Annotated in this window: 85 protein-coding genes and 1 pseudogene; 56 read left to right on the top strand and 30 right to left on the bottom strand. The window is 39.3% G+C overall.

Annotated features, from left to right (window positions below; translation table 11 throughout):
* Positions 1 to 473: isopentenyl-diphosphate Delta-isomerase (gene idi, locus ABN217_RS17280; protein ID WP_349439444.1), on the bottom strand; the 473-nt coding region annotated here is incomplete at its 3' end.
* 133 nt (positions 474 to 606) lie between these two features.
* Positions 607 to 1251: an epoxyqueuosine reductase QueH gene (locus ABN217_RS17275; protein ID WP_197269811.1), complete on the bottom strand. Its 645-nt coding sequence runs from the start codon at positions 1249 to 1251 to the stop codon at positions 607 to 609.
* A 252-nt stretch (positions 1252 to 1503) separates the two neighbouring features.
* Between ABN217_RS17275 and ABN217_RS17270 the strand changes: the two genes are divergently transcribed.
* Entirely contained in the window at positions 1504 to 2607 is a 1104-nt protein-coding gene (locus tag ABN217_RS17270; protein ID WP_196554579.1) for a glycerol dehydrogenase, read from the top strand.
* 56 nt (positions 2608 to 2663) lie between these two features.
* Here ABN217_RS17270 and metA read toward each other — a convergent pair whose 3' ends face one another.
* Positions 2664 to 3593, bottom strand: a complete 930-nt coding sequence (metA, locus tag ABN217_RS17265; RefSeq protein ID WP_072070953.1) for a homoserine O-acetyltransferase MetA — start codon at positions 3591 to 3593, stop codon at positions 2664 to 2666.
* Between the two features lie 340 nt (positions 3594 to 3933).
* Between metA and aceB the strand changes: the two genes are divergently transcribed.
* The 3 genes from aceB (at position 3934) to aceK (ending at position 8701) form a co-directional block, all read left to right on the top strand.
* A complete protein-coding gene (aceB, locus tag ABN217_RS17260) occupies positions 3934 to 5526 on the top strand; it encodes a malate synthase A (RefSeq protein ID WP_349439446.1) in 1593 nt (530 codons plus the stop codon).
* 69 nt (positions 5527 to 5595) lie between these two features.
* Complete coding sequence (gene aceA, locus ABN217_RS17255; protein ID WP_072065199.1) at positions 5596 to 6903, top strand: isocitrate lyase; 1308 nt, start codon at positions 5596 to 5598, stop codon at positions 6901 to 6903.
* Between the two features lie 76 nt (positions 6904 to 6979).
* The gene (gene aceK, locus ABN217_RS17250; protein WP_197269813.1) at positions 6980 to 8701 is read left to right on the top strand and encodes a bifunctional isocitrate dehydrogenase kinase/phosphatase; all 1722 of its coding nucleotides are present in this window, start codon (positions 6980 to 6982) and stop codon (positions 8699 to 8701) included.
* A gap of 72 nt (positions 8702 to 8773) precedes the next feature.
* On the opposite strand, the gene ABN217_RS17245 is transcribed toward aceK, so the two are convergent.
* The 3 genes from ABN217_RS17245 to iclR all read right to left on the bottom strand — a co-directional run bounded on the left by ABN217_RS17245 (position 8774) and on the right by iclR (position 12492).
* On the bottom strand, positions 8774 to 9415 hold the full coding sequence (locus ABN217_RS17245) for a bifunctional 4-hydroxy-2-oxoglutarate aldolase/2-dehydro-3-deoxy-phosphogluconate aldolase (protein WP_197269992.1): 642 nt from the start codon (positions 9413 to 9415) through the stop codon (positions 8774 to 8776).
* 78 nt (positions 9416 to 9493) lie between these two features.
* A complete protein-coding gene (gene edd / locus ABN217_RS17240) occupies positions 9494 to 11350 on the bottom strand; it encodes a phosphogluconate dehydratase (RefSeq protein ID WP_349459690.1) in 1857 nt (618 codons plus the stop codon).
* Positions 11351 to 11655: 305 nt separating this feature from the next.
* Positions 11656 to 12492 carry a glyoxylate bypass operon transcriptional repressor IclR gene (gene iclR, locus ABN217_RS17235; RefSeq protein ID WP_072070943.1) on the bottom strand — a complete coding sequence of 279 codons (837 nt, stop codon included), beginning with the start codon at positions 12490 to 12492 and terminating at the stop codon, positions 11656 to 11658.
* Between the two features lie 253 nt (positions 12493 to 12745).
* On the opposite strand from iclR, the gene metH reads away from it, so the two are divergent.
* Positions 12746 to 16423: a methionine synthase gene (gene metH, locus ABN217_RS17230; RefSeq protein WP_349459689.1), complete on the top strand. Its 3678-nt coding sequence runs from the start codon at positions 12746 to 12748 to the stop codon at positions 16421 to 16423.
* Between the two features lie 133 nt (positions 16424 to 16556).
* Positions 16557 to 17135 (top strand): hypothetical protein, encoded by a 579-nt coding sequence (locus ABN217_RS17225; RefSeq protein WP_231619351.1) that lies wholly within the window; start codon positions 16557 to 16559, stop codon positions 17133 to 17135.
* A gap of 67 nt (positions 17136 to 17202) precedes the next feature.
* Here the strand turns inward: ABN217_RS17225 and ABN217_RS17220 are convergent, their stop codons facing one another.
* Together ABN217_RS17220 and lysC are read right to left on the bottom strand one after the other, a co-directional pair.
* Entirely contained in the window at positions 17203 to 18018 is an 816-nt protein-coding gene (locus ABN217_RS17220) for a hypothetical protein (RefSeq protein WP_196554573.1), read from the bottom strand.
* A 145-nt stretch (positions 18019 to 18163) separates the two neighbouring features.
* Positions 18164 to 19543 carry a lysine-sensitive aspartokinase 3 gene (lysC, locus tag ABN217_RS17215; protein WP_196554572.1) on the bottom strand — a complete coding sequence of 460 codons (1380 nt, stop codon included), beginning with the start codon at positions 19541 to 19543 and terminating at the stop codon, positions 18164 to 18166.
* Between the two features lie 265 nt (positions 19544 to 19808).
* On the opposite strand from lysC, the gene pgi reads away from it, so the two are divergent.
* The 3 genes from pgi to ubiA all read left to right on the top strand — a co-directional run bounded on the left by pgi (position 19809) and on the right by ubiA (position 23070).
* Positions 19809 to 21455 carry a glucose-6-phosphate isomerase gene (gene pgi, locus ABN217_RS17210; protein ID WP_196554571.1) on the top strand — a complete coding sequence of 549 codons (1647 nt, stop codon included), beginning with the start codon at positions 19809 to 19811 and terminating at the stop codon, positions 21453 to 21455.
* A gap of 222 nt (positions 21456 to 21677) precedes the next feature.
* Entirely contained in the window at positions 21678 to 22187 is a 510-nt protein-coding gene (gene ubiC, locus ABN217_RS17205; protein WP_072070951.1) for a chorismate lyase, read from the top strand.
* A gap of 28 nt (positions 22188 to 22215) precedes the next feature.
* A complete protein-coding gene (gene ubiA / locus ABN217_RS17200) occupies positions 22216 to 23070 on the top strand; it encodes a 4-hydroxybenzoate octaprenyltransferase (RefSeq protein WP_196554570.1) in 855 nt (284 codons plus the stop codon).
* 112 nt (positions 23071 to 23182) lie between these two features.
* On the opposite strand, the gene plsB is transcribed toward ubiA, so the two are convergent.
* The gene (gene plsB / locus ABN217_RS17195; protein ID WP_196554569.1) at positions 23183 to 25654 is read right to left on the bottom strand and encodes a glycerol-3-phosphate 1-O-acyltransferase PlsB; all 2472 of its coding nucleotides are present in this window, start codon (positions 25652 to 25654) and stop codon (positions 23183 to 23185) included.
* Positions 25655 to 25784: 130 nt separating this feature from the next.
* Between plsB and ABN217_RS17190 the strand changes: the two genes are divergently transcribed.
* The 4 genes from ABN217_RS17190 to ABN217_RS17175 all read left to right on the top strand — a co-directional run bounded on the left by ABN217_RS17190 (position 25785) and on the right by ABN217_RS17175 (position 27605).
* Positions 25785 to 26156: a diacylglycerol kinase gene (locus ABN217_RS17190; RefSeq protein WP_006536373.1), complete on the top strand. Its 372-nt coding sequence runs from the start codon at positions 25785 to 25787 to the stop codon at positions 26154 to 26156.
* A 127-nt stretch (positions 26157 to 26283) separates the two neighbouring features.
* On the top strand, positions 26284 to 26895 hold the full coding sequence (gene lexA / locus ABN217_RS17185; protein WP_072070935.1) for a transcriptional repressor LexA: 612 nt from the start codon (positions 26284 to 26286) through the stop codon (positions 26893 to 26895).
* 160 nt (positions 26896 to 27055) lie between these two features.
* Positions 27056 to 27310: a type II toxin-antitoxin system RelB/DinJ family antitoxin gene (locus ABN217_RS17180; RefSeq protein ID WP_196554568.1), complete on the top strand. Its 255-nt coding sequence runs from the start codon at positions 27056 to 27058 to the stop codon at positions 27308 to 27310.
* Positions 27300 to 27605 carry a type II toxin-antitoxin system RelE family toxin gene (locus ABN217_RS17175; protein WP_196554567.1) on the top strand — a complete coding sequence of 102 codons (306 nt, stop codon included), beginning with the start codon at positions 27300 to 27302 and terminating at the stop codon, positions 27603 to 27605. Before ABN217_RS17180 ends, ABN217_RS17175 begins: the two co-directional genes overlap by 11 nt.
* Positions 27606 to 27638: 33 nt before the next feature.
* On the opposite strand, the gene zur is transcribed toward ABN217_RS17175, so the two are convergent.
* Entirely contained in the window at positions 27639 to 28169 is a 531-nt protein-coding gene (zur, locus tag ABN217_RS17170; protein ID WP_072070933.1) for a zinc uptake transcriptional repressor Zur, read from the bottom strand.
* Between the two features lie 213 nt (positions 28170 to 28382).
* On the bottom strand, positions 28383 to 28910 hold the full coding sequence (gene ssb1 / locus ABN217_RS17165; protein ID WP_088494417.1) for a single-stranded DNA-binding protein SSB1: 528 nt from the start codon (positions 28908 to 28910) through the stop codon (positions 28383 to 28385).
* A 252-nt stretch (positions 28911 to 29162) separates the two neighbouring features.
* Between ssb1 and uvrA the strand changes: the two genes are divergently transcribed.
* From uvrA to ABN217_RS17150, 3 genes are all read left to right on the top strand, one after another.
* Positions 29163 to 31997 carry an excinuclease ABC subunit UvrA gene (gene uvrA / locus ABN217_RS17160; RefSeq protein WP_072070931.1) on the top strand — a complete coding sequence of 945 codons (2835 nt, stop codon included), beginning with the start codon at positions 29163 to 29165 and terminating at the stop codon, positions 31995 to 31997.
* 666 nt (positions 31998 to 32663) lie between these two features.
* On the top strand, positions 32664 to 33995 hold the full coding sequence (locus ABN217_RS17155) for an SLC5/6 family protein (RefSeq protein WP_072070930.1): 1332 nt from the start codon (positions 32664 to 32666) through the stop codon (positions 33993 to 33995).
* A 64-nt stretch (positions 33996 to 34059) separates the two neighbouring features.
* Positions 34060 to 35409, top strand: a complete 1350-nt coding sequence (locus tag ABN217_RS17150; protein WP_196554566.1) for an L-cysteine desulfidase family protein — start codon at positions 34060 to 34062, stop codon at positions 35407 to 35409.
* A gap of 102 nt (positions 35410 to 35511) precedes the next feature.
* On the opposite strand, the gene ABN217_RS17145 is transcribed toward ABN217_RS17150, so the two are convergent.
* Genes ABN217_RS17145 through dnaB form a run of 3 tightly spaced genes read right to left on the bottom strand, consistent with a single transcriptional unit; the run spans position 35512 to position 39303 of the window.
* On the bottom strand, positions 35512 to 36708 hold the full coding sequence (locus tag ABN217_RS17145; protein ID WP_349459688.1) for an amino acid aminotransferase: 1197 nt from the start codon (positions 36706 to 36708) through the stop codon (positions 35512 to 35514).
* Positions 36709 to 36761: 53 nt separating this feature from the next.
* Positions 36762 to 37853, bottom strand: coding sequence for an alanine racemase (alr, locus tag ABN217_RS17140; protein ID WP_072070927.1), 1092 nt, complete (start codon positions 37851 to 37853; stop codon positions 36762 to 36764).
* A 40-nt stretch (positions 37854 to 37893) separates the two neighbouring features.
* Positions 37894 to 39303, bottom strand: a complete 1410-nt coding sequence (dnaB, locus tag ABN217_RS17135; protein WP_036934568.1) for a replicative DNA helicase — start codon at positions 39301 to 39303, stop codon at positions 37894 to 37896.
* A gap of 155 nt (positions 39304 to 39458) precedes the next feature.
* Here dnaB and ABN217_RS17130 point away from each other — a divergent pair, with 155 nt between their 5' ends.
* Together ABN217_RS17130 and ABN217_RS17125 are read left to right on the top strand one after the other, a co-directional pair.
* The gene (locus ABN217_RS17130; RefSeq protein ID WP_349459687.1) at positions 39459 to 40442 is read left to right on the top strand and encodes a quinone oxidoreductase; all 984 of its coding nucleotides are present in this window, start codon (positions 39459 to 39461) and stop codon (positions 40440 to 40442) included.
* 196 nt (positions 40443 to 40638) lie between these two features.
* Positions 40639 to 40953, top strand: coding sequence for a hypothetical protein (locus ABN217_RS17125; RefSeq protein ID WP_349441332.1), 315 nt, complete (start codon positions 40639 to 40641; stop codon positions 40951 to 40953).
* A gap of 41 nt (positions 40954 to 40994) precedes the next feature.
* Here ABN217_RS17125 and dusA read toward each other — a convergent pair whose 3' ends face one another.
* A complete protein-coding gene (dusA, locus tag ABN217_RS17120; RefSeq protein ID WP_349459686.1) occupies positions 40995 to 42029 on the bottom strand; it encodes a tRNA dihydrouridine(20/20a) synthase DusA in 1035 nt (344 codons plus the stop codon).
* A gap of 96 nt (positions 42030 to 42125) precedes the next feature.
* Between dusA and ABN217_RS17115 the strand changes: the two genes are divergently transcribed.
* The gene (locus ABN217_RS17115) at positions 42126 to 43214 is read left to right on the top strand and encodes a tyrosine-type recombinase/integrase (protein ID WP_115370618.1); all 1089 of its coding nucleotides are present in this window, start codon (positions 42126 to 42128) and stop codon (positions 43212 to 43214) included.
* 18 nt (positions 43215 to 43232) lie between these two features.
* On the opposite strand, the gene ABN217_RS17110 is transcribed toward ABN217_RS17115, so the two are convergent.
* The 14 genes from ABN217_RS17110 to ABN217_RS17045 all read right to left on the bottom strand — a co-directional run bounded on the left by ABN217_RS17110 (position 43233) and on the right by ABN217_RS17045 (position 52181).
* A complete protein-coding gene (locus ABN217_RS17110) occupies positions 43233 to 43382 on the bottom strand; it encodes a hypothetical protein (RefSeq protein ID WP_167392493.1) in 150 nt (49 codons plus the stop codon).
* 149 nt (positions 43383 to 43531) lie between these two features.
* Complete coding sequence (locus ABN217_RS17105) at positions 43532 to 44053, bottom strand: ImmA/IrrE family metallo-endopeptidase (RefSeq protein WP_072021436.1); 522 nt, start codon at positions 44051 to 44053, stop codon at positions 43532 to 43534.
* A gap of 21 nt (positions 44054 to 44074) precedes the next feature.
* On the bottom strand, positions 44075 to 44431 hold the full coding sequence (locus tag ABN217_RS17100) for a helix-turn-helix domain-containing protein (protein WP_036904873.1): 357 nt from the start codon (positions 44429 to 44431) through the stop codon (positions 44075 to 44077).
* Between the two features lie 471 nt (positions 44432 to 44902).
* On the bottom strand, positions 44903 to 45148 hold the full coding sequence (locus ABN217_RS17095; RefSeq protein ID WP_349459684.1) for a pyocin activator PrtN family protein: 246 nt from the start codon (positions 45146 to 45148) through the stop codon (positions 44903 to 44905).
* Positions 45149 to 45212: 64 nt separating this feature from the next.
* Positions 45213 to 45686: a class I SAM-dependent methyltransferase gene (locus tag ABN217_RS17090; RefSeq protein WP_349459683.1), complete on the bottom strand. Its 474-nt coding sequence runs from the start codon at positions 45684 to 45686 to the stop codon at positions 45213 to 45215.
* The gene (locus tag ABN217_RS17085; RefSeq protein WP_349459681.1) at positions 45670 to 46170 is read right to left on the bottom strand and encodes a hypothetical protein; all 501 of its coding nucleotides are present in this window, start codon (positions 46168 to 46170) and stop codon (positions 45670 to 45672) included. Before ABN217_RS17085 ends, ABN217_RS17090 begins: the two co-directional genes overlap by 17 nt.
* Before the next feature lie 9 nt (positions 46171 to 46179).
* Positions 46180 to 46818: a hypothetical protein gene (locus ABN217_RS17080; RefSeq protein WP_349459680.1), complete on the bottom strand. Its 639-nt coding sequence runs from the start codon at positions 46816 to 46818 to the stop codon at positions 46180 to 46182.
* Between the two features lies 1 nt (position 46819).
* Positions 46820 to 47275, bottom strand: coding sequence for a hypothetical protein (locus tag ABN217_RS17075; RefSeq protein WP_349459679.1), 456 nt, complete (start codon positions 47273 to 47275; stop codon positions 46820 to 46822).
* A gap of 8 nt (positions 47276 to 47283) precedes the next feature.
* The gene (ssb, locus tag ABN217_RS17070; protein ID WP_349459678.1) at positions 47284 to 47781 is read right to left on the bottom strand and encodes a single-stranded DNA-binding protein; all 498 of its coding nucleotides are present in this window, start codon (positions 47779 to 47781) and stop codon (positions 47284 to 47286) included.
* Between the two features lies 1 nt (position 47782).
* On the bottom strand, positions 47783 to 48307 hold the full coding sequence (locus ABN217_RS17065; protein WP_349459677.1) for an HD family hydrolase: 525 nt from the start codon (positions 48305 to 48307) through the stop codon (positions 47783 to 47785).
* 80 nt (positions 48308 to 48387) lie between these two features.
* Positions 48388 to 49284, bottom strand: coding sequence for a recombination-associated protein RdgC (gene rdgC / locus ABN217_RS17060; RefSeq protein WP_349459676.1), 897 nt, complete (start codon positions 49282 to 49284; stop codon positions 48388 to 48390).
* 687 nt (positions 49285 to 49971) lie between these two features.
* Entirely contained in the window at positions 49972 to 51081 is a 1110-nt protein-coding gene (locus tag ABN217_RS17055; RefSeq protein ID WP_349459675.1) for a helix-turn-helix domain-containing protein, read from the bottom strand.
* Positions 51074 to 51403: a type II toxin-antitoxin system RelE/ParE family toxin gene (locus tag ABN217_RS17050; RefSeq protein WP_349459674.1), complete on the bottom strand. Its 330-nt coding sequence runs from the start codon at positions 51401 to 51403 to the stop codon at positions 51074 to 51076. Before ABN217_RS17050 ends, ABN217_RS17055 begins: the two co-directional genes overlap by 8 nt.
* Positions 51404 to 51506: 103 nt before the next feature.
* Complete coding sequence (locus ABN217_RS17045) at positions 51507 to 52181, bottom strand: XRE family transcriptional regulator (RefSeq protein ID WP_349459672.1); 675 nt, start codon at positions 52179 to 52181, stop codon at positions 51507 to 51509.
* Positions 52182 to 52276: 95 nt separating this feature from the next.
* On the opposite strand from ABN217_RS17045, the gene ABN217_RS17040 reads away from it, so the two are divergent.
* The 17 genes from ABN217_RS17040 (at position 52277) to ABN217_RS16960 (ending at position 61404) form a co-directional block, all read left to right on the top strand.
* A complete protein-coding gene (locus ABN217_RS17040) occupies positions 52277 to 52504 on the top strand; it encodes a helix-turn-helix domain-containing protein (protein ID WP_349459671.1) in 228 nt (75 codons plus the stop codon).
* 38 nt (positions 52505 to 52542) lie between these two features.
* Positions 52543 to 53001, top strand: coding sequence for a YmfL family putative regulatory protein (locus ABN217_RS17035; protein WP_349459670.1), 459 nt, complete (start codon positions 52543 to 52545; stop codon positions 52999 to 53001).
* Positions 53002 to 53089: 88 nt separating this feature from the next.
* The gene (locus ABN217_RS17030; protein ID WP_349459191.1) at positions 53090 to 53299 is read left to right on the top strand and encodes a hypothetical protein; all 210 of its coding nucleotides are present in this window, start codon (positions 53090 to 53092) and stop codon (positions 53297 to 53299) included.
* Positions 53289 to 53468, top strand: coding sequence for a DUF4222 domain-containing protein (locus ABN217_RS17025; protein ID WP_017827295.1), 180 nt, complete (start codon positions 53289 to 53291; stop codon positions 53466 to 53468). Before ABN217_RS17030 ends, ABN217_RS17025 begins: the two co-directional genes overlap by 11 nt.
* A 9-nt stretch (positions 53469 to 53477) precedes the next feature.
* The gene (locus ABN217_RS17020) at positions 53478 to 54596 is read left to right on the top strand and encodes a phage replication protein O (RefSeq protein ID WP_349459669.1); all 1119 of its coding nucleotides are present in this window, start codon (positions 53478 to 53480) and stop codon (positions 54594 to 54596) included.
* Positions 54596 to 55234, top strand: a complete 639-nt coding sequence (locus ABN217_RS17015; protein ID WP_287217070.1) for a phage N-6-adenine-methyltransferase — start codon at positions 54596 to 54598, stop codon at positions 55232 to 55234. Before ABN217_RS17020 ends, ABN217_RS17015 begins: the two co-directional genes overlap by 1 nt.
* Positions 55231 to 55623 (top strand): hypothetical protein, encoded by a 393-nt coding sequence (locus ABN217_RS17010; RefSeq protein ID WP_006533945.1) that lies wholly within the window; start codon positions 55231 to 55233, stop codon positions 55621 to 55623. Before ABN217_RS17015 ends, ABN217_RS17010 begins: the two co-directional genes overlap by 4 nt.
* A gap of 72 nt (positions 55624 to 55695) precedes the next feature.
* Positions 55696 to 56082: a RusA family crossover junction endodeoxyribonuclease gene (locus ABN217_RS17005; RefSeq protein ID WP_100159840.1), complete on the top strand. Its 387-nt coding sequence runs from the start codon at positions 55696 to 55698 to the stop codon at positions 56080 to 56082.
* An 18-nt stretch (positions 56083 to 56100) separates the two neighbouring features.
* Positions 56101 to 56904 (top strand): KilA-N domain-containing protein, encoded by an 804-nt coding sequence (locus ABN217_RS17000; RefSeq protein WP_349459668.1) that lies wholly within the window; start codon positions 56101 to 56103, stop codon positions 56902 to 56904.
* Positions 56901 to 57926, top strand: coding sequence for a DUF968 domain-containing protein (locus tag ABN217_RS16995; RefSeq protein ID WP_349459667.1), 1026 nt, complete (start codon positions 56901 to 56903; stop codon positions 57924 to 57926). Before ABN217_RS17000 ends, ABN217_RS16995 begins: the two co-directional genes overlap by 4 nt.
* A gap of 27 nt (positions 57927 to 57953) precedes the next feature.
* Positions 57954 to 58733 (top strand): antitermination protein, encoded by a 780-nt coding sequence (locus ABN217_RS16990; protein WP_349459666.1) that lies wholly within the window; start codon positions 57954 to 57956, stop codon positions 58731 to 58733.
* A gap of 168 nt (positions 58734 to 58901) precedes the next feature.
* Positions 58902 to 59504, top strand: a complete 603-nt coding sequence (locus tag ABN217_RS16985; RefSeq protein WP_252957114.1) for a tetratricopeptide repeat protein — start codon at positions 58902 to 58904, stop codon at positions 59502 to 59504.
* A 100-nt stretch (positions 59505 to 59604) separates the two neighbouring features.
* The gene (locus ABN217_RS16980; RefSeq protein WP_349459663.1) at positions 59605 to 59949 is read left to right on the top strand and encodes a hypothetical protein; all 345 of its coding nucleotides are present in this window, start codon (positions 59605 to 59607) and stop codon (positions 59947 to 59949) included.
* Between the two features lie 99 nt (positions 59950 to 60048).
* Entirely contained in the window at positions 60049 to 60318 is a 270-nt protein-coding gene (locus ABN217_RS16975; protein WP_049257304.1) for a phage holin family protein, read from the top strand.
* Positions 60318 to 60788: a lysozyme gene (locus ABN217_RS16970; protein ID WP_349459662.1), complete on the top strand. Its 471-nt coding sequence runs from the start codon at positions 60318 to 60320 to the stop codon at positions 60786 to 60788. Before ABN217_RS16975 ends, ABN217_RS16970 begins: the two co-directional genes overlap by 1 nt.
* The gene (locus ABN217_RS16965) at positions 60770 to 60928 is read left to right on the top strand and encodes a hypothetical protein (RefSeq protein ID WP_349459661.1); all 159 of its coding nucleotides are present in this window, start codon (positions 60770 to 60772) and stop codon (positions 60926 to 60928) included. The genes ABN217_RS16970 and ABN217_RS16965 overlap by 19 nt, the downstream gene beginning before the upstream one ends.
* A 2-nt stretch (positions 60929 to 60930) precedes the next feature.
* Positions 60931 to 61404: a lysis protein gene (locus tag ABN217_RS16960; RefSeq protein ID WP_349459660.1), complete on the top strand. Its 474-nt coding sequence runs from the start codon at positions 60931 to 60933 to the stop codon at positions 61402 to 61404.
* Positions 61405 to 61533: 129 nt separating this feature from the next.
* Here the strand turns inward: ABN217_RS16960 and ABN217_RS16955 are convergent, their stop codons facing one another.
* A complete protein-coding gene (locus ABN217_RS16955) occupies positions 61534 to 62253 on the bottom strand; it encodes a hypothetical protein (RefSeq protein ID WP_349459659.1) in 720 nt (239 codons plus the stop codon).
* Positions 62254 to 62732: 479 nt separating this feature from the next.
* Between ABN217_RS16955 and ABN217_RS16950 the strand changes: the two genes are divergently transcribed.
* The 20 genes and pseudogenes from ABN217_RS16950 to ABN217_RS16855 all read left to right on the top strand — a co-directional run.
* Entirely contained in the window at positions 62733 to 63050 is a 318-nt protein-coding gene (locus ABN217_RS16950) for a hypothetical protein (protein WP_349459658.1), read from the top strand.
* A gap of 261 nt (positions 63051 to 63311) precedes the next feature.
* On the top strand, positions 63312 to 63812 hold the full coding sequence (locus ABN217_RS16945; RefSeq protein ID WP_161681291.1) for a DUF1441 family protein: 501 nt from the start codon (positions 63312 to 63314) through the stop codon (positions 63810 to 63812).
* Positions 63812 to 65917, top strand: a complete 2106-nt coding sequence (locus ABN217_RS16940; RefSeq protein WP_284551602.1) for a phage terminase large subunit family protein — start codon at positions 63812 to 63814, stop codon at positions 65915 to 65917. The genes ABN217_RS16945 and ABN217_RS16940 overlap by 1 nt, the downstream gene beginning before the upstream one ends.
* Positions 65914 to 66129, top strand: a complete 216-nt coding sequence (locus ABN217_RS16935) for a DUF6148 family protein (RefSeq protein WP_004247869.1) — start codon at positions 65914 to 65916, stop codon at positions 66127 to 66129. The genes ABN217_RS16940 and ABN217_RS16935 overlap by 4 nt, the downstream gene beginning before the upstream one ends.
* A complete protein-coding gene (locus tag ABN217_RS16930; protein WP_284551603.1) occupies positions 66126 to 67616 on the top strand; it encodes a phage portal protein in 1491 nt (496 codons plus the stop codon). The genes ABN217_RS16935 and ABN217_RS16930 overlap by 4 nt, the downstream gene beginning before the upstream one ends.
* Positions 67582 to 69573 carry a ClpP-like prohead protease/major capsid protein fusion protein gene (locus ABN217_RS16925; RefSeq protein ID WP_349459657.1) on the top strand — a complete coding sequence of 664 codons (1992 nt, stop codon included), beginning with the start codon at positions 67582 to 67584 and terminating at the stop codon, positions 69571 to 69573. Before ABN217_RS16930 ends, ABN217_RS16925 begins: the two co-directional genes overlap by 35 nt.
* Positions 69574 to 69661: 88 nt before the next feature.
* A complete protein-coding gene (locus ABN217_RS16920; protein WP_072069166.1) occupies positions 69662 to 70012 on the top strand; it encodes a DUF2190 family protein in 351 nt (116 codons plus the stop codon).
* Between the two features lie 11 nt (positions 70013 to 70023).
* Positions 70024 to 70296 carry an ATP-binding protein gene (locus ABN217_RS16915; protein WP_072069165.1) on the top strand — a complete coding sequence of 91 codons (273 nt, stop codon included), beginning with the start codon at positions 70024 to 70026 and terminating at the stop codon, positions 70294 to 70296.
* A 9-nt stretch (positions 70297 to 70305) separates the two neighbouring features.
* The gene (locus ABN217_RS16910; protein WP_072069189.1) at positions 70306 to 70869 is read left to right on the top strand and encodes a phage tail protein; all 564 of its coding nucleotides are present in this window, start codon (positions 70306 to 70308) and stop codon (positions 70867 to 70869) included.
* Positions 70869 to 71264, top strand: coding sequence for a phage tail terminator protein (gene gpU / locus ABN217_RS16905; RefSeq protein ID WP_349459691.1), 396 nt, complete (start codon positions 70869 to 70871; stop codon positions 71262 to 71264). Before ABN217_RS16910 ends, gpU begins: the two co-directional genes overlap by 1 nt.
* An 11-nt stretch (positions 71265 to 71275) precedes the next feature.
* Positions 71276 to 71737: pseudogene (locus ABN217_RS16900) on the top strand (phage tail tube protein); the annotation flags it as partial.
* A gap of 70 nt (positions 71738 to 71807) precedes the next feature.
* Positions 71808 to 72197 (top strand): phage tail assembly chaperone G, encoded by a 390-nt coding sequence (gpG, locus tag ABN217_RS16895; protein ID WP_349459655.1) that lies wholly within the window; start codon positions 71808 to 71810, stop codon positions 72195 to 72197.
* 65 nt (positions 72198 to 72262) lie between these two features.
* Positions 72263 to 72538 (top strand): phage tail assembly protein T, encoded by a 276-nt coding sequence (locus tag ABN217_RS16890; RefSeq protein WP_228766747.1) that lies wholly within the window; start codon positions 72263 to 72265, stop codon positions 72536 to 72538.
* On the top strand, positions 72507 to 75524 hold the full coding sequence (locus ABN217_RS16885) for a phage tail tape measure protein (RefSeq protein ID WP_284551605.1): 3018 nt from the start codon (positions 72507 to 72509) through the stop codon (positions 75522 to 75524). Before ABN217_RS16890 ends, ABN217_RS16885 begins: the two co-directional genes overlap by 32 nt.
* Positions 75524 to 75853 carry a phage tail protein gene (locus ABN217_RS16880; RefSeq protein ID WP_195496257.1) on the top strand — a complete coding sequence of 110 codons (330 nt, stop codon included), beginning with the start codon at positions 75524 to 75526 and terminating at the stop codon, positions 75851 to 75853. Before ABN217_RS16885 ends, ABN217_RS16880 begins: the two co-directional genes overlap by 1 nt.
* A 20-nt stretch (positions 75854 to 75873) precedes the next feature.
* Positions 75874 to 76164: a hypothetical protein gene (locus ABN217_RS16875; protein ID WP_161681302.1), complete on the top strand. Its 291-nt coding sequence runs from the start codon at positions 75874 to 75876 to the stop codon at positions 76162 to 76164.
* A 49-nt stretch (positions 76165 to 76213) separates the two neighbouring features.
* Entirely contained in the window at positions 76214 to 76918 is a 705-nt protein-coding gene (locus ABN217_RS16870; protein WP_284551606.1) for a phage minor tail protein L, read from the top strand.
* A 21-nt stretch (positions 76919 to 76939) separates the two neighbouring features.
* A complete protein-coding gene (locus tag ABN217_RS16865) occupies positions 76940 to 77668 on the top strand; it encodes a C40 family peptidase (protein WP_284551607.1) in 729 nt (242 codons plus the stop codon).
* Complete coding sequence (locus ABN217_RS16860; protein WP_072069157.1) at positions 77572 to 78222, top strand: tail assembly protein; 651 nt, start codon at positions 77572 to 77574, stop codon at positions 78220 to 78222. Before ABN217_RS16865 ends, ABN217_RS16860 begins: the two co-directional genes overlap by 97 nt.
* Before the next feature lie 14 nt (positions 78223 to 78236).
* The coding region (locus ABN217_RS16855; protein WP_349459652.1) for a TipJ family phage tail tip protein at positions 78237 to 80899 on the top strand (2663 nt) is incomplete at its 3' end.

Raw genomic sequence — 80899 nt, 5'->3', positions numbered from 1 at the left:
AACCAAACACTGTAATTTTGTGCGTTCTCTTCAATATCTTGATAAAGAGAATCGAGAGAGATCCAGCGATAATTCATCACTTCATCTGGATTACTCAGTGGTAATTCATCACTAAACCCAAGAAATAGATGATCAAATTCATGTTCTATCAGATCATCTGTCACTTTTTCGTTATACAGAATAGTTCCAATAGATTGCATATCACATTTCATGCCTAATTCTTCATCTAAACGACGATGAATAGCATTTGAAACTAATTCGTTTGGAAGCGGATGACTACAGCAAGTGTTTGCCCATAAACCACCTGAGTGATATTTAGATATTGCACGTTGTTGAATAAGTAATTGCTGCTTTGAATTAAAAATAAATATTGAAAAGGCTCTATGTAAGGCGCCTACAATATGAGCTTCAAGCTTTGGCATCGTTCCCAGCTCATTATCATTTTTATCTACGAGAATAACAGCGTCTTCCACAAGAAATCACCTTAATAAAATAATATGTTGTTATAGCGTGAATATAGCATGTCTGTATATCAAATAACGATTTACTGTGTTGTCCTTTTTATGGCATCACGTTTGTAATGCCTAGAATAAAAGGAAAAAAGATCTAAGCAGTATAATATTGAACACCAATCTTAATAAGTTCTCGACCTTGCGATTTACGATATTTATTTGTATCTCTTAACGAATAAATACATCCACAATATTCTTGTTGGTAGAACTGTTCTCTCTTACTTATTTCTATCATTCTGGCTGAGCCACCTTTTTTACGCCAATTATAATCCCAATAAACCATATTTGGATAAGGTGCTACTGCTCTTTCCCCACAACTATTTATCTGTTTCATATCTTTCCACCGAGAGATCCCAAGTGAACTTGAAATAACAGAAAAACCATTTTCAGCGGCATAAAGAGCTGTTCTTTCAAAACGCATATCAAAACACATTGTGCATCGGATACCACGTTCAGGTTCTTTTTCCATTCCCTTAGCTCTTTCAAACCAATTGTCAGTATCATAATCGGCATCGATAAAAGGAATATTATGTTTCTTAGCAAAACGGATATTTTCCTCTTTACGAATTAAATACTCTTTTTGAGGATGAATATTGGGGTTGTAAAAAAAGATTGTATATTCAATGCCTGAAGCTTGTAATGCTTCCATGACTTCACCAGAACAAGGGGCACAACAAGAGTGTAATAAGAGTTTATTGGCATTTGCAGGTAATGTCAGTTTTTCTCGTATAAGTGTCATTGATGATCCTAAACTGCGTTATTTTAGTTATAAAACAATACTTATATTATAGATATAAATACGTAATTAATCTGCTATTTCGAAATTATTTAAAAATAACCATTTGTTTTATATGACTTTAAATAAGGAAAGATCAATATATAAGGTAATATCTATCAGAGAGTTTACTAGATTCATATTCTGATGAGAGGTAAGATGAAATACTAATTCTGCTATTGTTTATAGCAAAATCTAAAATAAAGGAATTTAGTTATGTCGTCTATATTACCTCGTTCTGTAACCTCCCCAAAAAAATTCTTTATTGGTAGCCAACTTCTTGCTTCTGTTGGTAAATACGTTAAAGATTTTGGTGATAATGCTTTTATTATTAGTGATGAATTTTTCTTAGAAAAAGTAACTAAAGAAGCACTTCCTTCTCTAAAAGAAAGTAAAATTGAAGCGATTGTTGAAAAATTTAATTACGAATGTACTGAAGCTGAAGTTAATCGCCTTGGCCAAATTGCGGTTAAGAATAAAGCTAATGTTATTATTGGTATTGGGGGCGGAAAGACATTAGACGTGTCTAAAGCGGTTGCTTACTATCAACATATTCCTGTTATTTTATTCCCTACAATAGCCTCTACTGACGCACCTTGTACTGCACTTTCTGTGTTATACAAAGAAAATGGTGAATTTGATAAATATTTATTTTTACCACAAAACCCGGATGTTGTTATTGCAGACACGGCGATTATTGCCTCTGCTCCACAACGTTTTTTCTCAGCGGGTGTTGGTGATGCTCTAGCAACTTACTTTGAAGCACGTGCTTGCTATCAAGCAGACGGTTTAAACTTAGTCAATCAACGCCCATCACGTACAGGTCTTGGTTTAGCACAATTATGTTTTGAAATGTTAAGTGAAAACATTGATAAAGCAATGGATGCTATCCGTCATAAAATTACTACACCTGCATTAGAACAAACTATTGAAGCAACAATTTATCTTAGTGGTGTTGGTGCCGAAGCTGGCGGGTTAGCTGCTGCTCATGCGGTCAACAATGGCATGTCTGCAGTTGAGTCTTTACATCGCGTTCAACATGGTGAAAAAGTTGTCTTTGGTTTACTAACACAATTAGTATTAGAAAATGCACCACAAGAAGAAATTGATGAAGTGATCCGTATTATTAAAGCGGCAGAATTACCACTGACACTTGAAGATATGGGTATGAAAGAATTCATTGAAAGCGAATGGCGTACCGTGGCGAAAATTGCCTGTGCTGAAGGTGATACCATGGGTAATATGCCAATGAAAGTCACTGAAGACGATGTTTATAATGCAATGATCGCTGCTAACGCATTGGCTCATCGCTATAAATAATTCTTAGCTTGGTAAATGATTATCTTAAAACCCCAAATTGATTTTGGGGTTTTTCTTTAATCTAAGGTTGGATTCATATGAGCAAGATCGAACGGTGTTATCTGATAAACATAGTAATTCAACCAGTTTGCAAACAATAAATGGCCATGACTACGCCAAGAAGCAATAGGTTTTTTACTTGGATCATTATTAGGAAAATAATTTTCTGGTAATTGAGGATCTAGCCCTGCTTTAACATCGCGATGATATTCATCTGCTAGTGTATTGGGATCGTATTCTGGATGCCCAGTTGCAAAGACGACTCTTTTATCTTTTGATGCAAACAAATAAGCGCCTGCTTCTTCTGAAGTCGCAAGGATCTCTAAATCAGTATTATGTTGAATAAAATCGATAGGAAACCCAGCATAACGAGAATGAGGTGCAAAAAAAGTTTCGTCAAATCCGCGAGTTAATAATGAAAGAGGCGAGCAAGTGCTATGACGATATACTCCTGAAATTTTTTGTTCTAGCGTATATTTTGGTAATCCATATAAAATATTTAACCCAGCTTGAGCTGCCCAGCAAATAAAAAGCGTTGAAGTGACATGCTCTTTAGCCCATGTAATAATTTCCTTTATTTCACCCCAATAAGCCACATCTTCAAATTCGACTAATCCTAATGGTGCCCCTGTAACAATAAGACCATCAAAGTTTTGTTCTTTAATTTGGTCAAAATCGCAATAGAAAGTATCGAGATGCTCTACAGGCGTATTTTTAGGGATACGAGAATCAATACGTAATAATTGAATATCAATTTGCAGAGGGCTATTAGAAAGCAACCGCAGAAATTGGTTTTCTGTTTCTATTTTCTTTGGCATTAAATTAAGGATAAGCACTTTTAAAGGGCGAATATCTTGAATACTTGCTCTACTGGATGTCATGACGAAGACATTCTCTTTTTGTAAACAACTGACTGCGGGTAGCTCATCGGGTACTCTAATTGGCATTTCAATAACCTCTAAAAAACATCTAGACATCTAGAAGCCTAAATTTAGCTAATAACTTTTTGAATGTCGAGGTCTTCATGTTGTGTATGAAGAATATTCATATAAGAAAAAGCTATATAGGTAAAATTATCAAGTATGGACATTCTTTTTTTCCTTTCGTTAGCGATCTCTTCTAGATCCCTCGAGTTATTTTTGAAACTTTCATTTTTGTACAATAAAAAAACATTATTGTAATCACATTGTTAAAAAATATTTAAATAAAAATGGAATTCATTTTTGATTTTTGTGAGAACTGCATTAATCTTAATCAGGTGTGTAAACGATTTTAGGGGAATGCAGAATGTCACAATCGTTAATAACAGAAGAATTAAATTTTACGCAATCTTTTGATGAACAGGAAAAAGAGATAATAAATCAAGATGTTAAGTCATTTTTAACTGATTTGGTAAATCACTTTTCAGATAGACGCCATACTTTATTAGCCGAAAGGGATAGCTGGAAACACAGAGTTGATAATGGTGAGCTTCCTGATTTTATTTCGGAATCAGATTCCATTATAAAATCGGAATGGAAAGTCAATCCAATACCTAAAGATCTTCAAGACCGTCGTGTTGAAATAACAGGACCTGTTGATCGCAAAATGGTTATCAATGCATTAAATGCCAATGTAAAAGTCTTTATGGCGGACTTTGAAGATTCCTTGGCTCCTACATGGGACAAAGTGATTGATGGGCAAATCAATTTACGCGATGCCGTTAAAGGTACTATTTCTTATACCAATGAGCAGGGTAAATGCTATCAACTTAAAGCGTCACCGGCAGTATTGATTGCCAGAGTTAGAGGATTACATCTTCCTGAAAAACATGTGTTATGGCAGGGGAAACCTATTTCTGGGGGGTTATTTGATTTTGCATTGTATTTTTATCATAACCACAAAGCGCTGTTAGAAAAAGGAAGTGGGCCATATTTCTACATTCCTAAATTGCAAACATGGCAAGAGGCGAAATGGTGGAGTGATGTTTTTCATTTCACTGAAAAGCGCTTTGGTTTAGCAACAGGAACTATTAAAGCCACGGTATTAATTGAAACCTTACCCGCTGTTTTCCAAATGGAAGAAATTCTTTTCCACATGAAAGAGCATATTGTTGGGCTTAACTGTGGCCGTTGGGATTATATTTTTAGCTATATCAAGACATTAAAAAATTATCCTGATCGTGTATTACCAGATAGACAAGGGATCACGATGACTCAGCCTTTCTTGAGTGCTTATTCTCGTCTGCTTGTTCAAACTTGCCATAAGCGTGGCGCTTTTGCGATGGGTGGAATGTCAGCATTTATTCCAAGTCGAGATCCGGAACAAAACGGCGTCATTTTGAAAAAAGTATTCGATGATAAAGAGCTTGAAGCAACAAATGGCCACGATGGTACTTGGATTGCCCATCCTGGGCTTGCTGAAACCGTATTAGCTGCTTTTGATGCGGTATTGGGATCTCGTTCAAATCAACTCGATGTACAACGTAATGAAAAAATAACGGCAGAAATGTTATTAGCACCTTGTACGGGCGAAAGAACTGAAGAAGGCATGAGAGCTAATATCCGTGTTGCTGTGCAATATATCGAAGCGTGGATTTCTGGTAATGGTTGCGTACCTATCTATGGATTAATGGAAGATGCGGCAACGGCAGAAATATCACGTACTTCTATTTGGCAATGGATACGCCACCAAAAAACGCTGTCTGATGGACAAATTGTGACTAAAGTTCTCTTTCGTAAAATGTTGAAAGAGGAGCTTGAGGTGATACGCCAAGAAATCGGTGATACTCGTTTTGAAGAAGGGCGTTTTAAAGAAGCCGCTTCTTTGATGGATAACATTACAACCCAAGATGAATTAGTCGATTTTCTGACTTTACCGGGTTATCAACTTTTAAATTAAAAAAGATACGTCAAAACGTATTTATAAACTGCAAACATCATCACTACCGTATTTATAGGAGCTGTTTTTATGACTATTAGTAGATCAGAGCAAATCGCCCAATTAGAGAAAGAGTGGGAACAACCTCGCTGGAAAGGGATTACTCGTCCTTATAGCGCTGAAGATGTCATTAAATTAAGAGGTTCGGTTAACCCAGAACATACCTTAGCACGACGCGGCGCTCAAAGGCTTTGGTCATCATTAAATGGAAAATCGAAAAAAGGTTATGTGAATGCATTAGGGGCTTTAACCGGTGGGCAAGCTTTGCAACAGGCAAAAGCCGGGTTAGAAGCGGTTTATCTTTCAGGCTGGCAAGTCGCTGCTGATGCTAACACTGCGGCAAGCATGTATCCTGATCAGTCTTTATATCCGGTTGATTCGGTACCTAATGTTGTTCAGCGTATTAATAATACCTTTAGACGAGCAGATCAAATTCAGTGGTCTAACGGTATTGGTCCTCAACATAAAGACTATATTGATTTTTTCCTTCCTATTGTGGCTGATGCGGAAGCTGGTTTTGGTGGCGTATTAAATGCCTTTGAATTAATGAAGGCTATGATTGAAGCTGGGGCTGCGGGGGTTCACTTTGAAGATCAGTTAGCAGCAGTGAAAAAATGCGGTCATATGGGTGGGAAAGTGCTTGTTCCAACTCAAGAAGCTGTACAAAAACTGGTTGCGGCACGTTTAGCCGCTGATGTATCTGATGTACCAACTTTGTTAGTTGCAAGAACAGATGCCGATGCCGCGGATCTCTTAACTTCAGATTGCGATCCTTATGATAGTTCGTTCTTAACAGGAGAACGTACACCTGAAGGTTTCTTCTGTACCCATGCGGGTATTGATCAAGCCATTAGCCGTGGCCTTGCTTATGCGCCTTATGCCGATTTGGTGTGGTGTGAAACATCTCTCCCTGATCTGAAAATGGCGGCTAAGTTTGCTGAAGCTATTCACGATAAATATCCAGGGAAAATGTTGGCTTATAACTGTTCTCCTTCCTTTAACTGGAAAAAGAATCTTGATGATCGCACGATTGCGCATTTCCAAGATGAGCTTTCTGCAATGGGATATAAATTCCAGTTTATTACTTTAGCGGGTATTCATAGCATGTGGTTCAACATGTTTGATTTGGCACATGACTACGCTAAAGGTGAAGGTATGAAGCATTACGTTGAAAAAGTACAAGAAAAAGAATTTGCTGCACTTAATCAAGGCTATACCTTCTCATCACATCAACAAGAAGTGGGAACAGGATATTTTGATAAAGTCACGACGATTATTCAAGGTGGTATGTCTTCTGTAACGGCACTAACAGGCTCAACAGAAGAGCAGCAATTCTAAAGTTTAAAAATATTATTATCTATTTTTGTGGTGATAATTCAGGAGCAGGATGCTCCTCTTTTTCGTGAGGTTGTGAATGACGCCAGAAGATTTGATTGCTCAAACAATTTTACAGGGTTTTGATGCTCAATATGGTCGTTTTCTTGAGATAACGTCAGGAGCTCAATATCGTTTTGAACAAGCAGATTGGCATAGTACTCAACTGGCGATGAAAGAGCGCATCCGTTTATATGATAATCATGTTGGATTAGTGGTTGAACAACTCAGATGTATTCGTCACGACATTGATAAAGAAAGCCTTTTTTTACAAAAAGTAAAAGAAAAATATACATTATTACTCCCCAATTACCCTCGATTTGAGATTGCAGAAAGCTTTTTTAATTCTGTCTATTGTCGTCTGTTTCACCATCGTGAATTGAATAAAAAAAATCTTTTTGTTTTTTCATCACAACCTGCTTATCGCTTTACACAAGCACCTCGACCATTATCAAAGCAGTTTGTTATTCAAAGTGATTTACCGACATTATTGCAAGATATTTTATCGCGCTTACCTTTACGGTTGCCGTGGCAAAATAAGCAACGAGATATTAATTCAATCTGTAATGTGCTAAACGCCCAGTTTTCTGCTTTGCAGTTACGTAATGCGGAATTTCATATTGCAAATGAACTCTTTTATCGCAATAAAGCTGCTTGGCTAATAGGTAAAATTGTTATTGATAATCAATATATTCCGTTTTTATTACCTATTCATAATATTGAACAACAATTATTGATTGATACTTGTTTGATAACCGCAGATGAGGCCAGCATTGTCTTTGGTTTTGCCCGTTCTTATTTTATGGTTTATGCGCCATTTCCTGCGGCATTAGTTGCATGGTTAAGAGATATATTACCGGGGAAATCTATCGCTGAGCTTTATATGTCTATTGGATGTCAAAAGCACGGTAAAACAGAATACTACCGCGAATACCTTGCTTTTATGAATTTTTCATCGGAGCAATTTATCGAAGCACCTGGAGTAAAAGGTATGGTGATGTTGGTATTTACATTACCGACGTATGATCGCGTTTTTAAAGTGATCAAAGATAAATTTGCACCACAAAAAACGATCACCTCTGAGCGCGTAAAAGAGTGCTATCAATTAGTTAAAGAGCACGATCGTGTTGGACGAATGGCAGATACTCAAGAATTTGAGAATTTTGTGGTCGATAAAAAAAGAATTAGCCCTGAGCTAATGGCTGTCTTTGAACAGGAGATCCCAAATAAATTGGAAGATCTAGGCGATAAACTACTGATCCGCCATCTTTATATGGAACGCAGAATGACACCTCTTAATATCTATATGGCACAATGTAATGATAATCAACTCAAGGCTGTCGTCGAAGACTACGGGCAAGCATTAAAAGAGCTTATTGCTGCAAACATTTTTCCGGGTGACATGTTATTTAAAAACTTTGGAGTGACTCGCCATCATCGTGTTATTTTTTATGATTATGATGAAATTAGTTATATGACAGATATGAATTTTCGGGCGATCCCTCCGGCCCGCTATCCTGAAGACGAATTAGCCAGTGAGCCTTGGTATAGCGTTGCGCTTAATGATGTTTTTCCCGAAGAATTTCGTTATTTCTTATGCAGCGATAAGCAAGTTTGTCATTATTTTGAGGCTCAACATCGTGATCTTTTATCACCAGAATATTGGCAACAACAACAGCAAAGAATTAAAGAAGGGTATATTGAAGATGTTTACGCTTATTCTCAAACTAAGCGATTTGCTTATCGTGATCCGTCAGGATAAAAAGGTTAAAACAAAGATAGGCATAAAGGGGATACCTATCTTTATTGGGCTAACTATATTTTATTGCAAAAATTAGCACTGAGCACCAGCAACAGCTTCTCTAGCTAATTCAGTAATACGCTGAAAATCACCTGCTTTAACCGCATCATTAGGGACTAACCAAGAGCCACCAATACAAAGTACACTTTCTAGCGCTAGGTAATTACGGTAATTATCTGGTGATATGCCTCCGGTTGGACAGAAGCGAACTTTTGAGAATGGTCCTGCAATCGCTTTTAATGCCTTAACACCCCCGTTGGCTTCAGCAGGGAAAAACTTAAATTCATTTAAGCCATAACTCATACCTAGCATTAGCTCAGAAACTGTTGAAATACCCGGAATTAAAGGGATCGTTCCAGCTACAGCTGCTTTGAGTAGCGCTTCTGTTAACCCTGGGCTAATAGCAAATTGAGCACCTGCTTCAGTAACTTGTGCTAACTGTTGCGGATTAATCACGGTCCCTGCACCTACAATGGCTTCTGGGACTTCTTTCGCAATACGGCGAATAGCTTCAATAGCGCAATCAGTACGTAATGTGACTTCTAAAACTTTTACGCCACCTGCAACTAATGCTTTGGCAACAGGTACAGCTTCATCAATATGATTAATAACAATAACAGGAACAACTGGCCCTGATTTTAGTACAGACTCTGCACTTGTATTCCAATGATTCATCATTTGTATTTCCTAATTAGAAAATGGTGAGCAAATGAATTAAATCTGCTCCTCGTTAGGCATTAAAACTTGTTGGTATTAAAAATCGATACAACAAGCACCTTGTTCAGCTCCGGATAAATGACGACGCAAATTCACAAACAGTTCACGGCCACAGCCTATATTGTTCGTACTTAAATCAGGCATCTTATCTTGGCGAGCATTGAGTGTTTGTTCATCAACAAGGAGTGTTAACTCACCTGTTTTACCATTAACACGAATGATATCACCATCGTGCACTTTGGATAATAAACCACCATTAATGGCTTCAGGAGTGACGTGAATTGCAGCGGGTACTTTACCAGATGCGCCTGAAAGTCGGCCATCGGTAACTAATACTACTTTGTAGCCTTTATCCATTAGTACCCCTAATGGTGGCATTAATTTATGTAATTCTGGCATACCGTTGGCTTGTGGCCCTTGATAACGCACAACCACAACACAATCTTTATTTAGCTCACCAGCTTCAAATTTAGCGGCAATATCATGTTGGCTATTAAACACCACAGCTGGGGCTTCAATAATTTTATTTTCATCAGGTACGGCAGAAGTTTTCATTACAGCTCTGCCTAAATTACCTTGCATCACTTGTGTACCACCATGTGATGAAAATGGTGTATTGATATCAGCAATGACGTCTTTATCTAAAGAGCTTACCGTACCCTCGCGCCAATCAAGTTTACCCTCATTTAGCCAAGGTTCTAAGGTATAACGCTCAATGCCAAATCCTGCAACAGTATTGACATCACGGTGAATTAAGCCTTTCTTCAGTAGTTCACGAATAATTAGTGCGATACCACCTGCTGCTTGAAACTGGTTGATATCGGCAGGGCCATTAGGATAAATACGAGCAATAAGTGGTACAACTTGCGAAAGTTCAGAGAAATCATCCCAATTAATGATAATGCCGGCCGCGCGTGCCATTGCAACTAAGTGCATTGTTAGATTGGTTGATCCTCCGGTTGTTAATAGAGCAATAATGCCGTTTACAATTACCTTCTCGTCAACTAATTGACCGATAGGGAGGTAATTACCTGAGTTTTCAGTAAGACGTACTATTTGGCTAGCAGCTGCATCAGTCAATGCGTCACGCAATGGTGTATCTGGATGAACAAAAGAAGCGCCGGGTAAATGTAACCCCATCATTTCCATGACCATCTGATTTGAGTTCGCTGTACCGTAAAAAGTGCATGTGCCAATGCTATGGTAAGACGCAGCTTCGGCTTCTAACAAAGCATGACGATCCACTTTACCTTCAGCATAAAGCTGGCGAATTCGCACTTTTTCTTTATTTGGTAAACCACTCGTCATAGGACCTGCTGGAACAAAAATAGCAGGAAGATGACCAAAAGAGAGCGCAGCCATCGTCAGTCCAGGAACAATTTTATCGCAGATCCCTAAATAGAGTGCACCATCAAACATATTATGGGATAAACCGACAGCTGCTGACATCGCAATCACATCACGACTCAGGAGTGATAATTCCATCCCATCTTGACCTTGAGTTACACCATCACACATAGCAGGAACGCCTCCTGCAACTTGCCCCACGGCACCAACAGCATGCAATGCCTTTTTAATTTTTTGAGGATAATTTTCATACGGCTGATGAGCTGACAACATATCATTGTAAGCAGTGATAATGGCAATATCATTATGAACCATATTTTTCAGGCGATTTTTATCGTCAGCCTGACAAGCAGCAAAACCATGAGCTAAATTACCGCAGGCCAATTGAGCGCGATGTACTGTTTGGCTTTTTGCGGCTTCGATTTTTTTCAGATAAGCACGACGAGTCAATTGTGAGCGAGCAATAATGCGCTCTGTTACCTGTTTTACAGTCTCGTTAAGCGGAACAAAGTCGTTCTGAATTGGATCATGGTTTTTAGGGTTCATAATGATGCTTCCTTTATTCACACAGGGTGATGAGCGTTACTATTGGCTATGAAAAGAGAGTATTTGAATTTAGCTATAGTATTTGTTACCGGTAACATTGTTACGGGTAACAAGAAGAGTTGCAATACTCTTAATGCGTCTTAAACAACATCTGTGATCAACATCAATTTTTTTAGGTGATAAATAACAGTTTTTTAATATTTAACGAATATAAAGCCGAAACGCTGTCTTTTTAAAAAGCTGAATCGGTTTAATTAGGGAGTTCCTTCCTCATTGTTTGGTAATGAGGAAGGTGAAAGATAGGATCAGCTTTTTACACCACCGTATTCACGGCTAATTTGTTTTGCAGCCTTGATAACCATAGCGCCTAATTCAGTGATACGTGAATCAGTCATTCTAGAAACAGGGCCTGAAAGTGAAATTGCAGCAAAAGGCTGGTGGTGTTCATCATAAATACAAGCACCAATACAGCGTAAGCCTAAAGCATGCTCCTCGTCATCGAAAGAAAAGCCTTGTTTACGGGCTTGCTCCAAATTTTCTTTTAAAGAAGAAGGGAGTGTTTTGGTGTGAGGTGTATAGGCCATTAAGCCTTTTTTCTGAAGTAGCGGTAGCAATTTATTTTCTGGTAACGTTGAAAGAAATGCTTTACCGGCACCTGATGCATGCATCGGTAATTTACCACCAATAGGCGCCGACATTCTCATTAGTGCATTACATTGCACTTGATCGACAATCACGGCATCAAATTCAATTTGGTCAAGGATCGCCAGATTGACGGTTTCACCAGAATCTTCCATCAACTGACGCAAAATAGGATGCACCATTACTAAAAGATTACGAGTTTGCAGAAAGCTACTGCCAACAATAAAAGCGTGCGTACCAACAACCCACAAGCCTAAATCTCCAACTTGACGGACAAAACCATGTTGCTGAAGTGTAGTGAGTAAGCGGTGTGTTGTGGAATTAGGCAACCCAGCTTGAAAGGCGAGATCTGTTAAGGCGATACCACCAGGAGATTCGGAAATATATTCCAATAATGTTAGTCCACGACTTAATGACTGAACAGGGCCTCCTTGTGCGGTACTTTGAGTGGCAGTTGTTTTCGTCTTACGCACTTTTTTATTTGTAGGGGAAACTGTCATGCATACACTCCAGAAATGCTATCCATATTAATATCTATTATGAACTATCTCGCATAATAAAACTCCTCCGATCACTGCATTTTTCAAAACAAAGTGTGTGATAAGAAATATTTATTAAAAGCATTTATCACTGAGTGAAAATCTCTCATCTTCGTCTTAGAAATCTTTATAAAAAGATATGGTAGGATAAAAAAACAACGAAAGAAAAATAAAGAAATAAGAATAAAAACATTCTCGGTTAAGAGGAAACAACGTGGCAAACATAAAACAACAACTGGTGGAAGCATTAGAAAAACGTATCTTAGTACTCGATGGCGCAATGGGTACAATGATCCAGCAATACCAACTAACAGAAGCTGATTATCGAGGTGGGCGTTTTACTAATTGGGGTTGTGATGTTAAAGGAAATAATGATCTTTTAGTGTTAACACAACCTCAGATTATTGCAGATATACATGATGCCTACTTTCAAGCGGGTGCTGATATTGTTGAAACCAACACTTTTAACTCAACCTCCATTGCGATGGCTGATTATCAGATGGAGTCGCTCTGTTTTGAGTTGAATGAAGAGGCCGCAAAATTAGCGAAAACCTGTGCAGATAAATGGAGTGTCTTAACACCCGATAAACCGCGTTATGTTGCTGGTGTTTTAGGACCAACAAATAGAACGGCGTCCATATCTCCTGATGTTAATGATCCTGCATTTCGTAATGTTTCATTTGATAAGCTGGTGGATGCTTATCGAGAAGCGATTCGAGGATTAATTAAAGGCGGCGTCGATTTAATTATGGTTGAAACTATTTTCGACACATTAAATGCGAAAGCAGCTATTTTTGCGATTAAATGTGAATTTGAAGCGCTGAATATTGAATTACCTGTGATGATCTCTGGCACTATTACAGATGCCTCAGGAAGAACTTTAACGGGTCAAACAACAGAAGCGTTCTACCACTCTTTGCGCCATGCTGATGCACTCTCATTTGGCTTAAACTGTGCATTAGGCCCTAAAGAATTACGCCAATATATTCAAACACTTTCGCAAATTTCTGAGACCTATGTCAGCGCTCACCCTAATGCGGGTTTACCTAACGCATTTGGAGGTTATGACTTAGATGCTCAAGAAATGGCTGAGCAAATTAAAGAGTGGGCGCAAGCTGGTTTTCTTAATATTGTGGGGGGATGTTGTGGAACAACACCCGCACATATTCTTGCAATTTCACAAGCAGTAGAAGGTATTGCGCCAAGAGTATTACCGCCCCTTAAGAAAGCGTGTCGTCTTTCAGGTTTAGAGCCTTTAGTGATTGATGAGAATTCACTATTTGTGAATGTGGGGGAGCGAACTAACGTAACAGGTTCTGCTAAATTTAAGCGATTGATAAAAGAAGGTAATTATCAAGAAGCCTTAGATGTTGCACGTCAACAAGTTGAAAACGGTGCTCAAATTATTGATATCAACATGGATGAAGGTATGCTCGATGCGGTTGAAGCCATGACACGTTTTCTCAATCTTATTGCTGGTGAGCCTGATATTGCCAAGGTTCCGGTGATGATCGACTCTTCCAAATGGGAAGTCATTGAAGAAGGTTTGAAATGTATTCAAGGCAAGGGAATTGTTAACTCGATTTCTATGAAAGAGGGAGAAATTCCTTTTCTTGAACATGCTAAATTAGTGCGTAAATATGGTGCCGCTGTCGTTGTTATGGCATTTGATGAAGTGGGCCAAGCGGATACTCGAGAGCGTAAAATCGAAATTTGTCGTCGAGCTTATCAACTATTAACAGAACAAGCAGGTTTTCCACCAGAAGATATTATTTTCGATCCTAATATTTTTGCTGTCGCTACAGGGATTGCAGAACATAATAATTATGCTGTTGATTTCATTGAAGTCTGTGCCGATATTAAATCTCAACTCCCATATGCCTTAATTTCTGGCGGTGTTTCTAATGTTTCATTCTCATTTCGGGGTAACGATCCTGTTCGTGAAGCTATTCACTCTGTTTTTCTTTATTACGCCGTAAAAAATGGTATGGATATGGGGATTGTGAATGCAGGGCAACTTGCTATTTACGACTCATTACCTGATGAACTACGTAACGCTGTAGAAGACGTTATTTTAAATCGCCATGAAGAAAGCACAGATAATCTATTAGCATTGGCAGAGCGTTATCGTGGAACGAAAAGCGATGAACAAAACCATCAACTTGCTGAATGGCGACAATGGGATGTAGAGAAACGTCTAGAGTACGCTTTAGTTAAAGGGATCACCGAATTTATTGTTGAAGATACAGAAGCTTGTCGTCAACAAGTATCAAGCCCAATTGAAGTTATTGAAGGGCCACTGATGAATGGTATGAATACAGTGGGTGATTTGTTTGGCGAAGGGAAGATGTTTTTACCTCAAGTTGTGAAATCAGCAAGGGTGATGAAACAAGCAGTTGCTTATCTTGAACCCTATATTCAAGCAACAAAACAAGCAGGTACTTCCGCGGGTAAAATTTTACTCGCTACCGTAAAAGGGGATGTTCACGATATTGGTAAAAATATTGTGGGTGTTGTTTTGCAGTGTAATAACTATGAGATTATCGATCTGGGGGTGATGGTACCTTGCGATAAGATCCTGCAAACGGCGATTGATGAAAAAGTTGATATTATTGGTCTTTCAGGTCTGATTACCCCATCACTTGATGAAATGGTGAATGTGGCGAAAGAGATGGAAAGGAGAGGTTTCTCGTTGCCATTAATGATTGGTGGTGCAACAACATCTAAAGCCCATACTGCCGTAAAAATAGAGCCAAATTATAGCCACCCTACTGTTTATGTGCAGAATGCATCACGTACGGTAGGTGTTGTCGCAGCGCTGTTATCTGAAACTCAAAAAGCTGATTTTGTTGCAAAAACACGGCGTGAATATGAAGTAGTGCGCCAACAATACGCTAGAAAAAAACCACGTACACCGCCAGTCTCTTTAGACATTGCACGATCCAATGCACTTAAAATTGATTGGCAAAATTACACGCCCCCAAAACCGAATCAACTTGGTGTGCAAGAAATTACTGCAAGTATTGATGTGTTGCGTGAATATATCGACTGGACGCCTTTCTTTATGACATGGTCTTTAGCAGGAAAATATCCGCGTATTTTAGAAGATGATGTGGTGGGTGAAGAGGCGAAACGGGTATTTGCTGATGCGAACGCGATGCTGGATAAGCTAAGTCATGAAAACTTACTCACACCTAAAGGTATTATGGGGATCTTCCCTGCTAATCGTCTGGGTGATGATATTGTTATTTATCAAGATGAAAGCCGGCAGCATGAATTATTGTACAGTTGCCATTTACGTCAGCAAACAGAGAAAAAAGAGTTTCCTAACTACTGTTTAGCAGATTTTATTGCTCCCATAGAAAGCGGTGTTCCTGACTATTTTGGTGCTTTTGCTGTAACAGGAGGGTTAGAGGAAGACACGCTCGCCAATGCTTATGATAATGCCCATGATGATTACAATAAAATTATGGTGAAAGCACTATCGGATCGTCTTGCTGAAGCATTTGCGGAATACCTTCACCAACAAGTGAGAACAAAAATTTGGGGTTATAGCCCTAATGAAAACCTCTCTAATGACGAACTTATTCGAGAAAAATATCAAGGAACAAGACCTGCACCGGGGTACCCTGCTTGTCCTGAACACACAGAAAAAGCAAAAATTTGGCAATTACTTGATGTTGAAAATCGCATTGGGATGAAACTAACTGATGCGTATGCTATGTGGCCCGGTGCTTCAGTGTCGGGTTGGTATTTTAGCCACCCTGACAGTAAATATTTCGCCGTTGCTCAAATTCAAAAAGATCAGGTTGAAGATTATGCAAAACGCCGAAGAATGAGTGTCAGTGAAGTTGAACGTTGGTTAGCGCCTAATTTAGGGTATGACTCTTAGTTTATTTTTATTTTCAGATCTCAATAATGCAATAAATAGCGAGGGGATAGTAATATCTCCTTGTTATTTTCTCTAGCAGTTCCCATTAAAGGTGTTTAAGCTGAGAACTTGTATCAGAAAAAAGGACATAACGATGAGTTATACTTTGTATCTTCAGAAAACTCCGCCCGCTGGCACTGAAATCCCCTTCCCTTCTTTAGTGAAAGGGGGCTATCCATTAAATGAAGTGTTAATTAATGCTTTTTTAAATCTGATGCAATTAACCGGAAGTTTAGATACAGAGGCAATTTTAGACGAAAAAGCATTTGATAAAATTTGGCTGAAAGCCGAAATGACACCGGCACGGATCGAAGAAGTGGGCGATTATATTTATCATCAAATTCCTACTACTCCAGAACCTGTTAAAGAAGAAATAGAATTATTTAAACAGGCTATGAAAGAAGAAGAGGCGCTATTAGCAAAAGAAAGTGAGAAAGACGGTAATATTCCTATCCATAAATTTGCTACTAATGATGGTTGGATAGTGACGCCAAAAGAGTGCGAAATAATTGCTGCTACACTTACCGCTAAATTACTAGAAGATAACCGAGTTTTTGTTGAAAAAATCGCAAAAATGTCACATCTTGCACATCGTTCTTTAGAAATCGCTTTAATTGATTTTGGTAAATTTAATCAATTTGCAAAAAAATATGGTGGTTATCGGGTTTATTAAATTATTAAAAAATAGGCTTCTAAAAAGAAGCCTATTAGAAAACTTTAGTTTGGATTTATTTAAAAGATTAATTAATTTGTAAGCTCACTTCTTTTAATTTATCTAGATGATAGTTTAGCATATTTAAAATTTTATCATCAGGTAATTTAAAATGGTGATCGCTAAGTATTCCTAATTCTTTTTCATATCTGTGAGTAATACCATTTATTATTTCAATAAATTTATTTAGATTTTTATTATATTCTTGAAGTTCTTTTATATATTGTCTGAGTTCAGTAGGATCTGTTAAATCTTCATTGTTAATTTCATGGTTGTTTATTTTATCGATAATTTTGGATTTGTATTTGTTATATTCATATATTTTTTCAGGGATGTTTTTATCATTAGTGTTTTCAATTTCTTTTGTTATTTCCTGAAAGCATTGATAATGTACATCAATGAGTTCTTTTATTTTCTCGTTGGGTCCTTTTATTTTATTAAATAGTTCTTCTTTAATTTTTAAAAGAGTTTCTTTTTTACTTGCTTCACTTTCTTGACTTATTTTTTTTATATTCTCTTTTTCAATTTTACTTAATATTTTGTTGTATTGTCCTATTGAGAAAATATCTTTATGCTTACACATATTATTTATTTTTATTATTGATTCAATACATTGTTGATCTAATAAAGAACTATCTTTTATATCATTAGAAGAAGTCTTATTTAACTCAATATTTTTTAAAATAGAGAGTGTGCTTTTCTCTACTGTTGTATAAATTTGATTAGAGTTTTCGACCGAGGAAAGCTGATTTTTTATTTTTTTTAAAGTATTATCTGCGTTAGAGCATGTTACTTTTTCTGCGTTATTTTTTATAATACTGCAAAGATTATCATAAATTTTCATTTTTTATTACTCCATTAATAAAGTTAGATTTTGATTCTAATTATTATTAAATGAAGTTCTTTAAAGCTTACACCTTTTCAGAAATAAAGGTTGAAAATTGAGAGAGGTAAAAAGTTTATCTTTCTCAATTTTCAATGTGAATTTGCTAAAACAAAGTATCATGCAATTTACGTACAATATTATCCGCATCTTTGCCATCAACTAATAAACATAAATTATGAGTACTTGCACCGTGGCTAATCATACGAATATTGTAATCTTCTAATGTGCCGAAAATCTTAATACCTAAACCATTTACCTGTGAAAGTGAATTACCAATCACGGCAACCAATGCCAGATCATCTTCTACTTCAACACGGCATAATGCAGAAAGCTCGGTTAATAATGCATTGGTTAATAAGCTACCTGATGAATTTGTTGTACCCGTTGTATCAAGGGTTAAAGCAATACTGACTTCTGATGTTGTTATCACATCAACCGAAATATGGTGGCGCGATAAAATGGTAAAAATTTCAGCCAAGAATCCACGCGCATGAAGCATTTTTAGACTATGTAATGTGAGTAATGTTTGCTTTCTACGTAGTGCAATTGCGCGGAATACAGGTGGGTTTTCTGTTTGAGCGCAAACTAAAGTACCGCCTTCTTCAGGGGCTTTGCTTGAGCCTACAAAAACTGGAATACCACTACGAACGGCAGGTAATAATGTAGCGGGGTGCAAAATTTTAGCCCCAAAAGTAGCCATTTCTGCTGCTTCATCAAAGGCGATTTGATCAATGCGATGTGCCTCTGGCACTATTCTTGGGTCAGTGCTGTAAATACCTGGTACATCGGTCCAGATATCCACACGAGACATTCCAAGTGCTTCACCAATCAATGCAGCTGTATAGTCGCTACCACCACGACCTAGAGTTGTTGTTCTACCTTTTGGTTCTTGACCAATAAAACCTTGTGTAACAATAACAGTTTCATCTAGACGAGGCTGAATAAGGTTTTGTGTGAGTTCAGTCAATTGCCCCATATCTGGCTCAGCGTGACAAAATAGATCGTTCGTTTTCATCACTTTTCTGACATCAAACCAATCTGCTTGTATGCCTTTTTCACGCAGTAACTCAACAAAAAGTAAGGTTGACATTAATTCGCCATGACTTACAAGTTCGTCTGTTAATGCATCAGAAGTCGCTAATGCTGCCGCTTCAGAGAGCATTTCAATATTTTCAAGCAGGCGGTTTATTTCTTGGGAAATAATTTCTGGCTGAGAGAGTTGATTGATAATCGCATACTCAATATCGCGAACTTGTGAAAGTAAAGCTTCTCGTTGTGAGGGTTCAGTTCCTGCTGCAAGTTCAATCAGTAGATTAGTGATCCCAGCAGATGCGGAAAGGATGACGACACGAACTGACTTTTGTTTCAGGATAATATCTGCACATTTTTCCATTGCTGAATAGTTAGCAACACTAGTGCCACCAAATTTAGCAATAGTGTATGGTGATGATGAAGATGAAGGCGTAGCAGTATTATCAGTCATTGTCGTATTCCTTTAGGCAAAAATGAGATGTTGGACACAATTAGGAATATCGGTTATTAAGTAGAGAGTCAATGCAGAGTGAAGAATAATCAATTTAATTAATAATCAGCTCCACATTATCGGTTTTACCTATGTAAGTAATTAGTACTAGATTTGTTGATTGGTTTTGACCAATATCATCAAATGAGAAAGAATTGACTGTAACTATTAAATGTCAGGCTACAATCTGAGGATATTGGATTGTAATCTTAAGAGAGTATTGTGAATGAAAAATGTAAACCCAACTCAAACCCTAGCTTGGAAGGCATTAGAAAACCATTTTTCGGTTATCAAAGATACCGATATGAAAACGCTTTTTGCTCAGGAACCATCACGCTTTGAGCAATTTTCAAAAATATTTTCAGACCAAATTCTAGTGGATTTTTCAAAGAACCGTATTACGAAAGAAACATTAGATAAATTGCAGGCTTTAGCTAAGGAATGTGACGTAGAAGGTGCGATAAATAGCATGTTTACGGGTGAAAAAATCAACCGTACTGAAGATCGTGCTGTATTGCATACTGCATTACGTAATCGTAGCAATACTCCAGTTATCGTTGATGGCAAAGATGTTATGCCAGAAGTTAACGCTGTATTGAATAAAATGAAAAAATTCAGTGAGCGTATTATTGGTGGTGAATGGAAAGGATATACAGGTAAAGCAATTACTGATGTCGTAAATATTGGTATTGGTGGATCTGACCTCGGTCCTTATATGGTAACAGAAGCATTACGACCGTATAAAAATCACCTTACTATGCATTTCGTTTCGAATGTTGATGGTACTCATATTGCTGAAACACTGAAAAAATGTGATCCCGAAACGACATTATTCTTAATTGCGTCAAAAACATTCACAACACAAGAGACCATGACAAATGCGCATTCAGCAAGAGATTGGTTCTTAGCGTCAGCGAAAGAGAGTGCTTTTGTCGCTAAACATTTCGTTGCGTTATCTACGAATAGCACTGAAGTTGAAAAATTTGGTATTGATACTGCCAATATGTTTGAGTTCTGGGATTGGGTTGGTGGTCGCTATTCATTATGGTCAGCAATTGGTTTATCTATCGCGTTATCTGTTGGTTATGACAACTTTGAGCAATTACTGGAAGGTGCTCATGCTATGGATAACCACTTTAGAACCGCTGATGCTGAAAATAACATCCCAACAATCCTTGCACTGATTGGCATTTGGTATAACAATTTTTTTGGTACAGAAACTGAAGCGATTCTGCCATACGATCAGTATATGCATCGTTTTGCTGCTTACTTCCAACAAGGCAATATGGAATCAAATGGTAAGTATATTGATCGTGATGGAAATAAAGTCAGTTACCAAACAGGGCCTATTATTTGGGGCGAACCGGGTACAAATGGTCAACATGCGTTTTATCAATTGATCCATCAAGGTACAAAAATTATTCCTTGTGATTTTATTGCACCTGCAATTAGTCATAATCCATTATCTGATCACCATGCAAAATTGATGTCTAACTTCTTTGCTCAAACAGAGGCGCTCGCTTTTGGTAAAACTCGTGAGCAAGTTGATGCTGAATTTGCCACAGCAGGAAAAGATCCTAAAGTCATGGGATATGTTGCACCTTTCAAAGTGTTCGAAGGTAATCGCCCAACTAACTCTATTCTGTTAAAAGAAATTACGCCTTATTCATTAGGTGCATTGATTGCAATGTATGAACATAAGATCTTTGTACAAGGTGTTATTTTCAATATCTTCACGTTTGACCAATGGGGTGTTGAATTAGGTAAGCAGCTTGCTAATCGTATCCTTCCTGAATTAAAAGGTAAGGAAAGTGTTAACAGCCACGATAGCTCAACAAATAACCTGATTAATCGTTACAAAGCATGGCGTTAATCCGAATAAATTGAATATAAGTAGTCGGTTAGATACAAAGGAGGTTTTTATGGCCTCCTTTATTTTTTGGATGTTTCGTGCTTAATCTGATTTTCTTTTAACGCTTTTTTAGATTATTTATGCGAAATGTTATCAGCTTTTAACTTCCTTTAGTCACATCATGATATCCTTATGCATCATGACTCACACAAGCTAGGATCATCAACGCGTGATGATGAAATAATGTTCAAAAAATCAATAATTACCCCTGCTCCTATCCATTGGTTGCCCAGTGAGGAACATGAAAATATTAAAGAAAGTACATTAAGTTGGTTAATGGAATTAGGTTCAATGACGCGACGGTTTGAACAGCATTGTCAAAAAGTGACAGTGATGCCTTATCAAGAAGGATTTGTTGATGTTATTGAGCCAGCTGACGAAAAAGCATGTTTACCTGAAAGTCAGCGTTATTGGTTAAGAGAAGTGGTATTGTGTGGTGATAATGTTCCTTGGTTATTAGGGCGAACATTAGTACCAGAAGAGACACTGACAGGTGAAGATAGAAAACTGGTCAATTTAAGAACCGTCCCTCTTGGACGTTATTTGTTTCAGGAAACAACCTTAAGCCGTGATTTTATTCATATCGGGCAACAAAATGGGTATTGGCTACGCCGTTCTCGTTTCCAGCTTTCAGATAAACCTTTATTATTAACCGAGGTGTTTCTACCTGCATCACCAATGTATGAGAAGTAATTAGGGGGAGCTAAAATTGGAGGGAAGTATGACGCACAATAAATGGCAGGCATATAGCCGTTTAATGCGTATAGATAAACCTATCGGAGCGCTATTATTACTTTGGCCAACTTATTGGGCTTTATGGATTGCTGCTAAAGGTTTTCCTGATTGGCATATTCTGATTGTCTTTACTATTGGCGTGTTCTCTATGCGTGCCGCTGGGTGTGTAATAAACGACTTTGCTGACAGAAAAATTGACGGCAGCGTTGAACGAACTAAAAATAGACCATTACCTAGTGGGGCTGTGACAGAAAAAGAGAGTAAAATTTTATTTATTGTATTGGTTATATTGTCATTTGGCTTGGTACTCACGCTCAATACGATGACAATTTGGCTCTCTGTAGCAGGACTTGCACTAGCATGGTTTTACCCCTTTGTTAAACGCTTCAGTAATCTACCTCAGCTTATTTTAGGTATGGCCTTTGGGTGGTCAATTCCAATGGGGTTTGCTGCTGTTTCTGAAAGCTTACCATTAGTATGTTGGCTATTATTTCTTGTCAATATTGTCTGGTCGGTGATTTACGATACCCAATATGCGATGGTTGACCGCAATGATGATATAAAGATTGGCGTAAAATCTACGGCTATTTTATTTGGTCGTTATGACAAAATTATTATCGGTATTTTACAACTGGTGATGTTGGCGCTGCTCGTGAGCATTGGTGTTCTGCTAAACATGAAAGGCATCTATTATTGGTCGATATTACTGATTACCGCACTCTTTATCTATCAACAAAAACTGATTGCAGAGCGTGAAAGAGCGCCTTGTTTTCAAGCGTTTATGAATAATAATTATGTTGGTTTTGTTTTATTTGCGGGTATTTTATTTAGTTATTTCTAAGATATCGTAAGCGCTAAGCTATCATCGATAATAGAGTAGAAACAAAAAGGGATAAGCGTAATGCTTATCCCTTTTCTATTAATAATAGCGTTATGACTGATTATTTATCAGCTTAAGGCTCACTTTTTTCATTAATTATCTGTGCTGAATTATTATCTTCAGTGACACCGACACTCTCAATGGTTAAGCGAATTTCTGGTGACATTAATTTTGCAATCACTTGGTAAAGAGCAGATGCATCTGCTTTTAGGATATCTTCGTTATCGTTGAGATAGCCTTCTTCACGCAGTGTTGAAACTAAGGTAGAGAATACGGCTTTATCAAAGAATTCAGGTGCGTTGATGCCATGTAATACAGAAAGACGTTGTGCCAAGATACGGCTCTCTTTTTCCAATAATGCACGACTAATTTCAGGGGCAGAATTGAGTAAAGACAGCGTAATACCATAACGTTGCAATGTTTCTCTAACACTAGCTGCTAAGAGCTGCAATGGACGAATACGAGCTGGGTTAATGCGTAGTAAGCCATCACTATCACAACAAATTAGACGCTGACGACAAAGTTCTGCTATCAAGGTATTAATGACTTCAGGTAGCTCTTCTTTCTCATAGCGAATAAATAACTCTGCTTTAATTAGAGGGAAGATTAATTCAACCTGTTTCATTAAATCATCACGATGGATTTTTTCATGATGCAAGATGATGCTAGCAATTAACGATGGAGTAACCATTAAATGGATCGTGTTATTACGGTAATAAGTCATTAATACCGCACTTTCACGAGGAAGCACCACAATATCACCCAAACTATCTTTTTCGACTAAGAATTTATCTGATTGCAGAGCATGTTCTAATAACGCCTCAGCATTTTTATCAGACACAATCATGTCAGCCGAATAAGGCACATTACGTAATAATTGTAGATAACAATCGACTTGTTCTAACAGCTGTTCTCTAGTGAGTGCTCGCTGACGTGATGCCAACAGTGCCGTTGATACTAAGTTAATTGCATTAATTGAGGCTGCATTATTGATATGAACCATAATATTGTCAGCCAGTGCGCTTACGGCTGGATTTAACCAACTTGGGCGTTGTGGCTCAATGGGGTCAATATCATCACGCCATTGTGGAACCGCTTGATTTAAGTACTGCGCAACAGAGATAGGTTCACCAAAGTTAACATAACCTTGGCCAAGGTTACGTAATTTGCGTAAACCCCTCACCATCTGCATAAAGCCTTCTTTCTCTTTTGTTGCGCCACGTAATTCTTTGGCATAGGTTGCCACTTCCATAACGTGTTCATACCCAATATAAATAGGAACAACAGAGATAGGGCGTGTTTCACCGCGTAACATTGCTTGTACTGTCATTGAAAGTGTTCCTGTTTTAGGATCTAACAATCGACCTGTACGAGAGCGTCCACCTTCAACGAAATATTCAATAGAGTAGCCACGTGTAAATAGCTCACCTAAATATTCACGGAAAATAGTGGAGTATAGCTTGTTACCTTTAAAGGTTCTTCGGATAAAGAAAGCCCCTAAACGGCGGAAAATCGGGCCTGCTGGCCAGAAATTAAGGTTAATACCCGCAGCTATATGTGGAGGAACTAAGCCTTGATGATAAAGCACATAAGAAAGCAATAGGTAGTCCATGTGGCTACGGTGACAAGGTACATAAACAATCTCATGCCCATCTTGAGCGAGTTTACGTACACGTTCGGCATTATAGACGTTGATACCTTGATAGAGCTTATTCCATGTCCAACTTAATACGCGATCACTAATACGCACTGCTTCATATGAGAAATTAGCTGCAATTTCTTCCATGATATCAGTGGCATTTTTGCGAGCTTTATCCAGTGAGATTTTTTTCGCTTTTGATTCATCTTCAATTGCTTTTTCAATGGCTTTCGATGAAAGCAATTTATTGAAGAGATCTTGACGTGCTGGTAATTTCGGACCAACAGCAGCTAAACGCTGGCGAGAAAAGTGGATACGCGCAACACGTGCGAGCTTTCGGGCTATACTGGTGTCAGTACCGTGTTCGTTTGCCATTTCACGCATTGATACAGTAGGTGAAAAACGAACAAAGCTATCACGACCTAACCAGAGGATAGCGATAAATTTTTGGATCCCATTAAGTACGCGCAGATGTGGAACGCCATTATGACCTTCACGGCCAGGAGAGCGACCAAACATCACGGAAACCGGCAACATCTCGATATCAAGGTGTGGATTATTACGATGAGCATCAAGATAAGCGTGGAATGTTTTCACGGAATCTTTACGAGGATCAGGTGAGTAGTAACGGAATACTCTTGGACCGTCATCAATAAAGACATACGCAGGGAGCTTAGTACCACCTATCTCAATAGGTTGCAGTGGATCAGGTAATCCTAAAGATAAACATTGCTGTCTTAATGTCAGTAAGTCTGCCTTTGAATGATAAGGTAGCACATAAAGGAAAGATCGCGACGTATCCAACCCTAACTCAGTGATAGGATCAGTCGGAACTCGTTTACTTTTTACCAGTAATTTTAGTGGTAAATTCAATGTGTTATAATATAGTTTACGCCAAGCTGACATAAATAGTTGTAGCCTCTTATTAGCAATACTTCGAAAGCATAACAGAAAGTCTTTCGTAGATCTGTGGTGCTGTGACAATATTAATAGAGAAAAGTGGCAAAATAATCGTTTGTTTTCGATAGAGTTTATTATGGCTAATCAAAATAAAGGTCTTACCCGAATCATCAAAGCTGGTGGCTATTCATACAAGGGCATTCGTGCTGCTTGGATTAATGAAGCCGCTTTTAGACAAGAAGCAATTGTGACCTTGGTTGCAATTATCCTTTCATTTTTTATAGATGTCAGTGGTCTAGAGCGCATTTTACTCATTGGTTCCGTTGTATTGGTTGTGATCTTGGAACTGGTAAATAGTGCAATAGAAGCGGTTGTCGATCGAATTGGATCTGAATACCACGAATTATCAGGGCGTGCAAAAGATATGGGTTCTGCCGCCGTTCTCATTGCTATTATATTGGGATTATTTACTTGGGTAACCATTCTTTGGGGGCATTTCTTCGCATAAAGTTAAAAAATTCGATTTTTGTCGAAAAATAATCCAAAGATGCGTGTTTTATATTCATTTAAGGTTTCAAATCGTCATATACCTGTATATACTCACAGTCTGACTGTATAAACAAACAGGGGGCGGAATGAAAGCATTAACTGCAAGGCAGCAGCAGGTTTACGATTTGGTTCGTGATCACATTTCGCAAACGGGTATGCCACCAACACGGGCTGAAATAGCTTCCCAACTTGGGTTTCGCTCACCAAATGCGGCAGAAGAGCACTTAAAAGCTCTTGCTCGTAAAGGTGTGATAGAAATTATCTCTGGTGCATCTAGAGGTATCCGTTTGCTAATGGAAGAAGAGCCAGAAGGACTGCCATTAATTGGGCGAGTTGCTGCGGGTGAACCACTTTTAGCGCAAGAGCATATTGAAAGCCATTATCAAGTTGACCCAATGCTATTTAAGCCAAGTGCAGATTTTTTATTGCGTGTTAATGGTATGTCGATGAAAGATATCGGTATTATGGATGGCGACTTACTTGCTGTGCATAAAACACAAGATGTTCATAACGGGCAAGTGATTGTGGCACGTATTGAAGATGAAGTGACAGTAAAGCGCTTTAAGAAAAGCGGTAATAAAATTGAACTTCATGCAGAAAACCCAGAATTTTCACCTATTATTGTCGATTTACGCGAACAAAGCTTTACTGTGGAAGGTTTAGCAGTAGGGGTTATTCGTAACGGCGAATGGCTGTAATTTGTACCAAAGTAAGTCAATACAACTTATTTTAAAAAAATGCAGATGATGTGTAAAACCACAAAATCATCTGCATTTTTTATTTCTGATTTGTATAAAAAAACACCATTGCACTACAAATGTAATTACAATATGATGTGTTTTAATTACGGAGGTGCTTATGGCAACGATACAAGTTAGAGTAGACGATGAGCTCAAAAAAGAAGCTTATCAAGTATTTGAAAAAATGAACCTGTCTCCTTCAGATGCCATAAGATTATTTCTACGTTATGTTTCTGAAAATGAAAAATTACCTTTCTCAGAAGTTTCTGTCGTTGTTGGGGAGCTGGATGAAGATGAGGATATTTTAGCTGTTGTACGTGAACGCTTGAAAAAACCAAGTAAACGTATAAGAGTAAATATTGATGATCTTTAATCTTGAGTTTGATAAGCGTGCCTTGAAAGAATGGCGGAAACTCGATCAAAGCATTAAAGAACAATTTAAAAAGAAATTAAAAAAATTACAGGAAAACCCTTATATAGAGTCAGCTCGCTTAAAAGATGATCTCGCGGGTTGCTATAAGATTAAATTACGAGCATCTGGTTTTCGATTGGTTTACCAAGTTATTGATTCTGAAGTTGTGATTTTAGTTATTGCTGTTGGTAAGCGTGAAGAGAGTAAAGCTTATTCATTAGCTGAAGTGAGAATTCAAAAGAACAACATGTATTAGCCAGCATTTAGCTGGCTTTTTGTTTTTATAAGCTCAACGAGGCTTATAGTCGCCGGTTTTTCTCTGCTTAAGATTATCATCCATACTGTGATCATGGTGACAACCTTCAGGATGTGTACACTCTTGTGCTTCGTGGCACTGTGAACACAATCCATGAATTTCGATAACGCTATGTCGTAAATAAAACCCACTCTCTTTTGCCAGTAATGAAATCGCATCTTCGATTTTATGGCTATTCTTTTCAGTGACAGATAAACAACGGTCACAAATTAGCATTACTGACGTATGTTCAACATCATCAAAATGATGGCAAAGCACATAGCTGTTGGTGGATTCTATTTTATGGATAAATCCTTGCTCAAGTAAAAACTCTAACCCGCGATAGACAGTAGGTGGTTTTGCTTGTGGCTCAACTTGGCGTAATAAATCCAATAAATCGTATGCGCTAATAGCAGAAGGTTGCTGCATTATCAGACGCAATACTGCCAGACGTTGTGAAGTCAGGCGGACACCTCGTTTCTGGCAGATCTTTTCTGCCTGAGCGAGCAATTTCTCTTCATTCATGGGGATAAGATGCTCTCAGACGTTGTTAATAACACAGATCCTATCATATTTTTCAAGAGCAAACCTTTGTGTAAAGTGGGGTTTATGAAAATAACTTTTCATGGTGATCTGTAATAATTATCAACAAAAAACCCAGCCTAAGCTGGGTTAATTTTTCAGATGGTTTTAGATGATTTTTTCTAAAACTTAACAAAACTAGGTCTCAAGTAACCGTCAGAACGGAATATCGTCATCAAAATCCATTGGTGGTTCATTGTTCGGCGCTGGAGCTGCTGCGGGTTGTTGTGCTGGGCGAGATTGCGCACCACCGCTGAATTGTTGTGATGCTTGTGGCTGTTGTGGTTGACCCCAACCGCCTTGACCACCTTGTGAAGGCGCACCATCTTGACCACCACGACCACCTAACATCTGCATTGAGCCACCGATGTTAACGACAACTTCAGTGCTATATCTGTCTTGACCACTTTGGTCTTGCCATTTACGTGTTTGTAATTGACCTTCGATATACACTTGTGAACCTTTACGCAGATATTCGCCTGCAATTTCAGCTAATTTGCCGAAAATTACCACACGGTGCCACTCGGTTTTTTCTTTCATTTCACCGGTTTGTTTGTCGCGCCAGCTTTCTGATGTTGCCAGTGTTAGGTTGGCAACTGCACCGCCACTTGGCATATAACGGATTTCTGGATCCTGCCCTAAATTACCGATAAGAATAACTTTGTTTACGCCTCTGCTCGCCATGTGAGGTACTCCTGCGAAAGTAAAATTTTTGAAATCATAAGCGAATAAGTTTATCACGTACGCTAAAATTTGAATATGACGTGTGATGAATTTCTCAATTGTGAACATTGTCGATATTTTTTTGTCTCAAAATGACAGGTTTACATCATCATTCAATTTCACTATATATACTGTATATCCATTCAGTTAACTTTGTGTCATAATTATCCGATTATTTCTTTTTCGGCGACTCTCTCAATCCGGGATATATTCATGGATAAAATCGAAGTACGGGGCGCTCGCACCCATAATCTAAAAAATATCAATTTGGTCATTCCTCGCGATAAACTTATTGTTATTACGGGACTTTCAGGCTCAGGTAAATCCTCTTTGGCCTTTGATACGCTTTATGCAGAAGGGCAACGACGTTATGTTGAATCACTTTCTGCTTATGCTCGTCAGTTTCTTTCGTTAATGGAAAAACCTGATGTTGATCACATTGAAGGTTTATCTCCCGCTATTTCGATTGAACAAAAATCTACATCACATAACCCACGTTCAACGGTGGGAACAATTACCGAAATACACGATTACCTACGTCTCTTATTTGCGCGTGTTGGTGAGCCTCGTTGCCCTGATCATGATATTCCATTAGCAGCACAAACAGTCAGTCAAATGGTTGATAATGTGCTTGAACAGCCTGAAGGCAAGCGTTTAATGCTGTTAGCACCCGTAGTAAAAGAGCGTAAAGGTGAGCATATTAAGCTACTGAATAACCTTTCCGCTCAAGGCTATATTCGTGCACGTATTGACGGTGAGGTGTGCGATCTTTCTGATCCGCCGACATTAGAATTACAGAAAAAACATACTATTGAAGTGGTGATTGACCGTTTTAAAGTTCGTGACGATCTCGCTCAACGTTTAGCAGAATCTTTTGAAACCGCATTAGAACTTTCAGGTGGCACTGCCGTTATCTCTGATATGGATGATAACAATGCAGAAGACATTATTTTTTCTGCGAATTTCGCGTGTCCTGTTTGTGGTTATAGCATGAGCGAGTTAGAACCTCGTTTATTCTCTTTTAACAACCCAGCAGGAGCTTGTCCAACCTGCGATGGTTTAGGTGTTCAGCAATTTTTTGATCCCGATTTAGTGATCCAAAACCGTGAGATCTCTCTTGCTGGTGGTGCGATTAAAGGATGGGATCGTCGTAATTTCTACTATTTCCAGATGCTACGCTCACTGAGTGAACATTATCATTTTGATGTTGAAGCTCCGTTTGATTCTTTGCCAGATAATATCCAAAAAATAGTTTTAACTGGCTCAGGTAAAGAGAATATCGAATTTAAATACACTAACGACCGAGGTGATGTCGTTGTTCGTCATCATCCTTTTGAAGGTGTACTAAATAATATGGAACGCCGTTACCGTGAGACAGAATCAAGCGCGGTGCGTGAAGAACTTTCTAAGTATATTAGTAACCGTCCTTGTGCATCATGTGGTGGTACGCGTTTACGCCGAGAAGCGCGCCATGTGTATGTTGAAAATACGACGTTGCCTGAAATTGCAGATTACAGTATTGGTCATGCCATGACCTTTTTCCAAAACTTAAAACTCAGTGGACAGCGAGCGAAAATTGCAGAAAAAGTGTTAAAAGAAATTGGCGATCGACTGAAGTTTTTAGTCAATGTTGGCTTAAATTACCTCACACTTTCTCGTTCAGCTGAAACATTATCTGGTGGTGAAGCGCAACGTATTCGCTTGGCGAGCCAAATTGGTGCTGGATTAGTGGGTGTTATGTATGTATTAGATGAGCCTTCTATTGGATTACATCAACGAGATAACGATCGCCTACTTGAAACATTGATCCACCTGCGTAATTTGGGTAATACCGTGATCGTTGTTGAGCATGATGAAGATGCTATCCGTGCAGCAGATCATGTTATCGATATTGGCCCAGGCGCGGGCGTTCATGGTGGTGAGATTGTTGCTCAGGGGACACTTGAAGATATTATTAATAATCCGAATTCATTAACGGGTAAGTTCTTAAGTGGTGAGCGTCGTATCGCTATTCCAGAGCAACGTGTTCCGGTTGATCGAGAAAAAATGCTGACCATTCTTGGTGCAAAAGGCAATAACTTAAAAAATGTAAATCTGAAATTACCAGTAGGTTTATTTACCTGTATTACAGGGGTATCAGGTTCAGGAAAATCAACACTTATCAATGATACGTTATTCCCTATTGCGCAACGTCAATTAAATGGTGCTACAACTATTGTTCCTGCGCCTTATTTAGATGTTGAAGGTCTCGAGTATTTCGATAAAGTTATCGATATTAACCAAAGCCCAATTGGCCGAACTCCTCGTTCAAATCCAGCAACCTATACTGGCGTTTTTACACCTATTCGTGAGTTATTTGCGGGTGTTCCAGAATCTCGTACTCGTGGTTATACGCCGGGTCGTTTCAGTTTCAACGTAAAAGGTGGCCGCTGTGAAGCTTGCCAAGGTGATGGTGTATTAAAAGTTGAAATGCACTTTTTACCGGATGTTTATGTTCCTTGCGATCAATGTAAAGGTCAGCGCTATAACCGTGAGACCCTTGAAATTAAATACAAAGGGAAAAATATTCACGAAGCCTTGGATATGACTATCGAAGAGGCAAGAGAGTTTTTTGATGCTGTTCCTGCGCTGGCTCGTAAGTTACAAACATTGATTGATGTTGGGCTGTCTTATATTCGTTTGGGACAATCTGCGACAACATTATCAGGTGGTGAGGCACAACGGGTTAAGTTGGCGAAAGAGCTATCAAAACGTGGTACTGGGCAGACATTATATATTTTAGATGAACCCACAACAGGACTTCATTTCGCTGATATTGAACTGTTACTTGACGTTTTACACCAGTTACGTGATCAAGGTAATACGATTGTGGTGATTGAGCATAATCTTGACGTCATTAAAACTGCAGACTGGATTGTCGATCTCGGCCCAGAAGGCGGAAGTGGTGGCGGACAAATTTTGGTATCGGGCACACCTGAGCAAGTTGCCGAATTTGAAGGTTCACATACCGCAAGATTCTTAAAGCCAATCCTAGAGCGTGGTTATTAGTACCAGGCTATTTATTACCTTATAATCTAAGCGCTACAGATAATAAACCCTTTATTGTTTGTAGCGCTTTTCTTCAAGAAAAGTAAATCTATCATAAATGATAGAATTTAATTCTATTGAAAAAAGTATTCTCTTTTCACTATTCACTTCCTTATATATTTTTATCTTATTAATTCTCATTTTTATAAAAAAATAGATTAAATAGTTATTCATGCTGTTTTGTAACGTAATTTTAACCAAATACGATACAACAAAGCTAAATAGAAAAGATTATCACAGTATATCGTGATAGACAGCACAGTTTGTTTGGTGATTTGTTTCAATTGTTATACTTGATTATTATTGTATGACAATAAATATTTTCATTTATTAATCAATTGGTTGTGTGTTTTCGGGGGTTACAATAGAGGGAAGGTTATTATTTACTATGCTCTTTGAACAGATAATCCTACTTTTCTCCTTAAGGGAGAATTATTTTCCAAATCATTTCAGGCTATCACGATTTATAACAACTTTTTTCTCCGTAATATTCCCTATCATTTACCCATAATAAATAACGCCTGCAAATAATAAGGTTATTTTGATATCGCAACGTTAGATAGAGCTTTTTTACCCCCAAAATTCGTTTTGCTATTAACAATTACAATATAAAAAGTGAGTACTAATATGGAAACGGCTTCCTCAAAAACAGAGACCACAAGCTATCCCGCAACTAGTGCTGGCGCTCGCCGCGCAGGTATGACAGAACAAGAATGGCGTGCGGCTATTAAATTCGACGGCAATGATGTGGGCTGGGTTATCATGAGTATCGGTATGGCTATCGGTGCAGGTATTGTGTTTTTACCTGTACAGGTCGGCCTGATGGGATTATGGGTTTTCCTACTATCCTCTATCATTGGTTATCCAGCTATGTACCTTTTCCAGCGCTTATTTATCAATACGTTGGCTGAATCTCCAGAGTGTAAAGACTACCCAAGCGTTATTACCGGCTATCTCGGTAAAAACTGGGGTATTTTATTAGGTGCACTCTACTTTGTGATGTTAGTTATTTGGATGTTTGTTTACTCAACAGCAATCACCAATGACAGTGCTTCTTACTTACAAACATTTGGTGTTACTGAAGGTTTACTATCAGAAAATCCATTCTATGGTTTGATCCTGATTTGTGCCTTAGTTGCTATCTCTTCTCGTGGTGAACAATTACTGTTTAAAGTATCAAGCTTTATGGTGCTGACTAAACTGTTTGTTGTTGCAGCGTTAGGGATCTCCATGATTGGTATGTGGCATCTTTATAATGTGGGAGCATTACCTCCAGCAGGACGTTTAATTAAAGAAGCTATTATCACTTTACCTTTTACACTGACTTCAATTCTGTTTATCCAAACATTAAGCCCAATGGTTATCTCTTACCGTGGTCGTAATAAAAACCGTGAAGTTGCTCGTCATAAAGCGTTACGAGCAATGAACATCGCTTTCGGTGTGTTGTTCTGTACTGTTTTCTTCTATGCAATCTCATTCACATTAGCAATGGGTCATGATGAAGCCGTTAAAGCCTACGAACAAAATATCTCAGCATTAGCGATTGCGGCGAAATTCTTCCCTGGCGGCTGGGTAACAGTTGTTAGCGTTATGCTTAATATCTTTGCTGTAATGACTGCATTCTTTGGTGTTTATTTAGGTTTCCGTGAAGCAACACAAGGGATTGTGATGAATATTCTGCAACGTTATATCCCTACTGAAAAAATCAACCAAAAATGGGTACAAAACGGCATTATGATTTTCGCCGTGCTACTGGCATGGGGTGCCATCATTCTTAATGCGCCTGTATTGAGCTTTACGTCAATTTGTAGCCCAATCTTCGGTATGGTGGGTTGCCTTATTCCTGCATACTTAGTGTACAAAGTACCTATGTTACACAAATACAAAGGTGCGTCACTATACCTGATTATCTTTACCGGTTTACTGCTCGTTATCTCTCCGTTCTTGGCATTCTCATAGTCGCCAACTTCGGTTCTAGTTAGACGTTGTTGTAAAAAACTAAATTAATCCAAGGTGTTAGATTATGAGCAAGAACAAGAATTCTCATTTATGGTCACAGTTTGTTCGCCAGTTACGTGAAGGTGTTAAACCTGCAGTAGGTTGTACAGAGCCAATTTCATTAGCACTGGCAGCGGCAAAAGCAACCGCGCTTTTAGGTGAGCCAGTTGTTCGTGTTGAGGCTTGGGTTTCACCAAACTTAATGAAAAATGGAATGGGCGTAACCGTACCTGGAACGGGAATGGCTGGGCTTCCTATTGCAGCTGCGCTGGGTGCAACGGGTGGAGATCCTGATGCAGGGCTGGAAGTCTTGCTAAAGGCTTCCGCGGAAGCAGTTGCTCAAGCTAAAACACTGGTTGCTGAAGGTAAAGTCACTGTTGGTGTAAAAGCTCCATGTGAAGACGTTCTTTATTCTGAAGCAAAAGTGTATGGCCAATCTGGTTATGCCATTGTCAGTATTGCAAGAGAGCATACACATATTGTTCGTTGTGAATGTAATGGTGACGTTGTTTTTGAGGAAGATAAAACAGCATTTGCCAATAATTGTGAATGTACTGATGAAAAACCTTTTACTGATGTTTGTGCCGAAGATATCTATAACTTCGCACTTAATGTGCCTGTGAATGAGATTGAGTTTATGCTCAATGCTGCCCATTTAAACGGTGCTTTATCAGAAGAAGGGCTAAAAAACACCTATGGATTAGCCATTGGTCGTACATTAATTCTGCAACAAGAGAAAGGGTTGTTAGGTAAAGATTTACTTAATGAAATCATGATCAGAGCATCAGCTGCTTCTGATGCTCGCATGGGTGGTGCGGTATTACCTGCAATGAGTAATTCAGGCTCAGGTAATCAAGGGATCGCAGCAACATTACCTGTTATGGTTGTTGCTGAATTTATCCATGCTGATGATGAAACTTTATTGCGTGCGTTAGTTTTATCACACTTAATGGCGATTTATGTCCATAGCCATTTTCCACCTCTTTCGGCTCTTTGTGCTGCAACCACAGCTTCAATGGGCGCGGCTGCAGGAATGGCATGGTTACTGACAAAAGATTTCACTACAGTGAGTATGTCTATCAACAGTATGATTGGTGATATCAGTGGCATTATCTGTGATGGCGCATCAAATAGCTGTGCAATGAAAGTATCGAGTAGTGCAGCGAGTGCTTATAAAGCAGTATTAATGGCGATGCAAAATCAAAGTGTTGCGGGTACTGATGGTATTGTTAGTGACGATGTTGATAGCTCAATTGCAAACCTTTGTGCATTAGCCAGCCGTGCAATGCAATATACGGATATTCAAATTATTGAGATTATGGAAGAAAAAGCGCGTCGTAATGCCGGGGAAAAGAAGCAGGCTGTCAATGTATAAAAGGTCAAAACCTAAAATGACAGTGAATGTTGTTATGCAGTAAAAAAATACCTGCTTATGAGAATAGGCAGGTATTTTTTATCGTGAAAGAGTGTGAGTAATTTAAATACTTACAGCGGCAAAAGCTTGGGCAATGCGCTGAACATTACCTGTATTGACACCAGCCATACAAACACGACCTGTACCAACAAGATAAATACCAAATTCTTCTCGTAATCTATCAACTTGTGCCTGTGTAAAACCGGTATAACTAAACATGCCGCGTTGTGTTAATAAGTGATCAAAATTCTTTTCAGGTAATGCTACTTTTAAGGCATTCACTAAAGTGACTCTCATCTCTTTAATACGATCACGCATATGTGCTACTTCTTTTTGCCATTGTGCTGTTAACACTTGGTCTGAGAGTACTTTATTGACAATTTGTGCACCGTAATTTGCTGGGCTTGAATAGATGCGACGTACACCTGCTTTTAGTTGACCTAATACATGTTCGCATTCAGTGGCGTTATCACAAACAATGGATAAACCGCCCGCACGTTCACCGTAGATCCCAAAGATTTTTGAAAACGAATTACTGATAAGTATTGGTAATCCTGCTTTCGCCATAGTACGAATAGCGTAAGCATCATCATCTAAGTTTTCAGCAAATCCTTGATAAGCAATATCTAAAAATGGAATTGCTTGGCGAGATTTTAATACTTCAGTGACTTGATCCCATTGATCTTTAGTCAGATCAGAACCTGTTGGGTTGTGGCAACAAGGATGCATTAATACAATGCTTTTTTCAGGCAGTTTTTTAAAGCAATCTAAGAGTGCGTCAAATTTAACGCCTTTAGTTTCAGGATCAAAGTAAGGGTAATAATTTACCTTAAAGCCTGAACCCGCAAAAATAGAGCCGTGATTATCCCAAGTAGGATCGCTTATCCACACTTCTGATCTTGGGAAATAGCGATGCAGAAAATCAGCACCGACTTTTAGTGCCCCTGATCCACCTAATGTTTGTATTGTGGCAATTTTCTTTTCTGCAATTAGAGGATTATTTGTACCGAAAAGGAGATCTTGAATTTCGCTACGATAAGGCGCCAGCCCTTCCATTGGTAAATAAAGTGTTGCTGTGGGTGTCATGGCATTGAGTTGCTGGCGTGCAACTGACACTGTTCCTAAAATAGGGGTTTTGCCTTCTTCATCATAATAAAGACCAATGCTTAAATTAATTTTATCCTGACGTGGGTCTTTGTTATAAACATCCATCAATGAGAGAATGGGATCTCCCGGAAACGCTTCAACCTGTTGAAACACGGCTTCTTCTCCAATCACTTTGAGTGTGTCATAGGGATACAATATCGTGTGTATTATTGTTCGTCTAGGTATTCCATGATGACGCGCGAGGTTAATTTTGTAATCAACTCATAGGCGCTAATGCCACTATATTTGGCAATTTCTTCTACGGGCAACACATCTCCCCATAAAATGGCTTCATCACCAACACTATCAATAAGTTCAGACCCTAAATCAACGCTGATCATATCCATAGAAACGCGGCCCACAATCGGCACTTTTCGACCATTAATCCACACAGGAGTACCGGACGGCGCACTGCGAGGATAGCCATCACCATAACCAATGGCGATAACGCCAAGATAAGTGTCTTTTTCACTTACCCATGTGCCACCATAACCAACGGGTTCACCCGCTTTATGTTTGCGAACGGCGATCAGACTTGTTTTTAGCGTCATTGCAGGGGTTAAACCAAAGTCTTTGCCCGTTCTTTCATCACCAGTAGGAGAGATGCCATAAGTGATAATGCCGGGGCGAACCCATTGATAATGAACTTGAGGCCAAAATAAAATACCAGCAGAAGCTGCGATAGACTTATCACCAGCTTTATTTTGAATAAAATCTTGAAATAGTGAGATTTGTTTTTGTGTTACTTCAGGAACATCGGGTTCATCAGCGCGACTAAAATGGCTCACAATATTGACAGGTTGTTGTACATTCTTGCAGGCAGAAAGTCGTAAATAAAAGGCTTGTGCATCTTCAGGGCGTATGCCTAAACGGTGCATGCCAGTATCGACTTTCATCCATACTTTAACGGGTTCATCTAAATTAGCTTGTTCTAAGGCTTCTAATTGCTCTTGGCTGTGAACAACAGTTTCAATATGGTTGACAACCAAAATAGGTAAATCAGCAATATCAAAAAAACCTTCTAATAAGAGGATGGGTTTTACAACGCCCCCACTTCGTAAGGTTAATGCTTCACCAATACGTGCAACACCAAAACAATCAGCATTATCCATTAAGGTATACGCTGTTTCTAATAACCCATGACCATAAGCGTTTGCTTTCACGACAGCTATCAGGTGGCTATGTGGGGCATAGTCTCTCACATGCTGAAAATTGTGACGCAGAGCGCGGCGATCTATCACTGCGGTTGCCGCTTTCATATTATTTCAATACTTCCTCTAATTAAATCAAGGTTAGTGATTATTCATCGTCGTAAGCAGGACCAGCGTAGTTATCAAAGCGCGACCATTGACCGTTAAAGGTAAGTCTGACTGTACCAATTGGACCGTTACGTTGTTTACCGATGATAATTTCTGCAACACCTTTTAAATCACTACTTTCGTGATAAACCTCATCACGATAAATAAACATAATAAGGTCAGCATCCTGCTCGATAGAGCCCGATTCACGTAAGTCTGAGTTAACAGGGCGCTTATCAGCACGTTGTTCCAAACTACGGTTTAACTGTGATAGTGCAACTACTGGAACTTGTAGTTCTTTAGCTAATGCTTTTAATGAACGCGAAATTTCAGCAATTTCTAATGTTCTGTTTTCAGATAATGAAGGTACTCTCATTAGCTGTAGGTAGTCAATCATGATAAGGCTTAAACCACCATGTTCACGATAAATTCGACGAGCACGAGAGCGTACTTCTGTTGGTGTTAAACCCGATGAGTCATCAATATACATATTACGTTTTTCAAGCAAGATACCCATGGTGCTTGAAATACGCGCCCAATCCTCATCATCAAGCTGGCCTGTTCGAATTCTTGTCTGATCAACGCGAGATAATGATGCCAACATACGCATCATAATTTGGTTGCCGGGCATCTCTAAACTAAAGATAAGTACGGGTTTTTCTTCTGTCATTGCCGCATTTTCACATAAGTTCATGGCAAATGTGGTTTTACCCATCGAAGGACGTGCTGCGACAATAATTAAATCTGATTTTTGTAATCCAGCGGTTTTTTTATCAAGATCTTGATAACCACTAGAAACTCCGGTGACACCATCGTGAGGTTTTTGATAGAGCTGTTCTATTTTTTCAACGGTTTCTTCTAAAATAGCTTCTATCGCTTTCGGACCTTCATCTTTATTGGCACGAGTTTCAGCAATTTGAAACACTCTAGATTCGGCAAAATCGAGTAGATCTTCACTGGTGCGCCCTTGAGGATCAAAACCTGCATCCGCGATCTCATTGGCGACTTTTATCATATCGCGAACAACCGCACGTTCTCGGACAATATCGGCATAAGCGTTGATGTTCGCCGCACTTGGCGTATTTTTAGAAAGTTCTGCTAAATAAGCAAAACCGCCAACACTGTCTAACTCGGCATTTTGTTCTAATGCTTCTGAGAGTGTAATTAGGTCAATAGGTTTACCTAATTCCAGCAAGCGTTGCATTTGCGAGAAAATAGTACGATGAGGTCGGCTATAAAAATCCTCTGCGGTAACACGCTCAGAAACATTATCCCAACGTTCATTATCTATCATCAGACCGCCTAACACGGACTGTTCTGCTTCCAGCGAATGGGGAGGTAGCTTTAATCCCTCCATTTGTCGGTCTTTAATATCAGACATCAGTTTGTCAGTGGTCTTATTTCTGGCCATAAATCCTGCATAAAATCGAAAAAGTCTCAGTCAGCATATTAGTATACGCTAACCCAATTATCTGTGCCTTGTAGAAATAGCTATCCTTTGTCATTATCTCTAAAGGTCTTTTTGCGCTCGTTTATTTAACCTCTTATCCTACAAAGGAGATAGTAATGGCTAAACGTATTCAATTTGCAACTCATGGTGATGCAGATGTTCTTGAGTTAGCAACATTTACACCAGCTCCTCTTGGTGATCATGAAGTTCAAGTTGCCAATAAGGCAATAGGTATTAACTATATTGATACTTATGTACGTAGCGGATTATATCCTGTAAGCCAATTTCCAAGTGGATTAGGCACTGAAGCTGCGGGTATTATTATCAAAACAGGCGCTAAAGTGACTTCACTAAAAGAAGGGGACAGAGTTGTGTATGCGCAATCTCCGCTAGGGGCTTATAGCGATACGCATAATGTACCAGAAAATAAAGTGGCGCGTCTGCCTGATAATATCTCTTTTGAACAAGCTGCAGCCTCTTTTTTAAAAGGATTAACGGTTTATTATCTCTTCAATGAAACCTATAAATTACAAGCGGGTGAAGTCTTTTTATTCCACGCAGCAGCGGGTGGCGTTGGTTTAATTGCAAGCCAATGGGCTAAAGCCATTGGTGCAAAAATGATAGGTACAGCAGGCAGTGATGAAAAAGTTGCTAAAGCAAAAGCTGCAGGTGCATGGGAAGTGATTAATTACCAGACTGAGTCGATTGTGGAACGTGTTTTGGCGCTAACTAATAACCAAAAAGTGCCAGTTGTTTATGATTCTGTCGGTAAAGCGACTTGGTTAGACTCGTTAGACTGTTTGCAGCACCGAGGTTTAATGGTGAGTTTCGGTAACGCATCAGGTGCAGTAACGGGTGTTGATTTAGGTATTCTCAATAAAAAAGGTTCTTTATATGTGACGCGCCCATCTATTTCGGGTTATATCACAACCCGTGAAGAGCTAGATACTGCAAGTGAAGCACTATTTGCATTAATTGGTAGTGGTAAAATTGATGTCAGTGTGCCAGATAATCAGAAATTTGCTTTAGCAGATGCCAAAGAAGCGCATCATTATCTTGAAAGCCGACAATCTCAAGGATCAAGCTTACTTATTCCTTAATTATTGTTTGTAATATTTAGAACCTGTTTAAAATAAATTAGACAGGTTTTAAATATTTATCTTTTATTAATAAAATATAATAAATTCCTATTTTAATTATCAAAAAAAAACCTTATTTTTATTTTATGTTTATTTTTCACTTTATCTCTTTTAATTTACGTTTTTACTAATTTTATTAATAGAGTATGGAGTGTTTATGCAAAAGAATGAGTTAAATGATTTTATTGATTTTATCTATGAGGATAATAAAGTCAGTAATGTTGAATTACAGTTTATTCGTGATGTAGCTGATGAAAAGATAGAAGCGTTATTTAAACGATTAGGCGAAAATAATAATTTATCTTCATTTCAAAAATCAATGGATGTATCAGTTCAATTAATGCAAAACGCCTTTTTTGATATAAAAAAGAAAGAGGATTCAGAAGAAAGTAAAAGTGAAGTTAAAGAGGCTTTTGAATTTCAAATTGCTTATTTAATTGCAAATTATAATCGTTTCTTCTCATTACTTTAATTAAAATAAACCAGCCTTTAGGCTGGTTTTATTTTTTTAGATTATTTCTCAGTCACAAACTTCAGTGCATTTTCTAAAACAGACAAATCAGCACCTTGTTTATGCGCATTTTCACTTAAATGACGACGCCATTGTCTTGCACCTGGAATACCTTGAAAAATCCCTAACATATGACGAGTGACATGACCTAAATAAGTCCCTTGTGATAGCTCTTTTTCAATATAAGGATACATGGCTCTTACGGCAGCGACTGTATCAGCAATAGGCAATTGATTATCAAAAAGCTCATGATCAACATGCGCTAAAATGGACGGGTTTTGATAAGCTTCACGACCGACCATAACACCATCCATATGTTTTAAGTGTTCCTTCGCTTCTTCTAACGATTTAATTCCGCCATTAATCGCCATGGTGAGATGCGAGAAATCACGCTTTAATTGATAAACACGAGGATAATCTAGAGGTGGAATTTCACGGTTCTCTTTTGGGCTTAAACCTGATAACCATGCTTTACGTGCATGAATAATAAAAGTATCGCAATTATTATCGCGACTGACAGTATCAATAAAATCACATAAAAATTCGTAGCTATCTTGGTCATCGATCCCAATGCGCGTTTTTACTGTGACAGGAATATCAACCACATCACGCATGGCTTTCACACAATCTGCGACGAGCTGTGCATCTCCCATTAAACAAGCACCGAAACGCCCATTTTGTACGCGATCTGAAGGACAACCTACATTTAAATTAATTTCATCATAGCCACGTTCTTGTGCCAATTTTGCACATTGCGCTAAAGCTAGAGGATCGCTTCCGCCTAATTGTAATGAAACAGGATGTTCTTCTTCACTGTATTTTAGATAGTCACCTTTACCATGAATAATGGCACCTGTTGTAACCATTTCAGTATAAAGCAGAGTGTTTTTACTGAGTTGACGAAAGAAATAACGGCAATGACGATCAGTCCAATCGAGCATCGGCGCAACAGAGAAGCGGTTCAATGGGTAATTCCCTTGAGTGCCCTTTGTTTGCTTGTTTTCTAGTGTTTTATCGGTTGGTGTATTTTCGTGCATTATAACCCATTTTAGTGTATTTTCTCTTTATCAGGACACCAGTGAGGACACCAAAATTTGGTGTCCTGCTGAGAGTGAGAGAGGATTTATATAGAGATGGCTTACTATACCATATCAAAACGCGATAGAGCAGACGGCACTGCTCGATACAGATGTTCCGTTTCTGTGAAAGCTGGTGGAAAGAGAATTTATAATGAAAGCAGAACGTTCACCAAACAGGCTCATGCAAAAACATGGGGAACTAAACGTGTTTTAGAGCTAGAGCAAAACGGCATACCAGATCCAACTGATGCAACAAAAATAACAGTCAGAGATTTACTGTTTAAATATTTAAATGATCCAGATCTTGGCGGGAAAGCAGGAAGAACAAAACGGTATGTTTTAGAAATGCTGTTTGATTCTGATTTGTCTAAATATGGGCTAACAGAGCTTACCGTTTCACATATTGTTGATCATTGCAGACATAGACACGCATCAGGTGCATCACCCTCAACCATTAACCATGATGTTAGTTATTTGACCTCGGTATTAAAATCAGCAAAACCTATCTATGGTATAGAATATACGGCTAATCCAGCGTATGAGGCACGCCCGTTACTCATTCAAATGGGATTGATTGGTAAATCGCAACGGCGTAGTCGTAGACCTCAAAAAGAAGAATTAAAACAACTAAGAGAAGCGCTTAAAAAACGAAGCGAACACAGAGAGTGCATTATCCCTTATGTTGATATTTTAGATTTTTCTATTCTTAGTTGTATGCGTATTGGTGAAGTGTGCAAAATTCTATGGACAGACGTTGACGAGAAAAACAGATCAGTAATTGTTAGAGATAGAAAAGATCCGCGTAAAAAATCTGGCAATCATATGTCAGTTCCTTTGCTTGGTGATGCATGGACAATACTGAGTCGCCAACCAAAAACAAGTGATAGAATTTTCCCTTATAACCCTAAATCAGTTACTGCAGGTTTTCAGCGCACTAGGAACGCATTAGGAATTGAAGATCTTAGATATCATGATTTAAGAAGAGAAGGGGCTAGTCGTTTATTTGAAGCGGGCTTTAGTATTGAAGAGGTGGCTCAAGTTACAGGACATAGATCTTTAAATGTTCTTTGGCAGGTATATACAGAGTTATATCCCAAATCTCTACACGAAAAGTTTGAAAAAATAACATCAAAAAAGGCATGAAATTCATGCCTTTCTATTTTAGCATCTTACTAAAAATGCCCAAGCTTGATATCCGTATGCATGCGCATCTAATCTTTTACCAGATTTACCACGAACTTTACGGAATCTGCAAAATATCCAGCGAAAACCTTTTGGTGCTGGTTTGCTAGTAATTGGTTTTAAAGCCATTCATAAACACCTCCTTACCAAGAGAGATTTTTCTTGAGTTAACTTCCCTGAGGTGTTATTGTCAGGTTGTCACGAAGTAATTCAAGTAGTAACACTCTTAGGTTTGTTACTAAAAAAAGCCCTTGTTTAGCACCACCTAAACAGGGGTTTTATATTTTTTGCAACTGATATTCAGCTGCTTCTAGAGAAACTCCACACACCTGAGCGACTTCAATAGGTGTCATGTTTAATAGTATTTCTCTTTTGGTGGCAGGGATAAGTAACTCACCACTGAAACATTTTGCCTGCCATTCACTACTTTCAAACGCTCTTATTCGAACGTTAGGCATAGACCTAGCGAAAGATATATTTTTATGCATAAGTAAATGGCCTAGCTCATGTGCAACAGTCATCCTATCCCGACCATTTCCATTTAATGCTCCCTCATATATATCTTCCCTTAATATAATCTTGCTCTCTTGAGGTATTGTTAACCCGTGAGTTCCCGGCATATCTTCAATGGGCATTATACTGAGTTCGTAATCATCAATAAGGCTAGGTAATCCAAATTCAACAAATTCCATTATAGGAAAGTGTAAGTTTGTAATACTTAACATACTCCTTATTTGATGAGTTAGCGTCCTTATATCCCTTCGATTTAGAGAGGGAACTCTATAATCTTGACCACTCAAGAGGCCTCCTTAGTTTAAGTATTATTCATTTTTATTCAAAATACTTTGTAAACGAGATAAATCTTCTGCACTTAAATCGTCAAAATTTCTGGCGAATGCAATAGCCACATCTCTTGCTCTTTCTTGTCTACCTAACAAGCTAATCTCCACTGTTTGCTGAGATTCATCGGCTGCCTTTATCAATTTTTCTTTCACATCACCACTTGCTTGGAAAAATTTTATTATATTTTCTAAAATCTGATTTGTGACAGCTCTTTTGCCAGTTTCAATCGCTGAAAGGTAAGAAGATGTCATGTCCATTGACTCAGCCATACTTTTTAAAGTGATGCCTAAATCAATCCGCATTTTCCTTACAGTCTTACCGAACGGCGTTAACATTTTGTGACTCCTCAATTAAAAAATAAGGTAAAAATACCCTACGCTTTGATATTAACAAAATGAGTTATTGAAATCAACATATTTTGTTGATTTTTTTTCATTTGTTGTTTCTTTTTGTTTAATTTATTTTAAATCAATGTGTTATGTTTTCTTGTGGTATGATGTTTTTAGATGTTTTAGTGTGATTATGATGCAATAAAGCATGGTTCTGGTAAATGTTAGAAACTTTAATATCATAATTATTATACATGTAAGATTAAAGGAAGAGACTGATGAGTGTTGATGTTTGCAAAAGCTTACGTAGTGAAATGATTCTATGGAGATATATATCTATTGATAAGTTAATAGACATTTTCAGTAGGAAGTAGCTTTTTCTTGCACCACTTTCGCTCTATCAGAGCACAGCTCCATTTGAAGGCTACGCTCCCAAAAGTAACATGTGGCTGTATAGGTTATGCAGCCACATGTGATTTATTGCAATAGCTTGAATTCCGCTTTAGCTACTTCTCGTTTTTTGTCTATCCATTCCGCTAAATCTACAATATGCACCAATCTTCCTGATTTTTGATTATCCCTGTATGTTGGAAATGGTAACTCGCCAAGGTTAGCTTTTTTATCAGCCCAAGAAGGCGATATGCTAAGGAATTTCTCAGCAACAACAGATAGAGGAATTTGAGACGTTTCATATTCAGCTAACAATAAAAATACTGTATTCATATTTTCTCTCCACACTGTCCGTACACAGTTTAAATAGATATTAGTTAATGCTGGTGGTAATTATTTACTGATTTTCTTTATAGAATGCCATCCAGTGGGTCTTGTCATTTTTCCCTACACGCTGAACAGCTGTTGGTTTTTCATTAGTTAAAGCTAATATTTGTTTAACGGGTATTTGAGTTTCGCACCACTTAAACAATAAGGTTCCATTTGGCTTTAACACACGAAATGCTTCAGTAAATCCTTTTTTTAAATCTTCTTTCCATGAGTCTTTATTTAACGAACCATATTTTTTAAACATCCAGCTGTTTTTACCAACTCTAATTAAATGAGGAGGATCAAATAGCACCTGATAAAATGAATTATCTTGGAAAGGAAGATTTTTAAAATCAGAAATAACATCAGGTGTTATATTTAAAATTCTTCCGTCACATAAAATATGTTCTTCAGCTCTAATATCATTAAATAAAACACGATCATCTTGTTTATCAAAATAAAACATACGAGAGCCACAACACATATCAAGTATTGGTTTCATTTTTATATGCCAACTTTGATTTAATCCAATTTTCAGCTTCGTCATTACATGACAAAACATTCTCCATCATTAATTCAATATCAATAGATTCACTTGCAATATGGGTTAATGTGTTCATAAACATTGCGAACTGTTTTTCATCACACTCAATAAAATTGGCTCTGTATGCACTAATTAAATGATTACGAGCATATAGAACGCCTAATTTCATTTGCTTTCTTTTACTATTACAAAGCTCATCGGCTAGCTTCATGATTAGTTCAATTAATTGCGAACTTTCCATGTTCTTTTTATCTATTAATTTATTCCAATCAACATCATCAGCGCAAAATGCCTCTATTAACTTACTATTATCTTCATTAGTTTTAATTAATGATTCCAACTCATCACACAATGCAATAATGACCTTCTTTTCAGGTTCTTTATTATCTGAAAACATGCCTTTTACATAAGAAGTCAAAACTCTAATTTCGTTTTTATCCATTTTTTATTTTCACCCCACCTTTTTAAACTCAATCACCCATACCCACGGATTAGACAACCAACTTTCAGCTCCATATATTTCTTCCCATAATGTAGGGAATTGATCGCTAGGTGTAAGAGCCTTATCGGGAACACCACCTCCACGCCCATACCAACAACCTTCAGATTTAGCATCATCGTTACTGATATCATTCAGGCGCTCAACACGAACATCGGTGATTTCTAACGTAATGCGTGAAGCCCAGCGAGGCATGTGTATAGATGGAGTCCAGCCAATCATTTCGGCACCATCCCAAGATGCACGATAAATACAATGCTCTGGAGTACAATAGCATTGAGGTATCATGCTTAATTGTGAGTTTTTACATCCATAAAACTCAACATCACCCCAAGTTCCATCGCGAGGAGCATCAGGCATCCATGTTTCACGAACCCAAAGACGATCACCGATTTTACCAAGAGGGCACAAATTATGTTTTGGAGCATCAAGTACATGTGTGGTTGTGCCACTTCTTGTTTTGGTCGGCTTTTTTAGCCATATTCCATTATCAGGCATTACATTTTTGACGATGCGACGAGTTTGAGTTTTACGCCCATCTAAAATGGCGCGTACCATTTCTGCATTAAAAATAATTCCGCGTTCTTTCATATCATCCACCTATACGCGTAGCTGTTCTAATACGCTGGTAGATTTCGTGTGCTTGAATTCTCTCTTCGCCGATATCGCAAGCACAGAAATATTCATAAGCTGTTTTTTCAGCTTCTCGATGGGCTTTTGAGAGATGTTCTTTTAATTGATATTTTGAAGAGCGTAACCAAAGGCAGACGGGGCCATCTTCACTTTCGTATATAGCTCCAATAAACCAGCCTTCACCAGGAGGTTCCGTTGGCATCCAAGCTGATACATTAGGGTTACCATTAGTAAAATAGTTCTGGAAAACAGGTGTATTCTCTCCGACATCTTCACTCATATAAATACAGCGTTGCTCTAATTGGTTATCCGTTACCCACTGCATAATTTCATTACTATCTTCGGAATATGGCAGTTTTGAATGAGCCCAATAACCATTTTCATCATATTCTACAAATTCTGGAGTAATTGACATAAAGCCTCCTAAATCACATTAATTAAATGGCGTGGATACATAAGCCCAATTGGAGCAAAGGGAATATCATCCTCAAAATCCATTGGTGGTTGACTACTTTGGGCTTGAGGTTGAGCTGGTGGCTGATTTTGCTGTGCAGACTGTGAACCTGCTGATTTACTAGCACCACCCAGCATTTGCATTTTCCCACCAACATTGACGATTATTTCAGTTGTATAACGTTTAACACCGTTATCATCCCATTCGCGGGTTTGTAATTGCCCCTCGATATAAACTTGTGAACCTTTACACAAATAACCACCTGCGATATCTGCGAGCTTTCCAAACAAAACAACACGATGCCATTCTGTCTTTTCACGGTTTTCACCCGTCTGTTTATCTCGCCATTTTTCACTTGTGGCCACAGCTAAGTTAGCAACAGCACCACCAGAGGGAAGATAGCGAATTTCAGGATCTCGCCCTAAATTGCCAATGATGATTACTTTATTTACTGATCCGTTAGCCATTTTATATTCCTTTATAAAGCTCGTTAAAACGACGCAAAAACTGAGTTTTTGCTTGTGGTGGGGTTAATGGATTAACAACAAAATCACTTGCTGGAATACCTTCAAGCATTAACCAATTACTACCAACGTCAATTTCCAAATCACGCTTTTCAGTTGCTAGCATCATTAGATCAGCAAAATGAACAGAGTCAGATATAGTTGATGGCAATCCAAACTTTTTTCGGATCATCTTTTCTACACGTAACTCAATTAACCTATATTCAGGCAATAGTTTTTTAAGTGGGGATGGTAGATCTTTGATATAAGCTTCACTAGCGTCATGAAGTAAGGCTTCTAAAGCATATTCAGGAGCAACTAAATAGCTAGCATATACAGAATGTTGAGCAACTGAATAGAAATTATCAATCTGCCCATTAAAGCGACATTCATTAGCAAGGCCACTGGCAATATCTTGAATATCTATATCTTCGAACCGTACATCGAGATAATAGAAATGTTTATTTGTTGCTGTTGCAATATAAGACATTATTCTCTCCACACAATTTTAGGTAATAAGAATCTCTCTCGAATTAATCGAGATTAAATTTCCCTGATGTTGGTTAATTATTATTTTTCTTTATATTTTAATAAATCAATTAAAATATCTATGGTAAGTGTTATATAAAACATAATGAGAGAGCATTCATGTCGATAGCGATAAACTTTATCTTTATCATCAAACTCAATTTTATTTACCGGCTTAATTCCTTTGAAGTGAAAGTCACTAGTAAGTTTAAATTGTATGTCATTTGTATATAATTGAATTAAATTAATTTTAAAGTGATTATTTAAAGAGTCAAAAAGCACATCTCTTATAGAATTGAAATCAGCATCATATTTCACAATTTCTTTTTTGTTATCAATTTTTCTTTCAAGTAAATAAAATTGACCAAGATAGAAGTCATTTCCAAAACAATCTGCTTCTTCTTCATTGTTCAATGTATTTAACAGCCTAGTAGTTAGACCTTTTGATACATCATTAATATGAATTGTTTCTGTTTTGACTGAGCCACATGCTTTGATCAACGTGCTGATAGCTGAATTTGCAATATTTTTATTAGAACTGGCCACCAATAAACATTCTTTGCTTGAATGATATAAAACGAGTGTTGTAATTGTTTTTACAAAAGCTTTTCTAAGAAACTCCTCTGTAACTGTATGTTTAATATCAAGAGCGCTAAATTCAGCGTCACTATCAATTAATTTACTGATACGGTCATCAACTTCTTTTTTAATAACGGCATTGGGTAATATTTTCTGATCAAAACGAAATGTCAGTAAATATCCACCTGTAATAGGGGTTACTAATTCATTAGTAACCGGGTTTGGTATATAACCATAACTACAAAAATGTGATTCTAACACTTCAGTAAATGGAATTTTACTTAGGTGATCGGACATCGCTTCTGCACTTGGTAGTTGCGCTCTATACACAATTGCATTTTTTAACGAAGGGCGTGACATATTAATTTCTCCTCACACAGTTTATTCACTTCACACAATAAGAAAGGGCACTAGCTACAGTGGATACCTGATATGGACTGTCATGGATGGATGCCAGTACCCTTACTTATTGTTAGATTCATAATCAAAAAGAGCGGACCACCTGTGGTTTCATCAGCCCGATTGGGATTCGGATTTCTAGCTGACTGCAGGTTACTTTTTTTCACGCCCACGCTCTTTGGTTATAAAACTAACTTTATAAAAATGGCTGACTGAGCAGAACATTATCACCACACCCCCGTTAATGGTTTAAGACTCAGCCAGCCATTGTTTCTCTTCACACGTTCTCTTCACACATAAAAATCATTCACTTTGTATCTGAATAGCACTTTTATTTATGTACTCTGCTATTTCAGTATCCAGTCTTGCTAATTCATCCACCAGCCTTTCACGCTCAGCACGCAATCTGTTCAGTTGTCATGATTACTCCCATAACTTAATACATTTTTCATCAACTATTATTATCTGATAAAGGAAGTATATGCACCAAGCACAAATGCGTCAAGCGCATATTTGAATTTATACCAAAATATAAAAGGACAAATTTTATCTGTTTATTTTTTTATTTATGTATTTTAAAAAATATCAGACTGGAATGCAGAACACTTCTCTGAAGGGGGAAAAAGCCCTCGCGGTGGAGGGCTGGGGTTATTTAAATTGCAAGCCTTGCTTTAAATCATTCATCCAATTGATTGGAATATACTCGTCATGCTGTAATCTTCCGATGACTATACCAGGGTGAATTCCTATCATTTTAGAAAAATGATTAACTGCATCTCTATTTCTAAGTTCAGGAAGGTATTTACTATATTCCTCTGGTATCAAATATTTTCCCGCCCATTCGTTAGCTTCTATCTCATATTTATCTTGAGATCTTGTGGCGTTAGGGTCATCTAGGAAAATGGATTTTTTATCCTCTTTAGTATCAGAATGAAGTAATATATGAGCTGCCTCATGGAAGAACGTAAACCAAAATTTATCGTTTGTTTTTCCATATAGAGAAAGCTGAATTAATGGCCTTGTAGGGGTAATCCATCTAGCGACCCCACTAACATGCGATCTAGGTATAGCAGGGACAAGAACCAGCACTACACCAGACTCAAGAAGTAACTTTCTCATGACTGGCTCGAAAACTTCAGCCTTTTCGATAGTTAATCCACGTATTTCTTTTAGAGCTTTTTCAAATTTGCTTTTATTGAATTTAGGAGCATTTATCGATTCGGATTCCTGTTCTCCAAGCCTTAACCATGACGATATAGCGCCTACATCACATTGTTCTTCTCTGCTTCGTCTAAATGAAACCTGCATTCCGCCATATATATCACGCCACTCATCAGGAGATGCAACACCAAAAAACTTCAAGCAGGACACGACTATTTTTGATTTATGTTTAGGAATTACCCTTATTTTCTCTATAGCGCCACAAGACATTAGATCCCTAACTGGGACCTCATTAAGCCATGGCTCCCATAAAGAATGTTTTTCAGCTGCGTCAATTCTTGATTTATGCGCTTGATAATTGGCTTCTCTGGATAACCAGAAATCGGAAGATCCACCTAACACGCGTTCCAGTTTTTCTGCTGTTTCTGTGGTGAGGGATGCCTTCCCATTTACCAGCAGGCTTAAATGCTTCTCGCTAAATCCTAATCGTTTAGCTAGCTCGGATTGAGACCATCCGCGCTCTTCAGAAATATCAAGTATGGTTTCGCCAGGTGGGGAGACCCAGTCCGGCGCAAAACTAGCACTCAGATTAGTCATGATAATCCCCTATATATTCAATACAAATGATAGTTACTCTATCCCAATCTATACCACCATCTGGCTTTGTTGGGCATGGGTCATTGGATGGGCTAAAAACTAACCTATAACCACCGTGAAGATTAAGAGCAAACTGACCATCACGATCTCCTTTTAGAGGGTGAGGATTTCCGACAACCAAATCAGTAACTCTACTGGCAGATTCTAAATCACTTAGTCTTGTTCTTAATTTTTTAGCACAAAGAGAGCCTAATTTTTTCTCTGCCTCCTTTTGTTGTTCGCAAATTTTTTTTATTTTGCTATCTTCAAATAAAATTTCCAAGACGCCATTATCCTATCATTCTTTACCGATTTGGTAAAATAAATTATAACTTGAGCTATTAAATTTCCACCACACCCCAAAGCATATTGTCAGGCCATTGGGACTAGTCAACTAATGGCGGAACAAGGCTTAGCTTTGTTTCACGCTCACAACTATCAATGTATTTTGTAGGCTTAACGATAGCTGACACATAATGCATAGTATCAACTTGCTCTGGTGATAGAGTGATAGGCTTATGTGAGTTATTGATACTTGTAAACTGATAGTCACCATTTCTTGTTTTATTGAAGATTTTAATCATATTGTGCCCTTCAGCTGAGCGAACAAATACCTCATCACCGGATCTAACTCTAGTATTTGGTTCAACAACAACAAACTCACCAGACTGAATACGAGGCCACATGCTATCGCCTTTAACTTTCAATCCGTATGCGTCCTTATCGTCGCTATATATCTTCAACCAGCCGTTGTGCTCTTCAATCATATCAACGGCACCATCAACACCTAAGAATGCCTCACCACGTACCTGAACCATTCCTGATGGCACTTTCCCAATAAATTCGATTTTATCTAGTTCTGGTAGTTCTTCAGTAAATAAATCAGCAACAGATACACCAAGTGCTTCCGCTATTTTTACTAAAGTGTTTTCTGTGTAGCCTTGTATGTTTCTTTCAAGGCGAGAAATATTGCCCACGTCACTGTTAATGGCTGTGGCCAACTGAAGGATTGTCAATCCTTTTTTCTTTCTCAGTTCTCTAATTCTTGTTCCTATTTTCATACCTTAATTCAACTTTATTTATGCGTACAGCACAAAGCGCATTGCGCATATTTTGTTGTGTGATAATATGCGTGTAACGCATTTAAGGAGGCGGTATGCAAACACCATTAAGAAAAGTTCGGGTAGAACTAAATCTAACCATTTCAGAAGTGGCCAATGCCATTAATTGTGATGTGGGAAACCTTTCGCGACTAGAAAGAGGCATTCAAGCAGCCTCTTTGGAACTCGCTGAAAAATTAACAGCTTTTTATCGCGGGGAAATAACTGAATTAGAGATCTTATACCCACATCGTTACCAACAACAAAATAGCAAAATCGTTTAAAGCAGTTAACTACAAGAATTTATTCAGGGTGGTAGGAAATGAGTAACCAATCAATAAAACAGGTAGTGAAAGAAATGTGTGAGGCAATAGCTGGTGGGCGTGAGGCAATGGCTGGTGCGCTTGGTCTGTCTTTAACATCATTCAACAACAAGCTTTATGAGAAAAACGGTTGTCGTTCGTTTGATTTAAACGAGTTATTAGCGATGCAAGATATCTCTAAGACCGTTTTATTTGCTGAATTTGTCGCTCGTGAATCAAACCGCTTGCTCGTGGACAGAATTAGTCCTGCTGATTTAGATCAGACAGAACTATTCACATTACGTAGCAATGTTGACGAAATGCAGGGGCGTTTAGCGTTACTGATGAAGGATAGCTTGGCTGATGGCGTTATTGATAACGAAGAAGAGCAGAAAATAAAAATGATGTTGGATGGATTAATTTCACAGATCCGCACATTTATGAATGCGTTTGTTTCATTGCATCAAAAGAGAAATTAAAGATGGCTATATCCAGAAAGGGTGAAGCCAAAGGTGTACGGCCTCTGGCTTCGGTTTGCAAATTTCAATTGTGTGAAGAGAAATTAGCATGAGTAGATTAGCGCATTTAATACCTAAAAAGCAATTCCGTTGTTTACCTGTCTCGGGTAGTCAGTCATTTCGCTATGTAGAAATCATAGTCTCTGATGAACAACCAGACAACTACAAGAAACCTGCATATTTGGTAGATAGACAGTCGCTTAAAAAGGCATGGGCTGATTTTTATTTTTCAAGTGGAGAGCGGGGCAATGAACAATGAGAACCCAAATCAACTCGATCGCTACTACAAAAATCACAGGGGTATCGTTGTTCATGTTGTTCGTTATGACAGAGAAAAACAGCGCGTTATTTTTATGCTTGATGGTTGTGACGACCCACAGTGTGAACCTGTACAGCGTTTTAAAGAGAAATACACCAGAGTTAAGTGAGGCGTTGCTATGACGACTATTTTTGATGTTGTACAAGCTATGTCAGGGCAGAAAAACGTCATTGTTATTCCTGTTCCTTATTTAGATTTTTTCAAAGGTGATCAGCAAGCTCACGCCTTGTCTGCAATTTTAAATCAACTTGTCTTCTGGTCTGGTGTTTCATCAAGTGCTGATGATGGTTGGTTTTATAAAAGCCATGAAGAGCTGGCAGAAGAAATTCACGGGCTTTCTGGTGAAGAGCAAGCTCGACGCCTCGTTGATAAATTACGTAAAAAGTATTTCCCTGGTGTGATTGAAACTAAGACAAAAAAGGTTAACGGTACCCCTGTTACTCACTACAAGATAGATGGTAATAAACTTATCTCTATGATTTTCCCGTCTATTTCTGAAACGTCGAAAATGAGGAATGGAAACGTCGAAACTGCGGAATCGGAACGTCGAAACTGCGGAATGGAAACCGCAGAAATGCAGAATCATGGAAACGTCGAAAGTGAGGAATCCTATCTTTATACAGATCTTAACTCAGATAAAAACTTACAGATCACTAAAGACCTTTCGTCGCAGAATTCTAACGAATCCAGCGACCAGCCGAAAAATGATTTTTTAACTCGTTATCCTGAAGCCGTGATTTACAGCGCTAACTTTCAAAAATGGGGCGATGAAGGTGATTTAAAAACGGCGAAATGGATGTTTGGTCGTGTTAAAAAACTGAATTCATCTGCACTAGAACCTACTTGGTATGACTGGGCGAACGATATTCGTTTGATGCGTCAAATCGATGGGCGTACTCATGAGCAAATTTGTGCGTTGTTCGACTGGGCCAACAAAGATTCATTCTGGCACCAAAACATTTTAAGCCCTCGTAAATTACGTAAACACTTTGATGAGTTGATCGTTCGTAGCCAAAAGCCAAAGGATGAGCCGAAGGTTCAAGTTGATACCGTTGAACGTGACAGCGCCTTCTCTCGCTTGATTGGTTCTCGTTCTAAACCTCAAAACCGTATTGAAGAGATCGCACTTGAATTAGCAGGTAAGACAGGCATTCGTCGTATGAGTGAGTTTTCTGGTCGTCAAGCATGGAACAGCATTTGGAAACAAGCGACTGAAATGTCACAGGAGGTTCAGTAATGATTGATTACGCACTGAAATTACAGGAATTAAAAAGCCAATCTGCTCACAAATTAAAAGAAATTGGTGATCAGTGGCGAACACCTGAAAATCTGTATTGGGGTATCAATTCGCTCTATGGACCTTTCACACTAGATCTCTTTACCGATGCACAAAACAGCAAATGCCCTCATTTCTACACCGTTGAGGATAATGCGCTTACCCAAGATTGGTCGGAAAAACTCAAAGAAATTGGCGGTTCAGCATTTGCCAATCCTCCTTATTCACGTAGTTCATATCATGAAAAACAGGCTGTCACAGGTGTTCGCCACATTATGAATCATGCGTTGGCTATGCGTGAAAAAGGCGGGCGTTATGTTTTCTTGTTGAAAGTGGCCACAAGCGAAACATGGTGGTGTGAAGAAGCGGACCATATTTGTTTTATTCGCGGTCGTGTTGGTTTTGATGTTCCACAATGGTTTGTTCCAGTAGATGAAAACCAAGTACCAACAGGGGCATTTTTTGCTGGTGCTATCGTGGTGTTTGATAAAACGTGGAATGGTAAAGCCATTGATTACATTCAACGCAGTGAGTTAGAGCAAATCGGCAAAACATTTATTGAACAAGCGAAATGGCTTGTATCGAGAGGTGTCGCATGAAAATCACAGAGCAAATCTTAGCGTTGTACAAAGTTGGTGAAGTAGTAGATCGCGACATTGTTACTCGTGATTTAGACACTAATTTAGCTGGCGCATCAAGAGCGTTGGCACACCTTTGGACTTTAGGTGCATTAGTCAGAATTAGCGAAGAACGTCCATTACGCTACAGAGTAACTAAAGAGGCAGAAAGAGTTTATTCAGCAATAACAGAATCACGTAAATCAGGTGAGTCAGTCTACATTGAAAAGTTGAATATTCAGAAGGCTAAAAAATGCGCTTTGCCAACTATCAGATGGGTAAAACACGCCACTTCTAATTTTGCACTCATGGGGAAATTACCAACCGAGCCCTACGATTCATTAGTAAGTTCAGTAAGAGGTAATCACTAATGCTAACTAAATACATTTTGTTCGTTGGTTTTTGGTTTGTAGTGACATTGCTAATTGGTTTATGGGGGACTTATGCCTGAACTCATGCTTACGTTGCCATTTCCACCTAGCGTAAATACTTATTGGAGAAATACCAAAAGAGGAACCTTAGTTAGTGCAAAAGGGCGAGTCTTTAGAGCAAATGCGATTGCAGCAGTCTATGAACAATTAAAGCGTAGACCTAAAGCTATTGAGAGTGATGTGTTTGTTTCAGTGAAATTATATCCACCAACTAAGCAGGCTAGAGATATTGATAATTTCTTAAAGGCACCTTTTGATGCGCTTACTCATGCGGGTGTATGGGGGGATGATAAACAGATTAAAAAAATGGATGTTGAATGGATGGACGTTATTAAAGGCGGGAAGCTTGAAATAACCATTCGTCAGCATAGTAAAAGCGTGATGTACGGTCACGAATAAAACGTGGAGAGAAATAGCATGAATGGATTAATTGTTATTGATGGTTTTCAGGTTCGTAGAGATGTAGCCGGTCGCTATTGTTTAAATGATTTACATCGAGTATCGGGTGGTGAAAAACGACATCAGCCGTCGAATTGGAGTTCATTAGCTCAAACTAAAGAGTTAATTGATGAAATTTCGACCGCTCCTGAGATCACAGGAGCGCCTATTGTTACTGTGGCTGGTGGATATAACCAAGGCACTTATGTTTGCAAAGAATTGGTTTACGCCTATGCAATGTGGATCAGTGCTTCTTTTCATTTAAAAGTGATCCGCACCTTTGATGCTCTAGTGACACAACAACATCAAGAGAAACTCAGTGATAAAGTGCAGGCGGGCGTGATACTACTGGAATCAATGTCTAAAAGTTTAAATTTCTCGAATTCATCAAAGTTAGGCGCTTATCAAAAATTACAAGCAATGGCGGGCTTACCTGAGTTAGCGCCTGTTTACGCGATTGATGCGCCAAGTGGTTCCATGGATGGTTCAAGTCGTCCAACAGTAGCTTTATCAACTCTGATTAGAAAACACCAATTACCTATTTCAGCCCAGCAAGCTTATAAACGGTTGGCCGATCTCGGCATTGTTGAACGTTTATCTCGGCCAAGTACGAAAACAGCTAACAAAGTGAAAGAGTTCTGGTCAGTGACTGCAAGGGGCTGTCAGTTTGGGAAGAACATGACCAGCCCTAATAATCCTCGTGAAACCCAACCGCATTTCTTTGAGAGTAAAACGGATGAACTGATCCGTATGGTGATGCTGAATAAACAGGTGAGTGCATGAAATTATTATTAACGCCTTATATTCAGCCAGAACTGGGCGTTGTATTACTTAAACCGGGTGCTGAATTACTCGAGCAATTTAAGAAGCATCACCGCGTGATTATTAGCGATGTTCCAAAAAGTTTAGATGTGTTGCCCTCAGGCGCATTAACGGGTGATGAACAGCCAATTTTAAACAATAAGCACATCATTCAATTTCTCAATAACAAAAAAGTAATCCACACCATCGATAAAGTATCACCGATGGACTCTTGGGTTATTAGTAATATCAAATACTGTCAGATTGATAACGATGAAGATAATTATCATCACCATGAGTTAGTAACGACACTTAATGAGGCTGGCGTGATCCGCACTTGTTGGCATCACGATAATCATATTCGTCATTCATCAGCAGGTTGGGTTGCTGAATTAGCTCATAAAAATCGTATTAATTGGATGTTAGATACTATCCGTTTTCGTTTGAGATTAGATAGCGGACACCAGCTGACAATACCTGATTTTTTCTCATTTGCAGTAATGCATAACTTGGTTGATGAATTACCCGAAGTGATATTACGCCAGATTTTGAGTTGGTCAGATAAACAAGAGGAACGCAAAGTTCATGGTGGTTTTCCTGAAGCTGACATTATCCCAAGTAACGTAACAGCATTATCAGCAATGAATGAGCGTTTAGATGCGATAAAACCGGTTATTAAAGTTGTCGTTGATCCTGAGCCACCAGCGTCATTTCTTCTTAAACCTAAAATGCAACGCTGGGAAAATACCAACTGGCTTCAATGGGTGAAAACTCAACCGTGTTGCGTGTGTGGGCAACAAGCTGATGATCCGCACCACATCATAGGCCATGGCATGGGAGGCATGGGTACTAAAGCTCACGACTTATTCACTATTCCATTATGTCGTATTCATCATGACGAGTTACATCGAGACCCAAAACAGTGGGAAGTTACTCACGGCAATCAACTCGAATTGTTGTTTCATTTTTTAAACCGTTCATTAGGTATCGGTGCATTTATTTAACGTGTGTACGGCACGAGGAGTATTAGCATGAAATTAGAGTCAGCATTAAAACAATTTTATCCAAAGTCACCGATGATCACCGATACACCAAACTGTACAGATCCCAATAGAATGAAAGGAATGGATACTGCAGGGGCACTAGGCATGACAGAGCAACGTGCTAAGTTTGGTATGTCTGCTTTTTTTGCTAAGAATGACGTGAGTGAAAAAGATAAGTTCAGCACTGTAGAGCAGTTAACGCAATATGCACTTAAAGTAACCCCAAAGCTGGTGGCTAAATCGGCGGGTAATAAACTGGGGTACTGTTTGGTTATATTATCAAAAATGGCGTTTGAAGATTACTCTCGTTCAGCAGGTTCAGTGTGTGAATGCCCTAACTGCAAAGGTAGAAAGCTTATTTATAACCACAAAGACGTTATTAAATATCCCGGTATTACAAAATCAAATGGCGAAGTGATTACAGAACCAGTGATTAAAAATGAACTGGTTGGTGATAAGTGCCAAACGTGTGGAGGGAAAGGAACTATTACACATCGATGCCGTTGTAATGGGCGTGGTCAAGTCTTGGATGAGGTGCAAACAGAATTACAGGGAGTGCCTGTATTTAAAGAGTGCCCTCGTTGTGCTGGTCGTGGATATAAAAGAATGCCTTCTTCAGTAGCATATCAAGCTATTAGTAGACTATTACCAGAACTTAATGAAAGAACATGGCGTAGAAATTGGAAACCATTCTATGAGAAGTTAATTAGTAAATGTTTTAGTGAAGAAAGCAACGCTGAGGTGGTATTTAACCAAGTTACTAAATGACTGGTTTTATATACAGACAAAGGTTGTATTTTGTCCGAGCTTGGATTAAAGTCTTTTCATAGTGGGAAATTTATACTCATTCAAACTAAATTAAATAAACCTTACCTTTAAGAGGTTTATTTAATTAGCTTTATTATGTGATTATTTAACTAAGTTTTGGAAAATGTGATGTTAAAATATAAAGTATTATTCCTCTTGATATTTTTTTCACCACTAAGTTTTAAGGTATATGGTAATTCTTATTCAGTGAGTGAGATAACCTCTCGAGCTGAAAAAGGAGATAATTTATCTCAGCTTGATCTTGGATATCTTTATTTTAATGGCTGGGGAGTTAATCAAGATTTCTCAAAGTCATTTTATTGGTTCCAAAAATCTGCTGAGCAAGGGAATATTGAAGCCCAAAAATCATTATATAGAATGTCTTGGCTAGGCAAAGGAGTTAGGCAAAGCTATCAACAAGGAGTCTTTTGGCTACAAAAAGCCGCAGAGGGAAAGGATGTAGAATCACAAAGAAAATTAGGGGATTTATATTTAAGTGATTGGGTTGGCAAGAATGATTCTGTTTATAAAGACCATGAAAAAGCTATCTATTGGTTGAAATTAGCTTCAAAAACTGGGGATGGGAAGTCCTTGCTCTCATTAGGTAATTTTTATTTATCTGGAAATGATGGCACTAAAAATAAGGAAGTAGCTATGGATTATTATAGAAGGTCTTGCAATTCAGGTGAAGAATTAGGATGTATAATGTACAATAATTTAAATAAAAAATAGTACATATTATTCTAATTATTTTTTCCATATATCACGTCTAGTTTATTCGCATTATTAAATAAAGATCGCCGACGCGGTCTTTTTTCGTTTAGAGGCTGATATGACGATTAATAATTTAAAAGCAATCAATGATCGGTATATAGCCGAAGAGCGGAGAAAATCGGTTATTGAAAGGGCTGAGAAAAAAGTCAGTACATATAACGCAGCTAAAAAAATATTTCAAATGGCAGAATCTGGTGAATGCGTTAAACATGGGAATGGTTATATTGATGTGATCCTCCATGACTACAATATTAATTATTTTCTCTCGCTTTTGAGAGGAACTAAATTATTTAAAAAATACGATAACAAAATCTATCAGCACAGAACGTGCAAGAGACTATTTCTCTATGAGCGGCTAAATGAGTTCGGTGGAGTCAATTTCGCCAGAATTATCCTTTCCTAATACGCAGGCCACAGTATCAAACACACACTAATCACTTCACACAAGAGCTGTGTGTCTGCATCCCTTCAACTAAACTCGGACACTCCGTAGGGGGTGTATATGCGCATGGACAAACTAACCAATGCTACCTACGGAACGGCTGGCTTAACTGCCTTTTTTGCAAGTCTCTCATTGTATGAATGGGGATTTGTAATAGGGATGGGATTCAGCATGCTCCTTGGATTAGCAACTTATCTGATGACATGGCGAGAACAACGAAAACGAACAGCGTTATTTGCTGAATTAGTTCATCGAAATTGTTCTAGTGATCCGCAAGACATAGAAAAGATAGTTGGCGAGATGCTGACTAAAGCTAAAAAGGACATTTGATGAACCTAAAACAAAAGGTGGCAGCAGTTGCGAGTGCCGGTGCTGTAAGTATTGCGGTAACAGTGATTGGTCATTTTGAGGGAGTACGCTACGAACCATACCGTGATGTTGTTGGTGTGCTGACTGTTTGTTATGGCCACACTGGAAGCGACATCATTCAAGGTAAGACATACACACAGCAAGAGTGTGATGAGTTACTGCAGAAAGACTTTATCAGAACTCAACAACAAGTTGATGTCCTGGTTAAAGTGCCAGTAGATGATAAAACAAAAGCCTCTCTATATTCCTTTGCCTTTAATGTGGGTACCACAGCCTTTGCACGTTCTACGTTGCTAAAGAAATTAAATGCAGGCGATCAGTATGGTGCATGTGAAGAAATGAAACGCTGGGTTTATGCAGGTGGAAAGGTTTGGCGAGGGTTAGTCAGTCGTAGAGATGCGGAGTCAGCACTATGTCATGGGAACCTTTAATTATCGTTATTAGCTTTATCCTCGTATTGCTCATCACAGTTGCTGGTGGCATTTATCTCTCAATTGATAATTCATGTGTTAACGATAAAGCCAGTTTAGAAAAGCGCTGTCAGGTAGCTCTCTCACATCATCGGTACTAATTATGAAAATAGGCGAAACAACAGTGTCCATTGGTATTATCTTGGTGATGGTCATCTGTATTGCGTGGCAAAGTAACCAACTTGATAAACTGAGTGAAAGTATTACCAAGTTAGAAAAAGACAAATCATCACTTACTGATCAACTCTCACAACAAATCGAAAACAACAAAGACTATCAAGCTCGTATCACTCGATTAAACCAACTCGATATTAAATACACTCAGGAGTTAGCCAGTGCAAAGAATGAAATTAGTCGCTTACGTGATATTAGCGATCGCAATCCTGAGCGGGTGTACATCAAAGCCGAGTGTCCAAAAATCTCCATCACTCCCACCACCAGCTTGGATGATGCAACCACCGCCAGACCTACTGACACCGCTATCAGAAATTATTGGTTACTCAGAGAGCGAATTGTACAATCAGAGAAAGTGATATTGGGATTACAGGATTATATTAGAACTGAATGTATAAAATAAAAAGTTGTATGCGTACAAATAAAAAAAGCTCCAATAGGAGCTTAAAATAATAAAATTTTGTTATATCTTCTCAATATATATTCTAGCTAATTTTAATGTAACAGATAAAAATTTATCTATCTAATCCAATTAAACTGATGTAAAATCAATAATTCTACATGGTCTATAATTAATTGATTTTAGATTGAAAAAACCATCTGTAGTAAAATGATTTAAATAAACCTCAGAATCAAATCCAGAAGGTTCAATCCCATTTTTTAGTAATTCATCAAATGTATATCTTACAGCTGAACACATAACTGGAATTATATTTAAATAAACTTGTTCAGATGGATATCTATTATTAATAGCATGGTTTTTAATAGAATTTAAACTTAACCCATCTATGATGATTTTTTTATTTTCAGGCTTAATATACTTTCCATTATCCAATTGAGTGAAAATATCATCAAGTTTATAATAATATTGCATAACATGTGAATCTACATTTAGAGAATTATAACTACAAAGTAGAAATTCAGCGCCATTATGTTTTTTATATCCACTATTTCTAACCATTGCTCTATTCCAGCTATTAAATAATGAATGATCTCTATGATGAATTGCATTTCTTATAATAATTAGAAGTGATGCTGAAGGGTTTTTGAAATAATTAACTTTTTTTTTGCTAGTATCATATAAGGTGTGAAATGATTCTAATATTGCTTCAAAAGCTCTATCATGGTTGTCTACAGCTTCCTCTTTATCTATGTGGATAAGATTTTTTACCGAGAACGAACACTCACCAAATAATCGTAAAGCATTACATAACCGCTCAATAGAGTGCTCAATAATTTCTTTTTTCATCATGTGTTGGCTCTTTATTCCAGTATAAAGAGTTAATTATAGCGTATTAACAAACCATGGTCTTTAAAGATAAAAAACATGAGATATTATCTTTAAAAAATTCATATTTTAATTCAGTCAAAACTAAATGTAGTACTTTAGGTGATGCTGTATTCAGTCGTGTGATTACTAGCGGTAAGTTAGTGCCAGACATGAATACTCAATTGGCAGATTTACGTATGCGAGTAGATCGGCAAAATACAGCTATTACCGGCACGAGATGCTGAACGCCAAGCATGGGAGAAAGCTGTAAGTGAACTAAATAACAGAACGTGGTGTAGTCAGAAGTAAGGAGATGAACATGGCTAGTCAAGGCTTTAAGAACCCTATTTTGCCCCCAAAAAAACCTTAATATTAATAGGGATGTTAATATGGTTGACGCGACAGCACAGCCTCTTACACTATGAGTCAGGTTATTAGACTGTAAATAAAAAGGTGTGCAAATGGATAGTGAAGATGTTTTATACGATGTAATTATCATCGATGGAGAGCGAACACATGAGGTGTTTAGGTTCAACAGATTTGTGGTTGAATTAGGATGCTTCACGCTGACTGAGAAGACTGGCATTAGAAAGTATCATATAAAAGAATATGTATTAGGCCGTGAAATTTATTTAATTGGCGTATCTTCAGCAGCAAATATCACATTGACTGAAGAAGAATTTAAGCAGTTGTTTAATAATGCGCTAATTGAAGGTGCTAACACAAGCCCACCCAACACTCCATTTAGAATAAACCCATTTAAATACTTAAATTTATAAAAAACAATTTAATTGAAAACAATTGGTTAATTCAAAAGGTACTCCCGGCGGGATACCCTCTCCACGGGGCGGCGCGCACGCGGGAAACGGCTAGTTTTCTGATTTTCATGGTGTCAGCAACAGGTCTCATAATTGATTGATATATATAGATATAAACAGTATTGAGGTGGCAATATTATTTAATTGTTGTCACCTCAATGCTATTTATCATATTGATTTTTATTAAAAAATAAGAAAATCACCTGACCAAGTGAGGTGTCGATGTCTAATGTCAGCAATCTGGGAGACGCCTATAACTGGAGTGTTGCAAAGATTGCTGAGGCATTCGGGCTAAACCGAGGCACAGTTAAAAAGAGATTATTAGAAGCTAATGTTCCCATTGCTAATACAGTCAGAGGAAACCCTGTTTATGCATTGCGAGATGTTGGGCCAATAATTTTTGCAGATGACAGTAAAGGTGGGGAAGGGATTCAAGATCCTGACCTCATGTTTCCTAAAGATAGAAAAGATTGGTATCAGTCTGAAAATGAAAGAATTAAATTTGAAACTACATTAAAACAACTTATCCCAGCATCAGAAGTTCATCGAGAAATGGCGGTTATTGTCAAGGCTATTGCTCAGGTTCTGGAAACGTGGCCAGACCGATTAGAGCGAGATCACGGATGGAATGCAGAACAATTAGTACAGGTTCAAATTGTTATTGATGAAATGAGAGAGCTACTATCCAGTGAAGTGAATAATGCAGAAGCGATGGAGGAATAATGACAGTAAGATTTGCTTCCGCTTCATCCATTCGGCGTGATGTATCCACACTATTAAAGCCACCCAATAGATTACCTGTTGCCGAAGCTGTTAAGAAATATATGCGTGTTCCTCTTGATGGTGGTAGTTCATTACCATGGGATGATACGTTAACACCTTATATTATTGAGCCTATGAATTGTTTAACATCAAGGCGATATGATGCTGTTATTTTTGTAGGCCCAGCTCGGACAGGTAAATCCTTAGCATTAATTGATGGATGGATTGTCTACACCATTGTCTGTGATCCTGCTGATTTTTTATTAATTCAAATGACAGAGGATAAAGCCAGAGAGCACTCTAAAAAACGGCTGGATAGAACATTTAGAGTCAGTAAAGAGGTATCAAAGCGGTTAAGTCCTCGCACAAACGATAATAATGTTCACGATAAAACATTTAGAGCGGGAAATTACCTAAAAATAGGATGGCCAACTGTCAATATCATGTCGTCATCAGATTATCGTTTTGTTGCTTTAACTGATTATGACCGCTTTCCTGAGAACATTGACGGTGAAGGTGATGCATTTTCGCTAGCATCAAAACGGACAACCACTTTTATGTCGGCTGGCATGACGCTGGTGGAGAGCTCTCCTGGTCGTGAAATAACAAATGCAAAGTGGAGTCGAACGTTACCTCATGAAGCCCCGCCAACAACAGGTATTTTATCACTTTATAACCGTGGTGATCGCCGTCGTTGGTATTGGCCTTGCCCACATTGTGGTGAATATTTTCAACCTATAAAAGATAACATGGTTGGATTTTCATTAACGGACGATCCCTTTGAAGCAGGTAAAAATGCTTATCTTCAATGCCCTCACTGTTTATCAAAGATAGAACATGACCAAAAAAGAACATTAAACAATAAAGGCGTATGGCTGATAGAGGGGCAATCAATTGATAAAACAGGGAAAATAACGGGTAACCCTCGCTACTCAAGATTTGCCTCATTTTGGATGGAAGGGCCAGCTGCCGCTTATCAAACATGGGCTCAACTAGTAAATAAGTTTGTTGGTGCAGAGCAAGAATATGAATTAACGGGCAGTGAAGAAACATTAAAATCAGTGACTAATACAGACTGGGGTTTGCCTTATCTACCGAAAGTTGCACAAGAACAGCGTCAGAGTGATGAATTAATCAATCGTGTAGAAAACTGGGAAGAATCAGCTGTGCCAGATGGTGTGCGATTCTTGGTTGCCACAGTTGACGTACAGGGCGGTAAAAAACGTCGCTTTGTGGTGCAGGTGGTGGGTTACGGTGAAAAAGGCGAACGCTGGGTGATTGACCGATTTGAAATCACCCAATCCCTACGTTATGACAATAACGGTGAATGCCGTCGAATCGATCCGGGTTCGTATCCCGAAGATTGGCAGGTACTAATCACGGATGTATTAGAGAAAACCTATTCATTACAGCATTATCCTCACCATGAAATGGAAATCATGATGTTGGGCGTGGACTCTGGTGGTGAAGATGGCGTTACTGATAATGCTTATAAATTTTGGCGTCGCTGTCGAAAAGAGGGATTACACCGTAAAGTCTATCTCTTTAAGGGTGACGGGCATAAGCGCAGTAAGTTAATTACTAAATCATTCCCTGATAACACCAGTCGTTCTGAACGGCGCGCCCAAGCGAAAGGGGATGTGCCCCTTTATTTACTGCAAACGGATCAACTCAAAGACCGGATCAGTTCTGCGTTATCGCGCGATACCGTCGGACCTAATTATATTCATTTCCCTGATTGGCTGGATGAATCGTTCTATGACGAGTTGACGTATGAAGAGCGTGATGAAAAAGGGCATTGGGAAAAGCCGGGTCGAGGTGCTAATGAGGCATTTGACCTGATGGTTTACGCCCATGCCTTGGTGATATTAAAAGGGTACGAGAATATTAATTGGGAAAAACCGCCTAAATGGGCGAGATTGCCTGATGTAATGCTTTCCTCATCCCCACCAATTGCCGATATCGCCACAGAGCCTGAAATAAAACCCTCACCCGAAACCCAAAAACAGGAAACGCCTGCCGTATCAGCATGGGCACCAGTATCAAACAGCGGAGGCTGGATATGACGAAAGAAGAAATTGAACACATGATTGAGCAATACCGTTTAGCGGAAGAGGCGGTATTAAAAGGCAAATCCATCACCTTTAATGGACAAGCCATGACAATGGAAAATCTCAACGAGATCATAAAAGGTCGTGAGCGTTGGGAATCTCGTTTGTCGGCGTTGATATCGAGAAAACGAGGTAATCCGATGTATAAATTAGCGAGGTTTAGATGACATTATTAGACAGCGCCATTGGTTATTTCGCCCCAAACTGGCAAGCTTCGCGCCTCCGCTCTCGCTTACAAATTAAAGCCTATGAAGCCGTTTTACCCACTCGTACTCATCCCGCTAAACGTGAAAATCGTAATGGTAACCAACTGACTCAATTTGGTGGCACATCATTACGGGAGCAAGCGCGATGGCTAGATAACAATCATGATATCTCTATCGGCATTCTCGACAAGATGGAAGAACGCATTGTCGGGGCTAAGGGCATTATTGTTGAGCCTCAGCCCTTAGATGGCGCAGGGCAAATCCATGAAGATTTAGCGTCGCAAATTCGTCAAGCCTGGGCGGAATGGTCCGTGTTACCCGAAGTGACAGGGCAATTTAGTCGCCCTGTATTAGAACGTTTATTGGTGAGAACGTGGCTACGTGATGGTGAAGTCTTTGCTCAGCTCGTCAAAGGTAAAGCCAAGGGGTTAGATCCTCAAGCCAATATCTATTTTTGGCTCGAAGCCTTAGAGCCTGACTTTGTGCCTATTCACATGAATATGCCAGAAAGTAAGATTATCCAAGGCATTAAGTTCAATGAGTGGGGGCGACCCACAGGGTATCAGGTATATAAAAACCTCCCCCAATTTAGTGCCAATTTAGGGGATATCAAAACCATCGATGCTGAAAATATGTTGCACCTGAAATTCACTCGTCGGCTTCATCAAGCGCGGGGAGTCAGTTTGTTTTCGGGGATCTTAATGCGCTTAAGTGCGTTAAAAGATTACGAAGATGCGGAATTGACCTCCGCACGTATTGCAGCTTCATTGGGGATGTACATCAAAAAAGGGGATGCCGGCTCTTTCCCTGAAGGTGAATACGACGAAGATGAGCAACGTAATATTGATATTCAGCCGGGCATGATTTACGACGGTTTAAAGCCGGGTGAAGAAGTGGGCATGATCAAATCAGACCGCCCCAACCCTAATCTACAAACCTTTCGCAATGGGCAATTACGTGCGGTTTCTGCAGGCAGTCGGGGCAGTTATTCCAGTATCGCCCGTGACTATAACGGCACATATAGCGCTCAACGACAAGAGCTGGTGGAGTCATTTGAAGGCTATAACATTTTTCAAGACACCTTTGTGGCGGGCATTAGTCGTCCGATGTATCGCAATTGGTTAAAAATGGCGATAGCCAGTGGCGTGGTCGCCGTGTCTCCTGATGTTGATGCTAAATCCCTGTTTAATGCAGTTTACAGTGGCCCTGTAATGCCATGGATTGATCCAAAGAAAGAGTCTGAGGCATGGAAAACCTTGTTACGCGGTGGTGCGTCAACAGAAAGTGACTGGATACGCGCTAAAGGGGGCAACCCTGCTGATGTGAAACGTCGTCGTAAAACCGAAATTGACGAAAATAAACGATTAGGACTGGTATTTGATACTGATCCTGCTAATGACAAAGGGGCACAAGATGCTAAACAACAAGAAATCGATGACGATGCCTAAAATGTCGGGACCAGCAAATCAAAAAAGCTGGTTTCGCATGCAGGCTAAAGAAGACCAAACTGCGGATATCTATATTTATGATGAAATCGGTGGTTGGGGAATTAGCGCACGACGTTTTACGGAAGATTTAATCTCACTAAGGAATCTTAGTCATATCAACCTTCATATTCACTCGCCGGGTGGTGAGGTATTTGATGGTATCGCCATTTATAACCAACTTAAAAACCATTCCGCGACGATTACGGTTTATATCGATGGTTTGGCCGCTTCAATGGCCTCGGTTATTGCCATGGTGGGTGACACGGTCATTATGCCGAAAAATGCCATGATGATGATCCACAAACCGTGGGGCGTTTCATGGGGGGATGCGAATGATATGCGTGAATATGCTGACTTGCTCGACAAGTTGGAAAATGTACTTATTCCTGCTTATGTCGCTAAAACAGGAAAAACAACAGAAGAAATTACCGCCATGTTAGAGCAGGAAACATGGCTTGATGGTGACGAGTGTGTTGAGCATGGTTTCGCCGATAAAGTGATTGAGCCAGTAAAAGCAATGGCGAGTCTTACATCTAAACGAATTGAGGAATTTTCATCTATGCCAAGTGCAATTAAAAATCAAATTACCCCTAAAAATACGACTAGCCCTACACAACCTCATCCAACTTCAGTACCGACACCAGAGCCACAACCTAGCGCCACCTATGCTGACGAGCAAGCGCGATTAAATGGGATTAAAGATTTATTTGCCATGTTCGGTGGTCGTCACAATGATTTGATGATCACTTGTTTAGCGGATGCGAGTTGTTCTGTTGAGAAAGCGCGTGAGCAATTACTTAACACGGTTGCACAACAACAAAATCCTGAGCCATCAAATAAAGGTAATGCGCATATTTACGCAGGAAACGGCAATATTGTGGGCGACAGTGTTCGTGCTTCTGTGATGGCGCGTGCGGGTTATCAGGAGTATGAAAAAGATAACGCCTATAACAGCATGACACTGCGTGAATTAGCGCGCGCATCACTGACAGAGCGTGGTGTTGGTGTGGCCACGTATAATCCGATGCAAATGATTGGTATGGCGTTTACGCACAGCACCTCTGATTTCGGTAATATCCTGCTGGATGTCGCGAATAAAGCGATTTTACTCGGTTGGGAAGAAAACGAAGAAACCTTTGAAAAATGGACGAAAAAAGGACAGCTCAGTGACTTTAAAACTGCACACCGTGTAGGATTAGGGGCATTCCCTTCCTTACGTAAAGTGCGTGAGGGTGCTGAGTATAAGTACGTTACGCTCGATGATAAAGGCGAAACCATCGCGCTGGCGACCTACGGTGAGTTATTTAGTATTACCCGTCAAGCTATCATCAATGATGATATGAATATGCTGACGGATGTGCCCATGAAGTTTGGTCGTGCAGCGAAAGCGACAGTCGGCGATTTGGTGTATGCGGTGCTTATCGACAATGAAAAAATGAGCGATAAAAAAGCGCTGTTTAGTGCCGATCATAAAAACATGATCACCGGCGGGATGGATGTGGAAACCATCAGTGCAGGTCGTACTGCTATGCGTCAACAAAAAGAAGGCGAACGCTCATTAAATATTCGTCCCGCGTTTATGTTGGTACCGACCACACTGGAAACACAAGCTATCCAAGTGGTTAAATCGGGCAGTGTGAAAGGCGCTGATGTTAATGCCAATATTATTAACCCAGTGCGTGATTTAGCGGAAATTATTGCCGAACCTCGTTTAGATGATGCAAGCGAAAAAGATTGGTATATGGCCTCACGTCAAGGTAGCGACACCATTGAGGTGGCGTACTTAAACGGAATCGATGTGCCGTATATTGACCAACTTGAAGGTTTTACCTCAGACGGTGTCACCACAAAAGTGCGTATTGATGCGGGTGTAGCGCCAGTTGATTATCGTGGTCTGCTGAAAGTTTCCGGTAAATAAGACGTCTTTTTTCTTCGTTTTATCTTGATGCCCTGATGGGCTTTTTTTATATCTAAAATCCGGTGCTTCGGCATCGGAAGGAGTTTTTATGGCTAAGAATTATGTACAACAGGGTGGCACGATTGCCCTAATTAACAGCACAAAAGAGATCATTAAAAGTGGTCAACTGGTACACGTTGGCACTATTGCTTGTGTTGCGATCACGGATATTCAACCTAACGAAACCGGTGATGGTTTTGCAGAAGGTGTTTTCTTGCTGAACAAGAAAGCCGGTATTGCCTTAAAAGCCGGTGCGACGGCGTCCGTTAAAGACAATGTCGTGGTGGATACAGGTGGTACACCTGCCGGTGTGGTTTGGGATGATGCGGATGCATCGAGTGAAAATGTCACCGTTAAACTCAATGCCTTTGTGCCATCAACTGCCTCCCCTCAAAGTTAAGGTCAATACCGATGAATCCATTTGAACGGTTGGTAAAAAGAATGGATAACGTGACCGAAGAATGGATGGGGATCCCCATCCGTATTAATGGTGTTTTTTATCAAGCACTCGAATCTCACTTTATCCCTGAATTGGGACCGATGAGTGGTGATGGGGTGAGTTATGTTATTTTTTCGTCAACCTATCAACCTGACCGTAAGGATACTGTTGAAATTGATGGCAAAACTTACCAAATCACGCGATATCAAAAGTTTAATGGTAAACCCCATATTTGGATTAAATAGGTGGGTGATATGAAAGGATTAGAGCAAGCCATTAAAAACCTGAATAGCATTAATGATGAAATGGTACCGAAAGCGACGGCAATGGCGATCAACCGTGTTGCTCGCCGTGTCATTAGCCATAGTGTTAAACGGGTTTCGTCTGAAACTAAAGTGCCTCAACGCCTGATCCGTCAACGTGTTCGACTTAGTCGAGCGAGCAGTCGCTATAAAACGCCTCGTGCTAGATTAGTGATAAACCGGGGTAATTTACCCGCCATTGCTTTGGGTAGTGCTCGCGTTCAACTATCAAGAAAACGAGGTAATCAGAAAGGAGCAGGGAGTGTGTTGAAAGTGGGCAAATTTTCTTTTCCTCATGCCTTTATTCAACAGCTTGATAATGGGCGCTGGCATATTCTTCAGCGCGTTGGGAAAAGTCGTTATCCCATCGAAGTAGTTAAAATACCCCTCGTCACACCGTTAACAACAGCTTACACCGAAGAGTCAGAAAAGTTGATTCAATCTGATATGCCAAAAGAAATGGCATCGGCATTAAAGCAACAATTACGGCTTTATATAAAAGGGAGGGTTTGGTGATCAAACACACACAGATCCGACACGCAATTAAAGAGGCGATTGAGCCTCATACCAATGGGGCGACAGTATTTGATGGTCGCCCTTTTTTTGTGGATGAAAACGACTTCCCAGCGGTTGCCGTGTATATCACAGATGCAGTCTCAACAGGTGAAAACCTCGATGAAGACAGCTGGCAAGCGATCGTTCACATAGAAGTTTTTCTCAGTGCAAATAACCCAGATGCTGAGTTAGATAAATGGGTTGAAGCCGTGATTTATCCTGCATTAACGGCTATTCCGGCACTGTCCGATCTTATCGAAAACATGACTCCCAATGGCTACGACTACCATCGTGATGAAGAAATGGGGTTGTGGGGTTCTGTCGATCTCAATTATCAAATTAATTATTCAATGTAAAAGGAATCATTATGCCTACACCAAACCCATTGGCACCCGTAAAAGGTGCTGGTACCACGCTTTGGATTTATAGCGGTACCGAAGATCCATTAAAAGCGCCGTTTGATGATACAGATTGGACGCGACTGGCGAAAATTAAAGAGTTACAGCCGGGTGAAATTACCGCAGACAGTTATGACGACACCTATCTTGACGATGAAGATGCGGATTGGAAAGCCACTGCTCAGGGTGAAAAATCAGCAGGTGAAGCCAATATTACGTTGGCATGGAAACCGGGTGAGCAAGGGCAAAAAGATCTGGTTGATTGGTTCCAACTGGGTGATGTTCGTCACTATCGCATTCGTTATCCGAATGGGGCGGTTGATATTTATCGTGGCTGGGTTAGTTCGCTTGGAAAAACAGTGCCCGCAAAAGAAGTGATCACCCGCACGATTAAGATCACTAATAGTGGTCGTCCAGCTCTTGCTGAAGAAATTAAATCAGCGTCAGAGTAAGGAAAAGTGCGCCCGTTATTAAAAAAGACAATGAATAAAAGGTAACAGTATGTTTTTAAAGGAAAAAGAGTTTACTTATGGTGGTAATTCTGTTGCGTTATATGAATTATCAGCACTGCAACGCATTGAATACTTTGATTTTTTAGTTGAGCAAGCAGAAAAAAACGACGATATTGAAAAAGTGGAAGGCGTTAAAAAAACCGCCCTGATTATTCGTGCAAACACAGAATCAAATGCGTGGTTAGTGTCTCGTTCATTAGCGCACGGTGGATCAGATGATGTTGAACAAATTTATAATGATGTTCTTTCTACATGGAATCCTGAAGCACTCGGTCTCGCAGCTAAAGAGGTGCTGGTGATTAGCGGAATGGCGCAAACTGAAAACACGGAAAATGAAAATATTCAAAGTGATGCACAGGAAGAGTCACTGGAAAAGTAGTCGCCCGTGAACATCAATTTATCCTGCGTTTGTCACATGAATTTAAACGTGCTGATTGGCGCAGGATGCTCAGCGAAATGACAGCGACTGAACTCGCTGATTGGTTACACTTCTTTAATGAAACTCCCTTCACCCTCCAACTCATTGATCATGCTTTTTCTGGACTTAACTTCACTGTCGCCAGTGTTTTTGGTGGCAGTGATAATTTATCGCCAGAGGATTTTAGCGTGTTGTTACGAAAACCCGCTGTTGATATGGACGATGAAACCATGATGGCGGTCAGTGAAGGGATAGCGGGCGGAGTACGATATGAGCCAACAAATAGCCGATCTCACGATTAACTTAGGCGCTGAAACAGCAGATTTCAGCCAGCAAATGGGGCGTGTTGAACGTCAACTGCAAGAAACCGCAGAAAAAGCCGAAGCCAGTCAACGACGTATGGCTCAACTGGTTGAACAGCAAGCGCAATCTGCTCGCAGTTCTGCAGAGAGTACTGCGCAATCACTTCAAGAACTTAACAATCAACAAGAAATTTCTCAGCAACAACGAGCGGATTATTATCAGCGGATCGCACAGGAAGAAGCGCGTGCAGCTATTGAATCACGCAAACAAGCCGATGCTTTTTTAGAGCAAGCTCAAAGTGTTGGGCAAACGAGAAATGCACTCGAACAACTCACTGAGGTTTTAAATAAATCAACAAAGGCTTATGACAAGCTCAAAATTACAGGTGAGCAGTTTGCCGAAATTCAAAATGTCACTAAATCAAGAATAAAGGCAATACAAGATCAGCAAGATGCGAATACTGAGAGATACTTCAAACAAATTGAAGCCGTTAAAGGATTATCAGGCAGTGAATCAGCCTTAAAAGCCATTCAAGCTCAGTTAAATCAAGAGGTGAAGAAAGGCACTATCCATCAGCGCGATTATCAGGTGCTTATTTCTGCCATTACTTCAGAGTCAATGAAGTTACGCCGAGAAGAAGAGTCTCTGACGCAACAAAAAACACGATTTATTCAGCGATTAAAAGAACAGGTCGCTACTCAAAATTTAAGCCGTGAACAGATGTTGCGTTATCAGGCTTCTCAGTTGGGCGTCAGTTCTTCAGCCGAAATTTATATTCGTCGATTGTCTGAGTCGAGCAAAGAAACCAAAGAATTTGATAAAAATAGCAAGTCATTATCTGGTCGCCTTCAGGGCATTGCCAACTCCTTTAATATGGGCTCGCTGGTTCGTGGTGGTATTTGGGGTGGAATTACTGCGGGGTTAACGGGCGTTGCCAAATTAGCTTATGATGCAGAAAGAGAATTTTCTCAATTTAATAAACAACTGATTTTAACCGGTAACTACGCCAATAAGTCTGCAAGCCAATTAAACGAAATGGCGCGAACCCTTGCTGGTGGCGGGATAACGCGTGGAGAAATGGCATCATCCATTTCGAGTGTTGTCGGTACAGGCGTATTTTCAAATAATGAGATTTCCCGTGTTTCAAAAGCAGCCGCACAGATGAATTACATCACAGGGCAGGCGATTGATACCACGATTGATCAGTTTAAACGCTTGCAAGATGAACCACTTCAAATGTCGCTTGAATTAGAAAAAGCGAACCACCACCTCACAGCATCCCAATTAGAGCAAATCAGAACGCTCGAATTGCAAGGTAATAAAACCGAAGCAGCTCGATTAGCGATTGATGCTTATGCGCAATCTATCAATGATGGTGCTAATGATATTGTTGAAAATCTTGGTTTTTTAGAGTCTGCATGGAAGGGCGTTCAGGATGCTGCCAAAAAAAGCTGGGATGCAATGCTTAATATTGGACGAACAAAAGATTTAAGGCAACAAGTCAACGAATATGAGCAAATGTTAGTTGAGTTTCAAATAAATCCTGCATCAAAAGGTATTTTCTTTGCTGAAACAAATATGACGCCAGATGAGTTAAAAACCAAGGTGGCTGAACTCAAAGATAAACTAGCTGATGTTGATCTTGAAAAGGCTCAGGAGCAAGCTGAAAAAGTAGCTAACCAGTCAGAAGTAAATAAATTCCGAATTAAACAAGAATTCTATAATAAATATGCAAGCTGGGAGACCAAAAGAAATGCAGAACTTGAAAAGTTAAATGCAAATAAGCACGCATTATCTGAAAAAGAGTATAAAGAATATGAAAAAATGATTAATTATCGACTAAGAGACCGTCAAATGCCGGGAGCTGGTCGAGGAAAATCATATGCAGTACCTGCTGGTGATCGTGAAGAAGAAAAAGCCTCTAGTGATTTATTGGCATTACAAGCCCAATTAGAAATTCTTAAAAAGCATCAAAGTGCTAATGATGTTATTAGTCAGCAACGAAAGGATCTTCAAAAAGAGCAGGCGCAATTTTCAATTCTAGAAGAGGCGCAATTGACACGCCGATTAACTAATGCCGAAAAATCTTTGTTATCAAATAAAGAAAATATTCTTGCTCAAAAGGAAAAACTCGCACTAGTGGGGGATGAGGTTGCTTTGCAAGAGCGTTTAAACAAGATGCAAGACCAGGCTGATAAATATATTGCTCAGCAGTCGGAAAAGCGCAAAGCGATTGAAGAAAGTATGGGTAAATCAGCAAGGGAACAGCAACGTTACTTGGAACGCGCTCAGCTTCTTGCGGGTCAAAAAGAGAACCCACAACTAAATAATATGTTAGCCGAGCAACAAAAAACCTATGAAGTTGAAGATCAGAAACGGGCCGATTGGTTAGCGGGCGCCCAAACCGCGTGGGGCAACTATAAAGATACTGCGCTTGATGTTAACTCTCAAGTACAAAATGCAACATCGATGGCGCTTAATGGGTTTAGTAGCCAGTTAACCAACGTATTATTTGAAGGGGAAGCTAATTTCAAAGACTTTACAAAATCCATTCTTAAAATGCTAACGGATATTTTAATTAAAATGTCATTAGTTAAAGGAATAGAGGCGATGGGCTTTGGTTTCGGTGCACCCGTTGCTAATGCGGACGGTGGAGTTTACAACTCAGCCAGTCTAAGTGCTTACAGTGGGCAGATCGTGCATAAGCCCACCATGTTTGCGTTTGCAAAAGGTGCTGGTTTGATGGGAGAAGCAGGGCCGGAAGGGATATTCCCGTTACGCCGTGGTGCTGATGGGAAGTTGGGTGTTATCGCAAAAATGTCGAATCAAGGCGCGGGCGTTACCCAGATAAACCATATCACCATTCAAAATGATGGCAACAATGGACAGATAGGGCCTGAAGCACTGAAAAAGGTTTATGAAATCAGCAAGCGAGGCGCTCAGGATTATATTATGAGCCAGCGTCGTGATGGTGGAGCTATGTGATGGAAACATTTAAATGGAAAGTCAAACCCGATATGAAAAAAGAGTTTGAGCCTCGAGTAAAATCAGTGAAATTTGGTGACGGCTATGAACAGCGTCGCCCTGACGGTATTAATAATAATCTAAAAAAATACAATGTAACGCTTATCTATATAAATAGTGAAAGTTTGCAGATTGAATCATTTTTAGAAAAACATGCTGGTGTCACTGCATTTTTATGGAAGTCACCTCACCAATCAGACTTAGTTAAGGTACTATGTCGAAAATGGTCGTCTTCAGTTGGAATGATTAGAACGGAAATAACGGCCGAATTTGAACAAATTGTATCTTAAATATTGTTAATTGAGGACATATGAAAAAACTTATATTGATAGTTTTATTATTTCCATTTTTTACACAAGCTGAAGTTTCAGAAAAAGATTTTATTATTGATACGATTAATATAACTTGTGCGGAACATAAAGATCCTGAGTTTTGCCGTTGGCAGGTAGAAAATATAAGCGCTGTATCAAGTATAAATACATTAACTTATTATAGATGTAAGCTTGATAATAAAAAAGACAAAGAGTGTTTAAGAGCAGTAGAGATGTTTGATTATATACAAGGACAGTATGATAAAAATATGAACGATATGAAAAAATAATAATATTAACTTAAAGGCCCGCTTCGGCGGGTTTTTTATTGGAGCTAATATGCAATATATTCCTCCTGAAATGCGAATTAGTGTTACCGAACTCTCCTCCACTGATGCTTTACTTGAGCTTTATGAATTTGACTTAACCAAAATAGGCGGTATTCGGTACCGCTTTTTTGATGGACTCAATCAGCGTAAAGAGCCGTTAATCTGGCAGGGAAATACCTATGAGCCTTACCCTGTAAAAGGTGACGGATTTTCATTTAATGGTAAAGGGCCATCAGGGCGACCCACTATTACATTGTCTAATTTATTCGGGCTGATTACCGGTATCGCCAGTCAGTTAGATAGTGCAATTGGTGGGCTGGTGGTACGTCGCATTGTCAGCACCCAATTTTTAGATGCGGTAAATTTTCCTCAAGGCAATCCTAACGCTGACCCTTCACAAGAGATTGTGACACGCTGGATCATTGAGCAGATGACCAGTTTAAATTCAGTAACCGCTACCTTTATGTTGGCGACATCCAGTGAAACCGACGGATTGATGCTTCCTGGTCGCGTTATTTTGTCGGATATCTGTCCTTGGGGATATCGCTCTGAAGAATGCGGATACAAAGGACCTCCTGTTGCCGATGAATGGGGAAAGCCAACCACCGATCCATTAAAAGACAAATGCGGTAAGCGCCTTAGTGATTGTAAGTTACGAAAAAACGAATCACGCATAGGTGCGTTTGTTTCTACTTCCCGCATTGGTAATAGTTAATTCCCTCCTAAGGTGTTTCTTATGATTGAACAAGCAATATTGGCGCATGCGAAAGAGCAAGCGCCCTTGGAGGCGTGTGGCTTATTGATAAGTACTGCTCATGGCGAACAGTATTTGCCTTGTGTTAATCAGCATGCCGATCCGAAAACCCACTTCACGATTTCTTTTGATGATTTTATTCGCGCCGAACAGCAGGGCGAAGTGATCACGGTTGTACACAGTCACCCTGATGGTCAGCCTTATCTCAGCTCCTTAGATCGACAACTGCAGGTGAACAGTGCGTTGCAGTGGTGGGTGGTCTGTGATGAAAAAATTCACTGCTATCAGCCAGTACCTCATCTCTTAGGTCGCCAATTTATTCATGGCTCAACAGATTGTTACGGGTTGTTTCGTGATGCTTACCATTTGGCAGGACATGATCTGCCTGATTTTGAGCGTCACGATAATTGGTGGCGACAAGGCAAAGAACTGTACCTCGATAACATGGTGAGCAGTGGTTTTCGGCAGGTCAAAAAAGAGGCGCAACCCGGCGATATTATTTTGTGTTGTTATGCCAGCTCTCGCGCTAATCACGCGGGGATCTATTTAGGCAATCAAACAATTTTGCATCACATTCCAAACCAACTTAGCAAACGCGAGGAGTATAACGAACGATGGCAACGAATGACGCACTCAATCTGGCGTTACCGCGATTGGCAACCTTCCGACTTTACGGGAATTTGCAACGATTTGGACGTCGCTTTGATTTAAATGTGAATACCGCCTCTGAAGGGCTTCACGCGCTTTTTATTCAAATTCCAGCCTTACGCCTCGCCATTCGTGATGGTTGGTATCAAGTCCGTATTGCGGGTACCGATATTTCTCCGCAAGAAATTCACCAAAAATTCAATGAAACCTTACCGGATAACGCGGTCGTTCATATTGTGCCGAAATTATCAGGCGCTAAAAACGTCGGTGTTTTTCAGTTTGTTGCGGGTGCGGCCTTATTTTCATTGGGATGGTGGGGACCTGCGTGGATCTCTGCAACGGTAGCTACATCTTTGATGGCAGGTGGCGCAGCTATGATGATTGGCGGTGTCGCTCAAATGCTGATCCCAGCGCCTAAACCGCCTAATTTGTCTCGCGGTGATGAAGAAAAAGGCAATACCTATTTTAGTAATCTTGATAACGCGGTTGCTCAAGGAATGCCGGTGCCCATTGCGTATGGCGAAATTATGTGTGGTTCACGCGTCATTTCACAATCTGTTGAAATTATGGATGACAGTAACGGCGAAGATATCGATGCCGGCAAACACGGCGGTTAAGAGGAGTTCGTATTATGGGTAAAGGTGGTGGCGGTCAAAGAACACCGTATGAGGCACCAAACGATTTAACATCACGTCAAAAAGCCTCATTAATTGATTTAATCAGTGAGGGGCCAATTGAAGGCCCTATTCATATTCAAGGCTCTATGGACGATTTAGGGTGTATTTATTTGGATGATACGCCAGTGATAGATGGCTCTGGCAATAGCACCATTAATGGGATGTATGCACAATGGCGGGCAGGGACATTAGAGCAACCGGCAATGAGTGGCTTTACCGCGTCTGCGAATGAAGTGCCGGTGGGTATCGAAGTTAAATATAATTCCCCCGTCACTCGTACTATTACCTCACCCAATATTGACCGTTTACGTCTAACCTTTGGTACACAAGCTCTGGTTGAAACCAAAGATAATGGTGATCGCGTACCGACTTCTGTTCAATTACAAATCCAAATCCAGCGCAATGGGACATGGATAACAGAGAAAAACGTCACGATTAATGGCAAACGCTCTAATTCGCCTTATTTAATGGCTGTTGTGTTGGATGATTTACCGCCCGTTCCGTTTAGTGTGCGTATGATCCGCATCACTCAAGACAGCACCTCTGACAAAATCCAAAATAATACAGTCTGGTCGAGTTATTCTGAGTTAGTGGATATTTCACAAACCTATCCGGGTTCTGCAGTTGCGGGATTGATGTTTGATAGTGAGCAGTTTGGCAATAAGTTTCCACGCCGTAATTATCTTATCAAAGGTCGTATTATTCAGGTACCGAGTAATTATGATCCAGATAAACGGATTTACTCGGGGATTTGGGATGGCACCTTTAAACCGTCATTTACCAATAATCCTGCATGGATATTATGGGATTTATTAACCCATCCGCGTTATGGCATGGGGAAACGTCTTAATATCAGTGAGGTCGATAAATTCGCCCTATATGCAATTGGTCGTTATTGTGATGAGCAGGTTGATGATGGGTTCGGTGGAAAAGAGCCCCGTATGGTGTGCAATGCCTACATTACGGACATGCGCAAAGCCTATGATGTCATGGGGGATATGTGTGCCATGATGCGCATTATGCCCGTCTGGAATGGACGAACATTAACCTTTATCCAAGATAGACCGTCTGATGTGGTGTGGCCATATACCAATGCTAATGTGATTGATGGTAACTTTCAGTATAGTTTTAGTGCATTAAAATCGCGTCATACCGCTGTCGAGGTTCGTTTTATTGATCCCGATAATGGCTGGAAAACCAGTGTTGAGCTGGTTGAAGATGATGCCAGTATTGCACGTTTTGGACGTAATGTGATGCGCGTCGATGCCTTTGGTTGTACTAGCAGAGGACAGGCTCATCGTCATGGTCTTTGGTTATTAACGACGGAAAAATTAGAGACGCAGACGGTTGAGTTTACTGTTGGCAGTGAAGGCCTACGTCATATGTCGGGTGATATTATCGAAATTGCCGATAACTATTACGCGGACAATCAAATTGGTGGGCGTCTGACACACATTGATTATGCCTCTCAAACATTAACCTTAGATCGCAATATCGACACACCCCAAAGCGGTAAATCAAGCGTCACGCTCATCAATGCACAAGGTGATCCACAATCGTATGAAGTGTTGAGCTATCCCGCATCCAATCAAATAAAGCTGGATACCTTGCCGTTAGGGTTACGAGAGGGCGGAATTTGGACGTTGACGCTTCCGTCTTTACGTCGCCGATTATTTCGCGCTATCAGCTTGGCTGATAACGGAGATGGCAGTTTTACGGTTATTGCAGTGCAACACACGCCCGAAAAAGAGGCGATTGTTGATAAGGGTGCTAAATTTGAGCCAAAGCCCGATACGCCATTAGGGGGATTTATTCCACCGGTTGAAAATCTTTCTGTGGATATTGAATTGGATGCAAGTGCATGGCAAGTGGAAGCCAGTTGGAATACACCTTATTCCAGCCGAGGAGTCGACTTTTTATTAAAACTCACTACGGGTGATCGTATTGTCGGTACCGCTTCAACCACAGACACAATGTATCGTTTTGGTGGTTTACCTCAGGGGAATTACGTTTTATCCGTCGTTCCTCAAAATGATCGGAAACAAAAAGGCGAGGTGGCCACAACTTCATTCGCGATTAATCCACCATTACCACCGAGTTATATTGAAGTGGAATCCGGTTATTTTAGCTTGGGTATTATTCCGCGTTCTGGCGGTCAAAATAGCTTACGAGCACAGTATGAGTTTTGGTTTTCAGAAAAGCAGATCACGGATATTCGCGAAGTAGAAAGTCGCGCTGAATATTTAGGTGTTAGCTCTATGTGGGTTATTCAAGGACGCAACCTAAAAGCAGGGCATACTTATTATATTTATGTTCGCAGTATAAACGCTGTTGGAAAGTCAGCGTTTGTTGAAGCCAAAGGGGAGCCTAATAGTAATACCAAAGAAATACTCGATGAGCTAGACGGTCAGTTCATGACGGCAGATGCCGGTAAGCAACTCAGTGAACGCTTGGATTGGAATGCTGAGACAGCAATTATTCTTAGTAACGCAAGTCATCGTAATTTAAGACAGTTGCTAATAAAACATGCCGAATCTCAAGCCGGCATTAGTGAGCTATGGCAAGCTAACGCAACTCAAGAAGAAGCATGGGCGCAGGAAGTCAAAGAAATTTACTC

This window comes from Proteus sp. fly-1067, assembly GCF_040139345.1.
Classification (GTDB): Bacteria; Pseudomonadota; Gammaproteobacteria; order Enterobacterales; family Enterobacteriaceae; genus Proteus; species Proteus vulgaris_B.
This window is presented reverse-complemented; position numbering and strand designations above follow the sequence as displayed.

Excerpts from the sequence above, each read along its gene's own strand:
- ABN217_RS17275 (WP_197269811.1), bottom strand. The coding sequence starts at position 1,251 with ATGACACTTATACGAGAAAAACTGACATTACCTGCAAATGCCAATAAA.
- ABN217_RS17270 (WP_196554579.1), top strand. The coding sequence starts at position 1,504 with ATGTCGTCTATATTACCTCGTTCTGTAACCTCCCCAAAAAAATTCTTT.
- metA (WP_072070953.1), bottom strand. The coding sequence starts at position 3,593 with ATGCCAATTAGAGTACCCGATGAGCTACCCGCAGTCAGTTGTTTACAA.
- aceB (WP_349439446.1), top strand. The coding sequence starts at position 3,934 with ATGTCACAATCGTTAATAACAGAAGAATTAAATTTTACGCAATCTTTT.
- aceA (WP_072065199.1), top strand. The coding sequence starts at position 5,596 with ATGACTATTAGTAGATCAGAGCAAATCGCCCAATTAGAGAAAGAGTGG.
- aceK (WP_197269813.1), top strand. The coding sequence starts at position 6,980 with ATGACGCCAGAAGATTTGATTGCTCAAACAATTTTACAGGGTTTTGAT.
- ABN217_RS17245 (WP_197269992.1), bottom strand. The coding sequence starts at position 9,415 with ATGAATCATTGGAATACAAGTGCAGAGTCTGTACTAAAATCAGGGCCA.
- edd (WP_349459690.1), bottom strand. The coding sequence starts at position 11,350 with ATGAACCCTAAAAACCATGATCCAATTCAGAACGACTTTGTTCCGCTT.
- iclR (WP_072070943.1), bottom strand. The coding sequence starts at position 12,492 with ATGACAGTTTCCCCTACAAATAAAAAAGTGCGTAAGACGAAAACAACT.
- ABN217_RS17225 (WP_231619351.1), top strand. The coding sequence starts at position 16,557 with ATGAGTTATACTTTGTATCTTCAGAAAACTCCGCCCGCTGGCACTGAA.
- ABN217_RS17220 (WP_196554573.1), bottom strand. The coding sequence starts at position 18,018 with ATGAAAATTTATGATAATCTTTGCAGTATTATAAAAAATAACGCAGAA.
- lysC (WP_196554572.1), bottom strand. The coding sequence starts at position 19,543 with ATGACTGATAATACTGCTACGCCTTCATCTTCATCATCACCATACACT.
- pgi (WP_196554571.1), top strand. The coding sequence starts at position 19,809 with ATGAAAAATGTAAACCCAACTCAAACCCTAGCTTGGAAGGCATTAGAA.
- ubiC (WP_072070951.1), top strand. The coding sequence starts at position 21,678 with ATGTTCAAAAAATCAATAATTACCCCTGCTCCTATCCATTGGTTGCCC.
- ubiA (WP_196554570.1), top strand. The coding sequence starts at position 22,216 with ATGACGCACAATAAATGGCAGGCATATAGCCGTTTAATGCGTATAGAT.
- plsB (WP_196554569.1), bottom strand. The coding sequence starts at position 25,654 with ATGTCAGCTTGGCGTAAACTATATTATAACACATTGAATTTACCACTA.
- ABN217_RS17190 (WP_006536373.1), top strand. The coding sequence starts at position 25,785 with ATGGCTAATCAAAATAAAGGTCTTACCCGAATCATCAAAGCTGGTGGC.
- lexA (WP_072070935.1), top strand. The coding sequence starts at position 26,284 with ATGAAAGCATTAACTGCAAGGCAGCAGCAGGTTTACGATTTGGTTCGT.
- ABN217_RS17180 (WP_196554568.1), top strand. The coding sequence starts at position 27,056 with ATGGCAACGATACAAGTTAGAGTAGACGATGAGCTCAAAAAAGAAGCT.
- ABN217_RS17175 (WP_196554567.1), top strand. The coding sequence starts at position 27,300 with ATGATCTTTAATCTTGAGTTTGATAAGCGTGCCTTGAAAGAATGGCGG.
- zur (WP_072070933.1), bottom strand. The coding sequence starts at position 28,169 with ATGAATGAAGAGAAATTGCTCGCTCAGGCAGAAAAGATCTGCCAGAAA.
- ssb1 (WP_088494417.1), bottom strand. The coding sequence starts at position 28,910 with ATGGCGAGCAGAGGCGTAAACAAAGTTATTCTTATCGGTAATTTAGGG.
- uvrA (WP_072070931.1), top strand. The coding sequence starts at position 29,163 with ATGGATAAAATCGAAGTACGGGGCGCTCGCACCCATAATCTAAAAAAT.
- ABN217_RS17155 (WP_072070930.1), top strand. The coding sequence starts at position 32,664 with ATGGAAACGGCTTCCTCAAAAACAGAGACCACAAGCTATCCCGCAACT.
- ABN217_RS17150 (WP_196554566.1), top strand. The coding sequence starts at position 34,060 with ATGAGCAAGAACAAGAATTCTCATTTATGGTCACAGTTTGTTCGCCAG.
- alr (WP_072070927.1), bottom strand. The coding sequence starts at position 37,853 with ATGAAAGCGGCAACCGCAGTGATAGATCGCCGCGCTCTGCGTCACAAT.
- dnaB (WP_036934568.1), bottom strand. The coding sequence starts at position 39,303 with ATGGCCAGAAATAAGACCACTGACAAACTGATGTCTGATATTAAAGAC.
- ABN217_RS17130 (WP_349459687.1), top strand. The coding sequence starts at position 39,459 with ATGGCTAAACGTATTCAATTTGCAACTCATGGTGATGCAGATGTTCTT.
- ABN217_RS17125 (WP_349441332.1), top strand. The coding sequence starts at position 40,639 with ATGCAAAAGAATGAGTTAAATGATTTTATTGATTTTATCTATGAGGAT.
- dusA (WP_349459686.1), bottom strand. The coding sequence starts at position 42,029 with ATGCACGAAAATACACCAACCGATAAAACACTAGAAAACAAGCAAACA.
- ABN217_RS17115 (WP_115370618.1), top strand. The coding sequence starts at position 42,126 with ATGGCTTACTATACCATATCAAAACGCGATAGAGCAGACGGCACTGCT.
- ABN217_RS17110 (WP_167392493.1), bottom strand. The coding sequence starts at position 43,382 with ATGGCTTTAAAACCAATTACTAGCAAACCAGCACCAAAAGGTTTTCGC.
- ABN217_RS17100 (WP_036904873.1), bottom strand. The coding sequence starts at position 44,431 with ATGTTAACGCCGTTCGGTAAGACTGTAAGGAAAATGCGGATTGATTTA.
- ABN217_RS17095 (WP_349459684.1), bottom strand. The coding sequence starts at position 45,148 with ATGAATACAGTATTTTTATTGTTAGCTGAATATGAAACGTCTCAAATT.
- ABN217_RS17090 (WP_349459683.1), bottom strand. The coding sequence starts at position 45,686 with ATGAAACCAATACTTGATATGTGTTGTGGCTCTCGTATGTTTTATTTT.
- ABN217_RS17085 (WP_349459681.1), bottom strand. The coding sequence starts at position 46,170 with ATGGATAAAAACGAAATTAGAGTTTTGACTTCTTATGTAAAAGGCATG.
- ABN217_RS17080 (WP_349459680.1), bottom strand. The coding sequence starts at position 46,818 with ATGAAAGAACGCGGAATTATTTTTAATGCAGAAATGGTACGCGCCATT.
- ABN217_RS17075 (WP_349459679.1), bottom strand. The coding sequence starts at position 47,275 with ATGTCAATTACTCCAGAATTTGTAGAATATGATGAAAATGGTTATTGG.
- ssb (WP_349459678.1), bottom strand. The coding sequence starts at position 47,781 with ATGGCTAACGGATCAGTAAATAAAGTAATCATCATTGGCAATTTAGGG.
- ABN217_RS17065 (WP_349459677.1), bottom strand. The coding sequence starts at position 48,307 with ATGTCTTATATTGCAACAGCAACAAATAAACATTTCTATTATCTCGAT.
- rdgC (WP_349459676.1), bottom strand. The coding sequence starts at position 49,284 with ATGTCACGCCCTTCGTTAAAAAATGCAATTGTGTATAGAGCGCAACTA.
- ABN217_RS17055 (WP_349459675.1), bottom strand. The coding sequence starts at position 51,081 with ATGACTAATCTGAGTGCTAGTTTTGCGCCGGACTGGGTCTCCCCACCT.
- ABN217_RS17045 (WP_349459672.1), bottom strand. The coding sequence starts at position 52,181 with ATGAAAATAGGAACAAGAATTAGAGAACTGAGAAAGAAAAAAGGATTG.
- ABN217_RS17040 (WP_349459671.1), top strand. The coding sequence starts at position 52,277 with ATGCAAACACCATTAAGAAAAGTTCGGGTAGAACTAAATCTAACCATT.
- ABN217_RS17035 (WP_349459670.1), top strand. The coding sequence starts at position 52,543 with ATGAGTAACCAATCAATAAAACAGGTAGTGAAAGAAATGTGTGAGGCA.
- ABN217_RS17030 (WP_349459191.1), top strand. The coding sequence starts at position 53,090 with ATGAGTAGATTAGCGCATTTAATACCTAAAAAGCAATTCCGTTGTTTA.
- ABN217_RS17025 (WP_017827295.1), top strand. The coding sequence starts at position 53,289 with ATGAACAATGAGAACCCAAATCAACTCGATCGCTACTACAAAAATCAC.
- ABN217_RS17020 (WP_349459669.1), top strand. The coding sequence starts at position 53,478 with ATGACGACTATTTTTGATGTTGTACAAGCTATGTCAGGGCAGAAAAAC.
- ABN217_RS17015 (WP_287217070.1), top strand. The coding sequence starts at position 54,596 with ATGATTGATTACGCACTGAAATTACAGGAATTAAAAAGCCAATCTGCT.
- ABN217_RS17010 (WP_006533945.1), top strand. The coding sequence starts at position 55,231 with ATGAAAATCACAGAGCAAATCTTAGCGTTGTACAAAGTTGGTGAAGTA.
- ABN217_RS17005 (WP_100159840.1), top strand. The coding sequence starts at position 55,696 with ATGCCTGAACTCATGCTTACGTTGCCATTTCCACCTAGCGTAAATACT.
- ABN217_RS17000 (WP_349459668.1), top strand. The coding sequence starts at position 56,101 with ATGAATGGATTAATTGTTATTGATGGTTTTCAGGTTCGTAGAGATGTA.
- ABN217_RS16995 (WP_349459667.1), top strand. The coding sequence starts at position 56,901 with ATGAAATTATTATTAACGCCTTATATTCAGCCAGAACTGGGCGTTGTA.
- ABN217_RS16990 (WP_349459666.1), top strand. The coding sequence starts at position 57,954 with ATGAAATTAGAGTCAGCATTAAAACAATTTTATCCAAAGTCACCGATG.
- ABN217_RS16985 (WP_252957114.1), top strand. The coding sequence starts at position 58,902 with ATGTTAAAATATAAAGTATTATTCCTCTTGATATTTTTTTCACCACTA.
- ABN217_RS16980 (WP_349459663.1), top strand. The coding sequence starts at position 59,605 with ATGACGATTAATAATTTAAAAGCAATCAATGATCGGTATATAGCCGAA.
- ABN217_RS16975 (WP_049257304.1), top strand. The coding sequence starts at position 60,049 with ATGCGCATGGACAAACTAACCAATGCTACCTACGGAACGGCTGGCTTA.
- ABN217_RS16970 (WP_349459662.1), top strand. The coding sequence starts at position 60,318 with ATGAACCTAAAACAAAAGGTGGCAGCAGTTGCGAGTGCCGGTGCTGTA.
- ABN217_RS16965 (WP_349459661.1), top strand. The coding sequence starts at position 60,770 with ATGTCATGGGAACCTTTAATTATCGTTATTAGCTTTATCCTCGTATTG.
- ABN217_RS16960 (WP_349459660.1), top strand. The coding sequence starts at position 60,931 with ATGAAAATAGGCGAAACAACAGTGTCCATTGGTATTATCTTGGTGATG.
- ABN217_RS16955 (WP_349459659.1), bottom strand. The coding sequence starts at position 62,253 with ATGATGAAAAAAGAAATTATTGAGCACTCTATTGAGCGGTTATGTAAT.
- ABN217_RS16950 (WP_349459658.1), top strand. The coding sequence starts at position 62,733 with ATGGATAGTGAAGATGTTTTATACGATGTAATTATCATCGATGGAGAG.
- ABN217_RS16945 (WP_161681291.1), top strand. The coding sequence starts at position 63,312 with ATGTCTAATGTCAGCAATCTGGGAGACGCCTATAACTGGAGTGTTGCA.
- ABN217_RS16940 (WP_284551602.1), top strand. The coding sequence starts at position 63,812 with ATGACAGTAAGATTTGCTTCCGCTTCATCCATTCGGCGTGATGTATCC.
- ABN217_RS16935 (WP_004247869.1), top strand. The coding sequence starts at position 65,914 with ATGACGAAAGAAGAAATTGAACACATGATTGAGCAATACCGTTTAGCG.
- ABN217_RS16930 (WP_284551603.1), top strand. The coding sequence starts at position 66,126 with ATGACATTATTAGACAGCGCCATTGGTTATTTCGCCCCAAACTGGCAA.
- ABN217_RS16925 (WP_349459657.1), top strand. The coding sequence starts at position 67,582 with ATGCTAAACAACAAGAAATCGATGACGATGCCTAAAATGTCGGGACCA.
- ABN217_RS16920 (WP_072069166.1), top strand. The coding sequence starts at position 69,662 with ATGGCTAAGAATTATGTACAACAGGGTGGCACGATTGCCCTAATTAAC.
- ABN217_RS16915 (WP_072069165.1), top strand. The coding sequence starts at position 70,024 with ATGAATCCATTTGAACGGTTGGTAAAAAGAATGGATAACGTGACCGAA.
- ABN217_RS16910 (WP_072069189.1), top strand. The coding sequence starts at position 70,306 with ATGAAAGGATTAGAGCAAGCCATTAAAAACCTGAATAGCATTAATGAT.
- gpG (WP_349459655.1), top strand. The coding sequence starts at position 71,808 with ATGTTTTTAAAGGAAAAAGAGTTTACTTATGGTGGTAATTCTGTTGCG.
- ABN217_RS16890 (WP_228766747.1), top strand. The coding sequence starts at position 72,263 with ATGCTCAGCGAAATGACAGCGACTGAACTCGCTGATTGGTTACACTTC.
- ABN217_RS16885 (WP_284551605.1), top strand. The coding sequence starts at position 72,507 with ATGAGCCAACAAATAGCCGATCTCACGATTAACTTAGGCGCTGAAACA.
- ABN217_RS16880 (WP_195496257.1), top strand. The coding sequence starts at position 75,524 with ATGGAAACATTTAAATGGAAAGTCAAACCCGATATGAAAAAAGAGTTT.
- ABN217_RS16875 (WP_161681302.1), top strand. The coding sequence starts at position 75,874 with ATGAAAAAACTTATATTGATAGTTTTATTATTTCCATTTTTTACACAA.
- ABN217_RS16870 (WP_284551606.1), top strand. The coding sequence starts at position 76,214 with ATGCAATATATTCCTCCTGAAATGCGAATTAGTGTTACCGAACTCTCC.
- ABN217_RS16865 (WP_284551607.1), top strand. The coding sequence starts at position 76,940 with ATGATTGAACAAGCAATATTGGCGCATGCGAAAGAGCAAGCGCCCTTG.
- ABN217_RS16860 (WP_072069157.1), top strand. The coding sequence starts at position 77,572 with ATGGCAACGAATGACGCACTCAATCTGGCGTTACCGCGATTGGCAACC.